The organism is Rhizobium sp. BK275, from assembly GCF_014193555.1.
Classification (GTDB): Bacteria; Pseudomonadota; Alphaproteobacteria; order Rhizobiales; family Rhizobiaceae; genus Rhizobium.
Map to the genome: position 1 here is coordinate 114,929 of NZ_JACHZL010000008.1, position 114,007 is coordinate 228,935.

Annotated in this window: 106 protein-coding genes, 1 tRNA gene and 1 pseudogene (2 of these 108 cut by a window edge); 62 read left to right on the forward strand and 46 right to left on the reverse strand. The window is 60.5% G+C overall.

Going from position 1 to position 114,007, the window contains the following annotated elements; genetic code table 11:
* The 5 genes from FHT82_RS24060 to FHT82_RS24080 form a co-directional block, all read left to right on the forward strand.
* On the forward strand, nt 1-1,663 hold the 3' portion of the coding sequence (locus FHT82_RS24060) for an ABC transporter transmembrane domain-containing protein (protein WP_183735207.1). Its footprint begins 140 nt before the window's first position; the window shows 1,663 of its 1,803 coding nt (coding positions 141-1,803); its start codon lies off the left edge, out of view; it ends in the stop codon at nt 1,661-1,663.
* Between the two features lie 137 nt (nt 1,664-1,800).
* The gene (locus FHT82_RS24065; RefSeq protein ID WP_183735208.1) at nt 1,801-2,790 is read left to right on the forward strand and encodes a tripartite tricarboxylate transporter substrate binding protein; all 990 of its coding nucleotides are present in this window, start codon (nt 1,801-1,803) and stop codon (nt 2,788-2,790) included.
* Between the two features lie 169 nt (nt 2,791-2,959).
* Nucleotides 2,960-3,148, forward strand: coding sequence for a YegP family protein (locus FHT82_RS24070; protein WP_113295350.1), 189 nt, complete (start codon nt 2,960-2,962; stop codon nt 3,146-3,148).
* 229 nt (nt 3,149-3,377) lie between these two features.
* Nucleotides 3,378-3,719 (forward strand): YciI family protein, encoded by a 342-nt coding sequence (locus FHT82_RS24075; RefSeq protein ID WP_183735209.1) that lies wholly within the window; start codon nt 3,378-3,380, stop codon nt 3,717-3,719.
* 7 nt (nt 3,720-3,726) lie between these two features.
* Entirely contained in the window at nt 3,727-4,977 is a 1,251-nt protein-coding gene (locus FHT82_RS24080) for a DUF6596 domain-containing protein (RefSeq protein WP_183735210.1), read from the forward strand.
* Here the strand turns inward: FHT82_RS24080 and FHT82_RS24085 are convergent.
* The 3 genes from FHT82_RS24085 to FHT82_RS24095 form a co-directional block, all read right to left on the reverse strand.
* Nucleotides 4,958-5,989 carry a peptidoglycan -binding protein gene (locus FHT82_RS24085; protein ID WP_183735211.1) on the reverse strand — a complete coding sequence of 344 codons (1,032 nt, stop codon included), beginning with the start codon at nt 5,987-5,989 and terminating at the stop codon, nt 4,958-4,960. The two genes, FHT82_RS24080 and FHT82_RS24085, sit on opposite strands and share 20 nt — an antisense overlap.
* Nucleotides 5,990-5,992: 3 nt before the next feature.
* Nucleotides 5,993-7,090 (reverse strand): MotA/TolQ/ExbB proton channel family protein, encoded by a 1,098-nt coding sequence (locus tag FHT82_RS24090; RefSeq protein ID WP_183735212.1) that lies wholly within the window; start codon nt 7,088-7,090, stop codon nt 5,993-5,995.
* A gap of 112 nt (nt 7,091-7,202) precedes the next feature.
* Complete coding sequence (locus FHT82_RS24095) at nt 7,203-8,003, reverse strand: inositol monophosphatase family protein (RefSeq protein WP_183735213.1); 801 nt, start codon at nt 8,001-8,003, stop codon at nt 7,203-7,205.
* Nucleotides 8,004-8,197: 194 nt separating this feature from the next.
* Here FHT82_RS24095 and FHT82_RS24100 point away from each other — a divergent pair.
* Nucleotides 8,198-8,317, forward strand: a pseudogene (locus FHT82_RS24100) (SDR family oxidoreductase); the annotation flags it as partial.
* A gap of 79 nt (nt 8,318-8,396) precedes the next feature.
* Here FHT82_RS24100 and FHT82_RS24105 read toward each other — a convergent pair.
* The 11 genes from FHT82_RS24105 to FHT82_RS24155 form a co-directional block, all read right to left on the reverse strand.
* Complete coding sequence (locus FHT82_RS24105) at nt 8,397-9,494, reverse strand: chemotaxis response regulator protein-glutamate methylesterase (protein ID WP_183735214.1); 1,098 nt, start codon at nt 9,492-9,494, stop codon at nt 8,397-8,399.
* A 9-nt stretch (nt 9,495-9,503) separates the two neighbouring features.
* The gene (locus FHT82_RS24110) at nt 9,504-10,358 is read right to left on the reverse strand and encodes a CheR family methyltransferase (RefSeq protein ID WP_183735215.1); all 855 of its coding nucleotides are present in this window, start codon (nt 10,356-10,358) and stop codon (nt 9,504-9,506) included.
* A 33-nt stretch (nt 10,359-10,391) separates the two neighbouring features.
* On the reverse strand, nt 10,392-10,868 hold the full coding sequence (locus FHT82_RS24115; protein WP_029869063.1) for a chemotaxis protein CheW: 477 nt from the start codon (nt 10,866-10,868) through the stop codon (nt 10,392-10,394).
* Between the two features lie 76 nt (nt 10,869-10,944).
* On the reverse strand, nt 10,945-12,765 hold the full coding sequence (locus FHT82_RS24120) for a methyl-accepting chemotaxis protein (protein ID WP_183735216.1): 1,821 nt from the start codon (nt 12,763-12,765) through the stop codon (nt 10,945-10,947).
* A 170-nt stretch (nt 12,766-12,935) separates the two neighbouring features.
* Entirely contained in the window at nt 12,936-14,999 is a 2,064-nt protein-coding gene (locus FHT82_RS24125) for a methyl-accepting chemotaxis protein (protein ID WP_183735217.1), read from the reverse strand.
* Nucleotides 15,000-15,188: 189 nt separating this feature from the next.
* Entirely contained in the window at nt 15,189-17,126 is a 1,938-nt protein-coding gene (locus FHT82_RS24130) for a methyl-accepting chemotaxis protein (RefSeq protein WP_183735218.1), read from the reverse strand.
* A gap of 224 nt (nt 17,127-17,350) precedes the next feature.
* Nucleotides 17,351-19,063 carry a methyl-accepting chemotaxis protein gene (locus FHT82_RS24135; RefSeq protein ID WP_183735219.1) on the reverse strand — a complete coding sequence of 571 codons (1,713 nt, stop codon included), beginning with the start codon at nt 19,061-19,063 and terminating at the stop codon, nt 17,351-17,353.
* 28 nt (nt 19,064-19,091) lie between these two features.
* Entirely contained in the window at nt 19,092-19,601 is a 510-nt protein-coding gene (locus FHT82_RS24140) for a chemotaxis protein CheW (RefSeq protein WP_183735220.1), read from the reverse strand.
* Complete coding sequence (locus FHT82_RS24145) at nt 19,598-21,649, reverse strand: chemotaxis protein CheA (protein ID WP_183735221.1); 2,052 nt, start codon at nt 21,647-21,649, stop codon at nt 19,598-19,600. Before FHT82_RS24145 ends, FHT82_RS24140 begins: the two co-directional genes overlap by 4 nt.
* Nucleotides 21,646-22,014, reverse strand: coding sequence for a response regulator (locus FHT82_RS24150; protein ID WP_183735222.1), 369 nt, complete (start codon nt 22,012-22,014; stop codon nt 21,646-21,648). Before FHT82_RS24150 ends, FHT82_RS24145 begins: the two co-directional genes overlap by 4 nt.
* Complete coding sequence (locus FHT82_RS24155) at nt 22,011-22,340, reverse strand: STAS domain-containing protein (RefSeq protein WP_183735223.1); 330 nt, start codon at nt 22,338-22,340, stop codon at nt 22,011-22,013. Before FHT82_RS24155 ends, FHT82_RS24150 begins: the two co-directional genes overlap by 4 nt.
* Before the next feature lie 343 nt (nt 22,341-22,683).
* Here FHT82_RS24155 and FHT82_RS24160 point away from each other — a divergent pair, with 343 nt between their 5' ends.
* Nucleotides 22,684-24,429: a chemotaxis protein gene (locus tag FHT82_RS24160; RefSeq protein ID WP_183735224.1), complete on the forward strand. Its 1,746-nt coding sequence runs from the start codon at nt 22,684-22,686 to the stop codon at nt 24,427-24,429.
* A 15-nt stretch (nt 24,430-24,444) separates the two neighbouring features.
* Here FHT82_RS24160 and FHT82_RS24165 read toward each other — a convergent pair whose 3' ends face one another.
* Both FHT82_RS24165 and FHT82_RS24170 read right to left on the reverse strand, forming a co-directional pair.
* A complete protein-coding gene (locus tag FHT82_RS24165; RefSeq protein ID WP_183735225.1) occupies nt 24,445-25,527 on the reverse strand; it encodes a tetratricopeptide repeat protein in 1,083 nt (360 codons plus the stop codon).
* Between the two features lie 10 nt (nt 25,528-25,537).
* A complete protein-coding gene (locus tag FHT82_RS24170; RefSeq protein WP_183735226.1) occupies nt 25,538-26,191 on the reverse strand; it encodes a thiamine phosphate synthase in 654 nt (217 codons plus the stop codon).
* A gap of 108 nt (nt 26,192-26,299) precedes the next feature.
* Here FHT82_RS24170 and FHT82_RS24175 point away from each other — a divergent pair, with 108 nt between their 5' ends.
* Nucleotides 26,300-27,064, forward strand: a complete 765-nt coding sequence (locus tag FHT82_RS24175) for a sulfite exporter TauE/SafE family protein (protein WP_183735227.1) — start codon at nt 26,300-26,302, stop codon at nt 27,062-27,064.
* A gap of 65 nt (nt 27,065-27,129) precedes the next feature.
* Nucleotides 27,130-27,390, forward strand: a complete 261-nt coding sequence (locus tag FHT82_RS24180; RefSeq protein ID WP_025669780.1) for a metalloregulator ArsR/SmtB family transcription factor — start codon at nt 27,130-27,132, stop codon at nt 27,388-27,390.
* A 156-nt stretch (nt 27,391-27,546) separates the two neighbouring features.
* Here FHT82_RS24180 and FHT82_RS24185 read toward each other — a convergent pair whose 3' ends face one another.
* Complete coding sequence (locus tag FHT82_RS24185; protein ID WP_007826474.1) at nt 27,547-27,720, reverse strand: DUF465 domain-containing protein; 174 nt, start codon at nt 27,718-27,720, stop codon at nt 27,547-27,549.
* A 230-nt stretch (nt 27,721-27,950) separates the two neighbouring features.
* On the opposite strand from FHT82_RS24185, the gene FHT82_RS24190 reads away from it, so the two are divergent.
* The 6 genes from FHT82_RS24190 to FHT82_RS24215 all read left to right on the forward strand — a co-directional run bounded on the left by FHT82_RS24190 (nt 27,951) and on the right by FHT82_RS24215 (nt 31,874).
* Entirely contained in the window at nt 27,951-28,154 is a 204-nt protein-coding gene (locus FHT82_RS24190; RefSeq protein ID WP_007826473.1) for a DUF465 domain-containing protein, read from the forward strand.
* A 16-nt stretch (nt 28,155-28,170) separates the two neighbouring features.
* Nucleotides 28,171-28,665: a 5-(carboxyamino)imidazole ribonucleotide mutase gene (gene purE / locus FHT82_RS24195; RefSeq protein ID WP_183735228.1), complete on the forward strand. Its 495-nt coding sequence runs from the start codon at nt 28,171-28,173 to the stop codon at nt 28,663-28,665.
* A complete protein-coding gene (locus tag FHT82_RS24200; RefSeq protein WP_183735462.1) occupies nt 28,662-29,729 on the forward strand; it encodes a 5-(carboxyamino)imidazole ribonucleotide synthase in 1,068 nt (355 codons plus the stop codon). Before purE ends, FHT82_RS24200 begins: the two co-directional genes overlap by 4 nt.
* 175 nt (nt 29,730-29,904) lie before the next feature.
* A complete protein-coding gene (gene ykgO, locus FHT82_RS24205) occupies nt 29,905-30,030 on the forward strand; it encodes a type B 50S ribosomal protein L36 (protein ID WP_007826467.1) in 126 nt (41 codons plus the stop codon).
* 98 nt (nt 30,031-30,128) lie between these two features.
* Nucleotides 30,129-30,746: a hypothetical protein gene (locus FHT82_RS24210; RefSeq protein ID WP_183735229.1), complete on the forward strand. Its 618-nt coding sequence runs from the start codon at nt 30,129-30,131 to the stop codon at nt 30,744-30,746.
* A gap of 78 nt (nt 30,747-30,824) precedes the next feature.
* Entirely contained in the window at nt 30,825-31,874 is a 1,050-nt protein-coding gene (locus tag FHT82_RS24215; RefSeq protein ID WP_183735230.1) for an alpha/beta hydrolase, read from the forward strand.
* Here the strand turns inward: FHT82_RS24215 and FHT82_RS24220 are convergent.
* Complete coding sequence (locus tag FHT82_RS24220) at nt 31,826-32,629, reverse strand: SDR family oxidoreductase (RefSeq protein ID WP_183735231.1); 804 nt, start codon at nt 32,627-32,629, stop codon at nt 31,826-31,828. The genes FHT82_RS24215 and FHT82_RS24220 overlap by 49 nt on opposite strands.
* Nucleotides 32,626-32,955 carry a nuclear transport factor 2 family protein gene (locus tag FHT82_RS24225; protein WP_183735232.1) on the reverse strand — a complete coding sequence of 110 codons (330 nt, stop codon included), beginning with the start codon at nt 32,953-32,955 and terminating at the stop codon, nt 32,626-32,628. The genes FHT82_RS24220 and FHT82_RS24225 overlap by 4 nt, the downstream gene beginning before the upstream one ends.
* A gap of 106 nt (nt 32,956-33,061) precedes the next feature.
* Between FHT82_RS24225 and FHT82_RS24230 the strand changes: the two genes are divergently transcribed.
* Complete coding sequence (locus tag FHT82_RS24230) at nt 33,062-33,448, forward strand: helix-turn-helix domain-containing protein (RefSeq protein WP_183735233.1); 387 nt, start codon at nt 33,062-33,064, stop codon at nt 33,446-33,448.
* On the opposite strand, the gene FHT82_RS24235 is transcribed toward FHT82_RS24230, so the two are convergent.
* Nucleotides 33,433-34,149 carry an SDR family oxidoreductase gene (locus FHT82_RS24235; protein WP_183735234.1) on the reverse strand — a complete coding sequence of 239 codons (717 nt, stop codon included), beginning with the start codon at nt 34,147-34,149 and terminating at the stop codon, nt 33,433-33,435. The genes FHT82_RS24230 and FHT82_RS24235 overlap by 16 nt on opposite strands.
* Before the next feature lie 114 nt (nt 34,150-34,263).
* Between FHT82_RS24235 and FHT82_RS24240 the strand changes: the two genes are divergently transcribed.
* Nucleotides 34,264-35,118 carry a helix-turn-helix transcriptional regulator gene (locus FHT82_RS24240; protein WP_183735235.1) on the forward strand — a complete coding sequence of 285 codons (855 nt, stop codon included), beginning with the start codon at nt 34,264-34,266 and terminating at the stop codon, nt 35,116-35,118.
* A gap of 62 nt (nt 35,119-35,180) precedes the next feature.
* Entirely contained in the window at nt 35,181-36,923 is a 1,743-nt protein-coding gene (gene ggt / locus FHT82_RS24245; protein ID WP_183735236.1) for a gamma-glutamyltransferase, read from the forward strand.
* A gap of 11 nt (nt 36,924-36,934) precedes the next feature.
* On the opposite strand, the gene FHT82_RS24250 is transcribed toward ggt, so the two are convergent.
* A complete protein-coding gene (locus FHT82_RS24250; protein WP_246698220.1) occupies nt 36,935-37,657 on the reverse strand; it encodes a hypothetical protein in 723 nt (240 codons plus the stop codon).
* A 134-nt stretch (nt 37,658-37,791) separates the two neighbouring features.
* Between FHT82_RS24250 and FHT82_RS24255 the strand changes: the two genes are divergently transcribed.
* Both FHT82_RS24255 and FHT82_RS24260 read left to right on the forward strand, forming a co-directional pair.
* A complete protein-coding gene (locus FHT82_RS24255) occupies nt 37,792-38,853 on the forward strand; it encodes a helix-turn-helix domain-containing protein (protein ID WP_183735237.1) in 1,062 nt (353 codons plus the stop codon).
* 69 nt (nt 38,854-38,922) lie between these two features.
* Entirely contained in the window at nt 38,923-39,897 is a 975-nt protein-coding gene (locus tag FHT82_RS24260) for a threonine/serine dehydratase (protein ID WP_183735238.1), read from the forward strand.
* Nucleotides 39,898-39,908: 11 nt separating this feature from the next.
* On the opposite strand, the gene FHT82_RS30575 is transcribed toward FHT82_RS24260, so the two are convergent.
* Nucleotides 39,909-40,040, reverse strand: coding sequence for a hypothetical protein (locus tag FHT82_RS30575; RefSeq protein ID WP_281401263.1), 132 nt, complete (start codon nt 40,038-40,040; stop codon nt 39,909-39,911).
* Between FHT82_RS30575 and FHT82_RS24265 the strand changes: the two genes are divergently transcribed.
* Nucleotides 40,032-41,060, forward strand: a complete 1,029-nt coding sequence (locus FHT82_RS24265; protein ID WP_183735239.1) for a dienelactone hydrolase — start codon at nt 40,032-40,034, stop codon at nt 41,058-41,060. The genes FHT82_RS30575 and FHT82_RS24265 overlap by 9 nt on opposite strands.
* Nucleotides 41,061-41,115: 55 nt before the next feature.
* On the opposite strand, the gene FHT82_RS24270 is transcribed toward FHT82_RS24265, so the two are convergent.
* Nucleotides 41,116-41,913, reverse strand: coding sequence for an SDR family oxidoreductase (locus FHT82_RS24270; RefSeq protein WP_183735240.1), 798 nt, complete (start codon nt 41,911-41,913; stop codon nt 41,116-41,118).
* Between the two features lie 127 nt (nt 41,914-42,040).
* Here FHT82_RS24270 and FHT82_RS24275 point away from each other — a divergent pair, with 127 nt between their 5' ends.
* Entirely contained in the window at nt 42,041-42,985 is a 945-nt protein-coding gene (locus FHT82_RS24275) for a GlxA family transcriptional regulator (protein WP_183735241.1), read from the forward strand.
* 423 nt (nt 42,986-43,408) lie between these two features.
* Here the strand turns inward: FHT82_RS24275 and FHT82_RS24280 are convergent, their stop codons facing one another.
* Nucleotides 43,409-44,215 (reverse strand): phytanoyl-CoA dioxygenase family protein, encoded by an 807-nt coding sequence (locus tag FHT82_RS24280; RefSeq protein ID WP_183735242.1) that lies wholly within the window; start codon nt 44,213-44,215, stop codon nt 43,409-43,411.
* A 226-nt stretch (nt 44,216-44,441) separates the two neighbouring features.
* On the reverse strand, nt 44,442-45,374 hold the full coding sequence (locus FHT82_RS24285; RefSeq protein ID WP_183735243.1) for a LysR substrate-binding domain-containing protein: 933 nt from the start codon (nt 45,372-45,374) through the stop codon (nt 44,442-44,444).
* A gap of 107 nt (nt 45,375-45,481) precedes the next feature.
* Between FHT82_RS24285 and FHT82_RS24290 the strand changes: the two genes are divergently transcribed.
* From FHT82_RS24290 to FHT82_RS24300, 3 genes are read left to right on the forward strand one after another with little or no spacing between them, the layout of a single operon-like run.
* Complete coding sequence (locus FHT82_RS24290; protein WP_183735244.1) at nt 45,482-45,901, forward strand: tautomerase family protein; 420 nt, start codon at nt 45,482-45,484, stop codon at nt 45,899-45,901.
* Nucleotides 45,898-46,302 carry a cupin domain-containing protein gene (locus tag FHT82_RS24295; RefSeq protein ID WP_183735245.1) on the forward strand — a complete coding sequence of 135 codons (405 nt, stop codon included), beginning with the start codon at nt 45,898-45,900 and terminating at the stop codon, nt 46,300-46,302. The genes FHT82_RS24290 and FHT82_RS24295 overlap by 4 nt, the downstream gene beginning before the upstream one ends.
* Entirely contained in the window at nt 46,299-46,859 is a 561-nt protein-coding gene (locus tag FHT82_RS24300; protein ID WP_183735246.1) for a DUF4865 family protein, read from the forward strand. The genes FHT82_RS24295 and FHT82_RS24300 overlap by 4 nt, the downstream gene beginning before the upstream one ends.
* Before the next feature lie 68 nt (nt 46,860-46,927).
* Here the strand turns inward: FHT82_RS24300 and pyk are convergent, their stop codons facing one another.
* Both pyk and FHT82_RS24310 read right to left on the reverse strand, forming a co-directional pair.
* Nucleotides 46,928-48,367 (reverse strand): pyruvate kinase, encoded by a 1,440-nt coding sequence (pyk, locus tag FHT82_RS24305; protein WP_183735247.1) that lies wholly within the window; start codon nt 48,365-48,367, stop codon nt 46,928-46,930.
* A complete protein-coding gene (locus FHT82_RS24310; protein ID WP_183735248.1) occupies nt 48,367-48,852 on the reverse strand; it encodes a DUF1036 domain-containing protein in 486 nt (161 codons plus the stop codon). The genes pyk and FHT82_RS24310 overlap by 1 nt, the downstream gene beginning before the upstream one ends.
* Nucleotides 48,853-49,055: 203 nt before the next feature.
* Between FHT82_RS24310 and FHT82_RS24315 the strand changes: the two genes are divergently transcribed.
* From FHT82_RS24315 to FHT82_RS24325, 3 genes are all read left to right on the forward strand, one after another.
* Nucleotides 49,056-49,844, forward strand: a complete 789-nt coding sequence (locus FHT82_RS24315) for an N-formylglutamate amidohydrolase (RefSeq protein WP_183735464.1) — start codon at nt 49,056-49,058, stop codon at nt 49,842-49,844.
* A 17-nt stretch (nt 49,845-49,861) separates the two neighbouring features.
* The gene (locus tag FHT82_RS24320; RefSeq protein WP_183735249.1) at nt 49,862-50,167 is read left to right on the forward strand and encodes a DUF1244 domain-containing protein; all 306 of its coding nucleotides are present in this window, start codon (nt 49,862-49,864) and stop codon (nt 50,165-50,167) included.
* Between the two features lie 89 nt (nt 50,168-50,256).
* Nucleotides 50,257-50,520: a DUF2312 domain-containing protein gene (locus tag FHT82_RS24325; RefSeq protein ID WP_007822869.1), complete on the forward strand. Its 264-nt coding sequence runs from the start codon at nt 50,257-50,259 to the stop codon at nt 50,518-50,520.
* 156 nt (nt 50,521-50,676) lie between these two features.
* Here FHT82_RS24325 and FHT82_RS24330 read toward each other — a convergent pair whose 3' ends face one another.
* The gene (locus FHT82_RS24330; protein WP_183735250.1) at nt 50,677-52,557 is read right to left on the reverse strand and encodes a DUF882 domain-containing protein; all 1,881 of its coding nucleotides are present in this window, start codon (nt 52,555-52,557) and stop codon (nt 50,677-50,679) included.
* Nucleotides 52,558-52,736: 179 nt separating this feature from the next.
* Nucleotides 52,737-54,281 carry a sigma-54 dependent transcriptional regulator gene (locus FHT82_RS24335; RefSeq protein ID WP_183735251.1) on the reverse strand — a complete coding sequence of 515 codons (1,545 nt, stop codon included), beginning with the start codon at nt 54,279-54,281 and terminating at the stop codon, nt 52,737-52,739.
* A 310-nt stretch (nt 54,282-54,591) separates the two neighbouring features.
* Between FHT82_RS24335 and FHT82_RS24340 the strand changes: the two genes are divergently transcribed.
* From FHT82_RS24340 to FHT82_RS24400, 13 genes are all read left to right on the forward strand, one after another.
* The gene (locus FHT82_RS24340; protein ID WP_183735252.1) at nt 54,592-56,445 is read left to right on the forward strand and encodes a M3 family oligoendopeptidase; all 1,854 of its coding nucleotides are present in this window, start codon (nt 54,592-54,594) and stop codon (nt 56,443-56,445) included.
* A 33-nt stretch (nt 56,446-56,478) separates the two neighbouring features.
* Nucleotides 56,479-57,639, forward strand: coding sequence for an aminodeoxychorismate synthase component I (locus FHT82_RS24345; RefSeq protein ID WP_183735253.1), 1,161 nt, complete (start codon nt 56,479-56,481; stop codon nt 57,637-57,639).
* Nucleotides 57,636-58,265, forward strand: a complete 630-nt coding sequence (locus tag FHT82_RS24350; RefSeq protein ID WP_183735254.1) for an aminotransferase class IV family protein — start codon at nt 57,636-57,638, stop codon at nt 58,263-58,265. Before FHT82_RS24345 ends, FHT82_RS24350 begins: the two co-directional genes overlap by 4 nt.
* Before the next feature lie 2 nt (nt 58,266-58,267).
* Nucleotides 58,268-58,552: a YciI family protein gene (locus tag FHT82_RS24355; protein ID WP_183735255.1), complete on the forward strand. Its 285-nt coding sequence runs from the start codon at nt 58,268-58,270 to the stop codon at nt 58,550-58,552.
* Between the two features lie 46 nt (nt 58,553-58,598).
* Nucleotides 58,599-59,456, forward strand: a complete 858-nt coding sequence (locus FHT82_RS24360) for a DUF3445 domain-containing protein (protein WP_183735256.1) — start codon at nt 58,599-58,601, stop codon at nt 59,454-59,456.
* 131 nt (nt 59,457-59,587) lie between these two features.
* A complete protein-coding gene (locus tag FHT82_RS24365) occupies nt 59,588-61,033 on the forward strand; it encodes a homospermidine synthase (RefSeq protein ID WP_183735257.1) in 1,446 nt (481 codons plus the stop codon).
* Nucleotides 61,034-61,206: 173 nt separating this feature from the next.
* Nucleotides 61,207-61,575, forward strand: a complete 369-nt coding sequence (gene omp10 / locus FHT82_RS24370) for an outer membrane lipoprotein Omp10 (RefSeq protein WP_183735258.1) — start codon at nt 61,207-61,209, stop codon at nt 61,573-61,575.
* A 29-nt stretch (nt 61,576-61,604) separates the two neighbouring features.
* Nucleotides 61,605-61,925 carry a hypothetical protein gene (locus FHT82_RS24375; protein ID WP_183735259.1) on the forward strand — a complete coding sequence of 107 codons (321 nt, stop codon included), beginning with the start codon at nt 61,605-61,607 and terminating at the stop codon, nt 61,923-61,925.
* Nucleotides 61,926-62,099: 174 nt separating this feature from the next.
* On the forward strand, nt 62,100-64,016 hold the full coding sequence (locus FHT82_RS24380; RefSeq protein WP_183735260.1) for a 5'-nucleotidase C-terminal domain-containing protein: 1,917 nt from the start codon (nt 62,100-62,102) through the stop codon (nt 64,014-64,016).
* Between the two features lie 127 nt (nt 64,017-64,143).
* The gene (gene hemH / locus FHT82_RS24385; protein ID WP_183735261.1) at nt 64,144-65,175 is read left to right on the forward strand and encodes a ferrochelatase; all 1,032 of its coding nucleotides are present in this window, start codon (nt 64,144-64,146) and stop codon (nt 65,173-65,175) included.
* A 141-nt stretch (nt 65,176-65,316) separates the two neighbouring features.
* Nucleotides 65,317-65,580 carry a hypothetical protein gene (locus FHT82_RS24390; RefSeq protein WP_183735262.1) on the forward strand — a complete coding sequence of 88 codons (264 nt, stop codon included), beginning with the start codon at nt 65,317-65,319 and terminating at the stop codon, nt 65,578-65,580.
* 84 nt (nt 65,581-65,664) lie between these two features.
* Nucleotides 65,665-66,690 (forward strand): SPFH domain-containing protein, encoded by a 1,026-nt coding sequence (locus tag FHT82_RS24395; RefSeq protein WP_183735263.1) that lies wholly within the window; start codon nt 65,665-65,667, stop codon nt 66,688-66,690.
* 3 nt (nt 66,691-66,693) lie between these two features.
* Entirely contained in the window at nt 66,694-67,149 is a 456-nt protein-coding gene (locus tag FHT82_RS24400; RefSeq protein WP_183735264.1) for an NfeD family protein, read from the forward strand.
* Here the strand turns inward: FHT82_RS24400 and FHT82_RS24405 are convergent, their stop codons facing one another.
* A complete protein-coding gene (locus FHT82_RS24405) occupies nt 67,150-68,145 on the reverse strand; it encodes a KpsF/GutQ family sugar-phosphate isomerase (protein ID WP_183735265.1) in 996 nt (331 codons plus the stop codon).
* A gap of 144 nt (nt 68,146-68,289) precedes the next feature.
* Here FHT82_RS24405 and FHT82_RS24410 point away from each other — a divergent pair, with 144 nt between their 5' ends.
* Nucleotides 68,290-69,825 (forward strand): outer membrane beta-barrel protein, encoded by a 1,536-nt coding sequence (locus FHT82_RS24410; RefSeq protein ID WP_183735266.1) that lies wholly within the window; start codon nt 68,290-68,292, stop codon nt 69,823-69,825.
* 6 nt (nt 69,826-69,831) lie between these two features.
* Here FHT82_RS24410 and galU read toward each other — a convergent pair whose 3' ends face one another.
* Nucleotides 69,832-70,719: a UTP--glucose-1-phosphate uridylyltransferase GalU gene (galU, locus tag FHT82_RS24415; protein ID WP_183735267.1), complete on the reverse strand. Its 888-nt coding sequence runs from the start codon at nt 70,717-70,719 to the stop codon at nt 69,832-69,834.
* Nucleotides 70,720-70,923: 204 nt separating this feature from the next.
* Between galU and FHT82_RS24420 the strand changes: the two genes are divergently transcribed.
* Both FHT82_RS24420 and FHT82_RS24425 read left to right on the forward strand, forming a co-directional pair.
* Entirely contained in the window at nt 70,924-72,147 is a 1,224-nt protein-coding gene (locus tag FHT82_RS24420; protein ID WP_183735268.1) for a lytic murein transglycosylase, read from the forward strand.
* A gap of 192 nt (nt 72,148-72,339) precedes the next feature.
* Entirely contained in the window at nt 72,340-73,551 is a 1,212-nt protein-coding gene (locus FHT82_RS24425; RefSeq protein WP_183735269.1) for a DUF459 domain-containing protein, read from the forward strand.
* A 127-nt stretch (nt 73,552-73,678) separates the two neighbouring features.
* On the opposite strand, the gene FHT82_RS24430 is transcribed toward FHT82_RS24425, so the two are convergent.
* Together FHT82_RS24430 and gltB are read right to left on the reverse strand one after the other, a co-directional pair.
* Nucleotides 73,679-75,133, reverse strand: a complete 1,455-nt coding sequence (locus tag FHT82_RS24430; protein WP_183735465.1) for a glutamate synthase subunit beta — start codon at nt 75,131-75,133, stop codon at nt 73,679-73,681.
* Between the two features lie 224 nt (nt 75,134-75,357).
* Nucleotides 75,358-80,082: a glutamate synthase large subunit gene (gene gltB, locus FHT82_RS24435; protein WP_183735270.1), complete on the reverse strand. Its 4,725-nt coding sequence runs from the start codon at nt 80,080-80,082 to the stop codon at nt 75,358-75,360.
* Between the two features lie 545 nt (nt 80,083-80,627).
* Here gltB and FHT82_RS24440 point away from each other — a divergent pair.
* Nucleotides 80,628-81,680 carry a low specificity L-threonine aldolase gene (locus tag FHT82_RS24440; protein ID WP_183735271.1) on the forward strand — a complete coding sequence of 351 codons (1,053 nt, stop codon included), beginning with the start codon at nt 80,628-80,630 and terminating at the stop codon, nt 81,678-81,680.
* Between the two features lie 109 nt (nt 81,681-81,789).
* Here FHT82_RS24440 and FHT82_RS24445 read toward each other — a convergent pair whose 3' ends face one another.
* A complete protein-coding gene (locus FHT82_RS24445; protein WP_183735272.1) occupies nt 81,790-82,644 on the reverse strand; it encodes a LysR family transcriptional regulator in 855 nt (284 codons plus the stop codon).
* A 95-nt stretch (nt 82,645-82,739) separates the two neighbouring features.
* On the opposite strand from FHT82_RS24445, the gene FHT82_RS24450 reads away from it, so the two are divergent.
* Nucleotides 82,740-83,744 carry a bile acid:sodium symporter family protein gene (locus FHT82_RS24450; RefSeq protein WP_183735273.1) on the forward strand — a complete coding sequence of 335 codons (1,005 nt, stop codon included), beginning with the start codon at nt 82,740-82,742 and terminating at the stop codon, nt 83,742-83,744.
* A 75-nt stretch (nt 83,745-83,819) separates the two neighbouring features.
* On the opposite strand, the gene FHT82_RS24455 is transcribed toward FHT82_RS24450, so the two are convergent.
* Both FHT82_RS24455 and FHT82_RS24460 read right to left on the reverse strand, forming a co-directional pair.
* On the reverse strand, nt 83,820-84,290 hold the full coding sequence (locus tag FHT82_RS24455) for an Hsp20 family protein (protein WP_183735274.1): 471 nt from the start codon (nt 84,288-84,290) through the stop codon (nt 83,820-83,822).
* A gap of 326 nt (nt 84,291-84,616) precedes the next feature.
* On the reverse strand, nt 84,617-84,880 hold the full coding sequence (locus FHT82_RS24460; RefSeq protein WP_183735275.1) for a hypothetical protein: 264 nt from the start codon (nt 84,878-84,880) through the stop codon (nt 84,617-84,619).
* 19 nt (nt 84,881-84,899) lie between these two features.
* On the opposite strand from FHT82_RS24460, the gene FHT82_RS24465 reads away from it, so the two are divergent.
* Nucleotides 84,900-85,871 carry an alpha/beta hydrolase gene (locus tag FHT82_RS24465; protein WP_183735276.1) on the forward strand — a complete coding sequence of 324 codons (972 nt, stop codon included), beginning with the start codon at nt 84,900-84,902 and terminating at the stop codon, nt 85,869-85,871.
* 57 nt (nt 85,872-85,928) lie between these two features.
* Here the strand turns inward: FHT82_RS24465 and hisN are convergent, their stop codons facing one another.
* Nucleotides 85,929-86,702, reverse strand: coding sequence for a histidinol-phosphatase (gene hisN, locus FHT82_RS24470; RefSeq protein WP_183735277.1), 774 nt, complete (start codon nt 86,700-86,702; stop codon nt 85,929-85,931).
* 251 nt (nt 86,703-86,953) lie between these two features.
* Entirely contained in the window at nt 86,954-87,835 is an 882-nt protein-coding gene (locus FHT82_RS24475; RefSeq protein WP_183735278.1) for an N-formylglutamate amidohydrolase, read from the reverse strand.
* Between the two features lie 189 nt (nt 87,836-88,024).
* On the opposite strand from FHT82_RS24475, the gene cpdR1 reads away from it, so the two are divergent.
* From cpdR1 to FHT82_RS24495, 4 genes are all read left to right on the forward strand, one after another.
* Nucleotides 88,025-88,387, forward strand: a complete 363-nt coding sequence (cpdR1, locus tag FHT82_RS24480) for a response regulator CpdR1 (protein ID WP_003542883.1) — start codon at nt 88,025-88,027, stop codon at nt 88,385-88,387.
* Between the two features lie 84 nt (nt 88,388-88,471).
* A tRNA-Val gene (locus tag FHT82_RS24485) sits at nt 88,472-88,546 on the forward strand.
* 197 nt (nt 88,547-88,743) lie between these two features.
* Nucleotides 88,744-89,088, forward strand: coding sequence for a hypothetical protein (locus tag FHT82_RS24490; protein ID WP_183735279.1), 345 nt, complete (start codon nt 88,744-88,746; stop codon nt 89,086-89,088).
* A gap of 110 nt (nt 89,089-89,198) precedes the next feature.
* A complete protein-coding gene (locus tag FHT82_RS24495) occupies nt 89,199-89,687 on the forward strand; it encodes a hypothetical protein (protein ID WP_183735280.1) in 489 nt (162 codons plus the stop codon).
* A gap of 21 nt (nt 89,688-89,708) precedes the next feature.
* Here FHT82_RS24495 and FHT82_RS24500 read toward each other — a convergent pair whose 3' ends face one another.
* The 3 genes from FHT82_RS24500 to FHT82_RS24510 all read right to left on the reverse strand — a co-directional run bounded on the left by FHT82_RS24500 (nt 89,709) and on the right by FHT82_RS24510 (nt 91,039).
* The gene (locus FHT82_RS24500) at nt 89,709-90,425 is read right to left on the reverse strand and encodes a hypothetical protein (RefSeq protein ID WP_183735281.1); all 717 of its coding nucleotides are present in this window, start codon (nt 90,423-90,425) and stop codon (nt 89,709-89,711) included.
* A 158-nt stretch (nt 90,426-90,583) separates the two neighbouring features.
* Nucleotides 90,584-90,763, reverse strand: a complete 180-nt coding sequence (locus tag FHT82_RS24505; RefSeq protein WP_183735282.1) for a hypothetical protein — start codon at nt 90,761-90,763, stop codon at nt 90,584-90,586.
* A 36-nt stretch (nt 90,764-90,799) separates the two neighbouring features.
* Nucleotides 90,800-91,039 carry a hypothetical protein gene (locus FHT82_RS24510; protein ID WP_183735283.1) on the reverse strand — a complete coding sequence of 80 codons (240 nt, stop codon included), beginning with the start codon at nt 91,037-91,039 and terminating at the stop codon, nt 90,800-90,802.
* Nucleotides 91,040-91,413: 374 nt separating this feature from the next.
* Here FHT82_RS24510 and FHT82_RS24515 point away from each other — a divergent pair, with 374 nt between their 5' ends.
* Nucleotides 91,414-92,508 (forward strand): DUF475 domain-containing protein, encoded by a 1,095-nt coding sequence (locus tag FHT82_RS24515; RefSeq protein WP_183735284.1) that lies wholly within the window; start codon nt 91,414-91,416, stop codon nt 92,506-92,508.
* A 129-nt stretch (nt 92,509-92,637) separates the two neighbouring features.
* Here the strand turns inward: FHT82_RS24515 and FHT82_RS24520 are convergent, their stop codons facing one another.
* The 5 genes from FHT82_RS24520 to FHT82_RS24540 form a co-directional block, all read right to left on the reverse strand.
* Complete coding sequence (locus FHT82_RS24520) at nt 92,638-92,808, reverse strand: hypothetical protein (protein ID WP_183735285.1); 171 nt, start codon at nt 92,806-92,808, stop codon at nt 92,638-92,640.
* Nucleotides 92,809-93,082: 274 nt separating this feature from the next.
* Nucleotides 93,083-94,600 carry a tripartite tricarboxylate transporter permease gene (locus FHT82_RS24525; protein WP_183735286.1) on the reverse strand — a complete coding sequence of 506 codons (1,518 nt, stop codon included), beginning with the start codon at nt 94,598-94,600 and terminating at the stop codon, nt 93,083-93,085.
* A gap of 94 nt (nt 94,601-94,694) precedes the next feature.
* Nucleotides 94,695-95,186 (reverse strand): tripartite tricarboxylate transporter TctB family protein, encoded by a 492-nt coding sequence (locus FHT82_RS24530; protein ID WP_183735287.1) that lies wholly within the window; start codon nt 95,184-95,186, stop codon nt 94,695-94,697.
* A complete protein-coding gene (locus FHT82_RS24535; protein WP_037103547.1) occupies nt 95,183-96,127 on the reverse strand; it encodes a tripartite tricarboxylate transporter substrate binding protein in 945 nt (314 codons plus the stop codon). The genes FHT82_RS24530 and FHT82_RS24535 overlap by 4 nt, the downstream gene beginning before the upstream one ends.
* Nucleotides 96,128-96,571: 444 nt before the next feature.
* Nucleotides 96,572-97,636 (reverse strand): ABC transporter substrate-binding protein, encoded by a 1,065-nt coding sequence (locus FHT82_RS24540; protein ID WP_183735288.1) that lies wholly within the window; start codon nt 97,634-97,636, stop codon nt 96,572-96,574.
* Between the two features lie 95 nt (nt 97,637-97,731).
* Here FHT82_RS24540 and FHT82_RS24545 point away from each other — a divergent pair, with 95 nt between their 5' ends.
* From FHT82_RS24545 to glgB, 10 genes are all read left to right on the forward strand, one after another.
* Nucleotides 97,732-98,337, forward strand: coding sequence for a TetR/AcrR family transcriptional regulator (locus FHT82_RS24545; protein WP_183735289.1), 606 nt, complete (start codon nt 97,732-97,734; stop codon nt 98,335-98,337).
* Entirely contained in the window at nt 98,334-98,804 is a 471-nt protein-coding gene (locus FHT82_RS24550; protein WP_183735290.1) for a cupin domain-containing protein, read from the forward strand. Before FHT82_RS24545 ends, FHT82_RS24550 begins: the two co-directional genes overlap by 4 nt.
* 157 nt (nt 98,805-98,961) lie before the next feature.
* Complete coding sequence (locus FHT82_RS24555) at nt 98,962-99,639, forward strand: response regulator transcription factor (RefSeq protein ID WP_183735291.1); 678 nt, start codon at nt 98,962-98,964, stop codon at nt 99,637-99,639.
* Nucleotides 99,636-101,018, forward strand: coding sequence for a sensor histidine kinase (locus tag FHT82_RS24560; protein WP_183735292.1), 1,383 nt, complete (start codon nt 99,636-99,638; stop codon nt 101,016-101,018). The genes FHT82_RS24555 and FHT82_RS24560 overlap by 4 nt, the downstream gene beginning before the upstream one ends.
* A 107-nt stretch (nt 101,019-101,125) precedes the next feature.
* On the forward strand, nt 101,126-104,446 hold the full coding sequence (locus tag FHT82_RS24565) for a transglutaminase family protein (protein ID WP_183735293.1): 3,321 nt from the start codon (nt 101,126-101,128) through the stop codon (nt 104,444-104,446).
* Nucleotides 104,447-104,460: 14 nt separating this feature from the next.
* Nucleotides 104,461-106,878: a circularly permuted type 2 ATP-grasp protein gene (locus FHT82_RS24570; RefSeq protein ID WP_183735294.1), complete on the forward strand. Its 2,418-nt coding sequence runs from the start codon at nt 104,461-104,463 to the stop codon at nt 106,876-106,878.
* Nucleotides 106,875-107,762: a transglutaminase family protein gene (locus tag FHT82_RS24575; protein ID WP_183735295.1), complete on the forward strand. Its 888-nt coding sequence runs from the start codon at nt 106,875-106,877 to the stop codon at nt 107,760-107,762. The genes FHT82_RS24570 and FHT82_RS24575 overlap by 4 nt, the downstream gene beginning before the upstream one ends.
* Nucleotides 107,763-107,880: 118 nt before the next feature.
* On the forward strand, nt 107,881-109,107 hold the full coding sequence (locus tag FHT82_RS24580; protein ID WP_183735466.1) for a pilus assembly protein: 1,227 nt from the start codon (nt 107,881-107,883) through the stop codon (nt 109,105-109,107).
* 279 nt (nt 109,108-109,386) lie between these two features.
* Nucleotides 109,387-111,846, forward strand: coding sequence for a glycogen/starch/alpha-glucan phosphorylase (locus FHT82_RS24585; protein ID WP_183735296.1), 2,460 nt, complete (start codon nt 109,387-109,389; stop codon nt 111,844-111,846).
* Nucleotides 111,846-114,007 carry the 5' portion of a 1,4-alpha-glucan branching protein GlgB gene (gene glgB / locus FHT82_RS24590; RefSeq protein WP_183735297.1) on the forward strand. The gene runs 46 nt beyond the window's last position, so only the first 2,162 of its 2,208 coding nucleotides appear in the window; its start codon is at nt 111,846-111,848; its stop codon lies beyond the right edge, outside the window. The genes FHT82_RS24585 and glgB overlap by 1 nt, the downstream gene beginning before the upstream one ends.

Consider the following 114,007-nt stretch of genomic DNA (forward strand, 5'->3'; position numbering starts at 1 on the left):
TGCCATACCGCTTGCCGTGCGCCGGATGATCGACCACGGCTTTACTCAGGCCGACGGCAGCTTCATCAATAGCTATTTCGCCATGCTGATGCTCATGGCCATGGTGCTCGCCGTCGCTAGCGCTCTTCGCTATTATTTCGTCATCAGCATCGGCGAACGCATCGTTGCGGATCTGCGCCGCGATGTCTTTTCGCATGTCACACGGCTTTCGCCTTCCTTCTTTGACGTCAACCAATCTGGCGAGATCGTCTCGCGGCTGACGGCCGACACGACACAGATCAAATCCGCCGTCGGCGCCACGGCTTCTGTTGCGCTGCGCAATCTTATTCTCTGCATCGGCGCGCTCGGGATGATGATCGTCACCTCGCCGAAGCTTTCGAGCCTCGTCATCGTTGCGATCCCGGTCATTGTCTTTCCGCTGGTCGCTGGCGGCCGCTCGGTGCGGAAGCGTTCCCGCGCAGCACAGGATACACTGGCCGAGGCCTCCGCCTTCGCCAATGAGACGATCGCGGCAACCCGCACTGTACAGGCCTTTAACGCCGAGACCGCAGCCGCCGACCGGTACGGCTCGGCTGTCGAATCCGCCTATCAGGCCGCACGTTCCGCCGTATCCTCCCGAGCCCTGCTCACAGGCATTGCCATCACCCTGATCTTCGGCAGCGTGGTCGCCGTTCTCTGGTTTGGTGCCCATAGCGTTCTCGCCGGTACGCTCTCGGCCGGCACGCTCGGCCAGTTCCTGCTCTATGCAGTCATCGCAGCCGGCTCGCTCGGCGCATTGTCGGAGGTCTGGGGTGAGCTTTCGCAAGCGGCAGGCGCGGCCGACCGCCTGACCGAGCTTCTGGACGAGGTTTCGCCGATTGCTGCCCCTGTAGATCCGCAACCGCTTCCCTCACCGGCACAGGGTCGGGTGGAATTCGATAGCGTGCATTTCGCCTATCCGTCCCGCCCCGGCAGATCGGCTCTGCATGGGCTGGATTTCAGAGTGCAGCCGGGGGAAACGGTCGCGATCGTCGGCGCCTCCGGTGCCGGCAAAAGCACCGTCTTTTCGCTCCTGCTGCGATTCTACGATCCGCAACAGGGCGGCGTGAAGATCGATGGCGTCGATGCCCGCCAGGCAGATCCGGATGCACTGCGCCAACGCATCGCCATCGTGCCGCAGGATGTCACTATCTTCGCAGCTTCGATCCACGACAACATCGCTTTCGGCGTTCAAGGTGCCACGCGCGAGCAGGTTCGTGACGCCGCGATTGCGGCCCAAGCCGATGAATTCATCAACAGGCTGGAAAAGGGTTATGACACTGAGGTCGGCGAACGCGGCGTCACCCTGTCCGGCGGCCAGCGCCAGCGCATCGCCATTGCCCGCGCGATCCTGAAGAACGCACCCATTCTGCTTCTGGACGAGGCCACATCCGCCCTTGATGCCGAAAGCGAAACGCTGGTGCAGAAAGCCCTCGATGACCTGATGCAGGGCCGCACCACCTTGGTGATCGCTCACCGCCTCGCCACCGTTTTGAAGGCCGACCGCATTCTCGTCATGAATCAGGGCCGTATGGTGGAGGAAGGCACGCATCAGAGCCTGATCCGTCACGGCGGCATCTATGCGAAGCTCGCCCGCCTGCAATTCGATGCGGCCAACGAGGACGTCTTGGCCGCAGCCAAGTAGGCTGCCTCGCGTCGCATCGCGACTAAAGTCTGATCGGCACACCTCCCACCAGCGATTGCCTTTGCCGCAGCCTGCCCTAACCTCCCTATGCCCGAGGATGGGATCTTTGCTGTTGAAATCTATGGGAGGAGATTCGAATGGCGCTTTGTAGAATGACTCGTCGCATGAGCCTGGCGTTAGCCCTTGGTCTGCTTGCCGCCACTGCAGGCACGGCAGCATTGGCCCAGAGCTTTCCGGATCGCTCGATCACCATGATCGTGCCCTTTGCCGCCGGCGGCTCGACCGATGTCGTCGCCCGCATCGTCGCGCAGAAAATGTCCGACGATCTCGGCCAGCAGGTCATCGTGCAGAATGTCGCAGGTGCCGGCGGCAATCTCGGCGCCGGCAATGTCGCGCGCGCCGAGCCGGATGGCTATACGATCCTGATGGGTACCGTCGCCACGCACGCTCTCAACCCGCTGATCCTGAAATCGACGCCCTACGATGCCGAGAAGGATTTTGCACCGATCTCGCTGCTCGTGATCGTTCCGAACGTGCTGGTCGTCAATCCGGAACTGCCTGCAAAGAATGTGCAGGAACTGATCGCACTGCTGAAAGCCGATCCGGACAAATACAGCTACGCCTCATCCGGCAACGGCACGCCGCTGCACCTTTCCGGCGAACTTTTCAAAAGCATGGCCGGCGTCGACATGCAGCATATTCCCTATAAGGGAGCGGGACCGGCGCTGAACGACGTCATCGGCAACCAGGTGCCGATCATGTTCGACAATCTGCCCTCGTCGTCGAGCCACATCAAGGCCGGTACGCTGAGAGCTCTCGCCGTGACGACGGCCGAACGCGCGCCTTCCTTCCCCGATGTTCCAACCATAGCGGAATCCGGCATATCAGGATACGAGACCTATACGTGGAATGCGCTCTTTGCACCCGCCAACACGCCGGCCGATGTGGTCAGCCGCCTCAACGCCGCGGCCAACAAAGCCTTGACCGATCCGGCCGTTGCCGAGCGGATGAAGGAGTTCAGCGCGACGATCGTCGGATCTACGCCGGAAGAACTCGGCGCTCATGTGAAGGCCGAGCTTGCCAAATGGAAACCGGTCGTCGACGGCGCCCATATCCAGATGGAGTGACCGCAACGGGAGGGAACCGCATGCCGGTATCCCCTTCTCTCCGCCCGATCCAACCGGCGGCAACCGGACGCCCTGCAATTGAATTCTAATTAAGGTAGTGGAAAAGCTTACAATTCTGGGCTAGCCTTCAAAAGGCTGATGCACGATTTCAGCTTACCAGGAGGGATCCATGTACAGATTTGAAGTTTACAAGGATAAGGCCGGTGAATTCCGCTTCCGCTTCAAGGCGTCGAACGGAGAGACCATGTTCTCGTCCGAAGGTTACAAGGCGAAAGCATCCGCAGTGAACGCCATTGAATCCATCAAGAAGAATTCGCCCGGCGCGGATGTGGTGGACCAGACAAAGGCGGAAGCCTGATCTGAAGCGGAGGCGACACCGTCGCCTCCAGCATCTCCTTATCGACGTATTTTCCCGCACCCATTTGCAGCGCGAACTTTTTTCGACCGCGATGTCGAAATGACGGCTGCTGAAACCTCATTGTTTCGGAACGGCCCGAGGCCGCGCCACCGGAGCATTGCAGCCTTGGCAATTTCGGCTTTACATGCTGCTGCCCGGTCAAACGCCATCAGAGGATCAGGAGTTTCCGATGCAATACGCGCTTATCATCCGTGAATCCGCAGAAGACTTTGTCCGCCGCGGCGATCCCGCCTACCGCGACGGCTGGACGGCTTACACCAAGGCACTGATGCAAGCCGGGATCTTGACCGCCGGCGCCGGTCTGACCCCACCTGAGACCGGCACGATCATGCGCCGCAAGGGTGAGGATCATGACGTGCAGGACGGTCCCTACCCGGAAGGCAAGGAACAGCTCGGCGGCTTCTACGTGATCGAGGTGCCGGATCTCGATGCCGCGCTCGAATGGGCCACACGCGTTCCCGTCTCCGAACGGGGCTCGGTCGAAATACGGCCCCGGCTGCAAACAGCGTGAGACCGTTGTGACATCAGATGCAGGTCGCGCCGCCGAAAAGGTGGCGCGCCAATCCTACGGCAAGCTTATTGCCTTTCTTGCTGCCCGCTCGCGCGATGTGCCGGCAGCAGAAGATGCCCTGTCCGAAGCGCTTGCGGCTGCTCTGCGAACATGGCCCGAGCGCGGCATTCCCGATAATCCCGAGGCCTGGCTGCTCACCGCAGCTCGCCGCAACCTCATACAGGCCGTCCGCCACCGAAATGTGCGCGACAATGCTCGCAACATGATTACGCTGGCTTTCGAGGAAGCCGAAGAGCGCATGAACGATGTCGAAAATGCCGTCTTCCCGGATGAACGGCTGAAACTGCTTTTTGCCTGTACCCACCCGACAATCGACAAGTCTGTTCACACACCGCTGATGCTCCAGACCGTGCTTGGCGTTGACGCTAAAACCATGGCGCGGGCCTTCGTCGTCTCGCCGGATGCCATGAGCCAGCGTCTGGTGCGGGCTAAGGTGAAGATCCGCGATGCCGGCATTCCCTTCGCTATTCCCGAGCAGCACATGCTGACGGAGCGGCTGGCGAGCGTGCTCTCCGCAATTTATGCCGCCTATGGCTTGGGCTGGGATGGTCTCGATGGCGAGGAAGACAGTCGCACGGGCCTGACAGGCGAAGCCATCTGGCTTGGCCGTACGCTCATAACAATTCTGCCGGAAGAGCCCGAGGTCATGGGGCTGCTCTCACTGATGCTTTATTGCGAAGCAAGAAGACATGCACGGCTCGACGCTGATGGCCTCTACGTGCCGCTCGAGGATCAGGACACCGGCCTCTGGAACGAGATCATGATGGCGGAAGCCGACGCGCTGCTGCGCAAAGCCGGTACTTTCGACTGCTTTGGTCCGTTCCAGTGCCAGGCGGCGATCCAGTCCGTCCACGTCTCGCGTCGCCGGACGGCGGCAACGGACTGGGAAGCTCTCGTCACGCTTTATCGGGCACTGATTGCCATGAAACCGACGCTCGGCGCGAAGGTCAGCCACGCAGCTGTCATCGGCAGGGTCGAAGACGCGGCCTCGGCCCTCACTTTGCTGGACGGGCTGGAGCAACGTGCCATTGCCAGCTACCAGCCCTATTGGGCAGTGCGCGCGCATCTGCTTTCCGAACTCGGTGAAAGTGATGCCGCGGCAGAAGCCTACGGAATCGCGATCGGCCTGAGCGACAATCCGGCCATCTGCACCTTCCTCACCAGCAGGCTTAAGGCCGTTATTTCTCGGTCAGCTTGAGTTCGATACGGCGGTTCGTGGCACGCGCTTCCGGCGTATCGCCGGGCGCAATCGGCTGGAATTCGCCAAAACCTGCCGCAACAAGCCGGTCGGCAGGCACACCCTGCGCGATCAGGAACTTCACGACAGAGATCGCGCGGGCAGACGAAAGCTCCCAGTTGTCCCGGTAGCGGCCCGTGCCTGAAAGCGCGACATTGTCCGTATGCCCGTCGACGCGCAGAACCCAGTTGATTTCGGGCGGAATTTCCTTGGCAAGGTCGAGCAAGGCGGCGGCGAGCTTTGCCATTTCTGTTTGGCCATCGGGATTGAGGTCCGCTCCCCCAGATGGGAACAGCACTTCCGACTGGAAGACGAAACGGTCGCCGACGACACGGATGTTTTCGCGATCGGACAGGATCTCGCGCAGACGGCCGAAGAAGTCCGACCTGTAGCGGTTGAGTTCCTGCACGCGCGCGGCCAGCGCCACATTCAGACGGCGGCCGAGATCGGCGATTTTTGTCTGCGAGGTTTGATCCTTCTCCTCGGAAGCCTGAAGTGCTGCCTCGACAGCAGCAATCTGGCTGCGCAGTGCTGCGATCTGCTGGTTGAGGAGCTCGACCTGGCTGAGGGCACGGTCGCTGACCTGCTTCTGCTCATCGAGCTGTTGCGTCAGCGTTCCGATCTGTCGCTTTGCCGCATCCTGGCCGCCGGAGCCCGCGCTCAGCAGCGCCTGCAATCGCGTACGCTCGCCCTCAGCACTCGCAAGCGATGCCTGCAGATTGGCGACGGAATCCTGAAGATCCTGATTGCTGCCCTTCTCGAGCGCCAGCAACTGCGTGAGCTCATTGATCTGACCGTTCAGACGTGCCAGCACCTCATCACGGCCGCTGATTTCGCGGCTGAGAATGAACTGGCCGACGACGAAGACCGTAAGGATGAACATGATGGCGATGAGCAGCGTCGACAGAGCATCGACGAAGCCCGGCCAGTAGTCGACCGCGCGTTGGTGGCGACGGTTGCGGGCAAGAGGCATCGCTTACTTGCCCTCGCTCTTTTCGACATGGCCGGCCCGCTCGCGCGCCCTCTCGCCGCCACGATCCTGCACGCCGATACGCTCGGCCAGCCGGTCGAGCGTGCGGCGCATCGCCTTTGCCTCGTCCTGCTGCACCTCGATCCAGTCGCGCAGCATCTGCTGCTCGTTGCGCATGTTCTTGACGAGGCCCTGGATGCCTTCGGCAAGGCTCGCCATGGCCGCGACCGACCGCTGGCTGGCCGGGCCACCCTCTTCGGCAACCTTGCGCAGATATTCCGAAAGCGCCTTCATATCTTCCGACGAGCCGCCGGAGACTGCATCGAGCGTCGGCACCGGAATGTCCGAGCCGACATCGGTAACGGAGGAGAGCCAGTTTTCGAGCTCCGTGTAGAAACGGTTCTGCGCGCGGCCGGCCTGCAGGTCGAGGAAACCGAGGATCAGCGAACCCGAAAGACCGAGCAGCGATGACGAAAAAGCCTGGCCCATGCCGGACAGCGGCGTCGCAAGCCCTTCTTTCAGCGTGGACAGCACGTCGCCCGTACCGTTCGAGCCGGCATCGAGTGACTGGATGACCGAGCTGATGGAACCGATCGTACCGATAAGGCCCCAGAAGGTGCCGAGCAGGCCGAGGAAGACGAGAAGCCCGATGAGGTAGCGGGAGACGTCGCGTGATTCGTCGAGACGATTGGCGATCGAATCCAGAATGGAGCGCAGCGCCGTGGTCGACAATGCCACCCCGGACTTGCGATTGCCGATCAGCGCCCGCATCGGCGCAAGCAGCCGCGGATTGCGGTTCACCTTGTCGGCGCTGCCTGCCGCGCGGAAGGAGTTGAACCAGCGCACTTCCGGACGAAGCGACAGCACATGATTGAAAACGAGAATGATTCCAACGGCAAGAACGCCGAGGATGAGACCATTGAGGCCCGGATTATGCATGAAGGCGGTCTGTGTCTGCCGGAACAGGATGGCCGCTATGAAGCCCACGATGATGAGGAACAATAACATCGTCCAGAAGAACGACATGGGACTTGAGAGTTTGTAGGCGTAGCCACTCGTGGTCTTCTCGGTCGAGCCGAACTCGGCCACATTCACATTTTCCATAGGTTCCTCGGCCTCCGGACTAATTGCAGCCGGAGACTAGATCAACATTGCGCCGAATTGAAGTATGCCCGGTGGAAAAGCGGGACTTTGCAACAGGCTGCTTGCCCGCCCGTCACCGGGTCGGAACGGGCCGCTTGACGACTTCCGTCAGGGCCTTGTGAATGTGCTCGTTGCCGGCAATGATCGCGCCGGTTTCGAGGATCGACGTGCCGCCGTCCCAGTCGGTCGCAAAACCGCCCGCTTCGCGGATGAGCAGGATGCCGGCCGCCATGTCCCAGGGCGACAACGCCGTTTCCCAGAAACCGTCAAAACGACCGGCCGCCACATAGGCAAGATCGAGCGAGACCGCACCCATGCGACGGATGCCGGCGACCTCACCCATGACGTGGCGCAGCTCGATCAGGAACTTGCCGTGATTTCCACGGCCGAGATGCGGCACACCGCAGGCGATGACGCTGTCGGAGAGCACTCGGCGCGAGGCGACCCGCAGCCGGCGATCGTTCAAGAATGCACCACCGCCGCGCTCTGCGGTGTAAAGCTCGTCCGTCGCCGGGTTGAAGATGACACCTGCCACGATCTCATTGTTGCGCTCGAGTGCGATGGAGACGGCGAAGGCTGGAATGCCGTGCAGGAAGTTGGTCGTGCCGTCGAGCGGATCGACGATCCAGCGATGCGCGCCATCAGTACCCTTGATCTCTTCGCTTTCCTCACCGAGGAAGCCGTAGGTCGGGCGAGCCTTGAGAAGCTCTTCCTTGACGATCTTTTCGGCCTTGCGGTCCGCATTCGAGACGAAGTCGCCCGGTCCCTTCACCGATACCTGCAGGTTCTGCACTTCACCGAAATCACGCCCCAGCGACTTGCCTGCCTTGATGGCAGCCTGAACCATGACATTGAGAAGAGCTGAACGGGCCATGTGGGCATTTTCCTTGGATAATACGGGACGCGCTGTCAGGGGCGGGGGTATGTCCCTGAACGCCGGAAGCGACAGCGCTGCATAGATTGGCGGCCTCAAGACCACAAAATCAGGGAAATTTCAAGGGGAATGCCGCATGGCGGGGTTGCAGCACGAAAGGATAATTCCAAGTTATTCTGGATAGATCCGTCTGAATGGCACTCGGCCGCATGGGCGAGGACAAGGAAATCGCGAGCTTCGCAGCCTGTCTCGCGAGCCCCGAAACATCCTTCATCACCGGCGCCAGCCTGACGATCGACGGCGGTTATCTGGCCTGGTGCAGACAAGCGAACGGCGGCGCAGATGTGCCGTCATTCCATTGCTCCCGTCATTCCATCGCTCAATGTCCGAAAGTCAGGACTTCTGCTGTGTGATCAGCACTTCGCGGGCGATCTGGTCGAGCGGCAGAATTCGGTCGACACCGCCCTTGGCGATCGCTTCCTTCGGCATGCCGAAAACAACCGAGGTCGCTTCATCCTGCGCGACGGTATAGGCGCCGGCCTGATGCATTTCCAGCATGCCGCGCGCACCGTCGTCTCCCATTCCCGTCATGATGATGCCCATCGCGTTCGAGCCGGCCGAACGGGCAGCGGAACGGAAGAGCACATCGACAGACGGGCGGTGGCGGGAAACCAGTGGTCCGGACTTGACGGACACATAATAGCGTGCGCCCTGACGCTCCAGCAGCATATGCTTGTCGCCGGGCGCAATCAGCACGTGACCGCGCAGCACCGGATCGCCGTCGGCTGCTTCCTTGACCTCGACTTCGCAAAGACCATTGAGGCGCTTGGCGAAAGCCGCGGTGAATCTTTCCGGCATGTGCTGGACGATCACCATGCCCGGCGCATTGGCCGGCAGCGCCTCCAGAAATTCGCGCAGGGCTTCCGTTCCGCCCGTCGAAGCGCCGACGCAGACGACCATTTCCGTCGTCTTCGCCATGGCCCGGCCGGTTGGTGGCGGCAGCATCGCATCGGCCGTCAGCTTCTTGGCCGGCCCTTCCGCCGAAGCCGAACGGACGCGGCCTGCAGCGCGGCGCACATTCGCAAGCCGTGCATGCGAAGCGCTCTTCACCACTTCACGGATACGCATCGCATCGTCGGCCAAACTGTCGGCCGCACCGATTTTCGATTTCAGGATGACATCGACAGCTCCAGCCTCCAGCGCCTGCAGCAGCGTTTCCGAACCTGCTTCCGTCAGCGAGGAACACATGACGACCGGGATGGGCCGCTGTGACATGAGCTTGCGCAGGAAGGTGATGCCATCCATGCGCGGCATCTCGACATCGAGCGTGATAACGTCGGGGATCTCTTCCTGGATCTTGCGCGCCGCCATGAACGGGTCGGAGGCGACGCCCATGACTTCGATCTCCGGGTCGTCTTCCAGAACCCGTGTCAGTGTCTGCCGGACACTGGCGGAATCATCGATGATGAGGACACGGACTTTTTTGGCCATAGGACCCTCTCAGATGCGCTGGAACACCGTATTCGAAACCTGCTTCAAGGGAAGGTCGAAGCCGGTGATCGATTCCGAGTGTCCGATAAACATGTACCCGCCCTTCGCGAGGCAATCGCAGAGACGGGTGAGAACACCTGCCTGCGTCTGCTTGTCGAAGTAGATCAGCACGTTGCGGCAAAAGATCAGATGCATCGTGTCGCCAACCGGATATTTCTCGTCCATCAGGTTCATGCGGGCGAAGCCGACGCGGCTACGCAGCTTCGGTGAGATGCGAACATCGCGTCGGCCCTGCTGCTTGGCCACCATGACATACTTCTTCTGCAGGTCGCGCGGCACCGGCGCGACCAGATCTTCCGCATAGATGCCCCGGCGCGCGGTCTGCAGCACGTCGGTCGAGAGGTCGGTCGCCAGCACACTGTAGGAGAGATCGCTACGACCCTCGACGAATTCGGCCAGCACCATTGCCATGGTGTAGGGCTCCGCGCCGGTCGAGCATGCCGAACTCCATGTACGAATGGTCCGCACACCGCTGTCGGCGAGCGTTGGAAGGGCGACCGTCTGCATATATTCGAAATGCTTGGCTTCCCGGAAGAAGTCGGTCTTGTTGGTCGTCACGACGTCTATCAGGTAGACGCTCTCCTGCTCGAGACCATCCTCGTTGAACAGGAAATCGCAATAGTCGTCGAAGCTCGCATGGCGCGTGGCGCGGAGACGCCGGCGCAGCCGGCCCTCCAGCATCGTCAGCTTCGTCGGCGGCATCTTGATGCCGCTATAGTCATAGATGAACCGTGCCAGCTTGTCGAAGTTACGCTTGCTGATCCTGTCACCCGGCAATTGGGTTTCTACCGCTGCCATACTCATAAAACGCGACGCTCCGGGTAAGTCTCGAGGGCCTTAGGCGGCCGATTGCAGGACAGAGGCATCCTCGCGCGACAGAAGCCGGGCAAGGTCGACGATAACGACGAAGCCGTTCTCGCGGCGCACGACACCGGCAATGTAATCCGACCGCCAGCGCACGCCGATATCGGGCGCAGCCTCGATCTGATCGCGGCGGAACGGCGTCACTTCGAAAACGCGATCGGCGACGAGGCCGAGCGTCAGAAGACGGTTTTCCATGGGAACGTCGAGGACCAGCACGCGCGTATGCGGCGTCGGCACGGTCTTCGACATGCCGAGCTTCAATCGCAAGTCGATCGTCGGCACGCCCTGACCGCGCACATCGCGCAGGCCGAGCAGATAGTCGGGGCCATTCGGAATCTTGAAGGCTTCCGCATAGTCGAGGATTTCGCGCACCACCTCCACCGGAACGGCGAAGATCTCCTCGCCGAGGCTGAAGGTCACGAATTGAGCTTCCAGAGATGTTGTTGCCATGATCAACCGCTTTCCTTGGATTCGGGCGCCCCCATTATCGGGGACGCCTGTTAACAGATTGAAAGGACCCGAATGCTCAGGCGCTTTCCTTGAACTCCGCATCCCCATCGTCGGGGCCGCCCATGGAGAGGTCGAGGGCAAAGCCCTTGGCGCGCGCCTGCTGGGCAGCAACCGTATTGGCGGCCGCGGTCTTCTTGGCGACCGGCTTGCGGCCTCCGGTCGGAAGCGGCGTGCTCACCGTGACCTTGGCAGCCGGAGCGCGGGACAGACGGTTGCCGGCCATATCCACCTTGAAGAAGGCGATCGAGGCCTGCAGTTCCTCAGCCTGGGTTGCCAGCTCTTCGGAGGTCGCCGACATTTCTTCGGAGGCACCGGCATTCTGCTGCGTCACCTTGTCGAGCTGCTGGATCGCCTCATTGATCTGGGCTGCACCAATATCCTGCTCGCGGCAAGCAGCGCTGATCTCGGAGACCAGTTCGGCAGTCTTGCGGATATCCGGAACCAAGCGGCCGAGCATGTCGCCGGCTTCCTGCGCCGCCTTTACCGTATCGCCGGACATCGCCGAGATTTCAGCGGCTGCCGACTGGCTGCGTTCTGCCAGCTTGCGCACTTCCGAGGCGACGACCGCAAAACCCTTGCCGTGCTCACCGGCACGCGCGGCTTCGACGGCGGCATTCAGGGCGAGCAGGTCGGTCTGACGGGCGATTTCCTGAACGATGCCGATCTTCTCGGCGATCGTGCGCATCGCAGCCACCGCGCGGTTGACGGCATCGCCGGAATTCTCCGCATCCTTGGCGGACTGGCGGGCGATCTTCTCGGTCTGAGCGGCGTTATCGGCATTCTGTTTGATGTTTGAGGCCATCTCTTCCATCGAAGCGGAGGCCTCTTCAGCCGAAGCCGCCTGTTCGGTCGCGCCCTGCGAGACCTGCTCGGAGCTGGCAGACAGTTCCTGGCTGCCGGACGAAACGTTTTCCGCAGCGGCGATCGCATCGGCGACAACACCGCGCAGGCGCTCCACCATCTGCTCCAGAGCGATACCAAGCGTATCCTTTTCGGAGAGAGGCTTCGGAGAGACGGTCAAGTCACCGTTCGAGATCTGGTTGGCGATCTGCGCGGTGTTACGCAGGTTGCCGGTCATCCGCGTCATGGAATTGACCAGATCGCGGATCTCGTCATTGCTCTTATGCTCGATGTCCTGTTCGAGATCGCCGATGCTGACGGCATCAGCGAGCTGGACTGCGCGCTTGAGGCCACGGGAGATATTGAGCAGGATCCAGATGGCGGCAGCGGAGGATACGATGATCAGGCCGATCGTCATCATCACGAGTATGTTGCGCGACTGCGCATACTGATCGTTGGTGGCGGCGTCGGTTTCGGCGACATTGCCGGTCACGGTGTCGTTCAGCTTGGTGAGAATGCCGAGAAGCTGGGTTGTTACCGCCTGGCCTTCGCCCATCGAAATGACGCCGGCCTGGGTGTTGGATTCGCTGGTGTTCTGCGTGGCGAGGTCGGCAACACGATCCTGCAGCGCCGTCCACTTGCCGTAGAGGTCGCCGAACTGAGCCATGCCATTCCTGATGTCAGTATCTTCCGAAGTGGCAAGGCGAGCCTGCAGTGTCTTGATCTGTTCGCGCTGCTGCGAAATCTCATCGACATAGCCGGCGATCTTGGTCGGATCCGTGTTGATGATCGCATCCTTTTCCGCGCGGATGGAACGCATCACGGCATCGGAGAGGTCGCCGGAATCACGCAGATTGGCCACCGGACCGGCAACCATGACCGTGATGTCGTTATTCAGCGACGAGAGATTGTAGATCGAAAGACCGGCCATGGCGCAGGTCAGGAGAACGATGAAACCGAACACCAGGCCCAGTTTGAGTTTGATCGTGAAGCGCATTCCAAGACCCCTTTAGGACTGCAGCGGATATCCCGCGAAATGACACATTGTGCCGCCGTAAAAACGCTTCATGCGTTGCCGGCCGAGCCGGTGTGCCCCGGCGCGTCCATGCGCCGGCCGTAACAGGGCCGCTGTTACTGCGGCCCCAATGCCTGTTTGCCGGCAAGCGCCTATGCGCTTTCCCGGAAATCATCGTCCGCCGTGTCCGGCCCGCCCATGGACATATCCAGGGCGAACCCCTTGGCACGGGCTTGCTGGGCGGCAACGCCGTTGGCAGGAGCCGCTTTGCCGGCTGGTTTGCGGGCTGCAGCTGGAGCGGGGCTGCGCGTGGTTACCTTGGCGGCCGGGGTACGACCCTGGCGACCACTCGTCGTCATTGCCTTGCCACCCGCGGTATCGACTTTGAAGAAGGCGATCGAGGCCTGCAGTTCCTCGGCCTGAGCGGCAAGCTCCTCCGAAGTAGCCGACATCTCTTCGGAAGCGCCGGCATTCTGCTGGGTTACCTTGTCGAGCTGCTGGATCGCCTCGTTGATCTGCGACGCACCGACATCCTGCTCACGGCATGCAGAGCTGATCTCCGCCACGAGTTCCGCCGTCTTTCTGATGTCAGGCACCAGGCGGCCGAGCATGTCCCCGGCTTCCTGGGCAGCTGTGACGGTATCGCTCGACATGGCGCTGATTTCCGCTGCCGCCGACTGGCTGCGCTCGGCAAGCTTGCGCACTTCCGAAGCGACGACCGCAAAACCCTTGCCATGCTCTCCGGCACGAGCAGCTTCCACTGCAGCGTTGAGTGCGAGAAGGTCGGTCTGGCGGGCGATTTCCTGAACGATGCTGATCTTCTGGGCGATCGTACGCATGGCCTCGACCGCACGGGAAACGGCGTTTCCGCTCATCTCCGCATCCTTGGCCGACTGGCGAGCGATCTTTTCCGTCTGGGCGGCGTTATCGGCGTTCTGCTTGATGTTGGCAGCCATCTCCTCCATCGAGGAGGAGGCTTCCTCGGCCGACGAAGCCTGCTCGGTGGCGCCCTGCGAGACCTGCTCGGAGCTGGCCGAGAGTTCCTGGCTGCCGGCCGAAACATTCTCGGCTGCCGCAATTGCGTCCGCGACGACATCGCGCAAACGCTCCACCATCTGTTCGAGCGCGGTGCCGAGTGTGTCCTTGGCCGAGAGCGCCTTCGGAGAAACCGTCAGGTCGCCGGCGGCAATCTGCGTGGCAATGTCGGCGGTGGCACGAAGATTGGTGACCATGCTTTGCATGGCGATGCCGAGCGTATCCCTGGCCGAAAGCGGCTTGACCTCGACCGAGAGGTCGCCCTCAGCGATCTGATTGGCAACGTCGGCGGTAGAGCGCAGGTTGTTCACCATCCCGAGCATGGCAATGCCGAGCGTATCCTTGTCGGAGAGCGGCTTCGGTGTAACGCTGAGGTCACCGTTCGAAATCTCGTTTGCGATGCCAGCGGTATTGCGCAGATTGTCCGTCATGACGTTGATCGTGTTCACCAGATCCTTGATCTCGTCATTGCTCCTGATCTCGACCTTCTGGTTCAGATCGCCGATGGCGACGGCGCTGGCGACGTTCATGATCTTGCGCAGGCCGCTGTTGATGCCGAGCGCGATCCACAGCGCGGCAGCGAAAGCGATGACGGAAGCGCCGATGGCGATGCCGATCAGCAGGTTTCTGGTGTTGCCATAGAGGATTTCCGTATCGTCGTCGGCTTGGGTCATCGACTTCTGCTGAAGCGCGACAAGTGTCGTGAAGACGTCCTCCAGTTCGGTGACGATGGTCCGAACCTCTCCACCGGAATAAGCCGTGGCCCCTGCCCTGTCGCCATTTTCCTGGATCGAGGCGACTTTGTTGGAACCTTCCACGAAACGTTTGCTCAGCTCGACCAGCCTGTCCCACGTGGGCTTGCCGTCAGCCGTTGCGAGCTGCTGGCCGCCTGTCGCGAACGTGAGCAATTCATCCATGCTCTTTGCCGAGTTTTCGTAGTGTTTCCTGGCTGCTTCAGGATCCATTTCCAAAAGGGCGTTCTTCTGCCACCGGATAGCATCGAGCTCGGCAGCTTTTGCTTCCAGAGCCAACTCCAGTCTTTTTGATGGACCTGCAATCAGGTCGCCGACGGCGGCATTCAGCGAGCTGAGACTGATAATTCCAAAGGCTGCACTACCCACTAGTAACAATATGACGAAGCCGAACGCGGCTGCGAGCTTGAGCTTGATCGTAATACGCATCGCAATACCCCTATTTGAAAGTGACGTAATAAACGTGGACCGATGGTTCCTGTTGCGGCGTCATGCAGCAAGACATTCCGGTAGGCAAAACAGGTCGCACAAAGGTTTTGCGGCCTTGCGTCCGGCGTTCCTGGTCGCCGGAAGCTTGTGTCAGGGGCCGCATGCGCAGCCACTGACGGGATAAAGCGTTCAGGCGCTTTCGCGGAAATCGTCATCTGCGGTATCAGGACCACCCATCGACATATCCAGGGCAAAGCCCTTGGCGCGTGCCTGCTGGGCAGCAACCGTATTGGCGGCCGCGGTCTTCTTGGCGACCGGCTTGCGGCCTCCGGTCGGAAGCGGCGTGCGCACCGTAACCTTGGCGGCCGGAGCGCGGGACAGGCGGTTGCCGGCCATATCCACCTTGAAGAAGGCGATCGAGGCCTGCAGTTCCTCAGCCTGGGTTGCGAGCTCTTCGGAGGTCGCCGACATCTCTTCGGAGGCACCGGCATTCTGCTGCGTCACCTTGTCGAGCTGCTGGATCGCTTCGTTGATCTGCGCTGCGCCGATATCCTGCTCGCGGCAAGCAGAGCTGATCTCGGAGACCAGCTCGGCGGTCTTGCGGATGTCAGGAACCAGGCGGCCAAGCATATCGCCGGCTTCCTGCGCCGCCTTCACCGTATCGCCGGACATGGCACTGATTTCGGCGGCTGCCGACTGGCTGCGTTCTGCAAGCTTGCGCACTTCCGAGGCGACGACCGCAAAACCCTTGCCGTGTTCACCGGCACGCGCGGCTTCGACGGCGGCATTCAGGGCGAGCAGGTCGGTCTGGCGGGCGATTTCCTGGACGATGCCGATCTTTTCGGCGATCGTGCGCATCGCAGCCACCGCGCGGTTGACGGCATCGCCGGAATTCTCCGCATCCTTGGCGGACTGGCGGGCGATCTTCTCGGTCTGGGCGGCGTTGTCGGCGTTCTGCTTGATGTTGGCGGCCATCTCTTCCATCGAAGCGGAGGCCTCTTCAGCCGAAGCCGCCTGTTCGGTCGCACCCTGCGAGACCTGCTCGGAGCTGGCCGAGAGTTCCTGGCTGCCCGAAGAGACGTTTTCCGCAGCCGCGATCGCATCGGCGACGACACCGCGCAGGCGCTCCACCATCTGCTCCAGAGCGATACCAAGCGTATCCTTTTCGGAGAGAGGCTTCGGAGAGACCGTCAGGTCGCCGTTCGAGATCTGGTCTGCCACTTCGGCCGTTGTGCGCAGGTTTGACACCATGCTCTGCATGGCGATGCCGAGAACATCCTTGTCCGACAACGGTTTTGCGTCAACCGAGAGATCCCCCATGGCGATCTTGTCGGCAAGCGCTGCAGTGCTGCGCAGGTTGGCGGTCATGACATTGACCGTGTCGATCAGATCCTTGATCTCATCGTTGGTCTTGATCTCGACCTTCTGTTCGAGATCGCCCTTCGACACGGCCTCCGCAATGAAGGCAACCATCTTCAGACCGCGGTTGATGCCGAATGCGATCCAGACCGCGATGGCCGTCGAGAAGATGAACAGCACCACGGCCATACCGATCAGGGCACTGCTGGAATTGTCGTACTGGACATTCGTCGCTTCGTCCGTAGCGTGCAGATCCTCAACGATGTGATTGTTGAGTTCACCGAGGATCTTCAGAAGATTGTCCGTGACCTTTGCGCCATCGCCCATGGAGATCTGGGCGGCATGCGCATTGCTTTCAGTTGTGTTCTGGGTTGCCAGATCGAGGATCTGGTCCTGCACTTGCATCCAGTTCGGATAGACCGAACGGAATTCTGCAAGCTTGCTGATGATTGCCGGATTGGTCTCCTTGTCGAGCTCGGCCAGCCGATCGTCGATAGTCTTCCGTTCCTGCGCGACCGTGTCCCGATATCCGGTAATGGCAGCCGGATCCGTGTTCATGATCGCATTCTTCTCGGCGCGGATCGATGCGGCGACCGCGTCAGAAAGCCCGCCTGAATTCAAGAGGTTCTTGGCAGGACCAGCAACGATATCGGTGATAGCCGCATTGAGTGAATAAAGATTGGTAATGGCAAGACCTGCCATCCCAAGCGCCAATAATATTACGAGACCAAAAGCAATACCTAGCTTCAATTTAATGGTGAAACGCATCTCTATCCCCTGAAAGCGGAAAATACTGTCTCGCAAGGCGGCCCGTGAGCAGATCGCCAGTAAGTAAAACCAATGAAGAGCCAAAAAAGGGGGACAGCGAGTGATTCACTTCCCAGCAGTCGGACATCTAGTGATCACGACGCTAACGCATACACACGTTGCGGGATATTTCGGTCCGAGGCCGCCGAAGCGGCCGCGGAGAGTTTCGGTTGACTGCGAAGCGCTCAAGCGCTTTCGCGGAAGTCGTCGTCACCGGCGTCCGGGCCGCCCATCGACATATCCAGAGCAAAGCCCTTGGCGCGTGCCTGTTGGGAAGCCACGGTGTGGCCGTGATTGTGGTTTTGCATCACCGGAGCTGGCTTGCGCGGGGCAGCGGCCGGAGCCTTGACCATCTTGGCAGTCGTCTTCGCAGCGGTCTTCCGTACGCCAGCACGGGTCGCGCCTGCCGTATCGACCTTAAAGAAGGCGATCGAAGCCTGCAGTTCTTCGGCCTGAGCAGCAAGCTCTTCAGAAGTAGCCGACATCTCTTCGGAAGCGCCGGCATTCTGCTGGGTCACCTTGTCGAGCTGCTGGATCGCTTCGTTGATCTGGGAGGCGCCGATATCCTGCTCGCGGCAGGCGGCACTGATCTCGGAGACCAGCTCGGCGGTCTTGCGGATGTCAGGAACCAGACGGCCGAGCATTTCGCCGGCGTCGCGAGCGGCCTTCACCGTGTCGCTCGACATGGAGGAGATCTCCGCTGCTGCCGACTGGCTGCGTTCTGCCAGCTTGCGCACTTCCGAGGCGACGACCGCAAAGCCCTTGCCATGTTCGCCGGCACGAGCGGCCTCGACGGCGGCATTCAGGGCAAGCAGGTCCGTCTGGCGGGCAATTTCCTGGACGATGCCGATCTTCTCGGCGATCGTGCGCATCGCATCCACGGCGCGGTTGACGGCATCGCCCGAAGCTTCCGCGTCCTTGGCGGACTGGCGGGCGATCTTCTCGGTCTGGGCGGCGTTGTCGGCATTCTGCTTTATATTCGCAGCCATCTGTTCCATTGAAGCGGAGGCCTCTTCAGCCGAAGCCGCCTGTTCGGTCGCGCCCTGCGAGACCTGTTCGGAGCTGGCTGAGAGTTCCTGACTGCCCGACGAAACATTATCAGCGGCAGACAAGGCATCGGCCACGACGCCGCGCAGGCGTTCGATCATGACATTGACGTTGCCGAGCAGTTCACCGATTTCGTCATGCGTGGTGATTTCGGCCATCTTCGTCAGGTCGCCTTCGGCAACTTCGCGGACAACGGTGTTGGCGCGGCTAAGACCCTTGCTGATCGTATTCGCGATCCAGAAGGCCGTGAGGACAGCAATCAGCAACGCTACGGCAGCAACCGCAATCATCGTCGTGCGCGTCGTGGCATACTGCTGTTCGGCGCTGTCGTCTGCTTCCTTCATGCGCTGTTTTTCGAGCGTCAGAATTTCATCGAGTGTGGCGTCGATATCGTTGGCCGTCTGGCGAGCCGTCGTGACCGAGACATTGTTGGCGCCGTCCATATTGCCGTCCTTGATGAAATTTCGGATCTGGTCGTCGGCCTGATTGAATGCCTTGGAGAGTTCGGCAACTTGCTCCCAACGCGCCTTGCCTTGCTCGGTCGCAAGCTTCGTCACGGCAGCGAAGGCATCGGCGAAGTCCTTGCGAGCCTTGTTGCCCTTTTCGATCGCACCGGAAGCGTCGTCGGCATTGCGCGCCGTCAGGAGGTTCTTCTGCTGGCGGATGGCTTCGAGCTGGGCGATATTGATCTGTTGCGCCAGGTCGAGGCGCGCGGCAGGACCGGCAAGAAGGTTACCGATCGTGTCGTTCAGCGAGCCGAGGCTGAAGATGCCGTAGGCGGCAGTACCCATGAGCATGAGAATGATAAAGGTGAACGCTGTCACCAGCTTTGTCTTGATCGTCAATCGCATCGTCTTAACCCCTAGTGATTGGCCCCGGCTAGTTGACGGCCCCCGCCGTCTCATGCCTCGATGAGAAAATCGCCTGCAAATTCGGGAGGATGATGAACTCGCCGCCCCTCTTGACTAGGCAGTTGATGTAATCCGCGCGCCAGCGCATACCCACGCTCGGTGGCGGTTCGCTGGCGCTCTTCGTCAGCGTCGTGACCTCGTTCACCTTGTCGGTGCGCATTCCCACGAGTGTCTGCTCCCCCTGCAGATCGACCTCGATGACGACGATGCGGCTGTCGATCGTCGCTTCCGAAGCTTCCATCCCGAAAGCAAGACGAAGATCGGCGAGCGGAATGACCTTGCCGCGGAAGTTGATGACGCTGGCGACGAAAGGCTGGGCGCCGGGCACCGCAGTTTCGGGAAGCAGATCCAGGATTTCCTGGACGATGACCGCTTCCAGCGCGAAGGTCTCGCCATTGAGATCGAAAGTCAGAACTTCGACTTCCTCGGCATAATTCCAGTGCTTGTCGAATTTTTCGGCTGTTGCTGCTGTGCTCATCCTGCCACGCGCAATTGCGCCTCCTGTTGCTGACCCGCGGCAACGAGGTGCCCGACGTCAAGAATGAGAGCGACGCTGCCGTCGCCAAGAATGGTGGCGCCAGAGAAGGTCGCCACGTCGTTGTGCAGTTTGGACATCGACTTGATGACCGTCTGGTGGTCGCCGATGATCTGGTCGACCACGAGGCCGACGCGTTCTGTGCCCGTCGAGATGACGACCACCTTCTGATGCACGTCCGGCTTGGTGCCGGTGCGGAAGAGATCGCGCAGCCGCAGGAACGGCACCAGGCTGTCGCGCAGCGAGATGAAGCTGCGCCCACGCGAGCGGAGATCTTCTTCCAGCGAAAGTTCGAGGCATTCTTCGACCGCCGAGAGCGGGATGACGTAACGGCCGGAACCGACACGCACCAGCAGGCCATCGATGATCGCGAGCGTCAGCGGAATGCGCAGAGAGACTTCCGATCCCTGCCCCGGCAGGCTGACGATCTCGATGGCGCCACGCAGCGCCTCGACCGTCTTCTTGACGACATCCATGCCGACGCCGCGGCCGGAGAGATTGGTGATCTGCGCAGCGGTGGAGAAGCCCGGCGCGAAAATGAGCTGCAGCAGTTCCTGATCGGAAAGCGGCTGGCCGGGCGCAATCAGGCCCGAGGATTCCGCCTTGGCGCGAACCCGCTCGCGGTTGATGCCGCGGCCGTCATCCTTGATGGAGATGATGACTTCGCCGCCGGACTGGCGGGCGGCAAGCGTCACGGTCCCTGCTTCCGTCTTGCCGGCGCCAAGGCGTTCGGCTGGCGGCTCGAGGCCATGGTCGATCGAATTGCGGACGAGGTGGACAAGCGGATCGGCGAGACGCTCGATGACGGTCTTGTCGACTTCGGTGGTCTCGCCTTCGGTGACGAGTTCGATCACCTTGCCGGTTTCACGCGCGAGATCATGGACGAGGCGGCGGAAGCGCGAGAAGAGCGTTCCGACCGGCACCATGCGAAGCACCATCATCGTGTCGCGAAGCTCGCCGGAGAGACGTTCGATTTCCTCCGAAACCGAGCGCAGGGCGATATCCGAGCTGGAACTTGCCAGCTGGCTGAGGCGCGACTGGGCGATGACGAGCTCGCCGACGCGGTCCATCAGCTCGTCGAGACGTTCTGCCGGAACGCGGACGTTTTCCTGCGTTTTTGCCTGGGCTGCGGCTTGGGCGGGCGCGGGCGTTTCGCGCTTCACCGGAACGGCCTCGACCGGGCGGAATTCCGGAGAGGCGGCGGGTGTTGCCGCCGCGACCGGAGCGGCGGCAGCTATATCCTTCTTTGTATCGACCGGAGCGGGCTGCGGACCGGCGATTTCCTGAACATCGAGCTCCATATCGTCCATGACGAAGATGAAGACATCATCGATGGCGGAACGATCCTGCTCGCTGGTTAGAACGACGTCCCACGAGACGTAGAGTTCGGTCGGGACCAGATCATCGAGCGGCGGAATGCCTGATGTATTTGCACGGACTGTGCATTCGCCGAGATCGCGCAGTTCATCCAGAAGGCCGAGCGGGTTGGTGCCGTTGGCCATGGCATTTGCCGGCAGGCTGAAACGGATGCGCCAGGTCGTCGTCTTCCTGGCCGGAGCGGCTGCAGTGACAGCGGGCGCTGCAGCGGCAGGCGCGGCAGCCTCCTTGGCCTCGGCCTTGCCGCCGACGGCGGTCTGAAGCTGGACAAGCAGCTTGTGGCCGGTATCGCCATGATCGGCATCGGGCTGCTCGACGAGAGCCCGCATGTGATCCTGCGCGGCAAGGACGGCCGCGACCAGCTCGGCGGTTGCCGGAACCTCGCCCTTGCGGACACGGTCGAAGGCCGTTTCGCAATGATGGGTGAAAGCGGCAAGCGCCTCGAAGCCGAACATCGCCCCCGAGCCCTTCAACGTGTGAAGGCCACGGAACACGGCGTCGACGAGATCCTTGTTTTCGAGGTCGTAATTAAGGTCGAGAAGGCCGGCTTCGATCGCCTCGAGGCATTCGGCTGCTTCGGTACGGAAGACTGCGACTGGATCAAGCGAGCTCATCTGCCAAGGACCTTCTTCACGATCTTAACGAGATTTTCCGGATCGAACGGCTTGGTGAGCCAGCCGGTGGCGCCGGCAGCCTTGGCGCGCGCCTTGAGGTCTGCATCGGACTCCGTCGTCAGGAAGATGATCGGCACGCCGGCCTGGGCGGGCAGCTTGCGCAGCTCCTCGATCATCGTCAGCCCGTCCATGACGGGCATGTTGAGATCGGTGACGATCAGGTCGAAATTGCCGCTCTTGGCGATTGCCAGGCCCTCGGCGCCATTGACGGCTTCGGTGACTGCGTAACCTGCATTGGTGAGCGTGACCTTGGTGGTCAGCCGGATGCTGGCGGAATCGTCGACGGTCAGGATGTTTGCGCTCATAATGTCACCTCTTTATGCAACCAGAACTTCTTGTCTTCTTCATCGAAGGCCTCGGTAAATCCGGCCCGCTCGAGAACCTTGAGAAGCGAACCGCTGGCCGGAGTCGAAAGAGTAAAAGTCTTACCTGCGGCCTTTGCCTGACGGCGGGCCGCTTCGATGAGCTGAAGGAAACTCAGATCCGCCTCCGCATTCTCAGGAAGACTTAGAGTAATACTATTATTGTCACGGAATTGATCAATAATCTTCGAATATACTTCTGAAGCATTGCGAATGCTCAGAATTTTTGGAAGGAATATAGATTCACAATATTGTGCCTGAGTATCCAATGCGGCCTCCATGGTCGGAGAAATACTTAACGACCCTAAAAGGACTCTCATGACAGGCTTAACAGTGGGTAAACGACGGTTGTAGGAAAGTGCAATTTGCGCGAGTCTGGACTCCCTGAATTATCACCCAAGATAAATTATAATGAAGCCTTCTCATATTATAAAATACCATATAAAAACAAATAGATAGATTGGCACCAGCACAGGATCTGTCAATTCTTGCCGAGTGCCTTCATAGGTTGTTAATCACAACGTTTACGAGTCTGTAGCGTTTACCTGCCGTTTCCATCCTGCCCGTAAAAATAGAGTCAAATTGCCTGTGTTTATAAGTAAAGGTACAAAAATGACAAACGCGACGGCATCGGCACAGACTGCGTTTTACGCATCAGGTTCGGATATCAGTCAGACTCTGGAATCGGCCCGCACCGAGGTCGAGGAACGCTTCCTCGAAGGTGGCACCGTCCTGCTGTCCGTCATGGATGTCCTCAATCGTCTGTTGACGTCGCTGGAGCAGATCACCAAGGCGCTCGACAACAATGAGGCGAGTGATACCAGCGCTGATCTCAATGCAACCGTCCAGAACCTGATCGAGCTTCCGGGCGCCGAAGAAAACCGCCAGCAGGCCCTGGCGGCACTTGCCCAGACCGGCTCGGAATTGCACCGGCATGTCGCAGACATGCAGGAGACGATGCGCTACCTGCGCACCTTCGCGGTCACGGTGAAGATAACGGGCGCGGGCCTCGCCGAATTCGCGGGCTTCGCTCAGGAGATCCTCGAACGCATCTATTCAGGGACCGACGAAGTCAACCGTTTCGCTACCTATCTCGACAGCCTGCAGAAGGAAGTCAAGCTCGCCCTCTCCTTCGGCAACAATCTCTCCAAGAACTATGCCGACACCGTTCCTGCCGTTGCCAGGGCACTCAAGGACGACGCGAAGAAGATCGCCGATCATCGCCAGAATCTAGGGGCGATCGCCCGCGACGTCGGTGCCGTTGCCCGTGGCGTGCAGGCCAAGGTCGCATCCACGCTTTCGGCGCTGCAGATCGGCGATATCACCCGCCAGCGCATCGAGCATGTGCAGAGCACCTTCTCGTTGCTGGAGGATTTCCTCGTAAGCGAGGACGGCGTCAGGCTCGATGCCGACGCACGCAAGCGCCTGCAGAACGTCATTCATCACCTGACGGCCGCGCAGATGGCGGACATGTGCACGGATTTCCAGCGGGATTCCCGCAATGTCGTGCAGACCATCGCGAGTTTCAGCCAGGATACGCAGGAAATTCTGAGGTTGCGCGACCAGATGAGTGGTCAGAGCGGTGGCAATGGCGGCAATTTCATGCGCGCGCTGGAATCCAGCGTCTCGGCCGCCCATGAGATCGTCAAACAGGTCGATGCCGCGGGCCGGCAGGCCGATCAGGTCAGTCAGTCGACGCTCGGCACCGCCGCGACGCTTCTGCACTCCATCGAGGCGATCCGCGCGGTCAAGACCGATATTCACTACATGGCGCTGAATACCAACCTGCGCTGCAGCCGTCTCGGGGAAGAGGGCAAATCGATCAACGTCGTTACCGCCGAGCTGCGCATCTTTGCCGGCAAGCTCGACGATTCAGCCGATGCCATCGTCAACGGCCTGCCGGCACTCGAAGCCTCGGCCGGACGCGTTGCTCCTGCAGGCAGCGCCAAGAACGGCGGCCTTGCCGAAAGCCTCACCTCGGCGGTCGGCACGATCCGCTCCGCAGCCGACCTGATGGAAGACGAGCTCAAGGTGCTTGCCGAACATGGCCGCGAGGTTGCGACCAAGATCAACCTGCTGATCGGCAAGCTCGATTTCCAGCACGATCTCGGCGATGTGCTCGCTCGCTGTGCCGATGTGCTGGAAACCGTGGCCGGCGATCGGATCGCCGATATCTCCGACATCGCCGAAGCGATTGCTCCGTTCGACCGCAAGATCTTCAAGCTCTACACGATGGTGCAGGAACGCAATGTCCATCGCGACATCATTCCCGCCACCGAGGAAACGGCGGCAGCCGCATCTGCTGAGCCGGCAAAAGCCCAGAGCGACGAAGATCTGTTCGAGGACGCGCTTTTCTAAGGCAAGGCCCGCGCGTCAGTTGGTCCGGCGGAACTTGTTTGCCGCCTCGATCGCGGCCTTCTGCTGATCGTCCTCGATGCCGAGATAGAAATCCTCGAGCGCCGGGTCGGTCAGCCCTGCCCGCCGCGACAGCACGTACCATTTCGCGGCCTCGATTGGATCGGGCGGGGTACCGAGCGCATTGATGTATAGATGTGCGAGCTTGTTCTGTGCAACGACATTGCCGCGGTTGGCGGCAAACTTCAGCCATTCAAAGCCACGCACGTAATCCTTCGGCCCGCCGATACCGTTAACCAGCCAGATACCCATGTCGAGCTGCGCCGTATCGAACCCCGCACGCGCCGCGCGCGCCAGCCAGTCGCGGGCCAGAAGCTTCTTGTCTTCAGGCAGATCGGCAACCTTCTGGTAGATCTGCGCAACTGCATATTGCGCATCGGCGACGCCGTGTTCCGCCGACTTCTCATAGTAGGGCAAGGCAAGCTTCAGCCCCTTGTCGCCGCGATTGTCGGCAACGAGTGTCTGCGCCCAGTTGAATTCGGCAGACGAATTGCCCGCATCAGCCGCTTTGCGCATGAATTCATCGGCCTTCGCCTTGTCGCGCGTGACGTTGTTGCCCTCCATGAGGAGCAGGGCATATTTGAACATGGCTGCCGGATCGCCACCCTCCGCCGCCTTGCCGTACCAGAAAGCGGCATTCTTCATATCCCGCTTGACGCCAAGCCCCTGCGACAGGATTTCCGCAATCAAGGTCTGGGCGGCCGGATCGCCGAGCTGCGCCCTCGGCAACGCCTTGTCCATGGCAGTCAGGTAATAGCCACGCTGATAGGCGCCGAACGCCTCGTCGATCTGCCCCTTGTATTCCTTTTCAGGCGGCAGGTCGGGCAGCTTTGCGCCCATGCGATCGAAAACCCCGACGCCATCGGATGGAACGGCGCCAGCGGGCGGCTGCGGCCGGTCGGTACGGAATGTCTGGCTGGGCGTCGCGGAGGGTTCGGTAATCGCTTCATTCGCCTGGGCCAGCGCAAACTCCGGCCGGACCGCCAGCAGGGCGGTTATGCAAAGGAGAACGCATCTCGAAAGGCGGGCAGGGATCGGCATGAGGGCGATATCAATCCTCAAACCGTGGCGCTTTTTCGTCAAGCAAGGCATTGATCTGAGCCACGATCGAGGACGCCTGCGCCGGCTCCGCAAAAACCCCCATGCGCATCGCCACGAACTCCGCGCCGGTCTCGGCAACGGCAAGCGCGGAAGCCGGATCGGTGCCGCCCATCACGATGCAGGGGATCTCGATCATCGAAGCCCACCACTCGGCAAGCGCCAGGTTCTTCGGATGCGCCTCCGGCTTGATGTCGCCATCGAGCTTGCCGAAGAAGATGTAGTCGGGCCGTTCCTCGCCGACTTCCAGCGCCGTATGCCGGTCGGCCGCATTGCCGCCGCCGACGATCAGCTTGTCCGCGTAACGATCGATCGCATCGGCAATCTCGCCTGCCGGTCCGGTGACATGCAGGCCATCGGCCTTCGAACGGCCGACAACGCGGCTGTCGCCGGCGATCAGTGCCGCAGCACCGGCACCCTGAATGATCGGCACGAGCTTCTCCGCACGTTTCTGGAAGCTGCCGTCATCCAGGCCGTATTGCGGGAGAATGACGGATGCGACATCGCCGCCATCAAGCGCATCGGCAACGCTCTTCACCTGTTCATCGGCATCGGCGATGTCGGGCACAACAAGGACAAGGCGGCAGCGGTTTTCCGGTTCGGTCATGAAGTCTTTCCATCTGCGGCGGTTTTTCCCGCTCTATGGCGGATCCGCACTCGTTTTGAGTGAGTAATTCCGATAGAGGGGGCTTGCAAGGGGAGGAACTTCAAAAGCATGCCGCAAGATCTGTCATTCTACTACGCCGCAATCCCGGCTGTCATTCTGGTCGGGCTTGCCAAAGGCGGGATGGGCGACGCTTTGTCGCTGATCGGCCTCCCCTTTCTCGCCCTCGTCGTCGCACCCGTCGAAGCCGCCGCAATCCTGCTTCCCATCCTCGTTTTCATGGACATGATATCGCTGGTGATCTGGCGCCAGCACGGCGACTGGATGACGCTGAAGATCATGCTGCCAGGCGCCATTCTCGGTATCGCTTTCGGCTGGGCCACCTCCGCTCTCGTACCAGGCAATGTGCTGCGCATTCTCATCGGCGCCGTCACCATCGCCTTCTGCCTGCGTTATTTCTGGAACAATTTCGGCCCCGGCAAGGGGAAGGTCATCCCGCCGCGGCCCCAGCGCCCGGTGCTGGCGAGCCTTTGGAGCACGCTTTCCGGCTATGGCAGCTTCGTCGCCCATGCCGGCGGCGCGCCCTTCCAGATCTATGCCTTGCCGCTCAAGCTGCCGCCGCGGGAATTCACCGGCACCAGCGTGCGCTTTTTCGCCATCCTGAACGCCGTAAAGCTCGTTCCGTATTTCGCGCTCGGCCAGCTCGACACCCGCAATCTTCTGGCCTCCGCCACGCTCCTGCCCTTCGCTCCGCTGGCAACAATCACCGGCGCATGGTGCGTACGGCGCATGAAGCCGCAGATATTCTATCCCTTCATGTATACCATGGCGCTGATCGCCGCTTTCCTGATCCTGCGCGAAGGCATGCTCGAATAGGGTTGTCTTCCGTTGCGATGCACAATTTCCTTGCTGCAAGGGCCTGTTTGACGTAGCTTTTTGCGATGTCGAACACGGACCCCTTCGCTGCGATTGCTGATCCGAACCGGAGGTTTTTGCTGGAGGAATTGCGGCGCGCGCCGAAGACGGTCAATGAGCTTGCCGAGGGCCTGCCGATCAGCCGCCCTGCCGTGTCGCAACATCTGAAGGCGCTGCTCGAAAGCAACCTCGTTTCCGTGACCTCGGAAGGCACGAAGCGCATCTACACGGTCAACAACCGCGGCTTCGACAAGCTCAATCTCTGGCTGGATCAGTTCTGGGCCTGAAGACGCCCTTTTCTCATAAAAACGCCAGCCCGATGCCGCATGCAAGGGACTGGCGCTTGATTTCGGTTATTCACCGGGTCTTGCTTGATAGTCTAGAAAACTGGGGAATTTACCTTTTCTTTCACAAGACTGATATCCGGCGATATCCTGGAAAGATCAATGGACGGATGACTTGAGACGCTCGATCTCGTCCTTGATGCGCAGCTTACGGCGCTTGCATTCGGCAAGTTCAGTATCGGAAATAGAGGGAGATGTTCTCAGGGCATGCAACTCCTCCTCGAGAGCGACATGCTTTTTCTGGAGCGATTCAAGATGAGCTTGAACAGTCATTTGACCCTTCCTTCCTCTTACCCTTCCCCAGCCATCCATTGCTGGAGATCCAAGGTGTCAACCCGCGGACTGTGACACATTTTTAAAGGCTTGTCGAAGGCCAAAAGATGAAGACTAAGTGGCAAATTCATGATCAACACTAACTTCCCGTTACCTCTATTTGGTGATAGGAGCTTGCGGAAATTATCGGCAGACCGGACAAGGTCCGAAGACGATTATGGGGAATACAAATGGCCGATCAGGAACAGGCGGAAATCAGGCTCATGGTGGCGCGTCTGCGCCAGGAGCACGAGGATTACGACGCCGCGATCAACGCCATGATTGAGACGGGCTGCGACGCGCTGCGCATCCAGCGCATGAAGAAGAAGAAGCTGGTCATCAAGGACAAGCTCTCCAAGTTGGAAGATCAGATCATCCCCGATATCATCGCCTGAAGGAACGATTGTGACGATGACAGACAGACCGCCAGTCGCCATTATCATGGGCAGCCAGTCCGACTGGGAAACCATGAAGAATGCTGCCGATACGCTGGAGGCGCTGGAAATCGAGTATGACGCGCGCATCATTTCCGCTCATCGCACACCCGACCGGCTCGTCACTTTCGCCAAGGGCGCACGCGCGGAGGGGTTCAAGGTCATCATTGCAGGCGCCGGCGGCGCGGCCCACCTTCCGGGCATGACCGCCGCCATGACGCCGCTGCCGGTCTTTGGCGTGCCGGTCCAGTCGAAGACGATGTCCGGTCAGGACAGCCTGCTTTCCATCGTCCAGATGCCGGGCGGCATCCCAGTCGGCACGCTTGCCATCGGCAAGGCAGGCGCCATCAACGCTGCTCTTCTCGCCGCTGCCGTGCTCGCCCTCTCCGACGAGGAGATCGCCGACCGCCTCGACGAATGGCGGGAGCGCCAAAGCGCCTCGGTCGCCGAATATCCGATGGACGATCTCTGATGGTAAGAACGATAGGTATCATCGGCGGCGGCCAGCTCGGCCGCATGCTTGCCATGGCCGCGGCACGGCTGAATTTCCGCACGGTCATCCTCGAGCCGCAGACGGACAGCCCCGCCGCCCAGCTTGCCAACCGGCAGATCGTCGCCGCCTATGACGATCCGGCAGCGCTCGCCGAACTGGCTGATCTCTGCGACGTCGTGACCTACGAGTTTGAGAATGTGCCTGTTGCGGCTGCCGAAAAGCTGGCAAAGAGCGTGCCTGTCTATCCGCCGCCGAAGGCGCTGGAAGCCGCCCAGGACCGCCTCATCGAAAAACGCTTCATCAACAGCTGCGGGATCCCGACCGCCCGTTTCCATGCCGTCGACGGCCAGGCCGATCTCGAATCGGCATTGAAGGATTTCGGTGGTCAGGGTGTGCTGAAGACCCGCCGCCTCGGTTATGACGGCAAGGGCCAGAAGGTGTTCCGTTCACCGGCCGACAGTCCTGACGGGACCTATGCTGAGCTCGGCTCGGTGCCGCTCATCCTCGAAAGCTTCGTCGCCTTCGAGCGCGAGATCTCGATCATCGCCGCCCGCGCCACCGATGGCACCGTGCTCTGCTTCGACCCGGCCGAAAATATCCATCGCAACGGCATCCTTCATACATCGACCGTACCGGCGGCGATCTCCTCTGCCACCGCCGATGCAGCACGCAAGGCTGCTGAACAAATCCTCGCCGCGCTCGACTACATCGGCGTCATCGGCATCGAATTCTTCGTGCTGGCCGATGGCAGCCTGATTGCCAACGAGATGGCACCGCGCGTCCACAATTCCGGCCACTGGACGGAAGCCGCCTGCATCGTCTCGCAATTCGAGCAGCATATCCGCGCCGTTGCGGGCCTGCCGCTCGGCAATCCGCGCCGCCATTCCGATTGCGTGATGCAGAACCTGATCGGCGACGATATCCTGGCCATCCCGGACTGGCTGAAACGCGACGACACGCTTGTGCACCTCTACGGCAAGACCGAGTCGCGCCCTGGCCGGAAGATGGGCCACGTGACGATGCTGACGGGCAAAACCACCTGAACCTTTGCCCGGACAGCGCCTGAAACCCACGGAAAAAAGCCTTCACATGGTTGACACAGGGCAGAGGCCGGGTTATCTGCTCCCCCACCTGAAGAGCGCGCCCAGCCGGCGCGCTTTTGATTGTTAAAGATACGGGCGAATGTGAATTCCCCCAGAAACATCGCGGATCAGAAAAATGAAGATCAAGAATTCGCTCAAGTCGCTCAAGGCGCGTCATCGTGACAACCGTCTCGTTCGCCGCAAGGGCCGCATCTACATCATCAACAAGCAGAACCCGCGCTACAAGGCTCGTCAGGGCTGATTGCGCGTATCCGGTTTGCCTGCCTCAGGCTGGCATATCGGTTGGTTGCTTCGGTGATCACGCCAAATTTGTTTGATCTTCAGCGATGGCGGGCTAATATGTCCGCCATGCGCTTTTTTGCTATGACCTCAGCGGCGCTGCCGCTTGCCCTCACCCTGTTCGTCCCTGCCTTTCCTGCCATGGCGCAGCAGAAGGACGTTATTGTCGAGCAGCCAGCCAATACCGATTCTTCGCCGAAACAGCGTCTCGACCAGCTCTATTCGCAGTTGAAGCGTGAGCGCGACCCGGACAAGGCGAGCAGCATCGCCAATCAGATCCGCATGGAATGGAACGATTCCGGCAGCGCAACCATCAATCTCCTGATGCAATGGGCCGACAAGGCGATCGAGGAAAAGCGCAATCCAGCAGCCCTAGACTTCCTCGATGAAGCCATCGCCCTGAAGCCGACCTATGCCGAAAGCTGGAACCGGCGCGCGACGCTGAACTTCGTGCTCGGCAACTATCGCAAGTCGATGGCCGATATCGAGCAGGTGTTGAAAATCGAGCCTCGCCATTTCGGCGCGCTGTCCGGCATGGCGGCTATCCTCGCCACAACAGGCAATGACGACATAACGCTCAAGGCCTGGGAGCGCATTCTCGATGTCTACCCTGCCGATCGTACCGCCCAGGATCAGGTCAACACGCTCTCGGAAAAGCTTGCCGGCAACCGCACCTGACAGATCCGGCGCGCACTTGACGGCATAAGAAGGTGCACAATCTTAGCTCGATGATATCGTCACTGTGCGGTTGAAGCCATGCTTGCCGAAATCTCTGCCCTCCTTGTCCCGATAGCCGCCGCCATCGGCTATTCCTCCTACAAAGCCCGCCAGTTCGAATATGCCAATCCCAATATCGGCGAACTGACCGATATCGGCGGCTATCGCATGAATGCCGTGCATGTGCCTCGCCCAGACAGCGCCGATCTTCCGGCTCTGGTTTTCATTCATGGCGCGAGTGGCAACCTGCTGGACCAGGCTAGTGCCTTCCAAGAGCCGCTGGAAGGCCGTGCCGAGATGCTCTTCGTCGATCGCCCCGGTCATGGCTATTCGGAACGCGGCGGGCCGGAAAATGCCCTGCCTTCCGGCCAGGCCGACGCTATCGCCAGGCTGATGGAAAAGCGCGGCATCGAAAAGGCAATCATCATCGGCCATTCCTTCGGCGGCGCGATTGCCGCGGCCTTCGGCGTCCGCCATCCGGGCAAGACGGCAGGTCTGCTATTCCTCGCGCCGGCCTCCCATCCATGGCCCGGCGGCATCGACTGGTACTATCATGTCGCAACGGCGCCGGTTGTCGGCTGGCTCTTCAATCATGCAGTCGTCGTGCCTCTCGGCCTGCACCGATTGGAGCGCGGCACGCTGAATGTCTTCCGCCCCAATCCCCGCCCTGTTGATTACATCGCCAAGACCGGCCCGTCGCTGGTGCTGCGGCCGCGCGCCTTTTACAACAATGCCCTCGATTTCAAAGGGCTTCACCAATATTTGACAGCCAATGCGCAGCACTATTCCAAGATATCAGCACCGACCGTCATCATAACGGGCGACAAGGACGAGATTGTCTGGGAACACCTGCATTCGCGGGGCCTGGCGCGGGATATCAGGGGGTCGGAACTCATCATGGTCAGAGGAGTCGGCCACAAACCGGACTATCTCGCAACTGACGTCGCCATCGCCGCCATGGAGAAGATTGCCGGCGAGCCGCGCGACCTTGCAGCAATTGCCCGCAAGGCGGAAGAGCGGCTAGCCGGCCTTTCAATCGATCAGACCGTCGGAACGGTGCCGCCATCGATGGTATATTCCGCCCCGTGAATGGAAGCGGCACGCGGCGAGGCCAGGAAGGCAACGAGCTCCGCCACCTCTTCCGGGCGCCCTGGCCGGCCGATCGATATGCCCCCAAGCGAATCCATCAGCAGCTTGCGGCCACCATCCTCGTCAGTACCGGCCTCTTGCGCGATACGCCGGATCAGCGCTGTTGCAGCCGTGGTCTCGATGAAGCCAGGTGCTATGGCATTCACCCGAACGCCCTTCGGTCCGACCTCTTTCGACAATCCCTTGCTGTAAGTCGACAATCCGGCCTTGGCTGCCGCGTAGGCGAGCGTCGCTTCATAGAGCGGCAGCCGCCTCTGGATCGATGAAATATGGATGATGACGCCATGGCCGCGCTCGATCATGCCGGGCAGGAAGGCCCTGTCGAGCCGCACGGGTGCCATCAGGTTGGCATTGATGTCCGCCTGCCAGTGCTCATCGCTGAGCGCTGCAAAACCGCCGCTCGGTGCCGATGAACCGCCGACGTTATTGATGAGAATATCGAGACCGCCGAAAGCATCCAGCATTGCCGAGGCGACGCTATTGACGCCCTCCGCCGTGCTGATATCGGCCTGAACGAACAGTGACGGCATCTGCCCTTCCGGCAGTGGCGAGCGCGCGGTTGTCACGACCCTCGCGCCAGCTGCCGAAAACCGTCGAACTATCGCCTCGCCCATGCCCTTGGTGCCGCCTGTGACAAGCACACGCTTGCCAATGAACTCGTTCGGATCGAACGGAAAAGCCGGTGCAGCGCTCATGCATCGATCTCCAGATGCGTGATGGCACCACCCGCAAGCGTGAAATGATAATACAAGGTGACGGGACTGCCGGGAAAATTGCCGGCGACCAGTGCAGCCACGACCGGCGTATGAGCTTCACCGGAGATTTCCCTGGGATCGACGGTCACACCATATTTGCGCGTCGTCTCCTCCATCCATTCGCGGATTTCAGCATGACCCCGCCTGTCTTCGCCCTCATCGCGCACGCTGGCATCAGCGGCAAAGCAGGCGAGCATTCCCTCGATATCCTTCTGGTTCTTGGCAGAGTAATAGGCCGACAGCGGCTTCGGAAGCTCTATATTCATTCGCAAACTCCTCTTCGGTTGCTTCCCGAAAAGAATGGGCATAGGCTTTCCAAATGACAAGAACCTACAAAAAAGTCAGGTACTTACCTGAAAGTAAGGTACTGCAATGACACCCTATTCTGCCGCGACCGGCGTCGAGAACGTTCTGAAGATCCTGGAAGGGCGCTGGAAGCTCATCATCCTCTTCCACCTCTTCGGCGGCAAGGTGCTGCGCTTTTCGGATCTCGAACGCGCCATCCCCGCAATCTCGCAGAAGATGCTGATCCAGCAGCTGCGCCAGATGGAAAATGACGGCATCGTGCTGCGCATCGTCCACCATCAGGTGCCGCCCAAGGTGGAATATCGCCTGACCGATTGGGGCCAGGCCCTCTGCCCCGCCTTGGATGCCCTGTTGAAATGGGCAGCCCTGAAGGACAAGGACCTGACCGGCATGGTGTTCACTCCCGAGGAGACCATCGATGAGACTGTCTCACCCGGTCAAGCCGCAAGGTGAATGCCGCCGTCGCAGGTCAGGACATGACCGCTCATGAAACCATTCGAGACCAGAAATGCCACGGCCCTGGCGACGTCATCCGGCCGGCCGGTGCGGCCGACCGGTGTGCGCCCGGCAAAATCTTGAAAGACGGCCTGACGCTGCTCGGCAGGCAGGAAGTCCCACCACGGCGTATCGATCACACCGGGCGAAACACCATTCACGCGCAATGGCTTCAGCTCGGCTGCGAGCACCCGCACCATCGCCTCGATGCCGGCATTGACGGCAGCCAGACCAGCAGTCCCCGGCATGGCGGCCAGCGCGCTGACGGCGGAAACGAAAGTGATGCTGCCGTTCGGCTTCAGGAAAGGCAGAGCCGCTTGTGCTGTTGCCGCTTGAGGGATCAGCTTCGTCCGGAAGCCCGCCAGCAGATCGGCCATATCGAGCGTTGAGAAGGGGCCGGCTCCATGGCCGCTGCCAAGCGCCAGCACCAGGTGATCGAACGATCCGAGACCTTCGAAAGCCTGCCTCACCGCGGCGGGATCTCGGGCATCGATGGCAATCGTCGCGATCTCGCCGGAAAGATTGTCAGCCGACGCCTTGAGCTTTGTCTCGTCCCGTGCGGCGGAGGTGACGCGAAATCCCTGTTCCAGAAGCAGTTTGACCGTGGCGAGGCCGATACCCGAAGAGCCACCGATAACGACTGCATGCTGTAATGACATGAGAATACTCCCTTGAATGATCTGGCCCCCGACTTGCTTTGCCGGAGACGTTCTCATCTTGCGGAGCTCAAAAATCGCAAACAGGCCTAATTTTATCCTGGTATCGATACTGATATGATGGCCGCTATGGATCAGAAGCTGGATACGTTCGATGCCCGCCGCCGCGAGTTCGCGGCCTTCCTGCGCTCTCGCCGTGAACGCCTGCGGCCGACCGATGTCGGCCTGCCGGAAGGCTTCCGCCGCCGGACACCGGGGCTCAGGCGCGAAGAACTCGCCATGCTCGCAGGCGTCGGCACCACCTGGTACACCTGGCTTGAGCAAGGCCGCGACATCCATCCTTCCCCTCAGGTGCTGAATGCACTGGCGGACGCGCTTCGCCTTGATGAAGCAGAACGCCAGCATCTCATCACGCTGAATAGCCGCCAGTTGCCGCAACCGCTTTCGTCAGCACCCGAGGTGGTCGATGAACCGCTTCGCCGGATGCTTGATAATCTGGAACATCAGCCGGCTTATGTGCTCGGCCGACGCTGGGACGTGCTTGCCTGGAACCGCGCGGCAGACTTGCTGTTCGGCGGTTATGACCGGCTGGGGCCGGACGAGCGCAACACCATGCACCGGCTGTTTGCCGATGATTTCCATCGCAGCCTGCTGGTCGACTGGGAGGCCGTCGCCCGCGTCTCGCTCGCCATGTTCCGCGCCGACAGCGCCCGCTATGCCGGCGACCCGGATTTCGAGCGGCTCATCGCTCTGCTCCAGCAGGCGAGTCCGGAATTCCGCGCCTGGTGGCCACGCCATGAGGTCGTGGCTCCGCTCACCGGCGTGAAGCGCCTGAACCATCCGGTCAAGGGCCTGATGGCCTTCGAACACACAGGCCTTGCGCTGATGAGCCAGCCGGACATGAAGCTGATCGTCTACACGCCTCTCGACGAACACGACACGAACAGGAAACTCGCCGAGCTTCTCGCCTGATTATTGTCTGCCGCGGAAGTGACGCCATATCTTTCCCATCGCCGTCCTTCGAGGGGAAATTTATGGACCGCCTTCACAGACAATCCGTCGCCATTCTCGCCGCCATTTCGCTTTGCCTCGCGCCGTTGCAGGCTTTTGCCGCCTCGCCGGCACCTGTCGAAGCTGAGCATGGCATGGTCGTTACCGCCCAGCATCTGGCAACCGATGTCGGTGTCGACGTGCTGAAGAGCGGTGGCAATGCTGTCGATGCCGCGGTCGCAGTCGGTTATGCGCTGGCTGTCGTTTATCCGACAGCCGGCAACCTCGGCGGCGGCGGTTTCATGACGATCCGCCTGAAAGACGGACGGACGACCTTTCTCGATTTCCGCGAACGCGCGCCGCTCGCGGCAACCGAGACCATGTATCTCGACGCCAAGGGCGATATCGTTCCCCGCGCCAGCCTCGACGGCTATCTCGCCGTCGGCACACCGGGTTCGGTCATGGGATTCGAGACAGCCCGCGAGAAATACGGCACGAAGAAGCGCGAGGAACTGATCGCGCCAGCCCTGAAATATGCAGGGGAAGGCTTCACGCTGGAGCAAGGTGATACGGCAAGCTTTGCCAGCAGTGCCAAGCGGCTTGCCAAGGATGAAGAGGCCGCAAAAATCTTCCTGAAGGCCGGCGGCAGCCCCTATTCGCCCGGTGAAAAACTGGTGCAGCCGGATCTGGCCGCTGTCCTGCAATTGATCTCGGAAAAAGGCCCCGACGCCTTCTATACGGGCGCACCGGCCGATGCGATCGTCAAGGCGAGCCAGGCCAAGGGCGGCATTCTCGCCAAGGAGGATTTCGAGCAATACAGGGTGCGGGAACTGAAACCGATCGAATGCAATTACCGCGGCTATGACATCATTTCCTCGCCACCGCCCTCCTCCGGCGGCGTCATCATCTGCGAGATCCTGAACATCCTCGAAGGCTATCCGCTTTCCTATCTCGGCTATGGATCGGCCGAAGCCGTGCATATCATGGTCGAGGCCATGCGTTATGCCTATGTGGACCGCAACGCTGCGCTCGGCGATCCCGATTTTATCGACAACCCCGTCTCCAAGCTGCTGGACAAGAACTATGCCAAGGAGATCCGCGCCAAGATCGATCCCTACAGGGCCGGTACGTCGGCCAATCTGAAGCCGCTCGGCGGCAAGGAAAGCACGGAGACGACGCATTACTCTGTTATCGATGACGAGGGCAATGCCGTTGCCGTAACCTATACGCTGAACGGCTCCTTCGGCGCCGGTGTGGTCGCACCCGGCACCGGCGTGCTGCTCAACAACGAGATGGACGATTTCACCTCCAAGCCCGGCGTGCCGAATCTCTATGGCCTTGTGCAGGGCGAGGCCAATGCCATCGCACCGAAGAAGACGCCGCTGTCTTCCATGAGTCCAACGATCGTCACCAAGGACGGCAAGCCCTTCATGGTGATCGGCAGCCCCGGCGGCTCGCGCATCATCACGATCACACTGGAAACGATTCTCAACGTCGTCGATTTCGGCATGGACATCAGCCAGGCGGTCAACGCCCCGCGCATCCATCACCAATGGCAGCCGGACACCGTCTACCTGGAGCCCTTTGCGCTCTCTCCGGATACTGAAAAGGCGCTTGCCGAGATGGGTTACAAACTCGCGGGTGGCAATGGTGCTCCGGTCTGGGGACAGGCGGCTGGCATCCTCGTCGGAGGCAAAAGCCTTGCAGCCATCGAGAAGGGTGGTGGCGCCCGCTACAACGGCGCAATGGACAGCCGCGCGACCGAAGGCTCGGCCAACGGTTATTGACAGGCCGGGCTTCAGCGGATCCTGACGCGAACGAAATCGCCGTCGATCTCGACGCGCGGCATGGCGCCTGGCACGCTCGGCTGCCGGGCATCGACCCAGGAAGCTTTTGCCGTCACCCTGTAGTCTATCGGCACACTGTCTCCGAACCCGAGATAAGCATCGAGTGCGCGAGCACGGATCGATACTCTTTCGTCCGCTTCGACCCTGTCGAAATCGAGGGAAGCCCGCACGGCATCGGCACGGATATCGATGCCACTGGCATGGCCGTCAAAGGTCACGTCAGCCGCTTTTCCGGCAATGGCGAGATCGGAGAAATGGCCATCGAGCCTTGCCGTGAAGGCGCTCTGATCGATCCTGAGGGCCGCGCCGGCGGGCACATTGGCATTGACCTCGATCACGCAGTCGGACGGGTCCAGCCAGGACGATGCGGCAATATCGATATGCAGGACCGTGCCGTCGACACGCATGTTGCTGTTGTCACGGCAATCGGCGAAGTACCAGCTCGAATACCAGGATGAGAACCAGCCCTTGCGTCGCCCACTGAGTGATGCCCCATAAGGCTGGTCGCTTCGCGTGGTGATGTTGATCGAGCTGGCATCGCCGCTGATGGCGACGGCCCGTACGCCGGAAAGGTCGGGAATTGCAGTGGTCGACACCTTATCCGGCAATGCGGAAGCGGAGGCTGCCAGAAGCACCGGCATGACGAGAAGAATGGCCATCGGAAATCCGTTCATGATTGCGACCTCCTATCGAGGACACCGGCAGGATGGATTTTCAGGCCCATTTCGAGACCTCGATCACGATCCGGGTCGACCACGAACGCAATCGGGTTCATTCTGAGATCATTGTTGCTGTTCGGATATCACCGATGATCTTTGTTCCCCTGCCCTTCGTCGTGGCTCTTCTGCTTGCCATCCTGCTCATCCGCATGCTGCGGCAGGGAGATGGATCGCTCGCCGAAAAGCGACCTTTCCTGCTGCTGATCGGGTTCTATGTCCTCCAATCCGTGGTGATCGGCATCCGCTGGGGCTATGACATCATCGAGATCATGCCTCTTCAGTCGTTGATCGCGACAACGATCGCGGCTCTCGCCTGGGTCTGCTTCAAGGGGCTGGCGATGGAAGAGCAGCCCACCCTCTCCCGTTTCTGGCCGCACCTTCTGCCGACGGCCGCAATCATGGTTCTCATTGCCCTTTATCCTGAGCCGATCAGCCTCGCCATTATCCTGATCTTCCTCGGCTACGGTGCAGCACTGCTCTGGCTTGCCCGGCATGGCCCGGATGCGCTCGTCGCCTCCCGCCTTGACGGTGCAGTGCTTTCCTATCGTTCGCTGCAGATCACCGGCTTCGCCCTCATCGCTTCTGCCATCACCGACGTCATTATCAGCTTCGATTTCACCAAGACCGGTGGCATCCATGCAGGCGCCATCGTCGCGCTCGGGAATGTCATCGCGCTACTGATTCTCGGCACCGCCGCCTCGGTGGCGAGCAGCGGCAGTACAGTCGAAGCGACATCCGCGGAACCGCCCCCGCCGCCACCGGCAACGGAGGAAGACGCAGCGGTCGCCGCAGCCCTCGATGCGCTGATGCGCGCTCGTCAACTCTACCGCGATCCCGAACTCAATCTCAGCCGCATTGCCCGCAGGATGAACCTGCCCGCCCGGCGCGTCTCCACGGCCGTCAACCGCATCCACGGCATGAGCGTCTCACAATATGTGAACGACCTCCGCATCCGCGCCGCCTGCGAGCAGCTGATCGGCACCGATCACTCGATAACGCAGGTGATGTTCGACTCCGGCTTCATCAGCAAGTCCAACTTCAACCGCGAATTCGCGCGCATGAACGGCGAAAACCCCACACAGTTCAGAAAACGGCGTGTCCCGCGGGAATCGGGTGGCGCGGCGTCCAATGTCATATTCATGTCACCGTGACAAAGTCGCCGTTCACAAGCAAAGATGCGCGCTCTATGCATGAGCGGCATTAAGCAAAAAGAGATTCCCATGGCTTCCATTGAAATGATCGTTGCCGCCCGGGCTCGCCTGCGCGGTCATGCGCGGCGCACGCCGCTTCTCTCCTCCCCCTTTCTCGATGAAATCGCCGGCCGGCGGCTGCTCGTGAAGGCCGAATGCCTGCAGCATTCCGGCTCCTTCAAATTCCGCGGCGGCTGGTCTGCCGTCTCGGGCATCGATCCGGAACTGCGCAAAAAAGGCGTCATCGCCTTCTCCTCCGGCAACCATGCACAAGGTGTCGCCCTTGCCGCGCGCATGCACGGCATCCCCTCCGTCATCATCATGCCGAGCGACGCTCCGAAGCTGAAGATCGCCAATACGCGGGCCTTCGGCGCCGAAGGCGTGCTCTACGACCGCGCCAATGACGACCGCGACGAGATCGGCGCGAAGCTTTCGGCCGAACGCGGGTTGACGCTCATCAAGCCCTTCGATGAGCCTCTGGTCATTGCGGGCCAGGGCACCACCGGGCTGGAAATCGCCGAACAGGCAGAAGAGGAAGGCGTCAAGAATGCCGAAGTCCTCGTTCCCTGCGGCGGCGGCGGCCTGAGTTCGGGCATCGCCCTGGCACTGGAAGCAAGCGCACCGGGTTTTCGCGTCCGTCCCTGCGAGCCGGAAAACTTCGACGACACGACGCGCTCGCTTGCCTCGGGCAAGATCGAGCGCAATGCTTCACTCACGGGCTCGATCTGCGATGCGATCGTCACGCCGCAACCGGGCAACATCACCTTCCCGATCCTGAAACGCCTGGCGGGACAGGGCGTTGTCGTTACCGACGATGAAGCACTGCGCGCTGTCGCACTTGCCTTCAGCCGCCTCAAGATAGTCGTCGAGCCAGGCGGGGCCGTTGCCCTTGCCGCTGCACTCTTCCATGGCGACCAGTTGGACAGCGATACGGCAGTCGTTGTCACCTCAGGCGGCAACATCGACGCCGACGTGTTTACGACTGCGCTGGAGCGCTTCGGCTAAAGGCTGGCAACTTAACGACGAAGACCCTGATCGCGATCGGCGACGGCCTCGATCATGATCGGGGTCTCGCTCGCCTGAGAAACTGCGAAAACCTCGTCTCGCCGCCGTGTGGCGGTCTTCGTTCCGAGGTTTTCATGATACATCTTATCATCCTGCTGCTGTCGGCCTGCCTTCTTGCCGCCAACACTCCGGCACATACGGCTGACACTATCGGCCTTTCCTTTTTCTCGGTCCCTGTGCCCGGACGCGGCGGCGTCATGGACATCACGCTCTGGTATCCGGCGACGGCGGGTGGAACGCCTGTCCTGGTCGGTGACAGTCCGCTTTTCAAAGGCGAGGCCGCGCAACAGGGCGCACCTGCCGCCACCGGCAGCCATCCCTTGATCCTGCTTTCCCATGGCGGTCTGAAATCCGGTCCGTTCATCGGCGCCTGGATGGCATCGCGCCTCGTCTCGAAGGGCTTCGTCGTGGCAATGATGCGCCAGCCGGATCCGCAGACGATGACGAGCGAGGAGAGCCTCCACGAGATATGGCTGCGGCCCGCTGATCTCTCCGCGGCCCTGACAGCAATCGAGAAGGACAGCACGCTACCCGTAAAGATAGACCGCAACCGTATAGGCGTGCTGGGCTTCCTTGTCGGCGGGACATCCGCGCTATCAATTGCAGGTGGCCGCCTCGATCCGGAAAACTTCGCGCGCTCCTGCGAACCCGACGGCACAGGCGTCGACTGCGCCGAGTTCGCCAGCGCCGGTATCGATCTGCATTCCATCGACAGGCAGAAGCTCACCCGCTCTCATCTCGATCCGAGGGTGAAGGCGGCCGTCGTCATCGATCCTGAATTCGGCGCCAGCTTCGCGCCTGAAAGCCTCACGCGCATATCGATCCCCGTCCGGCTGATCAATCTCGGCAGCCGGGAAACCATCTGGCCAGGGCTGCGCGCATCTGGCTTGAAGGACGCAATACCGAACGCACGTTACGATCTCCTGACGGACGCTTCGCAATACAGCGCCTTCAGCGAATGCAAACCGTCAGGCGCCGCCATCCTTCGCAAGGAAGGTGAAGAGCCTCTTTGCGACGATCCCAAGGAAACAAGCCGGACGGCTATCCATGATCGCCTTGCGGAGATAGTAGCAGCGGCCTTCAGTACGAACCTTCCCCAATAGAGAGCATCGTCCGCAGCGACCTGCCGCGGACGATGCCGTTCTCGATCGATCGTCTTCAGGCGACCTTGTAGCGCGGAGCCGGCGCCGAGCGAGACAAGTTCGGCATCAGCGCCTGGCGCGCCTGTTCATAAGCGGCGAGGAGGCCGGCATCTTCGAGCGCCGGGATCGTCGCAAATTCACCCTCGGCAAGACCTGCCAGCGAAGCGTCGACCATGTTTTCAGCTGACATGACGATCTCGCCCGGCAGATGCTCGACCGGCGTGCCGGCAACGCCCCAGAACTCCGTGGCTGTAGCGCCTGGCAACACGACCTGGACGCGGATATTCTTGTCGGCAAGCTCATGCTTCAGCGACTGGCTGAAGGCGAGCACAAAAGCCTTCGTACCACCATAGACGCCGTTCAGGATCTCAGGCGCAATCGCCACGATCGAGGCGATATTGATGATGGTGCCGCCGCCACGGGTAACGAGACCAGGAACCGCCGCATAGGTGAGCCGCATCACTGCTGTCACGTTGATATCGATCATCTCCTGCATCTTGTCGACGTCAGAGGCGAGCAGCGGCGCGGTTCCGCCGAAGCCGGCATTGTTGACCAGCATCGTGATGCTCTGGTCTTCCTTCAGTATCTTCTCGACCTTGGCAAGATCGTCCTTCTTGCCAAGATCAGCGGAAAGCGTCTCGACCGTGCGGCCGGTTTCATCGCTCAGCCGGCTCGCCAGCGCCTTCAGCCGCTCGCCGTTGCGGGCGACGAGGATGAGGTTGTACCCCTGGCTTGCCAGCCGGTGCGCATAGATCGCGCCGATGCCCGAAGATGCACCCGTTACCAGCGCCGTACCCTTGTATTCCCTAACCATGATCGTTTCTCCGTTTCATTCGCCGGCCTGATTGCCTTGCGCTTGAGCAGAGTTTTACGCCAGATTGCCGACGTCCTGAATGTCATATATACCACCTTTTAGGACATCTTCTTCAGGACATGACACCATGCAGCAAATCGGTTTCCTGCTCTTTCCCGGCTTCCAGATCATGAGCCTCGCTGCCGTTTCGGCCTTCGAATTCGCCAACCTGGAGCTCGGCGAGAAGGCCTACGACATTCATTATCTCTCCGAGACCGGCGGCCCGATCGCCAATTCGCTTGGCATGATCATCGAAACGGAGGCCTTCGGCGATCCTGGCTTCGACACGCTGATCGTCGCCGGCGCACCTGACATCAAGTTGCCCAATGAGGCCGAGGCGAACTTCATCCGTGCGGCCCTTCCCGCGACCCGCCGCCTTGCCTCGATCTGCACGGGTGCCTTCCTGCTTGCCGATGCCGGTGTTCTTGATGGCCGTCGCGCCACCACCCACTGGTATCTCGCCCGCGAACTGCAAAGCCGCTATCCGCAGATCAGGATGGAAGAGGACCGCATCTACATCATCGATGGTTCCGTCTGGACCTCGGCAGGCATGACGGCTGGTGTCGATCTGGCGCTGGCGATGGTTGAGAAGGATCATGGGTTGGAGATTGCTCGAGCTGTTGCCCGCAAGCTCGTCGTCTATCATCGCCGCGCCGGCGGCCAGTCGCAGTTTTCCACGCTTCTGGAACTGGAGCCGAAATCCGACCGCATCCAGAAGGCGCTGGCGCACGCGCGCAGCAATCTGAAATCCATGCTCTCGGTCGAAGAACTGGCAGAAGCCGCACATCTGAGTCCCCGCCAGTTCAGCCGTGCCTTCCGCACCGAAACGGGTCAGTCGCCGGCAAAGGCCGTCGAGAACCTGCGCCTGGAAGCGGCTCGCCTGATGATGGAACAGGGCCGTCATCCAATCGATATCGTCGCCCGCGAAACCGGCTTTGCCGATCGCGAGCGTATGCGCCGCGCCTTCCTGCGCGCCTTCGGCCAGCCGCCGCAGGCAATTCGTCGGGCGGCCCAGCAGGAACTGCAGGCGTGATGTGACAGGCAAAGCCGAATGCACCCTCTCTGGTCGCGGCGGAGGTGGAGGGGGTGGATGGGGTTCGGTGCATTTTTCCAAGAGTAGCCGTAAGCGCCGCTATACAGCCACGTTGAGTACCGACATAAGTGGCTTCCGGCAGGTTTGATCAAATAACCCCATCCACACCCTCCACTCGATTCAAATCAATATATATCAATTACTTGAGCTGGAGGGGTAACCCCGTCCACACCCTCCATTTGAACGTGAACCCCCTCCACCGAGAGCATTGAGCGTCCATTTCGGAGACACAAAGGGCGCTCTCTTCTTCAATCCGGGCATCTTGTGGAGGAGGTTACCTGAAGTGGAGGGGGTTCGATACGAAACAACCCCCTCCACATCAATCATGCCGCGCAAAAGCGTGCAGCTGTTTTGCGATACGCCTCAACCTTGCTGAAGCGCCCTGCGGATGGCGATTTCGACAGGCGAGTAGGCACCATCCTCACGCGCAAGCTTTAGCGGCTCGGAAGGCGCGAGGCCCGGCTGCGCCATGAAGCGCGGTTCCTTGCCCCGATGCATCTGTGCTGCATGGATGAGGAACGGATGGCACAGATAGACCGTACCCGCCTGCCCCGTCGCCAGAGCAAGCGGCCTGTCCTCGCCGACATGCTCCAGCCAAAGATGCGCCATGCCAGCCTCACCGGCCGGCTCCAGAAGCCTTGCGATGTCCTTGTGCGACCCGACCCGGATACGCGTCGGCGCGTCTTCTTCGCCGACATCCGAGAACAGGAAGAGCATCAGGAGCGCCCGTCCGCGTGAGTTGATATTCACCCGCCAGGCGGAAAAATCCCGCTGCTCGCCCGGGTTTCCATCCGCTCCCGGAAAGCTCAGATCCACATGCCAGCCGGCATCGCCGGGATCGTCAGGATGCGGAAAGCGGACCGGGAAGCTGCCAAGACCGCTGCGCGGCTCCCAGCGTCCCTTGCCCACGAGCTGATCGAAAGCCGAATGCAGCAGGGGCGTGTTGACTGCCGTCTCGAACGGTCCGCCGCCGTAGCCGGCAAGCCGGACGACCGGCTGCACCCAGCTTTTCGGATCGTCGGGATCAAAAGGGATATCCCGCCACATGATGGCGCGGGCCTCCTCGGCCACGTTGCGGGGAAAAGCATCATCGACGCGTACGAAGCCGTCTTCGATGAATTGCTCGATCTGCGCGGCGCTGAGCGCCGGCGGGTAAACGGTAGATGTCATGAAATATCTCTCTATCGCCAAACCCTGCCGGCATCATCCATTCGCCTGACGCAGGGTGGTTACAGTCCACGGTAACGCACCAGCCAACCGGCTGGTTAAGCGGCCGCATCTTCCTTTGCCCGAAGGCAGAGCCTTAGAGGCTCAAGAAGAAGACCGTGGCGATGTTGAGAGCGATCATTTTCATAGTGGGGAGAAGCTATTGGTTTCCGCCCGGAGGGTCAACACCTCACCCGAACCTTCGCAGCGCCTTCCCCTGATCGGATGGAATGGAAACATACCGCACCGCCTCATGCACCGACTGCAGCACCAGTTCCGCCAGCCGCCTCGTTGCAGCATCCGGCTCCGCGTCCGCTCGATGCAAGACCAGCCCCAGGTCAGGCAGTTCCGGCAGGCCGGCTTCCCCTGGCGCCAGCATCCGCACCTTGGCAGGCAGCCCGATAGGCGTACGCACCGTAATACCCAGCCCTGCAGCGGTTGCCGCCCAGAGGCCGCCGAGGCTTGGACTGACGAAGGACAGCCGCCAGGAGATACCGGCCTCATCCAGCACTTTCGTCGCGGCGTTCCTGAGCAGGCAGGGCGCCTCGAGCGAAGCCAGCGGCATCGGCTCGCCGCTTCCAGCCGCCCATGCCGGCATCCCGCTCGCCGGACCGATCCACCGCATCGGCACATCGGCGATATGCTCGCAATGCGCGGTCAAGGTGCTGACGCTCCAGGCGAGCGCCAGATCGAGCTTGCCCGTCGTCACGCGTTCCAGAAGCTCGGCATTGCGCACCACCCGCGCCTCGATACGCACCTTCGGATGCGCCCGCGCAAAACGCCCAAGCACCTCGGGCAGCAGGTTCTCGCCGAAATCCTCCTGCAGGCCGAGCCGCACCCAGCCCTCCAGCTCGACGCTCTGCACCGCCGCGACCGCTTCGTCATTCAGATCGAGCAACCGCCGGGCATAGGCAAGCATTGTCTCACCGGCTTCCGTCAGCGCCAATCTACGTCCCGATTTGCGGAAGATCGGCGTACCGGCCTGCTCCTCCAGCCTTTTGAGCTGTGCACTGACGGCGGATGTCGACCGTCCCAGCCGATCCGCCGCCTTGGCGAAATTGCCGACATCCATGCCGGTCGCAAACGTTCTCAGCAGATCCAGATCGAACGTAACCCGCCTCATCCAACAATCCCATTTTAAAGGACAATAAGTCCATAAAATTCTGATTTTCTGTATTATCGTGGCGTGGCATGCTTCTCCTGTCAAGACACACAACAAGGAGGCATCCAATGCCGTTTGCTCGCATCTCCCTTCTGAAGGGCAAGTCGCCGGATTATCTGCGCGCCCTTTCGGACAACATCCACAAAGCCATGGTGGAGACCTTCAACGTGCCACCTGCCGACCGCTTCCAGATCATCCACCAGCACGAGCCGGGCGAATTGATCTTCGACCGGAATTACCTCGCCGGCCCGCGCTCGGATGATTTCGTGCTGATCGCGATCACGGCTGGCAAGCCGCGGACGACCGAAATGCGCAAGGCTTTCTTCCGCCGAACCGTCGAACTGCTGCAGCAATCGTCTGGCCTGCGCCCGGAAGATGTGATGATCGTCATCTCGACCAGCGAACCGGACGAATGGTCCTTTGGCGACGGCCTAGCGCAGATGGCCGAGCCCGGCTGGGAAGCCCGCGCCATGGGAGTTCCATCATGAGCGAGGCCAACCCGAAGACGATGACCATCTGCCGCCCCGGCAATGCCACCCGCGCTCCGGAAGGTATTTCGAATGCGCCCTTCTGGGTCGAAATGCTGCTCGACAGTCGGATCGATGGCGAAAACACCGCCATGCGCGCAACCCTGGATCCTGGCACCGTCACCCACTGGCATACGCATCCGCGCGGCCAGTTTCTTTATGTCCTCTCCGGCGTCGGTCTCGTGCAGCGGGAGGGTGAACCAGTCGAGGAAGTCAGAACCGGTGATGCAATATGGTTCGCTCCGGACGAGCTTCACTGGCACGGGGCAACAGCCGAGAGTCCCTTCAGCTACTTGAGCATCCAGGGCTTCGAGAAGGGACGCTTTGTCGATTGGCGGAACGTGGAGGAACCTCAGCGATGATGGCAATGCAATATTCCGTCACCCTGGCCGCCGACTACGACATGGAGATCATCGACCGCCGCATCCGCGACAAGGGGCCGGCGATGGACGGCTTCCCGCAGCTTGGTTTCAAGGCGTTTCTAAGCGCTCGCCATGGTGAGTTCGGCAGCGGTGAAAACCTCTATGCGCCCTTCTATCTCTGGGATCAGCCGGAAGGCGCCTGCGACTTCATCTGCGGCCCCGGCTTTGCTGCGCTGACTGGCGCCTTCGGCCGGCCGAGCATTCGCCACTGGATCGTCTGGAGTGCGCAGGTCTCGTCCGACCTCGGCAATGCCCGCTTCGCCGACAGCGAATATCGCGCCATCGAGCCGCATGCCCAACTGCCCGACCTGCGACAGCAGGAGGTTGACCTGGCAAAGCAGGAAGCCGGCGGCAAACATGTGCTCGCCCGCATCGCCGCCTTCGATCCACATGACTGGACGATGGTGCGTTTCGGTCTCTATGCAAAGGCGCCTCCCGCCTCAGGCACTAATCAGATCTATCGCGTCGGCCACCTCTCCCGCGGCCGAAGCGCATAAAGCGAAATCGAAAAACAAAAAGCGCCCCTCTTTCGAGGAGCGCTTCGCATTTTCTAGCTTGAAAACGATCAGATGCCGCTCTGGCCGTCGGAGCCGATATAGGCGATGCGCAGCATATTGGTCGCGCCCGGTGTGCCGAGCGGCACGCCGGCGGAGATGATGATGCGATCGCCCGGCTTGCCGAAGCCTTCCGCAGCAACGATGCGGCAGGCGCGGTTGACCATGTCGTCGAGGTCGGTTGCGTCATGCGTGACGACGCAATGCATGCCCCAGACGACGGACAGGCGGCGCGCCGTCTTAATGATCGGCGACAGAGCGATGATCGGCACCTGAGGACGCTCGCGCGAAGCGCGCAGGCCGGTCGTGCCCGAAGAGGTGTAGCAAACGATGGCCGACAGCTTCAGCGTCTCGGCGATCTGACGGGCGGCAAGCGAGATAGCATCCGCACCGGTTGCTTCCGGCTGGGCGCGCTGCGCGTAGATGATGCCGGGATAGTGCGGATCCTTCTCCACCGTGCTCGCAATCGAGGCCATCATCGAGACGGCTTCGACCGGATAGGCGCCGGATGCGGATTCAGCCGACAGCATGATCGCATCCGCGCCTTCGAAGACGGCGATGGAAACGTCAGACACTTCGGCGCGGGTCGGAACCGGCGAAGAAATCATCGATTCCAGCATCTGCGTGGCGACGATGACAGGCTTGCCCGAACGGCGGCAGGAGCGGATAAGCTGCTTTTGAATGCCAGGAACAGCTTCGAGCGGCATTTCGACACCGAGGTCACCGCGGGCCACCATCAGCGCGTCGGAAAGCTCGATGATTTCTTCGATGCGTTCCAGAGCCTGCGGCTTCTCGATCTTCGACATCAGGCCGACGCGGCCACGGGCGATCTTGCGCACTTCGGCGAGGTCATCGGGGCGCTGGACGAAAGAGAGCGCCACCCAGTCGACGTCGTCGGTCGCAAGAACCGCGTCGAGGTCGGCACGATCCTTATCGGTCAGCGCACCGACGCCGAGCAACGTGTCGGGCAGGCTGACACCTTTGCGGTCGGAAATGCTGGTACCGGCGATAACGGTCGTGACAATGGTCTTGCCATCGCACTTTTCAGCGCGCAGCGCCAGCTTGCCGTCATCGATCAGCAGGCGGTGACCCGGCCGAACGGCCTCGAGAATTTCAGGATGCGGCAGGAAAACGCGCGTATTGTCGCCGGGGGTATCGTTGCTGTCGAGCGTGAAGGTCTGGCCGGGCTTCAGCTCCACCTTCACATTGGCGAATTTGCCGACGCGCAGCTTCGGACCCTGAAGGTCCGCCAGAATGCCGATCGGCCGGCCAGACCGGGCTTCGACAGCGCGAATGCGCTGCACGAGCATACGCATCACATCATGGCTCGCATGGCTCATGTTGATGCGGAAAATATCCGCACCCGCCTGGTGCAGCTTCTCGATCATCGATTCCTCGGAGGAGGCCGGGCCGAGGGTGGCGAGGATTTTAACTTTGCGGTTACGCTTCATCAATTCTGGCTTTCTTGCGTCCCTGGGGTGTCGGAGAGTTGAACCATCCAGCTACCCTGGCGGCCCGTATCGTATTCCTTGAATCCCATCTTTTGATAACCCCGGGCATAGCAGTCCTGCACGCCCGCGATCTTGAATTCATTTTCCGCCACGCACATCTGCACGTCACCCGTCCATCGGCCTCCCCGGGCGGCATCTTCTGCGTAGAGGTAATAATAACGCGACTGTAATTCCCCCTCGATCAGCGTGGCGCAGGTCGTTGCCGGCACCTGCCACCAACCCTCGGTGACCCAGCCCTCCTTCGCGCGATATCCGATTGCAACGCCAACCAGATTTTGCGTACCATTGCATACACGGAAATCCGCGCGCGCGGCATCGGCGATGAAGAACGGCGAAACGGCTGCAAGAGCGAACAATGCGAGACGGACCAGCGGCCCGGACCGCGTGAGGAAACTTGGCGCGGCTTGGATCAACACGGCTCCCAAATAGCTCCACGGTTATTCGTTGTCCGTGTCTTCTTGCGCCGCCGTCAAGCGAAAGTCAACGCGATGCTAATCGATTATATTTCCTTTCATAACCGTCCGCTGAGCGCATCTCGTCGCGCTGGCCCTGCCCATCGCGCTTGAACCGGCCGAACGCGCATGCAATCACTGGCCAAAGACGCGAAATGACAATCGGCAATTTCCTGATGGACCACTTCCAATCCTTCGAAATCCTACCCGGCCAACATGACAAAGGCATGGTGATCCTCGGCGATCATGCCATGAACCGCCTGCCCGAACGATATGGCCGGCTCGGCCTGCCGGAAAGCGCCTTTCTCAGGCATATTGCTTACGACATCGGCATCGAGGGCCTGACCCGCCGGCTTTGTGCGCAACTGGGCGTACCCGGTGTGCTCGGCGGTTTTTCGCGCCTGCTGATCGACCCCAACAGAGGTGAGGACGATCCGACCCTGATCATGAAGATATCTGATGGCGCCATTATCCCCGGAAACCATCCGATTACTGAGGAGGAATGGAACTACCGGATCGAGGCCTTTCACAGACCCTATCACAATGCCGTGTCGGAGACGATCGACAGGGTGGCGAATGCGACCGGCAAAGCGCCGCTGGTGCTCTCCCTCCACTCCTTCACGCCCGCCTGGAAGGGCATTCCCCGTCCCTGGCATGCCGCAGTGCTTTGGGATAGCGACGACCGCGCCGTCGGTCCATTGCTTGAAAAACTGCGTGCCGATCCCGATCTCCTCGTCGGTGACAACGAACCCTATGACGGTGCGCTGAAGGGTGACACCATGTACCGCCATTGCATGATCACGGGCATCCCGCACGCGCTTCTGGAAGTACGCCAAGACCTCATCAGCGATGAGGCCGGTATCGAGGAATGGGCGGTGCGTCTGGCTCCAATCTTTGCGGAGATGAACGCCGATCCAGCCCTTCATGCATACAGCGTGCACACTTCACGCACCGGCCTCTATTGAGTAAAAGGACCTGGCCCATGACCACGCTCAGCAAGGAACAGAAGACGGAATTCGAGGCTGCCGCCTTCCGCCGGCTGATCACGCATCTTCGCGAACGAACCGACGTGCAGAACATCGATCTGATGAATCTTGCCGGCTTCTGCCGCAACTGCCTATCCAACTGGTACCGCGAGGCTGCGGAAGCCGAAGGCATCGCCGTCACGAAGGACGAATCGCGCGAGATCGTCTACGGGATGCCCTACGAGGACTGGAAGAACCTTCATCAGACGGAAGCATCGCCTGTGCAAAAGGCAGCTTTTGAGGTGAACAACCCGCATAAATAGGCCACGCGGTCTCAAATCGCCTTGACGCTGGCTGCACTTCGCGGCAGTCACTGGCAACCGAATGCATATCCCGAAATCAGGAGAACACGATGTCTGATGCACATGGCGTCGCCCGCGATCAGCTCCGCGCTTTTGTCGAGCGTATTGAACGCCTGGAAGAAGAAAAGAAGACAATCGCGGACGACATCAAGGACGTCTATGGCGAAGCCAAGGGCATGGGCTTCGACACCAAGATCCTCAAGAAGGTCGTTGCCCTTCGCAAGAAGGACGAGCAGGAACGCATGGAAGAAGATGCGATCCTCGACACCTACCTGCACGCCCTCGGCATGATCGAATCCCCGCCGGAAGGCTGAGGATCAGTCATCTGCTTTTCCAGAGAGCCGCCGCTTTGGTGGCTTTTCTTTTGGTCTCATCAAAATATCGGCGCCGATTTTCGCCTTGCCGGCAGCCACAAAAGCAAAAGCCGCCGGACATTGTTCGACGGCTTTTGCTTGTTCGGATATATCAGATCAGCGCGTGTTGAACTTGCGCACTTCCATGAAATTGACGGCCGTGCCGCTGAAGCGGGCGGGATCGACCGAAGCAGTCTTCACGAAGCCTTCGGCATACACCGCGGTCGGCTGGGCACGCAGCGTCTGACTGACGAAACGTGGAGCCTGCACCTTCTTAGAAGCCATTTCCAGGCGGGCGTTGGTGAGAGCCCACTGCGAAATCATCTTCTGCGTCAGCTTCGGCTCTGTGCGCATCGTCTGACGGCTTTCATCGGCAGCCACCGCTTCCTGCTTCGTCGGACGGCCACCCTTGGTGGGCAGGCCCTGCGCAACCGGACTGTCGATGACAGCAGGCTTCGGCGCCACGACCGGTGCAGCAAAGCTTGCAGACTTCGCCATCGGTGCAAGCGCTGCAAGCTGCAGCGGCGGCTTGTCGAGTGCCGGCGGGTTCTTCGGCGCGGCAGCGTTGATCGCCTGCTCCACCGTCTGCGGCTCAGGAGGCGCGTTCAAAGCAACCTGCGTGTCTCCGCTCTCATCCTGCTGCTTAGCAAGTGCTGCCACCATGGCTGGCGAAAGCGTATCCTGATCTGCCTCGTCTTCACCCGCTTCAGGATCGGCATTCTGCGCAGCAAGCAGATTTTCGGCAACGGCCGGACGTTCGGCCGGGGTCGGAACGCCCGTCGACATCAGGCTCGGGTCGACAGAAGCAAGTTCGGCATCACCCGGTGCACGACGCTGACCGAGCAGCGACGGAACCGGAATGCTGTAGCCGCTCAGATCGGCGAAATGCTCCGGCTCCTGCGGCTGGCCTGCCGGCATGGCGGCAAGGGCCTGCTGGGCGGCGTTACCCGCAGACGGCGGCACCAGGGCATTGGCAACCTCGTTGCCGGCAAGCTGGTTGCTGAAGGCCGGGCGAACCTGCGGCACCGGTGCATTGACGCTTGCGACTTCGGTCTGCGGCTGGGGTTCATCAGCTGCCGGGACAGCCTCAGCCTTCGGCGGCGTTGCCTTGGCGACAGCCACCGGTGTGCTATCCTCCGAATTATCCTCTTCCTCGTCGGCGCCGCCACCAAAGAGGTAGGCAAACAGTGTCTTCTGCTTGCGAGGTTCGTCATTGGAAACGGAAGCGCCGGCGCTTGCCATCATGATCTGGCTGCCGTTCGCCATGCGGCGCTTGTAATCGGCCATCGCCTGCTGGTAACCCGGCAGCGGCTTACCATCGGCGGGAATATGAATGGTATTGCCGTCAGGGAAGAGCCTGACCAGCTCGTCGCGGCTCATGCGCGGCCAGGCGCGAACGCCGCCGACATCCATATGCACGAAGGGCGAACCGGACTTCGGATAGAAACCGACGCCGCCGACCTGCATCTTCATGCCGATACCGCGCAGCGTGGCGAGCTTCACGTCGGGAATGAAGAAATCCATCGCCTTGCCGAGCATATGCTGGCTCTTTTCGGCGACACCGGACTTGCGCGAACGACCGCGCAGCATCTCGTTGGTGGCTGGTGAGCGGAAACCGCAGACGACGTTGATGTAATCCCTGGAGCCGGACTGGCGGTAAACTTCCCAGATGAGGTCGAAGAGCCGCGGGTCCATCTTCGTCGGCTGATTCTTGCGCCAGTCGCGAAGGAAGCGGTTGAGCTGCTCGAGACCCTTCGGGTCGAACTTGCCGTTGCGCTTGTAGGTGATGACTGCCTTTTCGCCGGTATGGATGAAATAGAGCTTCAGGCTGCGGGTATCGCCTGCAGCCTGAGACTGTGTGCTTACGAATACAGGTGAGGAAACCGCGAGCGCAAGAAGGGCGGCCGCTGCCGTCCTAACTGCCTTTCCGCCAATCTTGGCGCACAGCAAGCGCCAGCTCAAGCGCGAAAGCTTGGTGTTCCCATTCAAATTCGGCAACTCGATCCCCGTCAGACAGTCAATGTCCCGTGCTGTCTCAAATGGCTGTCAATTGCGGTCACACGATGGCAAAAATGCCACACATGATCAACCTTTTCTTTACATAGTGAACGAGCCGCTAACAAGTGGTTTATGGCGAGTAACCAAACATGGTTGCCTTATTCTTAACAAAAACGCCTCTATGCCGCATCTTTCTGAGGATTATCGGGGTCGATACCATAATCCTTGAGTTTCCGATAAAGTGTGGATCGCCCAATACCTAGCTTTCGCGCCACTTGACTCATTTGCCCGCGATAAAACTTTAACGCGAAACGAATCAATTCTTCCTCGACATCGGCAAGGCGGCGGACGTCACCGGACTGATTGACGCTCGGGATCGCGTTGTCGGGCACCTCCGGACCGCGGCGTATCGTCTCGGCGACGGATACCGCCTGATAGTCCTCGGGGAATTCGGCATCCGGATCGAGATGTGAATTATCGGCGACGAGCGCCAGGTGATCCACGACCTCGTAATTCGGAAGCTGGGCGGCGATCTGCGGGAAGTCCGATTCGGTCAGTTCCGGACCTTCGGCAAGCACGACGGCACGGAAGATCGCGTTTTCGAGCTGGCGGATGTTACCCGGCCAATCATAAGCGGTCAGCAGCGCCAGCGCGCCGGCATTGGCCGTCATGCGGCGGCCGTTCTTCTGCTCGCTGGAGAAGCGGTCGGTAAAAACGCGCACCAGATGAGGAATATCTTCCTTGCGTTTGCGCAGTGCTGGAATGGTGATCGGGAAGACGTTCAGGCGATAGTAGAGGTCCTCGCGGAAGCGGCCGTTCTTGACCTCTTCGATCAGATCCTTGTTCGTCGCCGAAATGAGGCGGACATTGACCTTGTGCGCAGTGCGCGCGCCGACGGTCTCGATCTCGCCCTGCTGGACAGCCCGCAGCAACTTCACCTGCACTTCGAGCGGCAGGTCGCCGATCTCGTCGAGGAAGATGGTGCCACCATCGGCTTCCATGAATTTGCCGATATGCTTTTCGGTCGCACCGGTAAAGGCGCCCTTTTCATGGCCGAAGAGAATGCTTTCGACGAGGTTATGCGGAATGGCGCCGCAATTGACCGTCACGAAAGGTTTGTTGGCCCGGTCACCGGCCGATTGGATCGCACGCGCCACCAGCTCCTTGCCGACACCCGATTCACCTTCGAGCACGACCGGGATGTTGGACTGCGAGGCGCGCTGCGCCAGATCGATGACGCGGATCATCGCCGGGCTTGCCGAAACGATATCGTCGAAGCCGACCGAGCCCGCCCGCGATCGGCGGCCGGCACGGGCCTTTACCTCGCGCTGGTCGAGCTTCATCGCATTGGAAATGGACGTGTTGATCCGTTCCGGAGAGACCGGCTTGACAACGAAATCGAAAGCGCCGGCGCGCATGGCCTGCACGACTGTCTCGATGCCGCCCTGTCCTGTCTGGACAATGACCGGAATCGGCGTGCCGAAATCATGCATCGCTTCGAGAAATTCGAGGCCGGTCATTTCCGGCATCATCAGATCGAGCACGATGACATTGAAAAGCCCGGGATCGCGCTTCACCATCTCCAGCCCGATGCGGCCGTTTTCGGCCTGATGCACCACATGGCCGCTGCGCTCGATAGCGTTCTTGAGCAGACGGCGCTGCACGGGATCGTCCTCGACCACAAGGATCTGCCCTGCCCCTTTGAGCTCATTGTAACCGGTCATTGTCGCCTCACTTCATGCGAAACCTTGAGGCGCACTCTGGCAGAAAGGCTTGAACATCCAGTTTTGAGAAACAATTGCATTTTAATTGTTATGACAGGCCGTTTTCGTGCCGTAACAGGGCCTTTTGCGCGCCGAAAACCCCTTAACACCGTGCCGTCCGGCGCCCAGAGCGCCGCGCGTCCATTCGGACGCGCAAAGGACGCTCTGTCTTTTGAAACTGCGCATCAAGCTTTCCGAAAATCGATTCCGATTTTCGGGCCGATGCTGTAGACAGTCAAACCTGTTATAAAAGAGGAAGAGGAACCGCCCCATGAGACACACGCTTGCGCACGCCGATCTTTATCTTTCGGCAACGGCTCCCACCGCAGCGGCAGCCCCGGCTCTGGGCGAGCTTCCGACCTGGAAGCTGCAGGATCTCTACCCTTCGGCTACCTCCACCGCCTTCGTCTCCGACATGGAAAAGGCCGGCAAGGCTGCTTCGGATTTCGAGGACAAATGGAAGGGCAAGCTTGCCGACGCAGCCGAAAAGAAGGGCGAGGAAGGCATCGGCCAGGCGCTGAAGGAATATGAGGCGCTCGACGACATTATGGGCCGCCTCGGCTCCTTCGCCGGCCTCACCTATTTCTCTGATACCTCCAACCCGGCAAACGGTAAGCTCTATGGCGATGTTCAAGCCAAACTGACAGAATATTCCGGCCGCCTGCTTTTCTTCGCGCTGGAGCTGAACCGCATCGACGATGCTGTTATCGATGCCTGCATGGCGAACGATCCGCTTGCCGGCCATTACCGCCCCTGGCTGGTCGATCTGCGCAAGGACAAGCCGTATCAGCTCGAAGACAAGCTGGAGCAGCTCTTCCTCGAAAAGTCGATGACGAGTGCTGCCGCCTTCAACCGCCTGTTCGATGAAACGATGGCGGAACTGCGCTTCGAGGTCGACGGCGAAAAGCTGCCGCTCGAAGTGGCGCTGAACATGCTTCAGGAAAAGGATCCGGACGTGCGCCGCAAGGCGGCGATGGCGCTCGCCGAAACTTTCAAGACCAATATCCGCACCTTCACGCTCATCACCAATACGCTCGCCAAGGACAAGGAAATCGCCGATCGCTGGCGCGGCTTCGAAGACATCGCCGATAGCCGCCATCTGGCAAACCGCGTCGAGCGCGAGGTCGTCGATGCCCTCGCCGTGGCTGTGAAGGAAGCCTATCCGCGCCTCTCGCATCGCTATTACAAGATGAAGGCGAAGTGGCTCGGCATGGAGCAGATGAATTTCTGGGATCGCAACGCGCCACTTCCGGAAACCTCGAACGCCCTTATCTCCTGGTCCGAAGCCAAGGACACCGTGCTTTCCGCCTACGCTAATTTCGCGCCGGAAATGGCTGATATCGCCAGGCGCTTCTTTGATGAACAGTGGATCGATGCGCCCGTTCGCCCCGGCAAGGCGCCGGGCGCCTTCGCCCATCCAACCGTTCCGTCCGCCCATCCCTATGTGCTCGTCAACTATATGGGCAAGCCGCGCGATGTCATGACGCTTGCCCATGAACTCGGCCACGGCGTGCATCAGGTCCTTGCCGGCGCGCAAGGCGCCCTCATGTGCCAGACGCCGCTGACCCTTGCCGAAACCGCTTCCGTCTTCGGCGAAATGCTGACCTTCCGCGCACTGCTGGACCGGACGACTGACAACCGTGAACGCAAGGCGATGCTGGCCCAGAAGGTCGAGGACATGATCAACACGGTCGTGCGCCAGATCGCCTTCTACGAATTCGAGCGCAAGGTCCACACCGCCCGCAAGGCCGGCGAACTGACATCAGACGATATCGGCGAACTCTGGCTCTCCGTCCAGTCGGAAAGCCTCGGGCCGGCCATCAAGATTTCCGAGGGCTACGAGACCTATTGGGCCTATATCCCCCACTTCATCCATTCGCCCTTCTATGTCTATGCCTATGCTTTCGGCGACTGCCTGGTGAACTCGCTCTACGCCGTCTACCAGAAGGCCGAGACAGGCTTTCAGGAGAAGTATTTCGAACTGCTGAAAGCCGGCGGCACCAAGCATCATTCCGAACTGCTGAAGCCCTTCGGCCTCGACGCGACCGATCCCTCCTTCTGGAGCAAGGGCCTGTCGATGATCGAAGGATTGATTGAGGAGCTCGAGGCGCTGGATAAGGCATAAGCTGCCGAAGCCCGCACCTTTGCTGGAAAGGCAATGGCAGCGTCCGAACCCTTCATTTTGTTCCGGGACGATACGACCGGCGAAGTCATGCTCTTCGCCGGCCCCGACGATATCATCATCGCCCGCACGCGCGCAGAGTTCCTGCCGGCGCTCAAGCGGATGGAAGAAGCGCGAAAGGCCGGCAAATGGCTTGCCGGTTATATATCCTATGAGGCCGGCCATCTTTTCGAAGAAAAACTGGCCGGCTTTGCGCAAGAGAACCGGGAGACGCCACTGTTGCTGTTCGGCGTTTTCGATGCGCCGCAGCCGGATGATCATCCTCTCGCAAAACCGCGGCAACGCCTCGAAAACGAGGAGTTCCTGACGGCCCCGAAGGCGGGCTGGAATTTCCCTATATATAAAGAGCGTTTCGAACGCCTGCATCAGCATCTGCGCCTCGGCGATATCTATCAGGCCAACCTGACGATGCCGATCGAAGCCCGCTGGAGCGGCGATCCGCTCGCAGCCTTCTGGTCGCTGATCGACCGCCAGCCTGTGAAATACGGTGCGTTTGCCAATCTCGGCGGCCCCATCATTCTTTCCCGCTCTCCGGAACTGTTTTTCCGTACCGACGAGAATGGCTGGATCGAGACGCATCCCATGAAGGGCACGGCAAAGCGCGGTGCGACACCTGCCGAAGATGCCGAAATCGTCGAAGCCATGAGGACCGACATCAAGACGCAGGCGGAAAACCGCATGATCGTCGACCTCTTGCGCAACGATATCTCACGCATCACCGAAGTCGGTACGCTCGACGTTCCCAAACTCTTTGACATCGAGACCTATCCCACAGTCCACCAGATGGTGAGCCACGTGCAGGCGAAGCTCCTGCCCGATCTCTCCGTCAGCGACATATTCGCGGCGCTCTTCCCCTGCGGCTCGATCACAGGTGCGCCGAAGATACGCGCTATGGAAATTCTCCACGACCTCGAAGACACGCCGCGTGATGCCTATTGCGGCGCGATAGGCATGATCTCGCCCGGTGGCGCCATGCGCTTCTCCGTCGGCATCCGCACTATGACGCTGTTCGATAACGGCAAGGCCGTCTTCAACGTCGGAGGCGGCATCGTCTTCGATTCAACCGCCGAAGCCGAATATGAGGAATGCCTGCTCAAGGCCCGCTTCGCCGTCGGCGACCAAGGGATTGCCCGATGACGGATTTTTCGCTGATCGAAACGCTGCGCTGGCAACCGGACGAAGGGTTCATTCGCCTGCGCCTGCATCTCGCCCGCCTCTCCCGCTCCGCCCGCCGCATCGGTTTTCCCGAGCCGCTGGATGCGGCTGCCAAGTTGGAAGAAGCGCTGAAGGGGGAACGCGAACCGCGCCGTGTCAGGCTGACGTTTGACCATCAGGGCCATATCGACGTTACCACGGCGCCCTTCGTCCCGCTTCCGCCCGACGCCGTCTGGACCCTTCGTATCTCGAACACCCGTGTCAATTCCGCCGACAGGCTGCTGCGCATCAAGACCACGCGCCGTGACATCTACGAGGCCGCACGCGCCGAGTTCACACTGCAACAGGCGGATGAAGTCATCCTGCTCAACGAGCGGCAGGAAGTCTGCGAGGGAACCATCACATCCATTTTCCTTGATGACGGTACCGGCATTTTCACGACACCGCCGATCTCCTGCGGCCTACTCGCCGGCGTGCTGCGCACCGAGCTCATCTGCCAGCGCAAGGCCCACGTTGGCCGCATCACGCTTGATGATCTCGACAACGATGCGCTTTACGTTGGAAATTCGCTGCGCGGCCTGATCCGCGCCACGCTGCAAAAGGACTGAGCATGTTTATCCTCTCCCTGACCTATGTGAAGCCGAACGAAGAGGCCGACAGGCACATGGAGCCGCATATGGCATGGGTGAAGGAGGGGTATGCCAGGGGCTGGTTCCTTGCCTCCGGCCGCAAGGTGCCGCGCACCGGCGGCGTCATCCTCGCCGTCGGCGACCGCGCGTTGATCGAAACCTATGTGGCGGCCGATCCCTTCATCATTCATGGCGTTGCCGAATATGACGTCACCGAAGTCGCGCTGACCACGGTGACCGAAGGGCTGGAGGCTTTGAAACGCTGAGCCGCAAACCGCGCCGGCTGGTTATCGGTCTCAAAAGGGAGCGGCGATGAAACGTCCGTCTTATATGCCCTATGACGGCTCGGCCCGACCCTTCACGATCGGCTTGATGCCGCTCGACCCTGTCCGCTGGATCGAACCCGACGACGATCTCAACCGCTACCTCGCGGAAAAGGCGCGGCTGGCAAACGAGCGCTTCGATGACATCTTCGTCGCTGAGGAAGGGACTGAAACGGCTCAGCTGGAGGCGCTGGATCTTCTCCTCGCGCACCTTGCCGGGCGGCATCCGGCAATGCACCGTCAGGATATTTCGGCTCTACCGCCTCTGTTCAAGGCCGGTTCGCTCGTTCAGGACGATCTCGTCCTCATGCGCCGCAAGGCCGATGGCTGGCATCTCGTTGCCGCCCACGTCGCCTTTCCCTCTTCGTGGTCGCTGCGCGAGAAGTTCGGCCGCCCGATGCACGAGATCCATGCCGATGTGCCCGGTTTCGGCGAAGGCACACGCAACGCTGCGCTCATCACCCGCATCTTCGATAGTCTGCGCGTTGCCCAGCCAGTCGAGCGGCTGAACTGGTCGATCAACACGACGGCCGATCTCTTCCTCCCCGTTTCGAAACATCGCCGGCCGCCTTACGCCGAAGCCTTCACGCTCGAAGAGCGTTTCGTCCGCGTCGAGCGCCAGACCCTGCACAAGCTTGCCGTCTCCGGCGATATCCTCTTCACCATCCGCATCTATATCGATCCGATCGCTGTGGTCGCCCGCCATCCGCGCGCGGCTGAGATCGCCGCACGTTTCGCCGATCAACTGGAAGCGCTCGACGAACATCAGGCCGCCTACAAGGGCCTGACGTTGCAACGAGACGAGCTCGTGCGGAAATTGCGGGCGCTTTGCAGCGCCGATATTTGACCTTTGCAGGGGATCGCTCTTTATTGTGACGCCATTTTGTGATTAGAGCCGGTCACTTCGCGAGCTTCGCGGCATTTTCATATGAATTCTTTAGGCTAAAGGCCTTCGTTCCCTTCCAACAGGAGAAAAGAATGACGGAACAGAACTATCCGGTATATGGCGAAATTACCGGTCCGATCGTCATGATCGGCTTTGGTTCCATCGGCCGCGGCACGCTGCCCCTGATCGAGCGCCATTTCAAATTCGACAAGAGCCGGATGGTCGTCATCGACCCGCGCACGGACGATGCCCACATTCTGGAAAAGCACGGCGTCAAGCACATTCAGGCATATGTGACGAAGGACAACTACAAGGAACTGCTGAAGCCGCTGCTGACCGAAGGCGAAGGCCAGGGCTTCTGCGTCAACCTCTCCGTCGATACCTCGTCGCTCGACATTATCAAGCTCTGCCGCAAGCTTGACGTGCTTTATATCGATACCGTCGTCGAGCCCTGGCTCGGCTTCTACTTCGACAAGGACATGAAGAACGAGGAGCGCACCAACTACGCTCTGCGCGAAACCGTTCGCAAGGAAAAGGCCAAGAACCCGGGCGGCACCACAGCCGTTTCCACCTGCGGCGCAAATCCGGGCATGGTCTCCTGGTTCGTCAAGCAGGCGCTGCTCAACCTCGCCAAGGATATCGGCTTGAAGTTCGACGAGCCGGGCCAGGACGACCGCGAAGAATGGGCAAAGCTCATGAAGAAGGTCGGCGTCAAGGGCATCCATATCGCCGAACGCGACACGCAGCGCACCATCCATCCGAAGCCGCTCAACGTATTCTGGAACACCTGGTCGGTCGAAGGCTTCATCTCCGAAGGCCTGCAGCCGGCAGAACTCGGCTGGGGCACCCATGAAAACTGGATGCCGAAGAACGCCAAGAAGCACAAGAAGGGCTCCAAAGCCGCTATCTTCCTGGAGCAGCCCGGCGCCAACACCCGCGTACGCACCTGGTGCCCGACGCCCGGCCCTCAATACGGCTTCCTCGTCACTCACAACGAGTCGATCTCGATCGCCGATTTCTTCTCGGTAAGAGACAAGGACGGCGACGTCACCTATCGTCCGACCTGCCACTATGCCTACCATCCGGCCAATGACGCCGTTCTCTCGCTGCATGAGATGTTCGGCAACGGCGGTACGGCACAGCCAGTCCATCACGTTCTCGATGAGAACGAATTGGTCGACGGCGTCGACGAGCTCGGCGTGCTGCTCTATGGCCACGACAAGAACGCCTACTGGTACGGTTCGCGCCTGTCGCTGGAAGAAACCCGCCGCATCGCTCCCTACCAGAATGCAACCGGCCTGCAGGTGACTTCTGCCGTTCTCGCCGGCATGGTCTGGGCTCTCGAAAACCCGAAGGCCGGCATCGTCGAAGCCGACGAGATGGATTACAGGCGCTGCCTCGAAGTGCAGCTGCCTTATCTCGGCCCGGTCGAAGGCCACTACACCGACTGGACCCCACTCGACGGTCGTCCGGGCCTGTTCCCGGAAGACATCGACACCAAGGATCCGTGGCAGTTCAAGAACATCCTCGTTCGCTGAGTCCTGTCGTAATGCTTTCGAAGATGCCCGCTGCAAGGCGGGCATTTTTGTAACGCCTGCTGTCTAAATGCCGGTCGTCTGCCGCCGAAGGCTTGCCTTCGCAGAAGGCCCGCGCCATGTTTTTGGCGGACTGTTGCGGATAGTTTCCGCCTAGATTCGCCGGGAGAAGCCCTATGAAAATCAGAACTGGTCTCGTTCTTGTGGTTGCATCGGCAGCTCTTGCCGCCTGTGTCTCCTCCGGCCCGCGCCCCCTCCCCGTCGCGTCAGGACCCGCTCCCGCCGGTGTCGAAGGAACCTGGGCCGATCCGAACGGTATCGTCTCCACCTTCCAGGGCGGCACCTTCACCACGCGCACGACTGACAGCAACCAGCTTCTGGCCTCCGGCACCTATATCAAAACCTCGCCATCGCTGGTGGAAATCAACATGACTTCGCTGGTTCGCAACACCCAGTCGAAGGTCAATTGCGCCCTCGTCACGACAAGCCAGCTAAACTGCACCTCGGATGCCGGCGCGCAGTTCGTCCTGACGCGCCGCAGCTGAAAAGAGCAGATGGGCGTGGGCTAAGCACTATGCGGGCTTTCGCCGGTTGCCTTGCCCTGTTGCTCGCAACGCCGCTTGCGGCACTTGCCGTCGTCTTACCGGTCAACGTCTATCGTGCACAGGGCATCGCGGCTCCCGATTGCGACGGGCCGCTGCAGGTGCTGATCTTCGCCTTGCCGGCAGTCCTGATCTATGGCGCAGGCGCATTCCTTGCCTATCGGGCCGGTCGGCGCTCTCACCGCGTCGTCTCCCTTCTTTGCTTGATCATCGCGCTCGCCACACTTCCCAACATCGCAGAGGCCGCGCACGAACTCTACCGAAACGTCGCCGACCACGAATGCGTGGGATAGCCAGTCGGCTTTTTTGCCCACCTCCCCTTGGAAAGCGCCTCCCTTGGCCCAGCTTTCCCTTGCGGCCGTGCATCGTCTGATGGAACATCCGCACGCCGGGAAACTGCCCCGACGAACTATGGAAGGGATCGGCGAAGATCAGGGGGATCTTCGCCCTCAATCAGGAGAACAGGGATGACGAAGTCTTTCAGCTTCGGTCTTTTGACAGCGTCTATTCTGGCGCTGAGCACAAGCGCCGCATTTGCAGATTACGAACTCAATATCCTTCATATCAACGATTTCCACTCGCGCATCGAATCGATCAACAAGTTCGATTCCACGTGCTCTGCCGAGGAAGAAGGCAAGAACGAGTGCTTCGGCGGAGCCGCACGGCTGAAGGTCGCCATCGACCAGCGCCGCCAAGCCTTGACAGGTAAAAACACGCTGCTGCTCAACGCCGGCGACAACTTCCAGGGTTCGCTCTTCTACACGACCTACAAGGGCGCAGCTGAAGCCGAAATGCTGAACCTCATGAAGTTCGACGCCATGACGGTCGGCAATCATGAATTCGACGACAGCGAGGATGGGCTCGCAACCTTCCTCGACAAGGTGCAATTCCCGGTCGTCACCGCCAACGTCAAGGCAAGTGCCGCCTCCAAGATCGGCGACCGCGTCAAGCCTTCCCTCGTGCTTGATGTCGGCGGTCAGAAGATCGGCATCGTCGGCGCCGTCACCAACGATACGCCGGAGCTTTCCTCGCCCGGCCCGAACGTGACGATTGCCGATGACATCAAGAGCATCACGGCAGAGGTCGAGAAACTGAAGGGCGAAGGCGTCAATAAGATCATTGCGCTCACCCATGTCGGCTACCCGCGCGACCTTGCCCTGATTGCCAAGATCCCCGATGTCGACGTGGTCGTTGGCGGCCATTCGCACAGCCTGCTCTCGAACACCGACCCGAAGGCCGAAGGCCCCTACCCGACAATGGTCGACAACCCCGGCGGCTACAAGGTGCCGGTAGTGCAGGCAGCCTCCTACAGCAAGTATCTCGGCGATCTCGTCGTGAACTTCGATGACAACGGCGTCGTCAAGGATGCCAAGGGCGATCCCATCCTGATCGATTCCTCCTTCACACCCGATCCGGCCGTCGCGGCACGCATTGTCGAACTGGCAAAGCCGATTGAAGAACTGCGCAAGAAGGTGATCGGCTCCTCCGAAGGCCCGATCGAAGGCGACCGCAAGGTCTGCCGCGCCAAGGAATGCTCGATGGGCAATCTGGTGGCCGACGCCATGCTCGACCGCACCAGGAACCAGGGCGTGACCATCGCCATCCAGAACGGCGGCGGCCTGCGCGCTTCCATCGATGGCGGCGACGTCACGCAAGGCGAAGTCATCACCGTGCTGCCCTTCCAGAATACGCTTGCAACCTTCGAGTTGACGGGCGCCGACATCATCAAGGCGCTTGAGAACGGCGTTAGCCAGGTTGATCAGGGCGCCGGTCGTTTCCCACAGGTCGCCGGCCTGAAATTCTCCTTCGACCAGTCGAAGCCGGTCGGCAGCCGCGTCAGCGACGTCCAGGTCAAGGACGGCGACAGCTTCGTGCCGATCGACAATGCCAAGACCTACAGCGTTGCCACCAACAATTTCATGCGCGCTGGCGGCGACGGTTATGTCGCCTTCAAGGATGGCCAGAATGCCTATGACTACGGTCCGGACCTAGCCGATGTGACCGCCGAATATATCGCTGCGCATTCGCCGTATAAGCCCTATACGGACGGCCGCGTCACCGAAATCGCGCAGGCGGCACCCGCTCCCTCCACCGAGCCGGCTCCTTCTAGCGAACCGGCCCCCGCCCCTACAGCGCCAGCCCCTTCGGCTGAACCGGCTCCGACACCGGCGCCCGCCGCCCCTGCTCCGGCGACACCGGCGCCGGCAACCTCCGCACCATCAACACCTTCGACCCACGTCATCGTTGCCGGCGATACTCTCTGGGATCTCGCCAAAACCTTCTATGGCGACGGCGCCGAATGGCGCAGATTGTCCGAAGCCAACGGCAGCCCGAACCCGCGTCATCTGCGGATCGGCGAGGAAATCCAGGTTCCGGCCAAGTAAGACGATTTGTCCCGATCATGAGAGCCGGTCCGGGGTTCCCCGGGCCGGCTTTTCTTCTTATAGGGTGAACCGTGATCGGCCGGCTGCGTATGAGCCGGCGAGACACGAAAAGCGCGTTGGGGCAAGAATGACAGATACTTCACTCCGCCCGGCGGACCATCCCGCCGTCAAATTCGGCAAGGTCGGCGTCCTGCTGGTCAATCTTGGCACGCCTGACGGCACCGATTATACGTCCATGCGCCGCTACCTGCGCGAATTCCTGACCGACAAACGCGTCATCGAATGGTCGCCCTGGAAGTGGTACCCGATCCTGTTCGGCATCGTCCTCAACACGCGCCCGCAAAAGGTCGGCAAGGCCTATGAGACGATCTGGAACAAGGATCTGAACGAAAGCTGGCTGCGCACCTATACCCGCAACCAGTCCGACTTCATGGCTGAACGCCTGAAGGACCTGCCCAACGTCAAGGTCGATTGGGCGATGCGCTACGGAACCCCATCGATCCCCTCGCGCATCGAAGCGCTGAAGGACGAAGGTTGCGACCGCATCCTGCTCTTTCCGCTCTATCCACAATATGCGGCCGCCACCACGGCAACCGTCAACGACAAGGCCTTCCAGAAGCTGCTCGCCATGCGCTGGCAGCCGGCGCTGCGCACGGTGCCGGATTATCACGACGACGAGACCTATATCGAAGTGCTCGCAAAATCCGTCGAGCAGCATCTCGCTACTCTCGACTGGAAGCCGGAGATGCTGCTTGCCTCCTTCCACGGCATTCCACTCTCCTATTCCCAGCAGGGCGATCCCTATTACTGTCAGTGCCAGAAAACCGGCCGCCTGTTGCGTGAGCGTCTAGGGCTCACGAAAGAGAACTTCATGGTCACCTTCCAATCCCGCTTCGGACCGGAAGAATGGCTGCAGCCCTATACCGACAAGACCGTCGAGAAGCTGGCGCAGGACGGCGTCAAGCGCATCGCCGTCATGAACCCCGGCTTCGTTTCCGACTGTCTGGAGACGCTGGAGGAGATCGCGGAACAGGCCGCCCATTCTTTCAAGCACAATGGCGGCGAGCACTTCACGCATATTCCCTGCCTGAATGACAGCGAGGACGGCATGCAGGTGCTGGAGAAGGTCGTGCGTCGCGAGCTGTTGGGCTGGGCATGATCAGCCTGGCGGCAGATTTTCTGGCGCACTGCAATAGATAAAGACGTCCTTCGCCCCAGATCTACGGAAGGGCCGAAGCCAGCGACCGCAACTGCGGTGCGCAGGTTCCCGGTCTGAGGCTTATTCATCTGGACGTATTTCATGACTGCAGGTTTCAGAAAATTGATTGTCTTTGCCTGTGTGCTTGTCATTGCGGGTGGCGGTTATCTCGCTTGGGAGCAATATCAACGGATGCATCGCGGCGGGCCACCCAACGGCATCGTCGGTCAGGTGGCCTGCCAGCTCCGCCTGCGCGACGTCAAGGCCAGCAATCTGAGCCCGGACGATCAGCCATTCCTCACAAATTGCCTGATGGGTGGCTACATCACAAAGAGCGACCTGGACGACGTCGGCCTATCACCCTGATTTGACAGGCGAGACCCGTCATTCCGTCCTTGCAAAGAACGTGCTAACTCACCACGTCAGATAGGTGGGCTGAGGGAGGAATACATGCTGCTGAGCGGCTTCGATATTCTCGTGATCGTATTGGTGATTTTCGTCATCCTGGTGCTCTTTGCGGGTATCAAGACGGTTCCGCAGGGTTATCGCTACACGATCGAGCGCTTCGGCCGCTATACGCGTACGCTGGAACCCGGCCTGAACCTGATCACCCCTTTCATCGAGCGCGTCGGCGCCCGGATGAACGTGATGGAGCAGGTGCTGAACGTGCCGACCCAGGAGGTGATTACCAAGGACAATGCCTCGGTCTCTGCCGATGCCGTGTCCTTCTACCAGGTGCTGAATGCCGCTCAGGCCGCCTATCAGGTTTCCAACCTGGAAAATGCGATCCTGAACCTCACCATGACCAATATTCGCTCTGTCATGGGCTCCATGGATCTGGATGAGCTGCTCTCCAATCGCGATGCGATCAACGATCGGCTGCTGCGCGTCGTGGACGAGGCCGTGCAGCCCTGGGGCATCAAGGTCACTCGCGTCGAGATCAAGGATATCCAGCCGCCGCGCGATCTCGTCGATGCGATGGCCCGCCAGATGAAGGCCGAGCGCGAGAAACGTGCCCAGGTGCTAGAAGCTGAAGGTTCGCGCAACGCGCAGATCCTGAGAGCCGAAGGCGCCAAGCAGTCCGCCATCCTTCAGGCCGAAGGCCAGCGCGAAGCGGCCTTCCGCAATGCCGAAGCCCGCGAGCGTTTGGCCGAAGCAGAAGCCAAGGCGACGAAGATGGTCTCGGAAGCGATCGCCGCCGGCAACATCCAGGCAATCAACTATTTCGTGGCGCAGAAATACACCGAAGCACTGACCTCGATCGGCCAGGCGAACAATGCCAAGGTCGTGCTGATGCCGATGGAGGCCTCCTCCATTCTCGGCTCGCTCGGCGGCATCGGCGCGATTGCCCGCGAGGTCTTTGGCGACAGCAGCAATCCACCTCCGCCTCCGCGCCCCCGCCCCAGTCCCGCGCGCTCGACGCCGCCCGTCAGCCCGGTTCCACCCAATCCCTTCAATCCCAATCCGGAGAGCTGAGCCATGCTGGCGAAGATCGTCGGCGAACTTGGGCCGTGGAGCTGGTGGGTAGCAGGCCTGGCGCTGCTTGCCGCCGAATTGGTCGCGCCGGGCTTCTTTCTGGTCTGGATCGGCCTTGCAGCACTTAGCGTCGGCGCGTTGTCGCTGCTCTTCTGGGATACCGCTTTCTGGGTCTGGCAGCTTCAGGCGCTTCTCTTCGCCGCCTTTGCGGTCATCTCCACACTCGTCGGGCGGCGGTTGACGCTGCGCAACAGCAAGACCGACGAACCTTTCCTCAACCAGCGCGGCGCGAGCCTCGTCGGCCGCACAGCCACACTGCACGAACCGATCCGCGAAGGCCGCGGCCGCATTCGCCTCGACGATACGACGTGGCGGGTGATGGGGCCGGATCTTCCGGCTGGAACCCAAGTCAGGGTCGTTTCCAGCAACGGTCGCGACCTGACGGTAGAGCCGATCTGATCAGGCGACGCCGATCCGCAAGAGATCGTGGAAGTGAACCAGGCCGATCGGACGCTGGTCGTCGTCGGTGACGATAAGCGCGCCGATCTTGTATTGCTCGAGCAGCGCCAGGGCTGCCGTCGCCAGGATCGTCGGCCTGACCGTCTTCGGCGCGCGCGTCATGATGTCGTCGACCGTCAGCTCCGCAAGATTGCGGCTGAGGTTGCGGGACATGTCACCATCCGTGACGATGCCGCAAAGCCGGCCTTCGGCATCCAGCACGCCGACGCAGCCGAAATGCTTGTGCGACAACACTTTGATCGCCTCCGGCACGGACGTGCCCTTCGGGACCAGCGGCAGGCGGTCACCCGTATGCATGATGTCGGTAACATGCATCAGGCTCGCACCCAGCTTGCCACCGGGATGGAAGACATGGAAATCCGTCGCCGTGAAGCCACGCGCGTCAAGAAGCGCAATCGCCAGCGCGTCGCCGAGCGCAAGCTGCATCATCGTCGATGTGGTTGGCGCCAGCCCATTCGGACAGGCCTCTTCCTCGTTGGGGATCAGCAGCACGATATCGGCGGCCGTTGCCAGTGAGGACTGCGGGCTGCAAGTCATTGCAATCAGCGGAATGGAAAAACGCCGCGTGTAGGAAATGATGCTCTTCAGTTCCGCGCTTTCACCGCCTTTGGAGATCGCCAGCACCAGATCGTCGCCGGCGATCATGCCGAGATCGCCGTGATTGGCTTCCGCCGCATGCACGAAAAAGGCAGGTGTGCCTGTGGAAGCGAAAGTGGCAGCGATCTTCGTGCCGATATGGCCGCTTTTGCCGACGCCGGTCACGATCACGCGGCCGGAATTCTCGCCGATCATCTCGACCGCACGGGCAAAGGGTCCAGCCAGCCCATCATCGAAAGCGCGTTCGAGCGCCTCGAGGGCGCGTCTTTCGATGCTGATCGTGCGCTTGCCCGACTCCAGCACGCTGTTTTCGACGAGTTTCACCGCTCTCCTGATCATGGCAATGCGTTAGACCTTTTCACTTTGCCTGTCCACCCGACAATGTTTCCCATGTATGAACGCGCGGCCCGCACGGCAACGAATGGTTAACCACAAGGCTTTACGCTTGGGTAAGACTTAAAAGCATTTCAGGCGCGGATTTGAATGGGCCAGGGAAAACAGACGAGCAGTGTGACGCCGCTCCGCGCCATGAGCCGTGCCGTCTCCGTTGCGGCTATCGGCCTGCTGATTGCACCGGTCGCTGATGCGCAACAGACGACATCGCAGCAGCAATCGGCAAGCACTACGAATTCGCGCACCGGGGCTACCTCCGCCACACAGCGCGCCGGCGCGAACAATGCGCCGGACTTCGGTGACGCAGGCGACACCACGGCCGCTCCCGCCAATGCCGCCGCCCAAGGCGCAGATTCGGTCGCAGCACCTGCCTTGGCGACGCAGACCGATGACGAGATTACCGGCGCAATCCTCGACGAGGATATGCGCAGGCTGAACACTCGCGAGCCGCGCTTTGACGAAACGTCAACGCGAAAAGTGCCGGCAAGCGCCTCGACCGAAGAAACGCCGGGCATCCCCCTCGGCAGCTTCGTGCTGCGCCCAAGCGTCACCCAGACGATCAACAGCGAGATCACGAAGGACGGCGGCACAAAAAAGAGCCGCGGCTTCCTCGAAACCGATGTGGGCGCGACGCTGACCTCCGACTGGAGCCGGCATCAGTTGACCGTCATCTCCGCGGGCGCCTGGCAGAAAAACATCAGCGGCGAGGGTGAAGAGCAGCCTTCCTTCAAGATCGATGGCGATCTGCGGCTGGACCTGTCGCGCGACACGGTCGGCCACATCACCGGCGGCTATAATTTCTATCGCGAGGATACGGATGATCCGGACGCGATCCCCAACGCCGATCAGCAGTCCGATGTGCAGGTATTTACCGGCGGTGCTTCCATCGAGCACGATTTCGGGATCTTGCGCGGCACGGCCGCCGTTGCACTCTTCCGCTCGATCTATTCGGACGCCACGCTCTCGAACGGCACGACGGTTTCGCTGAGCGACCGCAATCAGACGACAGGCACGGTGCGCGGCCGTATCGGCTATGAACTGTCGCCGGCACTCATTCCGTTCATCGAAGCGTCAGTTGGCAAAACCAATTATGACGAACGCACCGATTCCTCGGGTTACCAGCGTTCGGGAGATAGCTACGGCGCCAAGGGCGGCGTGCAGGTCGATATGGGCGAAAAGCTCAAGGGCGAGGTTGCGGTCGGTTATGCAACGGCGAACTTCGATGACAACAGGCTGAAACCGATCGATACGGCAATACTCGATGCCAGCCTGCTCTGGTCGCCGATCCGCGGAACGAATGTCAATCTCAATCTCCAGACCAGCATCCAGCCTTCCACCTCGGCAGGCGACAGCGGCTATGTCTCGCATCAGCTGACGACAACAGTTGATCATCAGCTGCGCGACTATCTGGTGGGGACGGTCATCGGCGGCGTGACGCTGCGCGATTATCCGAGCGGCAGCACCATAAGTGACGAGACGGTTTACACTGCCTCGTCTGGTCTTGTCTGGAATATCAACCGTTACCTCGACTTCACCAGCACGCTTGGCTACGAGCTGACGACACGCAAGGAAGGCGACGACTCGCAGCAATGGCGAGCCGGCGTCGGTCTCAAATTGAAGCGCTGAACAAGCTTAGTTCAGACGGGCGAGCAGGTTCCTGAAGCCGTCTTCGACGCTCGGGCGAATGTCCGCACGCTCGAGAGCAAAGGCAACGTTGGCGAGGATGAAACCATCCTTGGCACCGCAGTCGTAAGTCTCGCCCTTGAAGTGATAGCCTGCGAAATCCTGTTCCTTGAGCAGCTTCAGCATGCCGTCGGTGAGCTGGATCTCGTTGCCGGCGCCGCGTTCCTGGCTTTCCAGGATCTTGAAGACTTCCGGCTGCAGGATGTAGCGACCGTTGATGAAGAAGTTGGAAGGAGCGGTGCCCTTGGCCGGCTTTTCCACCATGCCTGTGATGCGGAAGCCTTCGCCGATCGCATCACCAACGCCGACGATGCCGTATTTGTGAGCCTGATCGGGAGCACATTCCTCGACAGCGATAATGTTGCCACCGCTGTGCTCGTAGAGCTCAATCATGCCCTTCATGCAGCCTTTTTTGTCCTTCATGATCATGTCGGGCAGAAGCAGCGCGAAAGGCTCGTCGCCGACGATCTCGCGGGCGCACCAGACGGCGTGGCCGAGGCCGAGCGGCTCCTGCTGACGGGTAAAGCTCACCGTGCCTGCCTTGGGAAGCTGCTGCTGCAGGAGGGTGATTTCCGCCTTCTTGGCGCGCTCCTTGAGCGTCTGCTCAAGTTCGAAATGAATATCGAAGTAGTCTTCGATGACGTGCTTGTTACGGCCAGTAACAAATACTAGATGTTCAATGCCTGCTTCAAGTGCTTCGTCGACGACATACTGAATAATTGGCTTGTCGACAACAGTCAGCATTTCCTTCGGAACCGCTTTGGTAGCCGGAAGGAACCGCGTTCCCAGTCCCGCGACTGGAAATACTGCCTTACGAACTTTCTTATGCTGAGCCACACCGATCTCCTGTTTTGACTATACCGCTTTTACCTAAACGCTATATCGATTTGAACTAGTATAGAATTGCTACCGTTTTGCAAATGGTGACTGCCCCGGCCGCCCATGGTAAAGAATTTGTTGACTCCGTTCCTGTAATTTCGGCGTAGAGCGGGCATGACGTACCGCCTTGGCTAAAACTGAAGATGACGGATACGACTGCCGATGACCCAGAAATACACAAACTCCCTTCGTGGTCTTGCTCTCGCCATCGTTGTCGCCACCGCGGCTGGACTGGCCCCCAATAACGCAAAAGCCGATGCCCGGTTCCAGAAGTGGATCGCGGACTTCTACCAAACTGCTGCTCAGAGTGGCATCAGTAAGGCAACGTACCAAAAAGCCTTTTCTGGGGTAAGCGAACCCGATCCCACAGTCCTCGAAAAGGCCACCTATCAGCCTGAATTTACATCGAAGATTTGGGACTATGTCGATTCCCGCGTCAACCCCTACACTGTGGAAATCGGCCGCAAGATGGCTGCCAAACATGCCAGGACGCTCGATGCCATCCAGCGCCAGTTCGGCGTCGACAAGTCGATTCTGCTGGCGATCTGGTCGATGGAATCAAATTACGGCGCCGTTCTCGCAAAAGATGAGCGTCTTCACTATGTGCCGCGAGCACTGGCCACCCTTGCCTATGCCGATCCCAAGCGCGGTAAATACGCCAAGAAGCAGTTGATCGCAGCTTTGAAGATCCTGCAGAACGGTGACGTCCCAGCCAGGGAGATGACTGGCTCCTGGGCCGGCGCCATGGGCCACACCCAATTCATCCCGACGAGCTATCTTCTTTACGCGGTCGACGCGGATGGCAATGGCCATCGCGACATCTGGAATTCCGTGCCCGATGCGCTGGCGACCTCGGCGAATCTTCTGATGAAGAATGGCTGGGATGCCGGCAGAACCTGGGGTTACGAGGTCGCAGTACCTGCTTCTGCGACAAAGCAGGTCGGCAAGACGCACACGCTTGCCCAGTGGGCAGCGCTCGGTCTCAAACGCCCGAGCGGTAAGCCCTTCAAGGATGGGGGCAGCCGCGCTGTCTTGAAGATGCCGGCCGGTTCCGATGGTCCAGGTTTCCTGATGACGGCCAACTTCTTCACGATCAAGAACTACAATGCCTCCGACAGCTATGCACTCGCCGTCGGCCTGCTCGCAGACCAGATCGCCGGCTATGGCGGCATGCAGCAGCGCTGGCCGCGCCCGGAAGGCGCGCTCGACATCACCGAAAAGTTCGAACTGCAGACGCGTTTGAAGACGCTCGGCTATTACAGTGGCGATGTCGACGGCAATTTCGGTTCTGGCTCCAAGGCTGCGATCGCCGCCGTGCAGGAGCGTATCGGTATGCAGCCGGATGGCGAGCCATCACTTTCGCTTCTCCACGCGCTGCGCCGCTAGAGCGCCGTGCGTCCTATCGGACGCACAAAGGACGCTCTATCCCTTTGAATCTACGGATCAGGCTTTCCGAAAATCGATTCCGATTTTCGGGCCGATGCTGTAGAAGCGGGAAAAGCGCGACCTAAATAATGATGTGGAGTGGACGGAAAGCCGCTGCCTATGCAAGATGCCCGGCAGATGCGGAACTGCCCGATGACGAAAAAAACTGACCGGACCAGATGGATTCGCGGGCTTGCGTTTGCCGCAGCCGCGCTTTCCCTTTGCCTCGCTTCGATGGTGCCGGTGCACTATGCCGAAGCGCAGGAGCTTCGCTACCAGCGCCGGTCCATCCTCGATTTCTTTCTCGGGCGCCGCTACATCGATGAGAATCCGCAGCCCGAAATGCGGGACCAGCCGAGACGGCAGCAGCAGCGCCGGCGCCCGCCAGCGGCACAGAAGGCCGTAACCCCGACCCGAACGGCGCCCGTAACGCCGGCTGAGCCGGTTGTTCAAAAGCTGGACAGCGCCCAGAAAATCCTTGTTGTCGGCGACTTCCTCGCCGGTGGCCTCGGTGACGGCCTCACTGCGGCCTTCGAAACCTCGCCTGGTGTCGTGGTCGAAGCCCGCAGCAATGTGTCATCGGGTCTCGTGCGCGACGACTATTACAACTGGCCCGGCGAATTGCCGAAGATGATCGACGAGCTGAAGCCGGCGATGGTCGTCGTCATGATCGGCGCCAATGATCGCCAGCAGATGGTGACGGATGCCGGCAAGGAAAAATTCCGTACCGATGGCTGGTTCACCGAATATCAACGCCGCGTGCTGGCCTTCGGCAAGGAAATAACGAGCCGCAAGATCCCGTTGCTCTGGGTCGGACTTCCCGCCTTCGAATCCGATTCGATGACATCCGACGCCGTGCAGATGAACCAACTCTATCGCAACCAGATGGAAAGCGTCGGCGGCGAATTCGTCGATATCTGGGACGGCTTCGTGGATGAGAACGGTAAATTCATCGTCACCGGCTCCGACGTCAACGGCCAGCAAGTGCGCCTGCGCACCACTGACGGCATCAACCTGACACAGGCGGGCCGCCGCAAGCTCGCCTTCTATGTCGAAAAACCGGCGCGCCGCATTCTCGGCACCCAGGCGAGTCCCGACCTCGTGCGCCTCGATCCCGGCAACCTGCCGGCGCTGACGCTGCCGACCGATCCGGTGGAACATACGCAGCCGATCAGCCTGTCCGACCCGAACCTTGATGGTGGAGCCGAATTGCTCGGCGCCAGTAGGGCTATGCCTGTGACGCTGACGAAATCACCGCGCGATCTCCTGGTCGAGCAAGGAGAAATGGCACCGGCGCCTGCAGGTCGCATCGACGACTATCGCATGCCGACGCTGGGGACGACGGCGGAAATTTCCATAAAATGAGAAAAGACCGCCCGAGCGGCCCTTTGCATGAGGCTTGCCTGAAGTGCCGGCGAGTCAAATGGCCGCACCACGAAAAACTCCGCCGGGATGCGGCGGAGTTTATCACCTGATCAATTCTTCCGGCAAATCAGCGCGGCAGAACCGTCGAGCCCATCAGCGCTTCGTCGATGGCGCGTGCTGCCTGGCGGCCTTCACGGATCGCCCAGACGACCAGAGACTGGCCACGGCGCACGTCGCCCGCCGTCCAGAGCTTGTCGACCGAAGTCTTGTAGTCGCGGTCGTTGGCGACAACATTGGTCGAGCCACGCTTGTCGGTGTTGAGCGTCAGCTTGCCATCGAGCTCCTTCAGCACGCTGTCTTTGAACGGGCCGCTGAAGCCGATGGCGATGAAGGCGAGATCCGCCTTGATGACAAAATCCGTTCCCGGAACCGGGCGGCGGCGCTCGTCGACCTCGCAGCACTTCACGCCGGTCAGCACACCGTCTTCACCGACGAATTCGAGCGTCGCGACCTGGAATTCGCGGATCGCGCCTTCGGCCTGCGAAGAGGAAGTACGCATCTTCGTTGCCCAGAAGGGCCAGACGGCGAGTTTGTCTTCCTTCTCCGGCGGTTGCGGGCGAATGTCGAGCTGGGTCACCTTGACCGCCCCCTGACGGAAGGCCGTGCCGACGCAATCCGAAGCCGTATCACCACCGCCGACGACGACCACATGCTTGCCGCCGGCCAGGATCGGATCGGACGGCCAGCCGGTGCTGTCGATGTTTTCACGGCCGACGCGCTTGTTCTGCTGCACCAGATAGGGCATCGCGTCATGAACGCCGGCGAGATCGGTGCCTGGAATGCCGGCTTCACGCGGTGTCTCGGAACCGCCGCTGTAAAGCACGGCATCATGATCAGCCAGAAGCTGTTCGACCTTGACGTCGACGCCGACATTGACGCCGCAATGGAAGGTCACGCCCTCGCCCTTCATCTGCTCGACACGGCGATCGATGAAGTTCTTCTCCATCTTGAAGTCCGGAATGCCGTAGCGCAGCAGGCCACCCGGCTTTGTCTCGCGCTCATAGACATGCACATCATGGCCGGCGCGGCCGAGCTGCTGGGCTGCCGCCATACCGGCGGGACCGGAGCCGATGATCGCCACCTTCTTGCCGGTATGGATCGTCGCCGGCTGCGGACGGATGAAGCCGAGTTCGTAGGCCTTGTCGGCGATTGCCTGTTCGACCGTCTTGATTGCGACCGGCGCATCTTCGAGGTTCAGCGTGCAGGCTTCCTCGCACGGAGCCGGGCAGACGCGGCCGGTAAATTCCGGGAAGTTGTTGGTCGAATGCAGGTTCTGGATCGCCGCTTCCCAGTTGTTATTGTACACAAGGTCGTTCCAATCAGGAATCTGGTTATGAACAGGGCAGCCGGTCGGGCCGTGGCAATAGGGGATGCCACAGTCCATGCAGCGGGCTGCCTGTTTCTGCACTTCCGGGTCCGACATCGGGATCGTGAATTCACGGAAATGCCGGATGCGGTCCGACGCCGGCTGATACTTCGCTACCTGCCGATCGATTTCCAGAAACCCTGTTACCTTACCCATATTTTCGTCCCTTACCCTCATGACCGCCTCGCCTGCGGCCAGTTGTCTGTTCAGCCTCGATCGCGGAGGCAGGTTGTTTGCTTTGACCGTCATCAGAACATATCCCTGATTTCCATCCACGCGGTCGCGCCAGCTTCAAGCTCGCGGCTGATCGTCGTTGAGTCATTGAGATATTTCAGTCATCCGCCACGCGCTGTTGAGGCGTGGCGGATTGTTCGGTGCAATTACTCGGCAGCGATACCCATCCGGCTGCGCTCCATTTCCTCAAGCGCGCGGCGATATTCGACCGGCATGACCTTGCGGAATTTCGGGCGGTAGTCACCCCAGTGCTCAAGGATTTCCTTGGCACGGGTAGAGCCCGTGTAGTGCAGGTGGTTGGAGATCAGCTGGTAGAGCCGTTCCTCATCGTGGCGCGTCATGTCACCGGAGACGTCGACGCGTCCCTTGTGCATGAGGTCGCCGCCGTGGTGGTGCAGCTTCTCCAGCATGTCGTCCTCTTCCGGAACCGGCTCGAGCTCGACCATGGCCATGTTGCAGCGGCTGGCGAAATCGCCGGCCTCGTCGAGAACATAGGCCACGCCGCCGGACATGCCGGCTGCGAAGTTGCGGCCCGTTCCGCCGAGCACGACAACCACGCCGCCCGTCATATATTCGCAGCCGTGGTCGCCCACGCCCTCGATGACGGCGATCGCGCCGGAGTTACGAACGGCAAAGCGCTCGCCCGCGACACCGCGGAAGTAGCACTCACCTTCGGTCGCGCCGTAGAGCACCGTATTGCCGACGATGATCGAGTTCTCAGCCACGATCCTCGAATTGTCAGGCGGACGGATGATGATCTTGCCGCCCGAAAGACCCTTGCCGACATAGTCGTTGCCGTCGCCGACGAGGTTGAAGGTGATGCCCCGCGCCAGGAACGCGCCGAAGCTCTGCCCCGCCGTGCCCTTCAGGGTGACGTTGATCGTGTCTTCCTTCAGGCCGCGATGGTTATAACGCTTGGCCACTTCGCCCGAGAGCATCGCGCCGGCCGAACGGTCCACGTTCTTGATGTCGACCTCGAAGGCAACGGGCGTCTTCGACGCCAGCGCCGGTTCGGCCGCCGCAATCATCTTGCGGTCGAGAATGTCGTCGATCGGATGCTTCTGGCGTGTCGTCCAGTAAGTCTCTTCCTTGGGTGCATCGACCTTGTGGAAGATCTTCGCGAAATCGAGTCCCCTAGCCTTCCAGTGCGCCAGCATCTCATCCTTCTCGAGCAGCTCGGAAGCGCCGATGATCTCATCGAGCCTGGTGAAGCCGAGGGAGGACAGAATTTCGCGCACTTCGTTGGCGATGAAGAAGAAATAGTTGACGACGTGCTCGGGCGTACCCTTGAAGCGCTTGCGCAGGACCGGGTCCTGCGTCGCCACGCCGACCGGACAGGTATTGAGGTGGCACTTGCGCATCATGATGCAGCCGGCAGCAATCAGCGGAGCCGTCGCAAAGCCGAATTCGTCAGCGCCGAGCAGCGCACCGATAATAACGTCGCGGCCTGTCTTCAGACCACCGTCGACCTGCAGGGCGACGCGCGAGCGCAGACCGTTCAGAACCAGCGTCTGCTGGGTTTCGGCAAGACCTATTTCCCACGGGCTGCCGGCATGCTTCAGCGAGGTGAGCGGCGAAGCGCCCGTACCGCCGTCGAAACCGGACACCGTGATATGGTCGGCGCGCGCCTTCGCAACGCCGGCAGCAACCGTGCCGACGCCGACTTCCGAGACGAGCTTGACCGACACATCCGAGGTTGGATTGACGTTCTTCAGGTCGTAGATCAGCTGCGCCAGATCCTCGATCGAATAGATGTCATGGTGCGGCGGCGGCGAGATCAAGCCGACGCCCGGGGTCGAGTGACGCGTCTTGGCAACGACCGCATCGACCTTGTGGCCGGGCAGCTGACCGCCTTCGCCGGGCTTGGCGCCCTGCGCGACCTTGATCTGCAGCACGTCGGCATTGACGAGATATTCCGTCGTCACACCGAAGCGGCCGGACGCAATCTGCTTGATGGCCGAACGCTCGGGGTTCGACGAACCATCCGGCAGCGGCATGTAGCGGTCGCTCTCTTCGCCGCCCTCACCGGTGTTCGACTTGCCGCCGATCCGGTTCATGGCGATCGCCAGCGTCGTATGTGCCTCGCGGCTGATCGAGCCGAAGGACATGGCGCCGGTGGAGAAGCGCTTGACAATATCGATTGCCGGTTCAACGCTGTCGAGCGACACCGGTTTGCGGCCGAGCGCCTCCGCGCTCTTGATCTTGAAGAGACCGCGGATCGTGTTCATGCGCAGCGCCGACGTGTTCACCATCTCGGCGAATTCGCGGTAGCGATCCTCGGCATTGCCACGTACCGCATGCTGCAGGGCAGCGACGGCATCCGGCGTCCATGCATGGCTTTCGCCGCGCATGCGATAGGCATATTCGCCGCCGATATCGAGCGTGCTTGCCAGGATCGGGTCGCGGCCGAAGGCTGCCTTGTGGCGAACAACGGTCTCGCGCGCGATCTCTTCGAGACCAACACCTTCGATGGTCGTCGCCGTGCCGAAGAAGTACTTGTCGACGAATTCCGACTGCAGGCCGATCGCATCGAAGATCTGCGCGCCGCAATAGGACTGGTAGGTCGAGATGCCCATCTTGGACATGACCTTGAGGATGCCCTTACCGACCGCCTTGATGTAGCGATAGACCACTTCGCTGGCGTCGACTTCCTTCGGGAATTCGCCCTTGGCATGCATGTCGAGCAGCGTGTCGAAGGCGAGATAGGGGTTGATCGCTTCGGCGCCGTAACCGGCCAAAAGGCAGAAATGATGCACTTCGCGCGGCTCGCCGGTTTCGACGACGAGACCGACCGAAGTACGCAGCCCCTTGCGGATCAGGTGATGGTGCACGGCAGCGGTTGCGAGCAGCGCGGGAATAGCGATCCGGTCCGGCCCGACCTGGCGGTCGGACAGCACGATGATGTTGTAGCCACCCTTGACGGCTGCTTCCGCACGCTCGCAGAGGCGATCGAGCATTTCCGGCATGCCTTCGGCGCCCCGCTCCACATCATAGGTGAAGTCGAGCGTCTTGGTGTCGAAACGGTCTTCCGTATGACCGATAGAGCGGATCTTTTCGAGATCGCCATTGGTCAGGATCGGCTGGCGCACTTCGAGGCGCTTGGCGTTCGCCATGCCTTCATGATCGAGAATGTTCGGACGCGGACCGATGAAGGAGACGAGACTCATGACGAGTTCTTCGCGGATCGGGTCGATCGGCGGGTTCGTCACCTGCGCAAAGTTCTGCTTGAAGTAGGTATAGAGCAGCTTCGACTTCTCGGACATGGCCGAGATCGGCGTATCCGTGCCCATCGAACCGATCGCCTCCTGGCCCGTCGTCGCCATCGGCGACATCAGGATCCTGGTGTCCTCGGTCGTGTAGCCGAAGGCCTGCTGGCGGTCGAGCAGCGAGACGTCGCGGCGAAGCGCGCGCGGTTCGACCGGCTTCAGGTCTTCGAGGATCAGCTGCGTGCGGTTCAGCCAGCTGCGATAGGGATGAGCGTTCGCAAGCTGCGCCTTCACCTCGTCGTCAGAGATGATCCGGCCCTCTTCCATGTCGATCAGCAGCATCTTGCCCGGCTGCAGGCGCCATTTCTGGATGATGTTTTCTTCCGCGACCGGCAGTGTGCCGGCTTCGGAAGCGAGGATGACACGGTCGTCATTGGTGACGAGATAGCGGGCCGGACGCAGACCGTTACGGTCGAGCGTAGCACCGATCTGCTTGCCGTCAGTGAAGGCAACGGCTGCCGGTCCATCCCACGGCTCCATGAGAGCGGCATGATATTCGTAGAATGCCTTGCGCTCCGGCGACATGGACTGATTGCCGGCCCAGGCTTCCGGAATCAGCATCATGACCGCATGCGACAGCGAATAACCGCCGCGCAGGAGGAATTCGAGTGCGTTATCGAAACAGGCCGTGTCCGACTGGCCCTCATAGGAGATCGGCCAGAGCTTGGAGATATCCTCGCCGAAAAGCGGAGAGGAGACCGAAGCCTGACGCGCCGCCATCCAGTTGACGTTGCCGCGCAGCGTATTGATTTCACCGTTATGGGCGACCATGCGGTAGGGGTGCGCAAGCTTCCAGGACGGGAAGGTGTTGGTCGAGAACCGCTGGTGCACGAGAGCGACAGCGCTTTCGAAGCGCGGGTCTGACAAGTCCTTATAGTAGGCACCGACCTGGTAAGCCAGGAACATGCCCTTGTAGACGACGGTCGTGCTCGACAGCGACACCGGATAGAAGTGGCTCTCTTCACCGTCGAACTCATCATAGATCCGGTTGGAGATGACCTTGCGAAGGGTGAAGAGCCGGCGCTCGAATTCGTCGTTCGTCGCAGCATCCTTGCCGGCACCAATGAAGACCTGCACATGATGCGGCTCGGTCGCGGCAATCGCCGGCGCCTTCGAGAGCGAGGAATTGTCGACCGGTACGTCGCGGAAGCCGATGAAGACTTGGCCTTCTTCGGTGATGACGTCCTTGATCACCTTCTTGAAATGTTCGATCTGCTTTTCGTCACGCGGCATGAAGATATGGCCAACGCCATATTCGCCGGCCTTCGGCAGGGTAATGTCCTGCTTGGCCATCTCCTCACGGAAGAAGCGATCGGGAATCTGCACGAGAATACCCGCGCCGTCGCCCATCAGCGGATCGGCGCCGACGGCACCGCGGTGCGTCAGGTTTTCGAGGATGAAGAGACCGTCCTTGACGATCTGGTGGGACTTCTGACCCTTCATATGCGCGACGAAGCCGACACCGCAGGCGTCATGTTCGTTGCGCGGATCGTAAAGCCCCTGTTTTTTCGGCAGGCCGGAGGCGGATTTACGCGTATTGGCCGTTGCGCGCACGTCTGCTGCTGCGAACTGGTCAATACCCATGGATGGCGTCATCTTCGTCATCGTCTTCCTCCTGTCGAAGCCCGCGGGGCTGCGGGCGGCTTTTTTGTCGCGCTCCGCACCCTGAAGATAGGTCCGGCGCGTGACAGCGCTGTTGCATTGTGAAGATCCGGTCGCAGACACCTACTTCTCAAGGAAAGCAAACCGTCGCGTTCCGCGCCTGCCATTCGCCTCCGCGCGCCGCCATGTGAAGGCTTGGCGCTCGAAAGAACTATAGCGTGAAAGCCGCTCTGTGCCAGGGCTTTTGGCGCCTCTTCGGCCGGGAAGGCCAAAATAGGACAGCAACCCTGTCCTAGTTCATCCGTTCAATGCCAGAAACAATTCCTCTTCGCAAGAGCATCCTCTTAAAAAAACATCAATTTGCGACGGAAGATTGCCAAATCGGCCAAAACAGCGACATAAAATTACACAGAGAGAAACCATTTTGTTTTTTGATTACGCAGTTCAATTTCCGTGATGCATTCCGGCTTCCGCCCTTGATCCTGTGAAGCTTTGGCGTAATGTCCCTTCCCGAACCTCCCGCCCCATCATTTTCAATGGTTTCCTCCATGATTTTTGCTTCTGACAATTGGGCTGGCGCCCATAAATCCATTGCCGAACGCCTGCTTGCCGAATCCGCCGGGTTTGCGGCCGCTTATGGCAACAGCGATCTCGACAAAAGGGTAGAAGCCCGCTTCTCCGAGATCTTCGAACGCGAGGTTTCCGTCTTCTTCGTCGCCACCGGCACAGCGGCCAACTCTCTGGCACTGGCAAGCGTCCAGCGCCCCGGCGGGATCACCTTCTGCCATTCGGAAGCCCACGTGATCGAGGATGAATGCGGCGCGCCGGAATTCTTCTCCGGCTCCGCCCGCCTCATGGCCGTCGAAGGTGAGGCCGGCAAGATCGATCCGGCCAGGCTCTCGGCAAAGATCGCGCACTTCCCCGAAGATGCCCTCCGTCATGGCCGCGCCAGCGCCGTCACCATCACACAATCGACCGAAATCGGTACCGTCTATTCGCTGCCGGAAATCGGCGAAATTTCCTCGATCGCCAAGAAACGGGGACTGCCCCTGCACATGGACGGTGCGCGCTTTGCCAATGCGCTGGTTGCATTGAATGCAACACCTGCCGAAATGACCTGGAAGCGCGGCGTCGATATGCTCTCCTTCGGCGGAACGAAGAATGGCTGCTGGTGCGCGGAAGCGATCGTCTTCTTCAATCCGGAGCAGGCGAAGGAAATGCATTTCATTCGCAAGCGCGCCGCCCAGCACTTCTCCAAGTCGCGCTTCATCGCAGCCCAGTTCGATGCCTATTTCGAAAACGGCCTCTGGCTCGATCTCGCCCGCCATTCCAACGGCATGGCAGACCGCCTGCGCGCCGGTATCGGTACCAGCAATTCCGCTCGCCTCGCCTGGCCGACAGCCTCGAACGAAGTCTTCGCCGTAATTCCGAAGTCCGCAGCGAAGACGGCAGAAGCCAGGGGCGCAAAATTCTACGAGTGGCCAATCCCGGCCGGCACGTCGGATCTGGTTTCGGAAGGCGAAACGCTCATTCGGCTGGTCACCAGCTTCGCCACGACCGAGACCGATGTCGACGGCTTCCTGAAGTGCCTGGCGGCCTGATTTTCGAAAGCACCGGACGCCCGCTCACAAGGTGGTGTGTTCCGGTCTCTTTTGGAACAAAGCCGGTTTCTTCGAATGAAAGTCCCGCCGTTCGGGCGGGATTTTGCACTCAGGTAGACCGCAACCCCCTGACCTTCTTCAAAATATCCTCCGAAAGGGCCGCCACCAACGCCTGATCGGCTCCCTTGCGCGGCACCAGAACGAATTCGACATCCTCCAGCACCGGTAACTTGCCTGGAGCGATTTCCTTCAGACCCGAGGGCGCCATGCTGCGCGGCTGCACCAACACCCCCATGCCGGCGCGCGCCGCAGCCGTCAGCCCGCTCAGGCTGCCGCAGGTGCAGACGATGCGCCAGGCCACACCATGCCGCCCGAGCGCCTCCAGCGCGATGGCGCGCGTGACGCTCGGCGGCGGAAAGGCGATCAGCGGCAATGGACTGGAGGAAAGCACATGCTGAGGATCACGGGCCAGCCAGACCAACGGCTCCCGATAGACGAGCCTTCCGAGTTCGTCGCCGAGCCTGCGCTTGGCAAGCACGAGGTCGATCGCTCCCGCATCCTGCATTTCGTAGAGCACACCCGAAAGTGCTACCGTCAGTTCCAGATCGACGGAGGGATGCGAGCGCACGAAGTCTTCCAGCACCGCCGGCAACTGGCTCGTCACGAAATCTTCGGAAACGCCGAGCCGCAGGCGTCCCCGCAGGCTGCCGCCTTTAAACAACGACTGCACCTGCCCCTCGATCAACAGCATGGCACGCGCATGCGTAAGCAGGGCCTCGCCGTCACCGGTCAGCACGACCTTGTGCGTATCACGCTCCAGCAGCCGGCGCCCGAGCGAGGTCTCCAGCCTCTGAATGTGCTGGCTGACCGTCGACTGCCCGAGGCCCAGCCTTTCAGCAGCAAGCGTGAAGCTGCCCATTTGTTCGACGGTAACGAAACTGCGAAGCTGTGAGAGATCCAGCATGCCTAAAATCCAGATTTATGATAACTGTTATTTCTTGCATCCTGGATCATAATGAGCGACAGAACAATGACTCATTTATTCCAGCGAGACCGCCCATGCGCCGCTTTTTGCCCGATACATTCACGATCCTGCTCGTCTGCACTGTTATCCTTGCCTCAATCTTCCCGGCGAGCGGCACGTTTGCCGACTGGTTCGGTGTAGCGACCGATATCGCCATCGCGCTGCTGTTCTTCCTGCATGGCGCGCGCCTTTCACGCGATGTCGTCATCGCCGGCCTGCTGCACTGGCGGCTGCATCTGGTGATCCTGCTGACGACCTTCGGTATTTTCCCGATCCTTGGTCTCGCAGTGGGTCTCATTCCAGATTCGATCCTGCCGCAGCCGCTCTATCTCGGCATTCTCTTCCTTTGCGTGCTGCCGTCGACCGTTCAATCCTCCATTGCCTTCACCTCGATGGCCGGCGGCAACGTGCCAGCGGCGATCTGCTCGGCTTCAGCTTCCAATATCTTCGGCATGTTCCTCACCCCGCTGCTCGTTGGCCTGCTTTTCTCGGTCGGCGGCCATGGCGGCTTTTCCTTCGACGCGCTCGAACAGATCCTGCTCCAGCTTCTGGCCCCCTTCGTCGTTGGCCAGATCCTGCAGCCCTGGATCGGCGACTGGATCCGCTCCAAGAAGAAGATCCTGATGCCCGTCGACCGCGGCTCCATCCTGATGGTCGTCTATCTAGCCTTCTCGACGGCTGTCGTCGAAGGTCTGTGGCACACCTTCTCGATTGCCGACATCGCCGCCGTGATCATCGCCGACATGGTGCTGCTTGCCCTCGTTCTCGTTATCACCATGTATGGCAGCCGCTGGCTGGGCTTCAGCAAGGCCGATGAGATCACCATCACCTTTTGCGGCTCGAAAAAGAGCCTCGCAAGCGGCGTACCGATGGCAAACGTCATCTTCGCCGGCCAGTCGATCGGCGCAATCGTCCTGCCGCTGATGCTCTTCCATCAGATCCAGCTGATGGTCTGCGCCGTTATCGCCCAAAAATATGCGGCGGCCGCAGCCCGCCGAGCGACCGAAAAGCAGCTTGAAGAAGCTGCAAGCCCAGCCTGATCGAACAAAATGACCACAAACAAAAACGGCGCCCCCTCAAGGGCGCCGTCTTTGTTTGATCCGTCTGAACGCGGATTAGTTGTTGACGACCTGTGCTTCGATTGCCTTCGGAGCTTCGACCGGCTCTGCGGCAATCGCAATCTTGCGGGGCTTCAGAGCCTCCGGGATGCTGCGCAGAAGGTCGATGTGCAGGAGGCCGTTCTTCAACGAAGCGGCGGTTACTTCGACATGGTCGGCAAGCTGGAAGCGGCGCTCGAATGCGCGCTTTGCGATACCGCGATACAGGTACTCGCTGCCATCGGCATTTTCTTCGCGCTTTTCACCCTTCACGGTGAGCGCATGGGCATGCGATTCGATAGCGAGTTCGGTTTCGTCGAAGCCCGCAACGGCCATGGTGATGCGATAGGTATTCTCACCGGTCCGCTCGATATTGTAGGGCGGATAGGTGGGGACCTGCTCCGGCTGGGCAAGGCTGTCAAGCATCGTGAAGAGACGGTCGAAACCGACGGTGGAACGATAAAGGGGAGAGAAGTCTACGTGACGCATGATGTCCTCCTTGGGAAGCGACGTGTTGCGATATAATGCCCCTGAAACCCCATTCTTGGCGGCTTCGGGACGGTTGCGCGGACCCTTCCGGCGTCCGCAAAGTTCAGATGGTGATGGCTTTCCGAGACTTCAAGCCCCTCTCCAAATCGCTGGAATTCTTGCGTGAACCCTGCATGAACGGCAGGTTCGGCGAAGGTTCAGACGCCGCTCGCTAGAGATAGGCGCATCGGGTGACACTGGCCCGAAGGCTGGAGTGTATCGTCCCTTCTTCTTCAGCCTAGATTCGGCCGGCCAAGAGCTCCCTCAGCTCCGCCGGCCTTTTTTCTTCAGGCATAAAGCTCTGCAAGCTGATTCTGCGTCGCGTCCAATCCGTTAGCCGCGCCATCTTGATGGCTCAGCATGAGAGCGCTGACAATGCACGACAGGGCCGCTGAATCGCCGCTTGAAAATATTGAAAGAGGGCGGCCGCTCCCTTTGCCGCCAACCTGCCGTATAGAAAAATCTAAATATATTATACTTCTCTTATATTGAGCGGCAATTTCGCCATTGATTTTCCCAGCTTCTGCGATATCCCCTACTATATCTCTCATGCGAAGAAACATTCAGCCTATGGAACAGGTTCTTTATTCGACTCCAGACAATCCGGCGCCGGAGAACCGCACCGAGGGCTTCTTCGAGACCCACGACGGCCATAGGTTGCGTTTTGCCGTCTTCCGGTCGCAAACACCGGTCGCCCACGGAACGGTGGTCCTCCTGCACGGACGCAGCGAATATATCGAGAAGTATTTCGAAACGATCCGCGACCTCACCGCCAAGGGTCTCTGGGTCGCGACCTATGATCTGCGCGGTCAGGGTGGCTCGTCCCGGCTGATCAAAAAACGCAATCACGGCCACATCCGCCGCTTTTCCGATTACGAGCGCGATCTCGACACGTTCCTCGAAAAGGTCGTGCTGCCGGATACCCGCCTGCCCTTCTACATGCTCGCCCATTCCACAGGCGCGCTGATTGCGCTTTCCGCCGCCCCTTATCTGTCGACGCGCATCGAGCGCATGGTGCTATCAGCCCCTTTCCTTGGCCTTATTGGCCAGGCTGCTTCCGAGGGTATTATCCGCACGGTATCAGCCACGCTCAGCGCCATCGGCCTCGGCGGCGTGCCGCTCGGCAAGATGAAAGAGCTGGAATTCCCTGATAACCCTCTCACGTCGGATGAAACGCGTTTCGAACGGAATGCGGCGATCGCAAAGGCCCACCCGGAACTCGCTCTGGGAGCGCCAACCGCCCGCTGGATGCACGAATGCATGAAAGCGATCGACCGGGTGACCCAACCCTATCATCTCTTCTCGATTACCATCCCTTCCGTCGTCATCGCACCGACACGCGACGGGCTGGTGCCTTATACGGCGCAGGAACGGCTCTCACGCTATTTCCGCGCCGGTCAGCTTGTACCGATCAACGGTGCCCGCCACGAGATATTCCAGGAAAGGGACATGTATCGCACCGCCGCGCTTGCCGCCTTCCATGCCTTCATTCCCGGCAGCGACGCCGAGGCCACTGACGAAGTGACGGCGATCGGCGTCTGAGCCTTTTCTTACGCATATCGCTGTCGCAAAACCACTACGCACTTTTGTGCGACATGTTTAGCGCTGTAGGATGGCGATCGCCTCTTCGTAAACCGCCCTGCTGCCGGCTGCGATGATCGAGCCACCGTTTTCCGGCCGCCCGCCGTCCCAGGTGGTCATGATCCCGCCGGCGCCTTCGATGACAGGAATGATCCCGCCGACGTCATAGGGTTTGAGGCTATTCTCGATGACGAGATCGACATGGCCTGCTGCCAGCAGCGCATAGGCATAACAATCACAGCCGTAGCGGAAGAGCCTGACCTTGCTTTCGATCTCACGATATTTCTCCATCTCCTCGCCGACGAAGAGATGCGGCGAGGTGGTGAAGAGTATCGCACTCGAAAGGGCGTCACAGTCGCGCACCTGCAGCCGGCGCTCACCCTCCGGCCCGCTATAGGTCGAGCCATTCTCATCGCCGAAATACCGCTCACCGGTGAAGGGCTGCTCGATCATGCCGGCAACCGCCCGGCCATTCTTCTGCAGGCCGATCAACGTTCCCCAAACCGGAACGCCGGAAATGAAGGCGCGTGTGCCGTCGATCGGATCGATCACCCACACATGCTCGCGATCGAGACCGACATTGCCATGCTCTTCGCCGAGAATGCCGTGCTCGGGGAAATTCGCCTCGATCAGCGCACGAATAGCCGTCTCGGCGGCCCTGTCGCCTTCCGTGACCGGATCGAAGCCCGATGACAGCTTGTTGGTTACATTGATGCCCGAGCGAAAGCGCGGCAGGGTTTCTGCCTTTGCAGCTTCGGCGAGACGGTTGAAGAACGAACGGTCGGGAAGCATGGAGAAATCCACATAGCTGGCGGGGAATGGCGTTTTTCATAGCGAAAAAGCGGCGGAATGCAAATACAACAGGCAATTTCCGATTAGCTGCCTAAAGATTTTGCAGTGCAATATATTGCTTGACAATTGTGCAATGCAGCAGTAGTTTCTTACCTACAGTCTTCTGACTGTAAATACCCTCCTTGGGTGTTTCCTCCCTAGACTTAGCCGCGCTGACAAAGCGCGGTTTTTTTTGACCTGAAGACTGAAAATTACTCGGCCGCCAGGGCTCGGTCGCCGGCAAATTTCTCGACATAATCAGCCATCTGCCGCATGAACGACGTGATGGCGCTCACAACGGTGTCGAAATCAGGCCGCTTCTCCAGCGTTACCTCATCGACATAGATCGAGCGGTTGACCTCGATCTGCAGCGCATGCAGCCCGCGTGACGGCCGGCCGTAATGCTCTGTGATGAAGCCGCCGGCATAGGGCTTGTTGCGGATCGCCGCAAAACCCATCTCCTCGAGAATGCCGATCGCCGTGCGCGACAGTTCAGCCGAAGCGCTGGTGCCGTAACGATCGCCGATGATGAAGTCCGGCCGCGCATTACTGCCGGCGACACGCACATTGCCCGGCATGGAATGGCAGTCGATCAGGACACCGAAGCCGAATTGCACGTGCGTGCGTGCAATCAGCCGCCGCAGCGCGAAGTGATAGGGCTTATAGACGCTTTCGACACGTTCCAGCCCTTCCTGAACGGGTAGCCGGCGCGCATAGATTTCCATGTTCTCAGCCACGATGCGTGGAATCGTACCAAGCCCGCCCGCAACCCTGAGCGAGTTGATATTCGCATAAGGCGGCAGCAGCCCGTCGAACATGCGCGGATCGAGTTCGTAGGGCTCGCGATTGACGTCGAGATAAGCGCGCGGGAAATTCGCAAGCAGCAGCGGTGCGCCGAGATCCACGGCCGCGCCGAACAGTTCATCGACATAATGGTCTTCAGAACGGCGTATCGAGATACCTTCCAGCCGCGACTGCGCGATGAATTCCGGTGGATAAATGCGGCCGCTGTGAGGGGAGTTGTAGACGAAGGGAATGGTCTGCGACACGGGCTCATGCACTTCAAAAAGCTCGTATTCGCGTATTTCCGGCACTTCCTGCCCTCTTTACCATGTCATCAAGTGGCTGTGACGGCCATGTTGCCAGTTGCCTGCCCTTAAGTCCATACTACATAGAAGGGATGGCGGTCGCGGCCAGGGCGATTTCACCGGTTGTTTACCGGGCGAAGTCTAGTGTAGACGGCTGGTATCCCATAAAACACTAGTGATCAGCGGTCCGGATTAATGACTCAGAAGATACTTCTCGCCGAAGACGACAACGACATGCGCCGCTTCCTGGTGAAGGCGCTCGAAAAGGCCGGCTACAAGGTCCTTTCCTACGACAACGGCGCGAGCGCTTATGACCGCCTGCGTGAAGAGCCCTTCTCCTTGTTGCTGACCGATATCGTCATGCCGGAAATGGACGGCATCGAGCTGGCGCGCCGCGCGACCGAACTCGATCCTGACCTGAAGGTCATGTTCATCACCGGCTTTGCAGCCGTTGCGCTGAACCCTGATTCGAAGGCTCCGAAGGATGCAAAGGTCCTTTCCAAGCCTTTCCACCTGCGCGACCTCGTCGACGAGGTCAACAAGATGCTTGCCGCGTAAGGCGTCTTGGCGGCTCGTCACAAAACTTCAAAAAAGCCTATTGACGGCTCCGGAGGTTTTGTGATCTATGCGCCGACATCGGATGGGCGTGTAGCTCAGCGGGAGAGCACTACGTTGACATCGTAGGGGTCACAAGTTCGATCCTTGTCACGCCCACCATCCTAATTCGCTGAAAAGCAAGGCCTTTCGGGAAGTCGAAAGGCCTTTTTCATTTTGGCGATATGCCGTTTGCAAATCATCTCACGCCTGCGCAGCATCGCAACTCAATCAGCAAGGCAGTCCTACAGACTTCCCCCGAAGGAAGGCTTGACCAATCGGTTGCAATGTTGTTTCGCTCTCCCTCATTGGGGGTGCGCATGAAAATCACTATTGGATTGATATTGCTGTTGATGCTGAACTCGGGCCCGGCTTCCGCAAAGGAAGATATGAAGTTCCGCACGCTGATGGAAAGCAAGCAGACAAGTGTCGTCGAAATGCTAATCGGCGCAGCCGGACTGACACTTTTATTTGTGAACGACGAACTCAAAGATGCAGGCCAACCGCGGCTATACTGCCCACCGCGAGACCGCGCGATTTCAAACACCGAATATGTTGCCATTGTGAAGAAATATCTGGAACTGCACCCAGATATCGGCGAGGAAACGTTCCAGGTTTATCCCTACGTCCTGCTCACGTCGCTGAAGCGAATGTATCCCTGCTGACAGGATAAGAGAGAGCGCCGAAACCAAATTCGGACACAGAGCCATGCCATGCGCGATAATGGAACCTGAGGCATTGATTCGCCTCGTCAGGACACGGGGTTCGAATCGAAATGAAATTATCTGCGCTTGCCATCGCCGCCTTCTCCACCCTCACTTTTGCCGCTGCAGCGCAGGCGGATGACAATTTTCCGGGCGCGCCCGGCGTCATCGCGCTTGGCGGCAAGTGCCAGAAGCTGGTCGTCGCCAAGTTCGACGCCACGAAGGGCTGCAAGGGAGAGCTGGCAAGTGTGACGCTCGTCAACGGCACCGTCACCTTCATCTTCACCTCTGATGGCAAGCTGCTAGGCTTCCAGGGCGATGGGAAGGGCATCAAGCCTGCATCCAATGGCAATGCCCGCCTGCCGCTCAGTCTCGTCACCACGGGCGTCGGCAACAAGATGACGGGCGAGGTGAAGGTTGCAGGCTTCTGCACCTTCGGCAATCCCTATGCCGGCAAGCCGACAGCCATCGAATGCACGGCGGAAAGCAAGGATGCGGCCTTCACGGGCAGCTTCCGCACCAGCGGCAAGGCACCGGCACGCAAAAACGGTGGAAAATAAGAGATCGTTAGACTGACGGCCTCAGGCGCACCAGGAGCCTGAAGCAGATCCCGGCTTCCTCGCTAGGCCCTCATTGATAAGACGCGTACCGAAGGAGCGCCCGTCGCGCGAAATGACGCGCGGCGCGCCACGGTCATCCGCTTTGCCGGCAGCATTCATATTGAACGGACCGGCATTCAGCAGCGCCAGCAGCCGCGATTTGGCGGCAAAGGCGATCTTCCGTTCGTCTTCACAGCGCGCGCGATCGACATCCGGGCTCACCATATCAGCGATGACGATCTTCTCACCCTTGTACCAGAAGGTGCCGGCATCGCCGACGCAATTGATATGTTCGCCTTGCCCGCAATATCCAAAGGCGGCTTTGGCGGTTTCCGAAGAAGACGGGGCAACAGGGGAGATGGAGGCCGGCACGATCTTTGCCGTCGGAACCGGAACCGAGGGGACCGCCATGGGCGGCACCGGATCGTTCGTCTGCCGTGGCTTGGCGGCAGGTGCTGCGACAGCAACCTGCTTCGGCGCTTCCTTGGATGCCTGAGGCTTGGCTTCAGCCGCTTCGCGGATAACGGCAGCCGGTGCCTTGCCAAGCATCGGGCGAATGGTTTTCCAGTTGTCATAGGCGGCAATGGCGCCCACCGCGGCGATGCCGAGCACCAGCCAGGGCATCGCGCCTCCGGAGGATGCGCTGCTCTTCCTTTTTGCCGGCGCCTTGCGGCGGCCGCGTGTCGCTGTCTTGGCCATCGATCCGATTCCCTTGAATGGGCCGGATTATCGCCGCGCAATCCTTTCCGAAAGGTTGGCAAGGCATCGCCGCGGATCGCTTTCCCAAACCGAAATTCGCCGGACATGAAAACGCCCGGCTTCATGGCCGGGCGTCTCGCACAAGTTCTACCTGGGACTCAGCAGCCTTGCGCTGCCGAAGGTGCAGCAGCGGGCGTCTTCGCCGTTTGCTCGCTTGGCGGCACGGATGGCGTCTCGCGCTTGCCGACATCGATCCGGCGCTCGGCCGCCTCGCGTACGGCCTGCCACTCATATTCGTGCTGGATGAAGATATCACGCGGCACAAGATTGATTGTCATTCGCATCTCACCTGTCTTGTCGTTACGGAACTGGTTTCAACGGACGGGCTTTGCGAGCTTGGCATTGTCGCTCTTGATGTCAGGTCCGCCCTTGGAAAGGTCGCTGCCGGTGACATGCGCCGGCACATGGATGTCGTGGAAGACACCCGGCGTAAGCGTCAGGTCGACCTGGTGCGGCGGAAGCACCTGGGCTTTCTGCATGCGATTAGGACTTGCCCGCTTCATGCGGTCCGAGGCTTCCGTGCGCTTATCGGGAACATGGGTCGAATTCTGCATCGTCGCCCTCCTTCAAGAATATCTCAGATGTTTTCATCGGCTCAGCTAGGTCGTAACGGGCGAGAGCCCCGCATGGTTCCAAAGAAATCGCCAGCTCTGCCCGATCGGGTATCTTGACTGGCGCGACAACTTCACTACCTACTGGAGCACCCGCCGCCTCATCCAGACATCGGCTGCGGGGGAACCCTGGTGCCGGGCCCCTCTGGCGAGAGTTTTTACGGCGCTCTCGTGATGTCGGTACCGCCTGCAAATTAGCCGGCGGATTTTTCATCGATGAAAAAGCTCACCATGCCAAACGCGCATGCCCTTAGTGGTACGCGTTTTTCTGCTTTCACCCCATTTTCCGACCAGGTTTGCGGCTGCGAGGTGCAGCCATGAACCAGCTCCAATCCCACAAATCCTCGCTCGGCTATTTCCGCTGGGCCTTCATCGTCACGGCGGTCGGCCTTGCACTCGGCGCCTTCCTTGGCTGGCAGTCGACCGGTACGCTCGGTGGCATGGCCACCGTTTTCTTCATCTGCGCCGTGCTGGCCGTTCTGGAGATTTCGCTCTCCTTCGACAATGCCATCGTCAACGCCAACAAACTCAAGGAAATGACTCCCGTCTGGCAACACCGCTTCCTGACATGGGGCATCGTCATTGCCGTTTTCGGCATGCGTATCGTCTTTCCGCTGGCAATCGTCGCCATCGCGGCAAAGATTGGCCCATGGGAAGCGCTCGTGCTGGCGGCACGTGAACCGGCTGAATATGCCCGCATCATGAATGATGCGCATCTGCCGATCGCGGCCTTCGGCGGCACCTTCCTGATGATGGTCGGCCTGACTTACTTCTTCAACCATGAGAAGGAAGTCCACTGGATCGGTTCGCTGGAGCGGCTGATGGCGCGTTCGGCCACGATCAAGGGCATCGAGATCGCCTTCGTGCTCCTGCTGATCCTACTTTTCTCCTATCTCCTGGAGGGTGAGGACGCGACCACCTTCGTCTACTGCGCCATCTACGGTCTCGTGACCTTCCTGGTGGTGGAAGTCATCGGCGGCATCCTCGATGCATCGCAGCGCGCGATGAGCGAGGCGGCAAAAGGTGGCCTCGGCGCCTTCATCTATCTGGAAGTGCTGGATGCCAGCTTCTCCTTTGATGGCGTCATCGGCGCCTTCGCGCTGACGCAGAACCTCTTCATCATCGCCATCGGCCTCGGCATCGGCGCCATGTATGTACGCTCCATGACGATCATGCTGGTAGAAAAGGGAACGCTCGCCGAATACCGCTATCTGGAACATGGCGCCTTCTACGCCATCCTGATCCTCTCGGTGATCATGTATGTGCAGACCATGGTGCACATACCCGAGGTCATTACCGGCCTCGGTGGTGCCGCCCTGATCGGCATCTCGCTCTGGTCCTCGATCCGCCACAACAGGCAGGAGCGGCAGAAGGAAGCGCATGTTCCCGAGCGAGAGCGCCTGCACGCCTGATAATAAGAAAGCCGCGGTGGTCTGGCGCTGCGGCTTGCATAGTTCAAAAAAACAAAGCCCGCGACCAACGGTTGCGGGCTCATTCATTCAATGGGTACTTTGGTATTCAATCTATGCGTCCGGCACGTCTTACCGGATGACACGGCCGAAGGTCACCGGATCGATCCCAAGTTCCTGCAGATCACGGGCGCGCGGCTTGCGACCGCCCTCGACAGCGGCACTGACTGCATTTGCGGCACCGAGCGCTGCGAAAGCGCGTGCCAGGAAACCATTGTGGATCGACTTTCTAATAGCGGACATCTTCTTTCCTCTCGCTCTGTGATTGACTGCTCATAGGTGGGAAGACAGGGCTGCCCCTACAACGCGCAGGAAATCACCGCTGCTATGCGAAAAGCGCATATTTCTTCGCCGGCGAAAGAACAAAGTTCAAGGCTCATGTAAATTTCATTTATAAATTCATATACTTACGGAATGGTTTGTTTCCAGGCGCCGATAAAAAATAACAAACAGCAAAGAAAAGGCCGGCCATGTCGCCACGGCCGGCCCGAATTAGGGGTCAGGGTCGTCTTTTGTTTTAGTCTTCATTTGCCGCAAGCTGAGAGAGAACCTGGCCGCGGCCACGCAATCTCAGAATCAGCGGAATGAGGAAGGCCGCGGCCGCGACGATCAATAGGCCGCAGGCGATCGGCGACATGACGAGCGTGGTCACGTCACCCTGGCTGATCGAGAGCGCTCGGCGAAGCTGCTGCTCAGCGAGCGGCCCGAGGATGAGGCCGACGACAGTAGGGGCGATCGGATAACCGAAGATCCGCATGATATAACCGAGCACGCCGAAGCCAAGCAGCATGCCGAGCTCGAAGACCGACGGGTTGGCCCCGATGGTGCCGAGTGTCGCAAACAGCAGGATGCCTGCATAAAGCCACGGCTTCGGAACCGTCAGCAGGCGAACCCAGAGGCCAATCATCGGCAGGTTCAACACCAGCAGCATCGCATTGGCGATCAGCAAGCTGGCGATGAGACCCCAGACGAGCTGCGGATTGGTCGCAAAAAGCAGCGGACCCGGTTGCAGGCCGTACTGCTGGAAACCGGCGAGCATGATAGCCGCCGTCGCAGATGTCGGCAGGCCGAGCGTCAGCAGCGGCACCAGGGTGCCGGCGGCCGAGGCATTGTTGGCGGCCTCAGGACCGGCGACGCCTTCAATGGCGCCATGGCCGAATTCCTCGGGGTTCTTCGACAGACGTTTTTCTGTGGCATAGGAAAGGAAAGTGCCAATTTCGGCACCGCCTGCCGGCATGGCGCCGATCGGGAAGCCGATGATCGTGCCGCGCAGCCACGGCTTCCAGGAACGCGCCCAGTCCTGGGCATTCATCCAGAGCGAGCCACGCACCGCTTCCACCTTGTCCTCACCGCGATTGCCCTGGGCGGCAATATAAAGCGTCTCGCCGATGGCGAACATCGCGACGGCGAGCGTCGTCACCTCGATACCGTCGAGCAGGTCCGGAATACCGAATGAAAGGCGAGCCTGGCCCGTCTGCTGGTCGATGCCGACCATGGCGAGCGCAAAGCCGATGAAGAGCGAGGTGAGACCGCGCAGCGCCGAATCCCCGAAGGCGGAGGAGACGGTAACGAAAGCAAGCACCATCAGCGCAAAATATTCGCGCGGACCGAAAACAAGTGCCAGCTTGACGATATAGGGCGCGACGAAAGCAAGGCCGAGCGTGGCGATGAGGCCGGCAACGAAGGAGCCGATGGCGGCTGTCGCCAGCGCCGGCCCGCCACGGCCCGCACGCGCCATCTTATTACCCTCGAGCGCAGTGACGATCGAGGCGCTTTCACCCGGCGTATTCAGGAGGATCGAGGTGGTCGAGCCGCCGTACATGCCGCCGTAATAGATACCGGCAAACATGATGAGCGAACCGCCCGGATCGAGCTTGTAGGTGGCGGGCAAGAGCAGCGCCACGGTCAGCGCCGGGCCAATGCCCGGCAGCACGCCGACGGCGGTACCCAGAGTCACGCCGATGAAGGCATAGAGCAGGTTGATCGGCTGCGCAGCAACCAGAATACCCTGCCAGAGGAATTCGAATGTGCTCATGTCTTTGTCCCAAGCGGCGGCTCCTTAGGGGGCACTAGGACCGTCCGCGCAAAAAGCAAAAAAACTGAAAGCGCCCGGCGCAAGGCCGCCGCTGTCAGAAGAACAGGTGTTCGAGCGGGCCGGCCGGCAGCGTCAGCTGTAGCAATTGCGAGAAGATCGCCCAGACGATGAAACTCATGATGATGCCGATGGGCAACGAGATCCAGATCTGGCGCTTGCCGAAACCGCGTGCGGTCAGCGCAAAGAGCACGCCGGTCGCAATTGAGAAGCCGGCGGTGCGCAGGAGCAGCATCTGCCCGGCGAGGCCCGCGATGATCCAGATAACGGGCGCCACTTCCTGATGCTCGCGTTCCGGAAAATCGCCGCGCCAGGCTTCGATCGCCGTCCATATGCCAAGACAGAACAGGCCGAGGGCGACAAGCTGCGGGACGGTCGACGGGCCGATGCGATCATATTGCGCGATCGTCTTCAGATGCGAGGCATCCCAGAAGACCACGGCAGCGACCACGATGAGGAAAGCGGCAATGATCAGCGCCGCCCAATCGGGGCGGCGCTTCGTTGCCGATGAGGTATCGGCTTCGCTCATTGAACGAGACCGATATCTTTGAGAATGCCTTCGGTAGCGGAGACATCCTTTTCGAGCTGCGCCTTGAACTCGTCACCTGCAAGGTAGGTATCGGCCCAGCCCTTGGTCTTCAAGGTTTCCTGCCACGCGGCAGACTTGTGCAGCTTGTCGAAGTCGGCCGCGATCGAGGCGACTTCTTCATCGGTCAAACCCGGAGCGGCAGCGACCATGCGCCAGTTCTGGATGGAAACGTCGGTACCGGCTTCCTTGAAGGTCGGAGCGTCGACGCCGGCAATGCGGGCATCACTGGAAACGCCGAGCAGGCGCAGCGTGCCGGCCTTGACCTGCGATTCGAACTCGCTGTAGCTCGAAATGCCGGCCGTGACCTGACCGCCGAGGATAGCCGCGAGTGCTTCGCCGCCGCCAGAGAAGGCGACATAGTTGATCTTCGTCGGATCGACGCCGGACGCCTTGGCGATCAGGCCGACGGCGATATGGTCCGTGCCGCCGGCAGAACCGCCACCCCAGGAAACGGCGCCCGGATCAGCCTTCAGCTTGGTGACGAGATCGGCAAGCGTCTTGATGTCGGACGCGGCCGGAACGACGATGGCTTCATACTCGCCGGTCAAACGGGCGATCGGGGTGACGTCCTTCAGCGTGACCACCGACTTGTTGGTCAACAGGGCGCCGACCATGACGTAGCCACCGACGATGAGAGCGTTGGGATTGCCGGCACTCTGGCTGCTGAACTGGGCAAGACCGATAGAACCGCCGGCACCCGGTACGTTCTGAACCTGAACGCTCTTGGAAATGCCTTCCTGCTGCAGCACCGTCTGCAGCGAGCGGGCCGTCTGGTCCCAGCCGCCGCCGGGCGCTGCCGGAGCGATGATGGTGTAATCGGCCGCGTACGCCGGCAGCGCAATCGCCGCTGCCAAAAGGGTTGCGATGAAAGTATGCTTCACGATGTGTCCTCCGTGCTGCGGCTGAGCGAACCGCCAGTGCTATTTTTGAAAATGGAGAGAGATCACCGATCGATGGACGTAATTGTCCTGATAGCGAGCGGAAGTCCTCCCGGAATTCTTCAACTCTCCGCCTCCACGGAGAGGAAGTAGCCCAAGCCATCATATGAAGCTGTCATTTAGCTGACATCGGCAGGATATCCAGTGCGGCAAGACACTTTTTTGCCGTAATTCGACTACCGCTCGCCACAGCCAAGCGAGTAGCCGCGCCAAGGATGGCGCAATGGTCGTGCCGGCTGAATATCTGGAAGTGGTGATCCACAAAGGCTGATTGCCGCTGTCGCGGGATCAATGCGGAAGGGCGGGACTCGCCAGAGGTAAACCTCGCCCTTTATACGTTTTCGACTTGGAATTCGCTGCTGAACTGCAGCATTGGCGAGCGAGGTTTTACTGCGTGCGCAGCACCTCGTTCCAGTGCGCAATCAGCCGCGCCCGCTTTACCTGATCGAGATAGACCATCAGGCCGGGGCTGACCGGTACAGGGCGCAACTGTGCGCCGAGAAGTTCCTGCAACGTATTGGCGGTATTCTCGCCCGCCACTTCCGGGCTGACGGCTGGGATCTGCAACTCGCGGGCCATGATCGTCTGGCCTTCCTTCGACATGAAGAAGGCGAGGTAGCGACGACCGAGTTCCGGCTCTGCGGCAGCCTGCGGCACCAGGCCGATCCGCGACATCACGACGGTGTAGTCCTTCGGCAACACGATGCCGACATCGGAGTGACGCGAGGCCCAGTCGGCTGCATAGGAGCCGAGGATATTATAGCCGAGCACGAAGCGCCCGTCGGCCACGCGCTCGAGGATCGCCGAGCTGGTGGAATATAGTTTTACGCCCGCCGCCCCCATCGCGCCGATCACCGACCAGATATCGCCGAACTGTTCCTGGTCTCGCGCCATAAACAAAAAGCCGACGCCGGAACGCTCGATGTCATAGGTGCCGATCCGCCCATAAACATCGTTGCCCTTGCGCTTCAGATAATCGACGAATTCCGCCCGCGAGCTCGGCACCGTTTCATGGACAAAGCTGGGCTTATGATAGACGAAGACGGCCGGCTCGAAGGTCAGCGCATAGGCCGTATTGCGCCAGTTCGCCCATTTCGGCCACTGTGCACTCATCGGCAGATTGCTCACCTGCGCATAACCGTCGTTCGAAAGCTTCACCTGCAGGTCCATGGCAGAAGAGAAGGCGAAGTCCGCCGTCTTGTGGCCGGCATCCGTCTCCCTGACGATCCGGTCGTAGATGTCTCCCGTCAGCATGTCCTCATATTTGACCGCCACATCCGGATTGGCCTCCTGAAAGCCGCGGATCATCGGCTGCGCGAGCGGTTCGTCAAGTGACGAATAGACTGTCAGCACCGGCGCATCGGAATTGCCCGACTTCGCCGGATAGAAGACCTGATCCGCGGCGGCAAGAGCGGGCACCAGGCACAAGAACAGAATGAAAAAGCTCCTCATGAACGGAGAATGCCTCACGGCTCGCAAAGGCACAAGCAGCCCACTTGACAGCTGGAAAAGTTAATGTCATTATAAGTGACATGAATACATTATCAGTGACAAAATATGAAAGCCCGTTAAGGGCCGAGCAGGCGCAGGCCACCCGGGAGCGCATCCTGGCCGGCGTTCGCACCATGTTCGAACAGAATCCGGACAATGCTCTGGGTTTCGACGAACTCGCCGCCGTCTCCGGCGTCAATCGCCGGACGATCTTCCGGCACTTCCCCACCAAGGAAGCGCTGCTGGAGGCTTTCTGGAACGACGCGAACGCTTCGCTCGGCGTCCGCTTCTGGCCGGAAAGCGAGAAGGACCTGACCGACCTGCCGCCCGCGCTCTTCGCCTCGCTCGACGGTATCGAGGGGATCGTGCGCGCCTCGCATGCGAGCGGCGCCGGCCGGCAGATGCGTCTCCAGGCCAATGACGAACGACAGGTCGCCTTCCGCAAGAGCCTGGCGGGGATTTCGAAGAACCTGCCGCCGGAGCGCGCAAGGCAGCTCGAAGCCACGGTGCAGCTGCTGTTCAGCGCCACGGCCTGGCAGACGATGAAGGATTATTGGGGCCTTTCCGGCGAAGACGCCGGCAAGGCCGCCGCATGGGCAATCGAAGCCCTGCTCGATGCGGCAAGGAAAGACGGGCACAACAAAATGGAAAAATCGAAATGAACACCAACAGCTCTGCAAAGGTCCATCCGCTGGCCACGGCCAACACCTTCTGGGTCATGGGCGACCAGGTTCGCAAGCGCGGCAAGCTCGAAGGCACCGCCTTCAATGTTATCGACGTCATCATTCCCCCGGGCAGCGGCACGCCACCGCATACCCATGCCTCGCCGGAAATCTTCCGTATCCTGGAAGGTACGGTGCGCATCTGGAGCATGATCGGCGGCAAGCCTGTCGAGACCGACGCGGTTGCCGGCGATGTCGTGACCATTCCGGCCCATGCGCCGCATGCCTATCAGAACATCAGCCCTGTCCAGGCCGTGATGATGTCGATCGTCGATGATGACATGATCGCCTTCTTTGAAGCCGCCGCTTCCCATGAAGCGCCGAAAGGTCCGCCCACGCCGGAAGCGATCGGCCGTATCATGAGGCTGACCGCCACGCACGGCATCAACATTCTCCAGGCTGCATAATCCGTTTTCTGAGAGCACGGGGGCGACCCTCGGTCGGATAGGGCCGAGGGGAGCGTCATTCATCCTGCCATTCTCCATTCACCAATTCCCACAATCGCTGTGACATCGGGCTGCCATTCCTGATAAACTCCCCGAAAAAAATCGAGGGAAACATCCGTTGCGCATCCTGCTCACCGAAGACAATATCGCACTGGCCGACGGCCTGTCGGCGATCTTGCGCGGCACGGGCCATGCGGTGGATGTCGTCCATGACGGGGCCTCGGCCAATGCCGTCATCGCGGCAGAAAATTTCGATCTCGTCATACTCGATCTGAACCTGCCGGAGATGGACGGGCTCGATGTATTGCGCGCCATGCGCGCCCGCGGCAACCGGGCTGCCGTGCTCATCCTGACGGCCCGCGGCTCGCCGGAAGAACGTGTGAAGGGCCTGGATCTCGGTGCCGATGACTACCTCATCAAGCCCTTCGATATCGCCGAATTCGAGGCACGTGTCCGCGTGTTGTTGCGTCGTCAGGCGGGACTGCATTCCTCGACCGTCAGCTTCGGATCGATCTCGCTCGACCTGAATTCCCGCGCCTTTTCTGCCGGCGCCACACCGCTCGATATCCCTGCCCGCGAACTTGGCCTCCTGGAAATCCTCTTCATGCGCGCCGGCAAGGTCGTCGCCAAGGAAGCGATCATACAATCACTGACCGCTTTCGATGACGACATTTCAACCAATGCCATCGAGCAATATGTCAGCCGCCTGAGAAAAAGGCTTTCGCCGCATGGCCTGACGGTCAAGACCGCCCGCGGCATCGGCTATTATCTCGACAAGCTGCCCGAGGCCTCATGACGGCTGCCTATTCGCTCCGGCGCCGACTGCTTTTCTGGCTGCTTGTCTCGACCGCCGTTATCGGCACGCTGGCGCTTGCCGATACCTGGCGGGAGGCGGTACAGACATCGAACATCGTCTCCGACCGCGTGCTCGCCGGTTCCGCACTGGCAATCGCCGAACGTGTCGTCGTTGCCGAAGACGGCACACTCGAAGTGGACATTCCCTATGTCGCGCTGGAAATGCTGACCTCGGCAGCACAGGACCGCGTCTTTTATCGGGTCGATGGCCCACCCGGAACATTCATAACCGGCTATCAGGCTCTTCCCGTATTGAAGGAAACACAGGGCGGTACGGCCGCCTTCGCCGACGACCTCTTCCGCGGCGAGCCGATCCGCGTCGCGACCTTGGGGCGCTCCGCCTCGACTGGCATCCGCTCCGTGCCTTTCGTCGTCACTGTCGCCGAAACCACCATTGCCCGCCGTCAACTTGCGCAGGCGATTCTCGTCCGCTCGGCATTGCGCCTCGCGGTGATGATTGCCGGTGCAGCCGTCATCGTCTGGATTTCTGTGACTGTCGCGCTGCGACCGCTCTACAAGCTTGGCGATGCCATCGGCGAACGCAACCCCGACGATCTGCATCCGATCGAACAATCCGTGCCGAGCGAGGTGCAGCCGCTCGTCGATACCGTCAACTCCTTCATGGTGCGCCTGCAATCGGCCCTCGATGCGCTGCGCAATTTCACCGGCAATGCCAGCCATCAGCTCCGCACGCCTCTGACGATCATCCGCACACAACTTGCCCTTTCGGCCCGTGCCGGCTCCTTGGATGAAGCGCAGCACGCCGCGCTCAAGGGCGATCAGGCCGTTGCGCATGCCGAGCGCATCCTTGCCCAGCTTCTGCTGATGGCCAAGATCGACGCCGCGACCGCCAAGGAAGCGCTGACCGCCTCGGCAATGGATCTCACCGCTATCGCCCAGGAGATCACCGGTGAGCAGATCCCACGGGCTGCTGAAGCCGGCATCGATCTCGGCTTCGAGGGTGAAGGCCCCGCGATGATCCGCGCCGAACCGCTGCTGATCGGCGAATTGCTGCGTAATCTCGCCGGCAATGCGATCGCCTATGCCGGTAAGGGCGCAGAAGTGACTGTGCGTATTCTTGAAGATGCCGAAACGGTGCGGCTGGAAGTCGAGGACAACGGTCCGGGCATTCCGCCCGAAAAGCTGGAGGCCGTCAGAAAGCGTTTCTCCCGTGGCAATGATTCAGGTGCCCCCGGCGCCGGCCTCGGCCTGCCGATCGTGGAGGAAATTGCCCATCTTTTCAATGCGAGACTGGTGCTCATACCGGGCCGCGGCGGCAAGGGCCTCAAGGCGTCGGTGACGTTCAACAGGGCTGCTTGAACGCCGTTACAGTGTTAACCTTTCCGCCTTGCATTCTTTCGCTGCATTGCACACACTGGCTTTGGGAACAGCTAAGCCGATCAACGGCCCGCGGACAAAAGAGCAATATGTCGATCAAAGCCAGCATCTATCATCTGACCCATTATCAATATGACAAACCGGTCCGCCTCGGCCCACAAATCATCCGCCTGAAGCCGGCTTCGCATTCGAAAACGCGGGTCTTGAGTCATTCCCTGAAGGTCACGCCGGCCAACCATTTCGTGAACCTGCAGCAGGACCCATACGGCAATTATCTCGCCCGCTTCGTCTTTCCTGACCCGGTCACCGAATTCAAGATCGAGGTCGATCTCGTCGCCGACATGACGGTCTACAATCCCTTCGACTTCTTCGTCGAAGAAGAAGCGACAATGTGGCCCTTCGATTATCCGGAAACGCTCCGCGAAGACCTGTCGATCTATATGAAGCCGGAAGAGCCTGGCCCACGCCTGAAAGCCTTCCTCGAAACGCTCGATCGTTCAGCGCAGAAGACTGTCGACATGGTGGTCGGCCTCAACATGCGCCTGCAGCAGCAGATCGGCTATGTGATCCGCATGGAAACCGGCGTGCAGACGCCGGAAGAAACACTTGAGATAGCCAAGGGCTCCTGCCGCGACACGAGCTGGCTGCTCGTCCAGATCCTGCGTCATCTCGGCCTCGCCGCGCGCTTCGTCTCCGGTTATCTCATCCAGCTCACCCCTGATCTCAAGGCGCTCGATGGCCCCTCGGGCACGGAATATGATTTCACCGACCTGCATGCCTGGGCGGAAGTCTATCTGCCCGGCGCCGGCTGGATCGGCCTCGACCCGACCTCGGGCCTTCTGACCGGCGAAAGCCATATCCCGCTTGCCGCGACACCGCATTTTCGCAACGCCGCACCGATTTCAGGCGGCTATTTCGGCGAAGCGGAGACCGAATTCGCCTTTGACATGAAGGTCGCCCGTGTCGCCGAACATCCGCGCATCACCAAGCCTTTTTCCGACGATGCCTGGGACGAGCTGAACGCGCTTGGCGAAAAGGTCGATCGTATCCTGGAAGCGGAAGACGTGCGCCTGACCATGGGCGGCGAGCCGACTTTTGTTTCCATCGACGATTTCCAGTCTGACGAATGGAACACCGAGGCCGTCGGCCCGACGAAACGTGAGAAAGCCGACGCACTCATCCGGCGGCTGCGAACCCGTTTCGCGCCCAATGGTTTCCTGCATTACGGCCAGGGCAAATGGTATCCGGGCGAAAGCCTGCCGCGATGGACCTTCTCGCTCTACTGGCGCAAGGACGGCCTGCCCATTTGGTCGAATGACAATCTCGTCGCTACCGAGGGCCGCAACTATCTAGTCACGGAGGACGATGCCGGCCGTCTGCTGACAGCAATCGCCGGCGAGCTGGATCTTTCGCCCGATTATGTGACCCCCGCTTTCGAAGATCCCGCCGAATGGCTGGTCAAGGAAGCGAGCCTCCCCGAGAACGTCGATCCATCGAATTCGAAACTGGAAGATGCCGAGGAGCGAAGCCGCATTGCCCGCGTCTTCGATCGCGGGCTGACGCGCCCGACCGGCTATGTGCTGCCCGTCCAGGCCTGGAATGCGCGCGCCACCGGCCGCAGCTGGATGAGCGAGAAATGGTCGACCCGGCGGGGCCGCATCTTCCTCATGCCGGGCGACAGCCCTGTGGGCTACCGCCTGCCGCTCAATTCCCTCGCCTATATCCCGCCCTCGCAATACCCCTATATCAATCCGCTCGATCCCTTCGTACAGCGGTCCGAACTGCCGGATTTCGGACAGGATGGCGGACGTCCGCTGCAGGCCGCGCATTTCCAGCCCTTCACCGGCCAGCAGCCGACCATGCCGCAATCGGTCAACGAGATCGGCGGCCATGTCCGCACGGCTCTCTCCGTCGAGCCACGCGACGGCCGGCTCTGCGTTTTCATGCCGCCGACCGAGACGTTGGAAGATTATCTCGATCTCATCGCCTCGACCGAACGTGCGGCTGCCGCTCTCGGCCTTGCGGTCCATATCGAAGGGTATGCGCCGCCCCAGGACGAGCGCATCAACGTCATCCGCGTCGCGCCCGACCCTGGCGTCATCGAGGTCAACATTCATCCTTCCTCGACCTGGAAGGAAACGGTCGACATCACCACCGCAATCTATGAGGAGGCTCGCGAGGGCCGCCTCGGCGCCGACAAATTCATGATCGATGGCCGCCACACCGGCACCGGCGGCGGCAACCATGTCGTTGTCGGCGGCAGCAACCCGAACAACAGTCCCTTCCTGCGCCGTCCGGATCTGCTGAAAAGCCTCGTGCTGCACTGGCAGCGTCATCCGTCGCTGTCCTACCTCTTTTCGGGGCTCTTCATCGGCCCGACCAGCCAGGCGCCGCGTATCGACGAGGCCCGCCACGACAGCCTCTACGAGCTGGAAATCGCGATGGCGCAGATCCCCGCGCCCGGCCGCGGCCTGCAGCCTCTGCCCTGGCTCGTCGATCGCCTGTTCCGCAACCTGCTGATCGACGTGACCGGCAATACCCATCGCGCCGAGATCTGCATCGACAAGCTGTTCTCGCCGGATGGCCCGACCGGCCGCCTTGGCCTCGTGGAATTCCGCGGCTTCGAGATGCCGCCGAATGCCCGCATGTCGCTTGCCCAGCAATTGCTGGTGCGCGCGCTGATCGCCCGCTTCTGGATAAACCCGGCCGATGGCAAGTTCGTGCGCTGGGGGACCGCGCTGCACGATCGTTTCATGCTGCCGCATTATGTCTGGCAGGATTTCCTCGATGTCCTCGCGGATCTCCGGGAAAACGGCTTCGACCTCAGTCCCGAATGGTTCAAGGCGCAGCTCGAATTCCGTTTCCCTTTCTGCGGCGAAGTCGAATACGAAGGCTCGAAGCTGGAACTCAGGCAGGCGCTGGAACCCTGGCATGTCATGGGCGAACAGGGCGCGGTCGGCGGCACCGTGCGTTATGTCGATTCGTCCGTCGAGCGCCTGCAGGTTCGCCTCGAAACCAGCAACACCTCGCGCTACACCGTCACCTGCAACGGCCGAATCCTGCCGTTGACACCGACCGGTACGTCCGGAGTGTCCGTCGCCGGCGTACGCTTCAAGGCCTGGCAGCCGGCTTCCGGCCTGCACCCTGTGCTGCCGGTGAATACGCCTTTGACTTTTGATATTTATGATACATGGTCGAAACGTTCGATCGGCGGCTGCATCTATCACGTTGCCCATCCGGGTGGTCGGAATTATGAAACCTTCCCGGTCAACGGCAACGAGGCGGAAGCACGACGGCTTGCCCGTTTCGAACCGTGGGGACATACGGCGGGTGGTTATATTCCACGCGCCGAAACGGTTTCGCCTGAATTCCCGCTCACGCTGGATCTGAGGCGGCCCGCTGGAATTTGAAGAAATTGGATCTGATGGGCAAGAAGCCTGCACTGGAATTGAGGAACGAGATCGAAGAACGCGCCGGCGCGGATGCGGTCTTCGACTATGCTCCTCTACCCGGCATTGCCGACGAGATGGTGGACAACAACGGTTCCATCCGCCCCGTCTGGCAGCGTTTCCTCTCTCATCTGAACGTTATGCCGGAAAAGGATCTGACCGAGCGCTTCGCCCGCGCCGACCGCTACCTGCGCGATGCCGGCGTCTTCTATCGGGCTTACGGCGCCAAGGGCAGCGGCGAGCGCGCCTGGCCGCTCTCCCACATCCCGGTGCTGATCGATGAGCGCGAATGGCAGGTGCTTTCGGCAGGCCTCGTGCAGCGCGCCGATCTGCTCGAAGCGATGGTCGCCGATATCTATGGCGACAACAGGCTTGTAGAGGAGGGCATTGTTCCCCCCGCCCTCATTGCTGCCAACCCTGAATTCCAGCGGCCTCTGGTCGGCGTGAAGCCGGCAACCGGGCACTATCTGCATTTCTGCGCTTTCGAGATCGGCCGCGGACCCGATGGCAACTGGTGGGTGCTCGCCGACCGCACGCAGGCTCCCTCCGGCGCGGGATTCGCACTCGAAAACCGCGTGGCGACCACCCGATCCTTTTCCGACGTCTATGCCGAAACGCCGGTTCACCGTCTCGCCTCGTTCTTCGGTGCCTTCCGCGACGCGCTGCAGACGATGAAACATTCGGGCGACGACCGCATCGCGGTTCTAACCCCCGGCCCGGCCAACGAAACCTACTACGAGCATGCCTATATTGCTCGCTACCTCGGTTTCATGCTGCTCGAAGGCGAGGATCTGACTGTCGTCAACGGCCGCGTCATGGTACGCACTGTCGCTGGCCTGAAGCCGATCGGCGTACTCTGGCGTCGTCTCGATTCCGCCTACGCCGATCCGCTGGAATTGAACCAGAATTCGCATATCGGCACGCCTGGCCTTGTGGAGGCCCTGCGCGCTGAAACCGTCACCATCGTCAATGCGCTTGGCACCGGCGTTCTTGAGACGCGCGCCCTGCTTGCCTTCATGCCCGCCGTCTGTCGTGCGCTGCTGGGCGAAGATCTTCGCCTGCCGTCCATTGCCACATGGTGGTGCGGCCAAAAGGATGAGCGCGACCATGTGGCTGCCAATATTGAGAAGATGGTGATCGGCCCTGCCTATTCCCGCGCACCCTTCTTCGATGACGGCGGCGAATCCGTTCTCGGCTCGTCGCTTCGCGCCACGGCCAAGGATTCGATTTCGGGCTGGTTGGCGAGCGACGGCGCAAAACTTGTCGGTCAGGAAGTCGTCACCCTCTCCACAACCCCCGCCTGGGTCAACGGCAAGCTGACCCCGCGGCCGATGTCATTGCGCGTCTTCGCCGCGCGCACCGCCAACGGCTGGCAGATCATGCCCGGCGGCTTTGCCCGCATCGGCTCGGGAGACGATGCCGCCGCCATCGCCATGCAGTCCGGCGGCGCGGCCGCCGACGTCTGGATCGTCAGCGACAAGCCGGTCGAGCGCCACACTCTCCTGCCCGCAGAAGGCAGCTTCACCCGCAACATGCCGGGGAGCCTGCCGAGCCGCGCGGCCGACAACCTCTTCTGGCTGGGCCGCTATATCGAGCGTGCCGAAGGGGCGCTGCGCATCCTGCGCGCCTGGCATGCGCGTTACGCCGAGGCCGCCGACCCGAACCAGCCGCTGCTGGCAGACGTCACCGAATACCTGGCCGCGGTCGATATCGACACGGCCGAACCGGTGCCGGAATCGCTGCTGCGCAATATCGACAGCGCCGTCTATTCGGCGAGCAATATCCGCGACCGCTTCTCGCCCGACGGATGGTTGGCCCTGAACGATCTCGCCAAGACCGCCCGCCGTTTCCATACGACGATTACATCAGGCGACGACGCCAGCCATGCTATGACCATCCTGCTGCGAAAGCTTGCGGGCTTCGCCGGTCTCGTGCACGAAAACATGTACCGCTTCACCGGCTGGCGCTTCCTCTCGCTCGGCCGATACATCGAGCGCGGCCTGCATATGACGCGTCTTCTCGGCCACATGTCCGGCCCGGAAGCACCCGATGGCGCGCTCGATATGCTGCTCGAAATCGGTGACAGCGTCATGACCCACCGCCGCCGCTACAATGTGAACACCGCGCGGCTGACGGTGACCGACCTCCTGGCGCTCGATCCGCTCAACCCGCGCTCGATCCTCTTCCAGATGAACGAGATCCATCGCGAAGTCGAGCAGCTTCCAAACGCCTTCATCAATGGCCAGATGTCGCCCTTCTACCGTGAGGCGATGCGCCTGCATTCCGGCCTCGCCGTCATGACGCCGGAAGCCATGAACGGTGATGTCTATCATCGGCTGGAGCGCGAGCTGGAACACCTTTCCGACCTTCTGGCACAGACCTATCTCGGATGACGGCCGTGCTCTACGATCTCACCCTGCATATGGGCTATGCCTACGACACGCCGGCATCCGGCGCGCGCCACATCATGCGCCTCATGCCGCTCTCGCTGCCGAACCGCCAACGCCTTGTCGCCGGTTCGATCAGCATTTCGCCACAGCCGGACGAACAGTCCCATTTCGTCGATTTCTTCGAACATCCGGCCACATCCTTCCTGCTGCGCTCGCCACATGAAACGCTCGATATCCGCATGCAGGCCCGCGTGCAGGTCGAAAGCCAAGCCATATCGGCGGACTTCTCGCCGCTGCTGGCCGAGCTCCCGGAGGACGTCGCCGGAATCTGGTCACTCGATCCGGGATCGCCCCACCATTTCCTTGGCGACAGCCCGCGCCTGACCGAAACCAAGATCATCAGTGAGTACGCAAGGACCTGTATCCAGCCTTCGCTGACGGTGATGCAGATCGCCTATGCGCTTTGTGCCCGCATCAACGAGGATTTCACCTACGATTCGGAAGCGACGAGCGTCGAGACGACGCCGCTGGAAGCCTTCAAGCTGAAGCGCGGCGTTTGCCAGGACTTCACCCACATCATGATCCTTGCCTTGCGCAGCCTCGGCATTCCCGCCGGCTACGTTTCCGGCTTCCTGCGCACCATCCCGCCACCGGGCAAGGAACGGCTGGAGGGGGCCGATGCCATGCATGCATGGGTGCGCGTCTGGTGCGGCGAGACGGCCGGCTGGATCGAGCTCGACCCCACCAACAACATCCCCGCCGGAACCGACCATATCGTCGTCGCCTACGGCCGCGACTATGCCGACGTCGCTCCCGTTATCGGCGTACTCAAGAGCTATGGCAGCCAGCGCTCCGTGCAGGCGGTAGACGTAATTCCGCTGAAATAATCCCGAAATAGGAAAAAACAGCCAGTTGCCTACAATTTTAGACACTGGCTTTAGCGGCCATTAAAGTCATCTGGTCCATCAGTAGCCTGCATAGGCCTCCTTTGAACCGGTGGACATGATGAACACCCTGCATTCGCATCTTGATCGGCTGCGGCGCGACCGTGGCGGCAATTTCGGCATCATGACGGCCATCCTGCTGCCTGTGCTTATCGGCGCCGCAGGCTTGGCGATCCAGGTCAGCGATATGTTACTCTCAAAGCAGCAGTTGCAGGAGGCAGCCGACTCGGCTGCGCTCGCAACCGCGACCGCGCTGGCAAATGGCACGATCCAAACCTCGGAGGCCGAGGCCTTCGCGCAGAATTTCGTCGCCGGACAAATGGCGAATTACCTGCAAAGTGGTGTGGATATCAAGAACGCGACGGATGTCGATGTCCAGACAACGACATCGGGTAAGTCGACGTCCTACCAGGTAACGGTTTCACCGAGTTACGATCTCGCGGTCAATCCACTCATGCGAGCGGTCGGCTTCACGACGCAGCATCTTTCGACGTCGGGCACAACGGTCAGCGGCCATTCACAGACCCAGGGCTCCATCTCCATGTTTCTTGCGCTCGATAAATCGGGATCGATGGGAGAGGCTACAGCGACCGTCAATGTGGATAACCCGACGGAAACATACACGTATAACTGCAACGGCCACTACAACAGGAACAACAAGTGGGTCTACGACACCTGCACTGGCACTCGTGCGCGCTATTACACGAAGATAGAGGCTCTAAAGATTGCCGCCGGCAATCTCTTCGGCCAGCTCAACAGCGCCGATCCCAATGCGGAATACGCGCGCACCGGCGCGGTATCTTACGATCTGGTTGAATACACGCCGAGCAAGCTCGCTTGGGGAACCGCCGGTGTCGCCAGCTATGTCAACGAGCTTCAGGCCGGGGGCGGCACGAATTCAAGCGGCGCGATGAACACGGCCTACACGTCATTGACTGCTAAGAACGCGGCCGGGAACGATGCCGAGGATGCCCTTCACCAGCAGAAGACCGGGCAGGTACCCAAGAAATACATCGTCTTTATGACGGATGGTGATAACAACAACGACAAGTGGGGCGGCCGCTCTTACGATACCTCGACAAAAACAACGTGCGACAACGCCAAATCCAAGGGTATCGAGATCTACACCATCGCCTTCATGGCGCCTGCGGGCGGACAGGCACTGCTGCATTATTGCGCCTCTGATGATGCCCATTATTTCCAGGCAGAAAAAATGGAAGACCTCCTTGCGGCGTTCAAGGCGATCGGAGCGAAGGCCTCCGCACAGATGACGCGCCTGACGAACTGACAATCGGTATCTACAAACAGCAGCAGCAAAAAGCCGCTCCGGAACAAACCGGGGCGGCTTTTGTTTAAGCTTTATTCTGCCAATCAGATCGGGAAAACAGATTGAAATCAAGTCCCTTGAGCCCCCGAACATGAAGGTTCCGCAAATTTTTCGTTTGCCTAATTCCCTTGTTGCAAGTGCGTGATAACGGTGCATAAACTGCCCTGTCGGTGTAAGCGACAAATCGATTGAATCAGGCGTAAGATACTGTAACAAAATCAAAATTGGCGAGACCTGACCATGAATACTGTTTCGAAGCCGATCATTCCCGCCCCCGCTCCGCGCAGTTCCCGGCCGGAAATCCTCGCTGAGGAAATTATCGAGCGCCTGACCTATCGTATCGGAAAGGACGCCAAGGTCGCCAAGCCGCATGACTGGCTGACGGCCACCATTCTCGTGGTGCGTGACCGCATCATCGACAAGTGGATGGAATCCACCCGCAAGGTTTATGAAACAGGCGCCAAGCGCGTCTATTATATGTCTCTCGAATTCCTGATCGGCCGCCTGATGCGCGATGCCGTGTCCAACCTCAACCTCATGGAAGAGGTAAGCGATGCGCTCGCTTCGCTCGGCGTCGATATCAACGTCATCGCCGGCCTGGAGCCTGATGCCGCGCTCGGCAACGGCGGTCTCGGCCGTCTTGCCGCCTGCTTCATGGAATCGATGGCAACCGTCGATGTGCCGGCCTACGGCTATGGCATCCGCTACGTCCACGGCCTCTTCCGTCAGCAGATGGCAGACGGCTGGCAGGTCGAGCTGCCGGAAAACTGGCTCGCCCACGGCAACCCTTGGGAATTCGAACGCCGCGAGAGCGCCTATGAGATCGGCTTCGGCGGCTCGATCGAGGTCATCAGCGGCCATGACGAGCAACCGCGTTACGTCTGGAAGCCGGCCGAGCGCGTCATCGCCGCCGCTTTCGACACACCTGTCGTTGGCTGGCGCGGCAAGCGCGTCAATACGCTTCGCCTTTGGTCGGCGCAGCCGATCGACCCGATCCTGCTCGACGCCTTCAATGCCGGCGATCATATCGGCGCGCTGCGCGAGAGCAACAGGGCTGAAAGCCTGACGCGCGTTCTCTATCCGGCCGACGCAACACCTGCCGGCCAGGAACTGCGCCTGCGCCAGGAATACTTCTTCTCGTCCGCCTCGCTGCAGGACATCCTGCGCCGTCACCTGCAGCAGTATGACGATTTCACCTCCCTACCGGACAAGGTGGCGATCCAGCTCAACGACACGCACCCGGCCGTTTCCGTCGCCGAACTCACGCGCCTGCTCTGCGATGTGCACGGCATGGATTTCGATCAGGCCTGGGATATCACCCGCCGGACCTTCTCTTACACAAACCACACGCTTCTTCCGGAAGCGCTGGAAAGCTGGCCGGTTCCGCTGTTCGAGCGACTGCTGCCGCGCCATATGCAGATCATCTATGCGATCAACGCCAAGATCCTGATCGAGGCGCGCAAAAGCCGCAATTTCTCCGACACGGAAATCCGTTCGATCTCGCTGATCGATGAAAGCGGCGACCGCCGCGTGCGCATGGGCAACCTCGCCTTTGTCGGCTCGCACTCGATCAACGGCGTCTCGGCACTGCACACGGACCTGATGAAGGTCACGGTCTTCGCAGACCTGCACAAGCTCTATCCCGACCGCATCAACAACAAGACCAACGGCATCACGCCGCGCCGCTGGCTGCAGCAGTGCAACCCCGGCCTGACCAGCCTGGTGCGCGAAGCGATCGGCGATGAATTCCTCGACGACGCCGAGAAGCTGCGGGCACTCGACAAATTCGCCACCGACCCGAGTTTCCAGCAGAAGTTCGCGGCCGTGAAGCGCACGAACAAAGTGGCTCTTTCCAATCTCGTCGCCAGCCGCATGGGCGTGAAGCTCGATCCTTCGGCCATGTTCGACATCCAGATCAAGCGCATCCACGAATATAAGCGCCAGCTCCTTAACATCGTCGAAGCCGTGGCACTCTACGATCAGATCCGCTCGCATCCGGAACTGGATTGGGTTCCGCGTGTAAAACTCTTCGCCGGCAAGGCGGCGCCGAGCTATTACAACGCCAAGCTCATCATCAAGCTCATCAATGACGTTGCCCGCACCATCAATAACGACCCGTCGGTCCGCGGCCTACTGAAGGTCGTCTTCGTGCCGAACTACAACGTCTCGCTTGCGGAAGTCATGGTTCCGGCCGCCGACCTGTCCGAGCAGATCTCGACGGCAGGCATGGAAGCGTCGGGTACCGGCAACATGAAGTTCGGCCTGAATGGCGCGCTGACGATCGGCACGCTCGACGGCGCCAATGTCGAAATGCGCGACAATGTTGGCGAAGACAATATCGTCATCTTCGGGCTCCAGGCCGATGAAGTCGCCAAGATCCGCAGCGAGGGCCATAATCCACGTGCGATCATCGAGGGTTCGCGGGAGCTATCGCAGGCGCTGGCCGCCATCAGCTCGGGTGTCTTCTCTCCTGACGATCGCAACCGCTATACCGGCCTCATCGACGGCATCTACTCTCACGACTGGTTCATGGTCGCAGGTGATTTCGATGCCTATGCCGCCGCCCAGCGTGAGGTCGATCAGATCTGGACCAACCAGTCCTCTTGGTATGAGAAGACGATCAATAATACGGCGCGGATGGGCTGGTTCTCTTCCGACCGCACGATCCGACAGTATGCCGACGAGATCTGGAGAGCTTGATGAAGCCGCCGAAAGCCGCCCCTGAAGTGAAGCTTCCCTGGGAAATTTCGGCAGACGAGATCGCGGCAATCCTCAGTGGCTCGCAGGCCAATCCTTTTGCCGTCCTGGGCGTGCACCAGGCCGGCGAGGCCTTCATCACTAGGTGCTTCATTTCGGGTGCGGAAGCCGTTACCGCCATGACGCTGGATGGGACGCCGATCGGCGATCTCCACCAGCTCCATCAGGACGGCCTCTTCGGCGGCCAAGTTTCCATCACCAAATTCCAGCCGGTGCGCTATCGTGCCCGGCGCGCCGACGCCGAATGGGCCGTGACCGACCCTTACAGCTTCGGCCCGGTGCTCGGCCCGATGGACGATTATTACGCCCGTCAGGGTTCGCATCTGCGGCTTTTCGACAAGATGGGCGCCCATCGTATCAAGCACGAGGGTGCAACCGGCATCCACTTCGCCGTATGGGCGCCGAATGCGCAGCGCGTCTCCGTCGTCGGTGATTTCAACAATTGGGATGGTCGCCGCCACGTCATGCGCTTCCGGTCCGACAGCGGCATCTGGGAGATCTTCGCCCCCGACGTGCCGCTCGGTGTTCCCTACAAATTCGAGATCCGCGGTCACGACGGCGTGCTGTTGCCGCTGAAGGCCGATCCCTTTGCCCGCCGCAGCGAACTGCGCCCGAAGACGGCTTCCGTGACGGCCGCCGAGCTTTTGCAGGAATGGCAGGACGAGCCGCATCTGAAGCATTGGCGCGAAACCGACAAGCGCCGCCAGCCGATCAGCATCTATGAGGTTCATGCCGGCTCCTGGCAGCGTCGCCAGGATGGTTCCATGCTGTCCTGGGATGAGCTTGCCTCGAGCCTCATCCCCTACTGCGTCGATATGGGCTTCACCCATATCGAATTCCTGCCGATCACCGAGCACCCCTACGATCCCTCCTGGGGCTACCAGACGACCGGCCTCTATGCCCCGACCGCCCGCTTTGGCGAGCCGGAAGGCTTCGCCCGTTTCGTCAATGGCTGTCACAAGGTCGGCATCGGCGTCATTCTCGACTGGGTGCCGGCGCATTTCCCGACTGATGAGCACGGCCTTGGCTGGTTCGACGGCACAGCACTTTACGAACATGCCGATCCGCGAAAGGGCTTCCACCCGGACTGGAACACGGCGATCTATAATTTCGGCCGCACGGAAGTCGTGTCTTACCTCGTCAACAATGCCCTCTATTGGGCCGAGAAATTCCATCTCGACGGCCTGCGCGTCGATGCGGTCGCGTCGATGCTCTATCTCGATTATTCGCGCAAACACGGCGAATGGATCCCGAATGAGTATGGCGGCAATGAAAACCTCGAAGCGGTCCGCTTCCTGCAGAACCTCAACACACGCATCTATGGCGAGCATCCTGGCGTCATGACCATCGCCGAGGAATCGACTTCCTGGCCGAAAGTCTCGCAGCCGGTTCACGAAGGCGGCCTCGGCTTCGGTTTCAAGTGGAACATGGGCTTCATGCACGACACGCTGAGCTACATGAGCCGCGAGCCGGTGCACCGCAAGCATCACCACAATGAACTGACCTTCGGGCTGCTCTACGCCTATTCGGAAAATTTCGTCCTGCCGCTGTCCCATGACGAAGTCGTGCATGGCAAGGGTTCGCTGATCGCCAAGATGCCGGGTGACGACTGGCAGAAATTCGCCAATCTGCGCGCCTACTACGCTTTCATGTGGGGCTATCCCGGCAAGAAACTGCTCTTCATGGGACAGGAATTTGCCCAGTGGGCCGAATGGAGCGAAAACAAGTCGCTCGACTGGAACCTCCTCCAGTATCGCATGCACGAAGGCATGCGCCGCCTGGTGCGCGACCTCAACTTCACCTACCGCAGCAAGGCAGCGCTCCATGCGCGCGACTGCGAAGGCGACGGTTTCGAATGGCTGATCGCCGACGATTACGAGAACTCGGTCTTCGCCTGGCTGCGCAAGGCGCCCGGTCAGAAACCGGTTGCCGTCATCAGCAACTTTACGCCTGTCTATCGCGAGAATTACTCGATCCGGCTGCCTTCGTCGGGACGCTGGCGGGAAATCCTCAATACCGATGCCGACATCTATGGCGGCAGCGGAAAAGGCAATGGCGGGCGCGTGCAGGCCGTCGATGCCGGCGGCGAGATAAGCTGCTCGAT

What these genes read in the sequence shown, in the direction of transcription:
- FHT82_RS24515 (WP_183735284.1), top strand. Translation starts at nt 91,414, where the DNA reads ATGAACCAGCTCCAATCCCACAAATCCTCGCTCGGCTATTTCCGCTGG.
- FHT82_RS24395 (WP_183735263.1), top strand. Translation starts at nt 65,665, where the DNA reads ATGCTGCTGAGCGGCTTCGATATTCTCGTGATCGTATTGGTGATTTTC.
- FHT82_RS24095 (WP_183735213.1), bottom strand. Translation starts at nt 8,003, where the DNA reads ATGGCCCGTTCAGCTCTTCTCAATGTCATGGTTCAGGCTGCCATCAAG.
- FHT82_RS24530 (WP_183735287.1), bottom strand. Translation starts at nt 95,186, where the DNA reads ATGAGCGAAGCCGATACCTCATCGGCAACGAAGCGCCGCCCCGATTGG.
- FHT82_RS24230 (WP_183735233.1), top strand. Translation starts at nt 33,062, where the DNA reads ATGACACCCTATTCTGCCGCGACCGGCGTCGAGAACGTTCTGAAGATC.
- FHT82_RS24560 (WP_183735292.1), top strand. Translation starts at nt 99,636, where the DNA reads ATGACGGCTGCCTATTCGCTCCGGCGCCGACTGCTTTTCTGGCTGCTT.
- FHT82_RS24165 (WP_183735225.1), bottom strand. Translation starts at nt 25,527, where the DNA reads ATGCCGATCCCTGCCCGCCTTTCGAGATGCGTTCTCCTTTGCATAACC.
- FHT82_RS24440 (WP_183735271.1), top strand. Translation starts at nt 80,628, where the DNA reads ATGATTTTTGCTTCTGACAATTGGGCTGGCGCCCATAAATCCATTGCC.
- FHT82_RS24090 (WP_183735212.1), bottom strand. Translation starts at nt 7,090, where the DNA reads ATGGAAAATGTGAATGTGGCCGAGTTCGGCTCGACCGAGAAGACCACG.
- FHT82_RS24380 (WP_183735260.1), top strand. Translation starts at nt 62,100, where the DNA reads ATGACGAAGTCTTTCAGCTTCGGTCTTTTGACAGCGTCTATTCTGGCG.
- FHT82_RS24235 (WP_183735234.1), bottom strand. Translation starts at nt 34,149, where the DNA reads ATGTCATTACAGCATGCAGTCGTTATCGGTGGCTCTTCGGGTATCGGC.
- FHT82_RS24130 (WP_183735218.1), bottom strand. Translation starts at nt 17,126, where the DNA reads ATGCGTTTCACCATTAAATTGAAGCTAGGTATTGCTTTTGGTCTCGTA.
- FHT82_RS24495 (WP_183735280.1), top strand. Translation starts at nt 89,199, where the DNA reads ATGAAATTATCTGCGCTTGCCATCGCCGCCTTCTCCACCCTCACTTTT.
- FHT82_RS24430 (WP_183735465.1), bottom strand. Translation starts at nt 75,133, where the DNA reads ATGGGTAAGGTAACAGGGTTTCTGGAAATCGATCGGCAGGTAGCGAAG.
- FHT82_RS24190 (WP_007826473.1), top strand. Translation starts at nt 27,951, where the DNA reads ATGGCCGATCAGGAACAGGCGGAAATCAGGCTCATGGTGGCGCGTCTG.
- FHT82_RS24255 (WP_183735237.1), top strand. Translation starts at nt 37,792, where the DNA reads ATGATCTTTGTTCCCCTGCCCTTCGTCGTGGCTCTTCTGCTTGCCATC.
- FHT82_RS30575 (WP_281401263.1), bottom strand. Translation starts at nt 40,040, where the DNA reads ATGTATCATGAAAACCTCGGAACGAAGACCGCCACACGGCGGCGAGAC.
- FHT82_RS24520 (WP_183735285.1), bottom strand. Translation starts at nt 92,808, where the DNA reads ATGTCCGCTATTAGAAAGTCGATCCACAATGGTTTCCTGGCACGCGCT.
- FHT82_RS24350 (WP_183735254.1), top strand. Translation starts at nt 57,636, where the DNA reads ATGACGGATTTTTCGCTGATCGAAACGCTGCGCTGGCAACCGGACGAA.
- FHT82_RS24270 (WP_183735240.1), bottom strand. Translation starts at nt 41,913, where the DNA reads ATGGTTAGGGAATACAAGGGTACGGCGCTGGTAACGGGTGCATCTTCG.
- FHT82_RS24365 (WP_183735257.1), top strand. Translation starts at nt 59,588, where the DNA reads ATGACGGAACAGAACTATCCGGTATATGGCGAAATTACCGGTCCGATC.
- FHT82_RS24290 (WP_183735244.1), top strand. Translation starts at nt 45,482, where the DNA reads ATGCCGTTTGCTCGCATCTCCCTTCTGAAGGGCAAGTCGCCGGATTAT.
- FHT82_RS24110 (WP_183735215.1), bottom strand. Translation starts at nt 10,358, where the DNA reads ATGAGTATGGCAGCGGTAGAAACCCAATTGCCGGGTGACAGGATCAGC.
- FHT82_RS24185 (WP_007826474.1), bottom strand. Translation starts at nt 27,720, where the DNA reads ATGACTGTTCAAGCTCATCTTGAATCGCTCCAGAAAAAGCATGTCGCT.
- FHT82_RS24250 (WP_246698220.1), bottom strand. Translation starts at nt 37,657, where the DNA reads ATGAACGGATTTCCGATGGCCATTCTTCTCGTCATGCCGGTGCTTCTG.
- FHT82_RS24140 (WP_183735220.1), bottom strand. Translation starts at nt 19,601, where the DNA reads ATGAGCACAGCAGCAACAGCCGAAAAATTCGACAAGCACTGGAATTAT.
- gltB (WP_183735270.1), bottom strand. Translation starts at nt 80,082, where the DNA reads ATGACGAAGATGACGCCATCCATGGGTATTGACCAGTTCGCAGCAGCA.
- FHT82_RS24465 (WP_183735276.1), top strand. Translation starts at nt 84,900, where the DNA reads ATGGAACAGGTTCTTTATTCGACTCCAGACAATCCGGCGCCGGAGAAC.
- FHT82_RS24210 (WP_183735229.1), top strand. Translation starts at nt 30,129, where the DNA reads ATGTCCGCCATGCGCTTTTTTGCTATGACCTCAGCGGCGCTGCCGCTT.
- FHT82_RS24345 (WP_183735253.1), top strand. Translation starts at nt 56,479, where the DNA reads ATGGCAGCGTCCGAACCCTTCATTTTGTTCCGGGACGATACGACCGGC.
- FHT82_RS24215 (WP_183735230.1), top strand. Translation starts at nt 30,825, where the DNA reads ATGCTTGCCGAAATCTCTGCCCTCCTTGTCCCGATAGCCGCCGCCATC.
- FHT82_RS24315 (WP_183735464.1), top strand. Translation starts at nt 49,056, where the DNA reads ATGGACCACTTCCAATCCTTCGAAATCCTACCCGGCCAACATGACAAA.
- FHT82_RS24355 (WP_183735255.1), top strand. Translation starts at nt 58,268, where the DNA reads ATGTTTATCCTCTCCCTGACCTATGTGAAGCCGAACGAAGAGGCCGAC.
- FHT82_RS24565 (WP_183735293.1), top strand. Translation starts at nt 101,126, where the DNA reads ATGTCGATCAAAGCCAGCATCTATCATCTGACCCATTATCAATATGAC.
- FHT82_RS24275 (WP_183735241.1), top strand. Translation starts at nt 42,041, where the DNA reads ATGCAGCAAATCGGTTTCCTGCTCTTTCCCGGCTTCCAGATCATGAGC.
- FHT82_RS24585 (WP_183735296.1), top strand. Translation starts at nt 109,387, where the DNA reads ATGAATACTGTTTCGAAGCCGATCATTCCCGCCCCCGCTCCGCGCAGT.
- FHT82_RS24325 (WP_007822869.1), top strand. Translation starts at nt 50,257, where the DNA reads ATGTCTGATGCACATGGCGTCGCCCGCGATCAGCTCCGCGCTTTTGTC.
- FHT82_RS24500 (WP_183735281.1), bottom strand. Translation starts at nt 90,425, where the DNA reads ATGGCCAAGACAGCGACACGCGGCCGCCGCAAGGCGCCGGCAAAAAGG.
- FHT82_RS24280 (WP_183735242.1), bottom strand. Translation starts at nt 44,215, where the DNA reads ATGACATCTACCGTTTACCCGCCGGCGCTCAGCGCCGCGCAGATCGAG.
- FHT82_RS24405 (WP_183735265.1), bottom strand. Translation starts at nt 68,145, where the DNA reads ATGATCAGGAGAGCGGTGAAACTCGTCGAAAACAGCGTGCTGGAGTCG.
- FHT82_RS24265 (WP_183735239.1), top strand. Translation starts at nt 40,032, where the DNA reads ATGATACATCTTATCATCCTGCTGCTGTCGGCCTGCCTTCTTGCCGCC.
- FHT82_RS24570 (WP_183735294.1), top strand. Translation starts at nt 104,461, where the DNA reads ATGGGCAAGAAGCCTGCACTGGAATTGAGGAACGAGATCGAAGAACGC.
- omp10 (WP_183735258.1), top strand. Translation starts at nt 61,207, where the DNA reads ATGAAAATCAGAACTGGTCTCGTTCTTGTGGTTGCATCGGCAGCTCTT.
- FHT82_RS24145 (WP_183735221.1), bottom strand. Translation starts at nt 21,649, where the DNA reads ATGAGCTCGCTTGATCCAGTCGCAGTCTTCCGTACCGAAGCAGCCGAA.
- pyk (WP_183735247.1), bottom strand. Translation starts at nt 48,367, where the DNA reads ATGAAGCGTAACCGCAAAGTTAAAATCCTCGCCACCCTCGGCCCGGCC.
- FHT82_RS24525 (WP_183735286.1), bottom strand. Translation starts at nt 94,600, where the DNA reads ATGAGCACATTCGAATTCCTCTGGCAGGGTATTCTGGTTGCTGCGCAG.
- cpdR1 (WP_003542883.1), top strand. Translation starts at nt 88,025, where the DNA reads ATGACTCAGAAGATACTTCTCGCCGAAGACGACAACGACATGCGCCGC.
- FHT82_RS24390 (WP_183735262.1), top strand. Translation starts at nt 65,317, where the DNA reads ATGACTGCAGGTTTCAGAAAATTGATTGTCTTTGCCTGTGTGCTTGTC.
- FHT82_RS24260 (WP_183735238.1), top strand. Translation starts at nt 38,923, where the DNA reads ATGGCTTCCATTGAAATGATCGTTGCCGCCCGGGCTCGCCTGCGCGGT.
- FHT82_RS24085 (WP_183735211.1), bottom strand. Translation starts at nt 5,989, where the DNA reads ATGCCTCTTGCCCGCAACCGTCGCCACCAACGCGCGGTCGACTACTGG.
- FHT82_RS24425 (WP_183735269.1), top strand. Translation starts at nt 72,340, where the DNA reads ATGACGAAAAAAACTGACCGGACCAGATGGATTCGCGGGCTTGCGTTT.
- FHT82_RS24455 (WP_183735274.1), bottom strand. Translation starts at nt 84,290, where the DNA reads ATGCGTCACGTAGACTTCTCTCCCCTTTATCGTTCCACCGTCGGTTTC.
- FHT82_RS24340 (WP_183735252.1), top strand. Translation starts at nt 54,592, where the DNA reads ATGAGACACACGCTTGCGCACGCCGATCTTTATCTTTCGGCAACGGCT.
- FHT82_RS24335 (WP_183735251.1), bottom strand. Translation starts at nt 54,281, where the DNA reads ATGACCGGTTACAATGAGCTCAAAGGGGCAGGGCAGATCCTTGTGGTC.
- FHT82_RS24150 (WP_183735222.1), bottom strand. Translation starts at nt 22,014, where the DNA reads ATGAGCGCAAACATCCTGACCGTCGACGATTCCGCCAGCATCCGGCTG.
- FHT82_RS24240 (WP_183735235.1), top strand. Translation starts at nt 34,264, where the DNA reads ATGATGGCCGCTATGGATCAGAAGCTGGATACGTTCGATGCCCGCCGC.
- FHT82_RS24220 (WP_183735231.1), bottom strand. Translation starts at nt 32,629, where the DNA reads ATGAGCGCTGCACCGGCTTTTCCGTTCGATCCGAACGAGTTCATTGGC.
- hemH (WP_183735261.1), top strand. Translation starts at nt 64,144, where the DNA reads ATGACAGATACTTCACTCCGCCCGGCGGACCATCCCGCCGTCAAATTC.
- FHT82_RS24575 (WP_183735295.1), top strand. Translation starts at nt 106,875, where the DNA reads ATGACGGCCGTGCTCTACGATCTCACCCTGCATATGGGCTATGCCTAC.
- FHT82_RS24360 (WP_183735256.1), top strand. Translation starts at nt 58,599, where the DNA reads ATGAAACGTCCGTCTTATATGCCCTATGACGGCTCGGCCCGACCCTTC.
- FHT82_RS24295 (WP_183735245.1), top strand. Translation starts at nt 45,898, where the DNA reads ATGAGCGAGGCCAACCCGAAGACGATGACCATCTGCCGCCCCGGCAAT.
- FHT82_RS24450 (WP_183735273.1), top strand. Translation starts at nt 82,740, where the DNA reads ATGCGCCGCTTTTTGCCCGATACATTCACGATCCTGCTCGTCTGCACT.
- FHT82_RS24115 (WP_029869063.1), bottom strand. Translation starts at nt 10,868, where the DNA reads ATGGCAACAACATCTCTGGAAGCTCAATTCGTGACCTTCAGCCTCGGC.
- FHT82_RS24120 (WP_183735216.1), bottom strand. Translation starts at nt 12,765, where the DNA reads ATGCGCTTCACGATCAAACTCAAACTGGGCCTGGTGTTCGGTTTCATC.
- FHT82_RS24125 (WP_183735217.1), bottom strand. Translation starts at nt 14,999, where the DNA reads ATGCGTATTACGATCAAGCTCAAGCTCGCAGCCGCGTTCGGCTTCGTC.
- FHT82_RS24410 (WP_183735266.1), top strand. Translation starts at nt 68,290, where the DNA reads ATGGGCCAGGGAAAACAGACGAGCAGTGTGACGCCGCTCCGCGCCATG.
- FHT82_RS24490 (WP_183735279.1), top strand. Translation starts at nt 88,744, where the DNA reads ATGAAAATCACTATTGGATTGATATTGCTGTTGATGCTGAACTCGGGC.
- FHT82_RS24285 (WP_183735243.1), bottom strand. Translation starts at nt 45,374, where the DNA reads ATGAGGCGGGTTACGTTCGATCTGGATCTGCTGAGAACGTTTGCGACC.
- FHT82_RS24420 (WP_183735268.1), top strand. Translation starts at nt 70,924, where the DNA reads ATGACCCAGAAATACACAAACTCCCTTCGTGGTCTTGCTCTCGCCATC.
- purE (WP_183735228.1), top strand. Translation starts at nt 28,171, where the DNA reads ATGACAGACAGACCGCCAGTCGCCATTATCATGGGCAGCCAGTCCGAC.
- ykgO (WP_007826467.1), top strand. Translation starts at nt 29,905, where the DNA reads ATGAAGATCAAGAATTCGCTCAAGTCGCTCAAGGCGCGTCATCGTGAC.
- FHT82_RS24160 (WP_183735224.1), top strand. Translation starts at nt 22,684, where the DNA reads ATGACAAACGCGACGGCATCGGCACAGACTGCGTTTTACGCATCAGGT.
- FHT82_RS24580 (WP_183735466.1), top strand. Translation starts at nt 107,881, where the DNA reads ATGAACACCCTGCATTCGCATCTTGATCGGCTGCGGCGCGACCGTGGC.
- FHT82_RS24225 (WP_183735232.1), bottom strand. Translation starts at nt 32,955, where the DNA reads ATGAATATAGAGCTTCCGAAGCCGCTGTCGGCCTATTACTCTGCCAAG.
- FHT82_RS24510 (WP_183735283.1), bottom strand. Translation starts at nt 91,039, where the DNA reads ATGCAGAATTCGACCCATGTTCCCGATAAGCGCACGGAAGCCTCGGAC.
- FHT82_RS24075 (WP_183735209.1), top strand. Translation starts at nt 3,378, where the DNA reads ATGCAATACGCGCTTATCATCCGTGAATCCGCAGAAGACTTTGTCCGC.
- FHT82_RS24170 (WP_183735226.1), bottom strand. Translation starts at nt 26,191, where the DNA reads ATGACCGAACCGGAAAACCGCTGCCGCCTTGTCCTTGTTGTGCCCGAC.
- FHT82_RS24105 (WP_183735214.1), bottom strand. Translation starts at nt 9,494, where the DNA reads ATGGCCAAAAAAGTCCGTGTCCTCATCATCGATGATTCCGCCAGTGTC.
- FHT82_RS24135 (WP_183735219.1), bottom strand. Translation starts at nt 19,063, where the DNA reads ATGCGATTGACGATCAAGACAAAGCTGGTGACAGCGTTCACCTTTATC.
- FHT82_RS24505 (WP_183735282.1), bottom strand. Translation starts at nt 90,763, where the DNA reads ATGACAATCAATCTTGTGCCGCGTGATATCTTCATCCAGCACGAATAT.
- hisN (WP_183735277.1), bottom strand. Translation starts at nt 86,702, where the DNA reads ATGCTTCCCGACCGTTCGTTCTTCAACCGTCTCGCCGAAGCTGCAAAG.
- FHT82_RS24180 (WP_025669780.1), top strand. Translation starts at nt 27,130, where the DNA reads ATGTCGAACACGGACCCCTTCGCTGCGATTGCTGATCCGAACCGGAGG.
- FHT82_RS24320 (WP_183735249.1), top strand. Translation starts at nt 49,862, where the DNA reads ATGACCACGCTCAGCAAGGAACAGAAGACGGAATTCGAGGCTGCCGCC.
- FHT82_RS24445 (WP_183735272.1), bottom strand. Translation starts at nt 82,644, where the DNA reads ATGCTGGATCTCTCACAGCTTCGCAGTTTCGTTACCGTCGAACAAATG.
- ggt (WP_183735236.1), top strand. Translation starts at nt 35,181, where the DNA reads ATGGACCGCCTTCACAGACAATCCGTCGCCATTCTCGCCGCCATTTCG.
- FHT82_RS24065 (WP_183735208.1), top strand. Translation starts at nt 1,801, where the DNA reads ATGGCGCTTTGTAGAATGACTCGTCGCATGAGCCTGGCGTTAGCCCTT.
- FHT82_RS24400 (WP_183735264.1), top strand. Translation starts at nt 66,694, where the DNA reads ATGCTGGCGAAGATCGTCGGCGAACTTGGGCCGTGGAGCTGGTGGGTA.
- FHT82_RS24175 (WP_183735227.1), top strand. Translation starts at nt 26,300, where the DNA reads ATGCCGCAAGATCTGTCATTCTACTACGCCGCAATCCCGGCTGTCATT.
- FHT82_RS24375 (WP_183735259.1), top strand. Translation starts at nt 61,605, where the DNA reads ATGCGGGCTTTCGCCGGTTGCCTTGCCCTGTTGCTCGCAACGCCGCTT.
- FHT82_RS24460 (WP_183735275.1), bottom strand. Translation starts at nt 84,880, where the DNA reads ATGAGAGATATAGTAGGGGATATCGCAGAAGCTGGGAAAATCAATGGC.
- FHT82_RS24550 (WP_183735290.1), top strand. Translation starts at nt 98,334, where the DNA reads ATGAACACCAACAGCTCTGCAAAGGTCCATCCGCTGGCCACGGCCAAC.
- FHT82_RS24070 (WP_113295350.1), top strand. Translation starts at nt 2,960, where the DNA reads ATGTACAGATTTGAAGTTTACAAGGATAAGGCCGGTGAATTCCGCTTC.
- FHT82_RS24540 (WP_183735288.1), bottom strand. Translation starts at nt 97,636, where the DNA reads ATGAGGAGCTTTTTCATTCTGTTCTTGTGCCTGGTGCCCGCTCTTGCC.
- FHT82_RS24300 (WP_183735246.1), top strand. Translation starts at nt 46,299, where the DNA reads ATGATGGCAATGCAATATTCCGTCACCCTGGCCGCCGACTACGACATG.